Annotated in this window: 104 protein-coding genes (1 of these 104 running past the window's edge); 39 read left to right on the forward strand and 65 right to left on the reverse strand. The window is 54.0% G+C overall.

Annotated elements, in window-relative coordinates:
* On the forward strand, positions 1–1198 hold a 1198-nt coding region (locus tag Pla22_RS00005), incomplete at its 5' end, for a sodium:solute symporter family protein (RefSeq protein ID WP_146512761.1).
* A gap of 2 nt (positions 1199–1200) precedes the next feature.
* Here the strand turns inward: Pla22_RS00005 and Pla22_RS00010 are convergent.
* Positions 1201–1749, reverse strand: coding sequence for a low molecular weight protein-tyrosine-phosphatase (locus tag Pla22_RS00010; RefSeq protein ID WP_315854116.1), 549 nt, complete (start codon positions 1747–1749; stop codon positions 1201–1203).
* 328 nt (positions 1750–2077) lie between these two features.
* Between Pla22_RS00010 and Pla22_RS00015 the strand changes: the two genes are divergently transcribed.
* Positions 2078–2332, forward strand: coding sequence for a response regulator (locus tag Pla22_RS00015; RefSeq protein ID WP_146512763.1), 255 nt, complete (start codon positions 2078–2080; stop codon positions 2330–2332).
* On the opposite strand, the gene Pla22_RS00020 is transcribed toward Pla22_RS00015, so the two are convergent.
* Together Pla22_RS00020 and Pla22_RS00025 are read right to left on the reverse strand one after the other, a co-directional pair.
* Positions 2314–4029, reverse strand: coding sequence for an arylsulfatase (locus Pla22_RS00020; RefSeq protein ID WP_165440442.1), 1716 nt, complete (start codon positions 4027–4029; stop codon positions 2314–2316). The genes Pla22_RS00015 and Pla22_RS00020 overlap by 19 nt on opposite strands.
* A 365-nt stretch (positions 4030–4394) precedes the next feature.
* Positions 4395–4775, reverse strand: a complete 381-nt coding sequence (locus Pla22_RS00025) for a YciI family protein (RefSeq protein WP_146512765.1) — start codon at positions 4773–4775, stop codon at positions 4395–4397.
* A gap of 114 nt (positions 4776–4889) precedes the next feature.
* Here Pla22_RS00025 and Pla22_RS25120 point away from each other — a divergent pair, with 114 nt between their 5' ends.
* Positions 4890–5042: a hypothetical protein gene (locus Pla22_RS25120; RefSeq protein WP_165440443.1), complete on the forward strand. Its 153-nt coding sequence runs from the start codon at positions 4890–4892 to the stop codon at positions 5040–5042.
* Here the strand turns inward: Pla22_RS25120 and Pla22_RS00030 are convergent.
* Both Pla22_RS00030 and Pla22_RS00035 read right to left on the reverse strand, forming a co-directional pair.
* Positions 5021–5641, reverse strand: coding sequence for a hypothetical protein (locus tag Pla22_RS00030; RefSeq protein ID WP_146512766.1), 621 nt, complete (start codon positions 5639–5641; stop codon positions 5021–5023). The two genes, Pla22_RS25120 and Pla22_RS00030, sit on opposite strands and share 22 nt — an antisense overlap.
* Before the next feature lie 262 nt (positions 5642–5903).
* Entirely contained in the window at positions 5904–6941 is a 1038-nt protein-coding gene (locus tag Pla22_RS00035; protein WP_146512767.1) for an aldo/keto reductase, read from the reverse strand.
* Between the two features lie 202 nt (positions 6942–7143).
* Between Pla22_RS00035 and Pla22_RS00040 the strand changes: the two genes are divergently transcribed.
* Both Pla22_RS00040 and Pla22_RS00045 read left to right on the forward strand, forming a co-directional pair.
* Positions 7144–8010, forward strand: a complete 867-nt coding sequence (locus Pla22_RS00040) for an alpha/beta hydrolase (RefSeq protein ID WP_146512768.1) — start codon at positions 7144–7146, stop codon at positions 8008–8010.
* Positions 8011–8057: 47 nt separating this feature from the next.
* The gene (locus Pla22_RS00045) at positions 8058–9203 is read left to right on the forward strand and encodes a 3-dehydroquinate synthase (protein WP_146512769.1); all 1146 of its coding nucleotides are present in this window, start codon (positions 8058–8060) and stop codon (positions 9201–9203) included.
* Here Pla22_RS00045 and Pla22_RS00050 read toward each other — a convergent pair.
* Positions 9184–9723 carry a hypothetical protein gene (locus tag Pla22_RS00050; protein WP_146512770.1) on the reverse strand — a complete coding sequence of 180 codons (540 nt, stop codon included), beginning with the start codon at positions 9721–9723 and terminating at the stop codon, positions 9184–9186. The two genes, Pla22_RS00045 and Pla22_RS00050, sit on opposite strands and share 20 nt — an antisense overlap.
* Positions 9724–9859: 136 nt before the next feature.
* On the opposite strand from Pla22_RS00050, the gene bioB reads away from it, so the two are divergent.
* Positions 9860–10891 (forward strand): biotin synthase BioB, encoded by a 1032-nt coding sequence (bioB, locus tag Pla22_RS00055; protein WP_146512771.1) that lies wholly within the window; start codon positions 9860–9862, stop codon positions 10889–10891.
* Here the strand turns inward: bioB and Pla22_RS00060 are convergent.
* Complete coding sequence (locus Pla22_RS00060; protein WP_146512772.1) at positions 10888–11811, reverse strand: phosphoribosylaminoimidazolesuccinocarboxamide synthase; 924 nt, start codon at positions 11809–11811, stop codon at positions 10888–10890. The two genes, bioB and Pla22_RS00060, sit on opposite strands and share 4 nt — an antisense overlap.
* A gap of 149 nt (positions 11812–11960) precedes the next feature.
* Between Pla22_RS00060 and Pla22_RS00065 the strand changes: the two genes are divergently transcribed.
* Together Pla22_RS00065 and Pla22_RS00070 are read left to right on the forward strand one after the other, a co-directional pair.
* Positions 11961–13460, forward strand: coding sequence for an endo-1,4-beta-xylanase (locus tag Pla22_RS00065; protein ID WP_146512773.1), 1500 nt, complete (start codon positions 11961–11963; stop codon positions 13458–13460).
* A gap of 40 nt (positions 13461–13500) precedes the next feature.
* Positions 13501–14436 carry an SMP-30/gluconolactonase/LRE family protein gene (locus Pla22_RS00070; protein WP_146512774.1) on the forward strand — a complete coding sequence of 312 codons (936 nt, stop codon included), beginning with the start codon at positions 13501–13503 and terminating at the stop codon, positions 14434–14436.
* 105 nt (positions 14437–14541) lie between these two features.
* On the opposite strand, the gene Pla22_RS00075 is transcribed toward Pla22_RS00070, so the two are convergent.
* From Pla22_RS00075 to Pla22_RS00090, 4 genes are all read right to left on the reverse strand, one after another.
* A complete protein-coding gene (locus Pla22_RS00075; protein WP_165440444.1) occupies positions 14542–15537 on the reverse strand; it encodes a DUF6807 domain-containing protein in 996 nt (331 codons plus the stop codon).
* A gap of 226 nt (positions 15538–15763) precedes the next feature.
* On the reverse strand, positions 15764–17437 hold the full coding sequence (locus tag Pla22_RS00080; RefSeq protein WP_146512776.1) for a putative ABC exporter domain-containing protein: 1674 nt from the start codon (positions 17435–17437) through the stop codon (positions 15764–15766).
* Positions 17430–18188, reverse strand: coding sequence for an ABC transporter ATP-binding protein (locus Pla22_RS00085; RefSeq protein ID WP_146512777.1), 759 nt, complete (start codon positions 18186–18188; stop codon positions 17430–17432). Before Pla22_RS00085 ends, Pla22_RS00080 begins: the two co-directional genes overlap by 8 nt.
* The gene (locus Pla22_RS00090) at positions 18185–18502 is read right to left on the reverse strand and encodes a TfoX/Sxy family DNA transformation protein (RefSeq protein WP_146512778.1); all 318 of its coding nucleotides are present in this window, start codon (positions 18500–18502) and stop codon (positions 18185–18187) included. The genes Pla22_RS00085 and Pla22_RS00090 overlap by 4 nt, the downstream gene beginning before the upstream one ends.
* 285 nt (positions 18503–18787) lie before the next feature.
* On the opposite strand from Pla22_RS00090, the gene fba reads away from it, so the two are divergent.
* On the forward strand, positions 18788–19810 hold the full coding sequence (fba, locus tag Pla22_RS00095) for a class II fructose-bisphosphate aldolase (RefSeq protein ID WP_146512779.1): 1023 nt from the start codon (positions 18788–18790) through the stop codon (positions 19808–19810).
* Between the two features lie 40 nt (positions 19811–19850).
* Positions 19851–21278 carry a class I adenylate-forming enzyme family protein gene (locus Pla22_RS00100; RefSeq protein WP_146512780.1) on the forward strand — a complete coding sequence of 476 codons (1428 nt, stop codon included), beginning with the start codon at positions 19851–19853 and terminating at the stop codon, positions 21276–21278.
* Here Pla22_RS00100 and Pla22_RS00105 read toward each other — a convergent pair.
* The 3 genes from Pla22_RS00105 to tatC form a co-directional block, all read right to left on the reverse strand.
* Complete coding sequence (locus Pla22_RS00105; RefSeq protein WP_146512781.1) at positions 21275–22552, reverse strand: protein kinase domain-containing protein; 1278 nt, start codon at positions 22550–22552, stop codon at positions 21275–21277. The two genes, Pla22_RS00100 and Pla22_RS00105, sit on opposite strands and share 4 nt — an antisense overlap.
* Complete coding sequence (locus Pla22_RS00110; RefSeq protein ID WP_165440445.1) at positions 22549–24195, reverse strand: serine/threonine-protein kinase; 1647 nt, start codon at positions 24193–24195, stop codon at positions 22549–22551. Before Pla22_RS00110 ends, Pla22_RS00105 begins: the two co-directional genes overlap by 4 nt.
* A 221-nt stretch (positions 24196–24416) precedes the next feature.
* Positions 24417–25484, reverse strand: coding sequence for a twin-arginine translocase subunit TatC (tatC, locus tag Pla22_RS00115; RefSeq protein ID WP_146512783.1), 1068 nt, complete (start codon positions 25482–25484; stop codon positions 24417–24419).
* 235 nt (positions 25485–25719) lie between these two features.
* Between tatC and Pla22_RS00120 the strand changes: the two genes are divergently transcribed.
* The 4 genes from Pla22_RS00120 (at position 25720) to Pla22_RS00135 (ending at position 29462) form a co-directional block, all read left to right on the forward strand.
* On the forward strand, positions 25720–26736 hold the full coding sequence (locus tag Pla22_RS00120; RefSeq protein ID WP_146515127.1) for a type I phosphomannose isomerase catalytic subunit: 1017 nt from the start codon (positions 25720–25722) through the stop codon (positions 26734–26736).
* Positions 26737–27004: 268 nt separating this feature from the next.
* Complete coding sequence (locus tag Pla22_RS00125; protein ID WP_242631694.1) at positions 27005–27271, forward strand: membrane or secreted protein; 267 nt, start codon at positions 27005–27007, stop codon at positions 27269–27271.
* Positions 27272–27366: 95 nt separating this feature from the next.
* On the forward strand, positions 27367–28527 hold the full coding sequence (locus Pla22_RS00130; RefSeq protein ID WP_146512784.1) for a pseudouridine synthase: 1161 nt from the start codon (positions 27367–27369) through the stop codon (positions 28525–28527).
* Positions 28528–28583: 56 nt separating this feature from the next.
* On the forward strand, positions 28584–29462 hold the full coding sequence (locus tag Pla22_RS00135; RefSeq protein ID WP_146512785.1) for a dihydroorotate dehydrogenase electron transfer subunit: 879 nt from the start codon (positions 28584–28586) through the stop codon (positions 29460–29462).
* A 45-nt stretch (positions 29463–29507) separates the two neighbouring features.
* Here the strand turns inward: Pla22_RS00135 and Pla22_RS00140 are convergent, their stop codons facing one another.
* Positions 29508–30629 (reverse strand): hypothetical protein, encoded by a 1122-nt coding sequence (locus Pla22_RS00140; protein ID WP_146512786.1) that lies wholly within the window; start codon positions 30627–30629, stop codon positions 29508–29510.
* 283 nt (positions 30630–30912) lie between these two features.
* On the opposite strand from Pla22_RS00140, the gene Pla22_RS00145 reads away from it, so the two are divergent.
* Positions 30913–31146, forward strand: coding sequence for a hypothetical protein (locus tag Pla22_RS00145; RefSeq protein WP_146512787.1), 234 nt, complete (start codon positions 30913–30915; stop codon positions 31144–31146).
* A 114-nt stretch (positions 31147–31260) separates the two neighbouring features.
* Here the strand turns inward: Pla22_RS00145 and Pla22_RS00150 are convergent, their stop codons facing one another.
* The 7 genes from Pla22_RS00150 to Pla22_RS00180 all read right to left on the reverse strand — a co-directional run bounded on the left by Pla22_RS00150 (position 31261) and on the right by Pla22_RS00180 (position 35767).
* The gene (locus Pla22_RS00150) at positions 31261–31890 is read right to left on the reverse strand and encodes a sensor histidine kinase (protein WP_165440446.1); all 630 of its coding nucleotides are present in this window, start codon (positions 31888–31890) and stop codon (positions 31261–31263) included.
* Positions 31883–32248, reverse strand: coding sequence for an STAS domain-containing protein (locus Pla22_RS00155; protein ID WP_146512789.1), 366 nt, complete (start codon positions 32246–32248; stop codon positions 31883–31885). Before Pla22_RS00155 ends, Pla22_RS00150 begins: the two co-directional genes overlap by 8 nt.
* A 133-nt stretch (positions 32249–32381) precedes the next feature.
* A complete protein-coding gene (locus Pla22_RS00160) occupies positions 32382–32999 on the reverse strand; it encodes a hypothetical protein (RefSeq protein ID WP_146512790.1) in 618 nt (205 codons plus the stop codon).
* Entirely contained in the window at positions 32989–33726 is a 738-nt protein-coding gene (locus Pla22_RS00165) for a molybdopterin-guanine dinucleotide biosynthesis protein MobB (protein ID WP_146512791.1), read from the reverse strand. The genes Pla22_RS00160 and Pla22_RS00165 overlap by 11 nt, the downstream gene beginning before the upstream one ends.
* Complete coding sequence (locus Pla22_RS00170; RefSeq protein WP_146512792.1) at positions 33723–34214, reverse strand: hypothetical protein; 492 nt, start codon at positions 34212–34214, stop codon at positions 33723–33725. Before Pla22_RS00170 ends, Pla22_RS00165 begins: the two co-directional genes overlap by 4 nt.
* The gene (locus Pla22_RS00175; protein ID WP_146512793.1) at positions 34139–35425 is read right to left on the reverse strand and encodes a hypothetical protein; all 1287 of its coding nucleotides are present in this window, start codon (positions 35423–35425) and stop codon (positions 34139–34141) included. The genes Pla22_RS00170 and Pla22_RS00175 overlap by 76 nt, the downstream gene beginning before the upstream one ends.
* 75 nt (positions 35426–35500) lie before the next feature.
* Positions 35501–35767 carry a DNA-directed RNA polymerase subunit alpha C-terminal domain-containing protein gene (locus Pla22_RS00180; protein WP_242631695.1) on the reverse strand — a complete coding sequence of 89 codons (267 nt, stop codon included), beginning with the start codon at positions 35765–35767 and terminating at the stop codon, positions 35501–35503.
* Positions 35768–36155: 388 nt separating this feature from the next.
* Between Pla22_RS00180 and Pla22_RS00185 the strand changes: the two genes are divergently transcribed.
* Entirely contained in the window at positions 36156–37370 is a 1215-nt protein-coding gene (locus tag Pla22_RS00185; RefSeq protein WP_242631696.1) for a hypothetical protein, read from the forward strand.
* A gap of 382 nt (positions 37371–37752) precedes the next feature.
* Positions 37753–39087: a beta-ketoacyl-[acyl-carrier-protein] synthase family protein gene (locus tag Pla22_RS00190; RefSeq protein ID WP_146512795.1), complete on the forward strand. Its 1335-nt coding sequence runs from the start codon at positions 37753–37755 to the stop codon at positions 39085–39087.
* A gap of 132 nt (positions 39088–39219) precedes the next feature.
* On the opposite strand, the gene Pla22_RS00195 is transcribed toward Pla22_RS00190, so the two are convergent.
* A complete protein-coding gene (locus Pla22_RS00195) occupies positions 39220–40350 on the reverse strand; it encodes a hypothetical protein (RefSeq protein ID WP_146512796.1) in 1131 nt (376 codons plus the stop codon).
* Between the two features lie 221 nt (positions 40351–40571).
* Between Pla22_RS00195 and Pla22_RS00200 the strand changes: the two genes are divergently transcribed.
* Positions 40572–41357, forward strand: coding sequence for a 3-keto-disaccharide hydrolase (locus tag Pla22_RS00200; RefSeq protein WP_146512797.1), 786 nt, complete (start codon positions 40572–40574; stop codon positions 41355–41357).
* Positions 41358–41405: 48 nt separating this feature from the next.
* Here the strand turns inward: Pla22_RS00200 and Pla22_RS00205 are convergent, their stop codons facing one another.
* Complete coding sequence (locus tag Pla22_RS00205; RefSeq protein ID WP_146512798.1) at positions 41406–42023, reverse strand: metallophosphoesterase family protein; 618 nt, start codon at positions 42021–42023, stop codon at positions 41406–41408.
* Between the two features lie 23 nt (positions 42024–42046).
* Between Pla22_RS00205 and Pla22_RS00210 the strand changes: the two genes are divergently transcribed.
* The 5 genes from Pla22_RS00210 (at position 42047) to Pla22_RS00230 (ending at position 47548) form a co-directional block, all read left to right on the forward strand.
* A complete protein-coding gene (locus tag Pla22_RS00210; RefSeq protein WP_242631697.1) occupies positions 42047–42445 on the forward strand; it encodes a hypothetical protein in 399 nt (132 codons plus the stop codon).
* Between the two features lie 230 nt (positions 42446–42675).
* A complete protein-coding gene (locus Pla22_RS00215) occupies positions 42676–43992 on the forward strand; it encodes a BON domain-containing protein (protein ID WP_146515130.1) in 1317 nt (438 codons plus the stop codon).
* Positions 43993–44290: 298 nt separating this feature from the next.
* The gene (locus Pla22_RS00220) at positions 44291–44854 is read left to right on the forward strand and encodes a hypothetical protein (RefSeq protein ID WP_146515131.1); all 564 of its coding nucleotides are present in this window, start codon (positions 44291–44293) and stop codon (positions 44852–44854) included.
* A 229-nt stretch (positions 44855–45083) separates the two neighbouring features.
* The gene (locus Pla22_RS00225) at positions 45084–46307 is read left to right on the forward strand and encodes an alpha/beta hydrolase family protein (protein WP_165440447.1); all 1224 of its coding nucleotides are present in this window, start codon (positions 45084–45086) and stop codon (positions 46305–46307) included.
* Positions 46304–47548: a 3-hydroxyacyl-CoA dehydrogenase family protein gene (locus Pla22_RS00230; protein ID WP_146512800.1), complete on the forward strand. Its 1245-nt coding sequence runs from the start codon at positions 46304–46306 to the stop codon at positions 47546–47548. Before Pla22_RS00225 ends, Pla22_RS00230 begins: the two co-directional genes overlap by 4 nt.
* A 233-nt stretch (positions 47549–47781) precedes the next feature.
* Here the strand turns inward: Pla22_RS00230 and Pla22_RS00235 are convergent, their stop codons facing one another.
* The 6 genes from Pla22_RS00235 to Pla22_RS00260 all read right to left on the reverse strand — a co-directional run bounded on the left by Pla22_RS00235 (position 47782) and on the right by Pla22_RS00260 (position 53769).
* On the reverse strand, positions 47782–49101 hold the full coding sequence (locus Pla22_RS00235; protein WP_146512801.1) for an MFS transporter: 1320 nt from the start codon (positions 49099–49101) through the stop codon (positions 47782–47784).
* Between the two features lie 200 nt (positions 49102–49301).
* Positions 49302–50177 (reverse strand): class I SAM-dependent methyltransferase, encoded by an 876-nt coding sequence (locus Pla22_RS00240; RefSeq protein ID WP_242631700.1) that lies wholly within the window; start codon positions 50175–50177, stop codon positions 49302–49304.
* A gap of 22 nt (positions 50178–50199) precedes the next feature.
* A complete protein-coding gene (locus Pla22_RS00245; RefSeq protein ID WP_146512803.1) occupies positions 50200–50634 on the reverse strand; it encodes a Minf_1886 family protein in 435 nt (144 codons plus the stop codon).
* A 50-nt stretch (positions 50635–50684) separates the two neighbouring features.
* Complete coding sequence (locus Pla22_RS00250; RefSeq protein WP_242631702.1) at positions 50685–51587, reverse strand: PSP1 domain-containing protein; 903 nt, start codon at positions 51585–51587, stop codon at positions 50685–50687.
* Positions 51580–52542 carry a WD40 repeat domain-containing protein gene (locus tag Pla22_RS00255; protein ID WP_146512804.1) on the reverse strand — a complete coding sequence of 321 codons (963 nt, stop codon included), beginning with the start codon at positions 52540–52542 and terminating at the stop codon, positions 51580–51582. The genes Pla22_RS00250 and Pla22_RS00255 overlap by 8 nt, the downstream gene beginning before the upstream one ends.
* Positions 52543–52626: 84 nt before the next feature.
* Positions 52627–53769: a prenyltransferase/squalene oxidase repeat-containing protein gene (locus Pla22_RS00260; RefSeq protein WP_146512805.1), complete on the reverse strand. Its 1143-nt coding sequence runs from the start codon at positions 53767–53769 to the stop codon at positions 52627–52629.
* A gap of 291 nt (positions 53770–54060) precedes the next feature.
* Here Pla22_RS00260 and Pla22_RS00265 point away from each other — a divergent pair, with 291 nt between their 5' ends.
* The 4 genes from Pla22_RS00265 (at position 54061) to Pla22_RS00280 (ending at position 56833) form a co-directional block, all read left to right on the forward strand.
* Entirely contained in the window at positions 54061–54573 is a 513-nt protein-coding gene (locus Pla22_RS00265; RefSeq protein WP_146512806.1) for a hypothetical protein, read from the forward strand.
* A 179-nt stretch (positions 54574–54752) separates the two neighbouring features.
* On the forward strand, positions 54753–55757 hold the full coding sequence (locus Pla22_RS00270) for a sugar phosphate isomerase/epimerase family protein (protein WP_146512807.1): 1005 nt from the start codon (positions 54753–54755) through the stop codon (positions 55755–55757).
* A 16-nt stretch (positions 55758–55773) separates the two neighbouring features.
* Positions 55774–55977 (forward strand): sulfur carrier protein ThiS, encoded by a 204-nt coding sequence (gene thiS, locus Pla22_RS00275; protein ID WP_146512808.1) that lies wholly within the window; start codon positions 55774–55776, stop codon positions 55975–55977.
* 4 nt (positions 55978–55981) lie between these two features.
* Positions 55982–56833: a thiazole synthase gene (locus tag Pla22_RS00280; RefSeq protein WP_146512809.1), complete on the forward strand. Its 852-nt coding sequence runs from the start codon at positions 55982–55984 to the stop codon at positions 56831–56833.
* Between the two features lie 35 nt (positions 56834–56868).
* Here Pla22_RS00280 and Pla22_RS00285 read toward each other — a convergent pair whose 3' ends face one another.
* From Pla22_RS00285 to Pla22_RS00325, 9 genes are all read right to left on the reverse strand, one after another.
* Positions 56869–57372 carry a DinB family protein gene (locus tag Pla22_RS00285; RefSeq protein WP_165440448.1) on the reverse strand — a complete coding sequence of 168 codons (504 nt, stop codon included), beginning with the start codon at positions 57370–57372 and terminating at the stop codon, positions 56869–56871.
* Between the two features lie 5 nt (positions 57373–57377).
* Positions 57378–57629: a DUF202 domain-containing protein gene (locus tag Pla22_RS00290; RefSeq protein ID WP_146512811.1), complete on the reverse strand. Its 252-nt coding sequence runs from the start codon at positions 57627–57629 to the stop codon at positions 57378–57380.
* 25 nt (positions 57630–57654) lie between these two features.
* Positions 57655–58371, reverse strand: coding sequence for a class I SAM-dependent methyltransferase (locus Pla22_RS00295; protein WP_146512812.1), 717 nt, complete (start codon positions 58369–58371; stop codon positions 57655–57657).
* A gap of 108 nt (positions 58372–58479) precedes the next feature.
* Positions 58480–59424 carry an AAA family ATPase gene (locus Pla22_RS00300; protein WP_390620253.1) on the reverse strand — a complete coding sequence of 315 codons (945 nt, stop codon included), beginning with the start codon at positions 59422–59424 and terminating at the stop codon, positions 58480–58482.
* Between the two features lie 256 nt (positions 59425–59680).
* Positions 59681–61063 carry a hypothetical protein gene (locus Pla22_RS00305; protein ID WP_146512813.1) on the reverse strand — a complete coding sequence of 461 codons (1383 nt, stop codon included), beginning with the start codon at positions 61061–61063 and terminating at the stop codon, positions 59681–59683.
* The gene (locus tag Pla22_RS00310; protein ID WP_146512814.1) at positions 61060–61962 is read right to left on the reverse strand and encodes a DUF4129 domain-containing protein; all 903 of its coding nucleotides are present in this window, start codon (positions 61960–61962) and stop codon (positions 61060–61062) included. The genes Pla22_RS00305 and Pla22_RS00310 overlap by 4 nt, the downstream gene beginning before the upstream one ends.
* Positions 61959–63008 (reverse strand): hypothetical protein, encoded by a 1050-nt coding sequence (locus tag Pla22_RS00315; RefSeq protein WP_146512815.1) that lies wholly within the window; start codon positions 63006–63008, stop codon positions 61959–61961. Before Pla22_RS00315 ends, Pla22_RS00310 begins: the two co-directional genes overlap by 4 nt.
* The gene (locus Pla22_RS00320; protein ID WP_146512816.1) at positions 62998–64041 is read right to left on the reverse strand and encodes a stage II sporulation protein M; all 1044 of its coding nucleotides are present in this window, start codon (positions 64039–64041) and stop codon (positions 62998–63000) included. Before Pla22_RS00320 ends, Pla22_RS00315 begins: the two co-directional genes overlap by 11 nt.
* 28 nt (positions 64042–64069) lie before the next feature.
* On the reverse strand, positions 64070–64984 hold the full coding sequence (locus Pla22_RS00325; RefSeq protein WP_146512817.1) for an RDD family protein: 915 nt from the start codon (positions 64982–64984) through the stop codon (positions 64070–64072).
* 313 nt (positions 64985–65297) lie between these two features.
* On the opposite strand from Pla22_RS00325, the gene Pla22_RS00330 reads away from it, so the two are divergent.
* From Pla22_RS00330 to Pla22_RS00345, 4 genes are all read left to right on the forward strand, one after another.
* Positions 65298–66812 (forward strand): Nramp family divalent metal transporter, encoded by a 1515-nt coding sequence (locus Pla22_RS00330; protein ID WP_242631703.1) that lies wholly within the window; start codon positions 65298–65300, stop codon positions 66810–66812.
* Between the two features lie 10 nt (positions 66813–66822).
* Positions 66823–67836, forward strand: coding sequence for a Gfo/Idh/MocA family protein (locus Pla22_RS00335; RefSeq protein WP_146512818.1), 1014 nt, complete (start codon positions 66823–66825; stop codon positions 67834–67836).
* 125 nt (positions 67837–67961) lie between these two features.
* Positions 67962–69707 (forward strand): DUF1549 domain-containing protein, encoded by a 1746-nt coding sequence (locus Pla22_RS00340; protein WP_146512819.1) that lies wholly within the window; start codon positions 67962–67964, stop codon positions 69705–69707.
* A gap of 24 nt (positions 69708–69731) precedes the next feature.
* Positions 69732–71063: a DUF1501 domain-containing protein gene (locus Pla22_RS00345; protein ID WP_146512820.1), complete on the forward strand. Its 1332-nt coding sequence runs from the start codon at positions 69732–69734 to the stop codon at positions 71061–71063.
* A gap of 1 nt (position 71064) precedes the next feature.
* On the opposite strand, the gene Pla22_RS00350 is transcribed toward Pla22_RS00345, so the two are convergent.
* Both Pla22_RS00350 and Pla22_RS00355 read right to left on the reverse strand, forming a co-directional pair.
* Positions 71065–71427 (reverse strand): hypothetical protein, encoded by a 363-nt coding sequence (locus tag Pla22_RS00350; RefSeq protein WP_146512821.1) that lies wholly within the window; start codon positions 71425–71427, stop codon positions 71065–71067.
* A gap of 64 nt (positions 71428–71491) precedes the next feature.
* On the reverse strand, positions 71492–73297 hold the full coding sequence (locus Pla22_RS00355) for an arylsulfatase (protein ID WP_146512822.1): 1806 nt from the start codon (positions 73295–73297) through the stop codon (positions 71492–71494).
* Between the two features lie 186 nt (positions 73298–73483).
* Here Pla22_RS00355 and Pla22_RS00360 point away from each other — a divergent pair, with 186 nt between their 5' ends.
* Together Pla22_RS00360 and Pla22_RS00365 are read left to right on the forward strand one after the other, a co-directional pair.
* Positions 73484–76453 (forward strand): PSD1 and planctomycete cytochrome C domain-containing protein, encoded by a 2970-nt coding sequence (locus tag Pla22_RS00360; RefSeq protein WP_242631704.1) that lies wholly within the window; start codon positions 73484–73486, stop codon positions 76451–76453.
* A gap of 5 nt (positions 76454–76458) precedes the next feature.
* Complete coding sequence (locus Pla22_RS00365; RefSeq protein ID WP_146512823.1) at positions 76459–77922, forward strand: DUF1501 domain-containing protein; 1464 nt, start codon at positions 76459–76461, stop codon at positions 77920–77922.
* A gap of 77 nt (positions 77923–77999) precedes the next feature.
* Here Pla22_RS00365 and Pla22_RS00370 read toward each other — a convergent pair whose 3' ends face one another.
* Positions 78000–79916 carry a YjhG/YagF family D-xylonate dehydratase gene (locus Pla22_RS00370; RefSeq protein ID WP_146512824.1) on the reverse strand — a complete coding sequence of 639 codons (1917 nt, stop codon included), beginning with the start codon at positions 79914–79916 and terminating at the stop codon, positions 78000–78002.
* Between the two features lie 44 nt (positions 79917–79960).
* Positions 79961–80572, reverse strand: a complete 612-nt coding sequence (locus Pla22_RS00375; protein WP_165440449.1) for a hypothetical protein — start codon at positions 80570–80572, stop codon at positions 79961–79963.
* A 175-nt stretch (positions 80573–80747) separates the two neighbouring features.
* Between Pla22_RS00375 and Pla22_RS00380 the strand changes: the two genes are divergently transcribed.
* Positions 80748–81608: a protein kinase domain-containing protein gene (locus tag Pla22_RS00380; RefSeq protein ID WP_242631705.1), complete on the forward strand. Its 861-nt coding sequence runs from the start codon at positions 80748–80750 to the stop codon at positions 81606–81608.
* 21 nt (positions 81609–81629) lie between these two features.
* Here the strand turns inward: Pla22_RS00380 and Pla22_RS00385 are convergent, their stop codons facing one another.
* From Pla22_RS00385 to Pla22_RS00435, 11 genes are all read right to left on the reverse strand, one after another.
* Positions 81630–82643, reverse strand: a complete 1014-nt coding sequence (locus Pla22_RS00385) for an ABC transporter substrate-binding protein (protein ID WP_146512826.1) — start codon at positions 82641–82643, stop codon at positions 81630–81632.
* A 158-nt stretch (positions 82644–82801) separates the two neighbouring features.
* Positions 82802–83491, reverse strand: a complete 690-nt coding sequence (locus Pla22_RS00390; protein ID WP_146512827.1) for a metallophosphoesterase family protein — start codon at positions 83489–83491, stop codon at positions 82802–82804.
* Between the two features lie 33 nt (positions 83492–83524).
* Entirely contained in the window at positions 83525–84334 is an 810-nt protein-coding gene (locus Pla22_RS00395) for an ABC transporter permease (RefSeq protein ID WP_242631706.1), read from the reverse strand.
* The gene (locus tag Pla22_RS00400; RefSeq protein WP_146512828.1) at positions 84331–85137 is read right to left on the reverse strand and encodes an ABC transporter ATP-binding protein; all 807 of its coding nucleotides are present in this window, start codon (positions 85135–85137) and stop codon (positions 84331–84333) included. The genes Pla22_RS00395 and Pla22_RS00400 overlap by 4 nt, the downstream gene beginning before the upstream one ends.
* Positions 85138–85155: 18 nt before the next feature.
* Entirely contained in the window at positions 85156–86454 is a 1299-nt protein-coding gene (locus tag Pla22_RS00405; protein WP_146512829.1) for a LapA family protein, read from the reverse strand.
* On the reverse strand, positions 86451–88091 hold the full coding sequence (gene pilM, locus Pla22_RS25820; RefSeq protein ID WP_146512830.1) for a type IV pilus biogenesis protein PilM: 1641 nt from the start codon (positions 88089–88091) through the stop codon (positions 86451–86453). Before pilM ends, Pla22_RS00405 begins: the two co-directional genes overlap by 4 nt.
* 32 nt (positions 88092–88123) lie before the next feature.
* Positions 88124–89770 (reverse strand): type II secretion system minor pseudopilin, encoded by a 1647-nt coding sequence (locus Pla22_RS00415; RefSeq protein WP_146512831.1) that lies wholly within the window; start codon positions 89768–89770, stop codon positions 88124–88126.
* Positions 89767–90717, reverse strand: a complete 951-nt coding sequence (locus Pla22_RS00420; protein ID WP_146512832.1) for a prepilin-type cleavage/methylation domain-containing protein — start codon at positions 90715–90717, stop codon at positions 89767–89769. Before Pla22_RS00420 ends, Pla22_RS00415 begins: the two co-directional genes overlap by 4 nt.
* Positions 90714–91205, reverse strand: coding sequence for a prepilin-type N-terminal cleavage/methylation domain-containing protein (locus Pla22_RS00425; RefSeq protein ID WP_242631707.1), 492 nt, complete (start codon positions 91203–91205; stop codon positions 90714–90716). The genes Pla22_RS00420 and Pla22_RS00425 overlap by 4 nt, the downstream gene beginning before the upstream one ends.
* A 2-nt stretch (positions 91206–91207) precedes the next feature.
* On the reverse strand, positions 91208–91849 hold the full coding sequence (locus tag Pla22_RS00430) for a prepilin-type N-terminal cleavage/methylation domain-containing protein (RefSeq protein WP_146512834.1): 642 nt from the start codon (positions 91847–91849) through the stop codon (positions 91208–91210).
* A 6-nt stretch (positions 91850–91855) separates the two neighbouring features.
* Positions 91856–92299 (reverse strand): type II secretion system protein GspG, encoded by a 444-nt coding sequence (locus Pla22_RS00435; RefSeq protein WP_146512835.1) that lies wholly within the window; start codon positions 92297–92299, stop codon positions 91856–91858.
* A 369-nt stretch (positions 92300–92668) separates the two neighbouring features.
* On the opposite strand from Pla22_RS00435, the gene Pla22_RS00440 reads away from it, so the two are divergent.
* Positions 92669–94162: a BAR domain-containing protein gene (locus tag Pla22_RS00440; protein ID WP_146512836.1), complete on the forward strand. Its 1494-nt coding sequence runs from the start codon at positions 92669–92671 to the stop codon at positions 94160–94162.
* A 256-nt stretch (positions 94163–94418) separates the two neighbouring features.
* Here Pla22_RS00440 and Pla22_RS00445 read toward each other — a convergent pair whose 3' ends face one another.
* Positions 94419–96002, reverse strand: a complete 1584-nt coding sequence (locus tag Pla22_RS00445; RefSeq protein WP_165440450.1) for a sensor histidine kinase — start codon at positions 96000–96002, stop codon at positions 94419–94421.
* Positions 96003–96350: 348 nt separating this feature from the next.
* Entirely contained in the window at positions 96351–96914 is a 564-nt protein-coding gene (locus tag Pla22_RS00450) for an elongation factor P (RefSeq protein WP_146512838.1), read from the reverse strand.
* A gap of 146 nt (positions 96915–97060) precedes the next feature.
* Here Pla22_RS00450 and Pla22_RS00455 point away from each other — a divergent pair, with 146 nt between their 5' ends.
* The 3 genes from Pla22_RS00455 (at position 97061) to Pla22_RS00465 (ending at position 103527) form a co-directional block, all read left to right on the forward strand.
* Positions 97061–99709, forward strand: coding sequence for a hypothetical protein (locus Pla22_RS00455; protein WP_207310276.1), 2649 nt, complete (start codon positions 97061–97063; stop codon positions 99707–99709).
* A 112-nt stretch (positions 99710–99821) separates the two neighbouring features.
* Positions 99822–100820, forward strand: a complete 999-nt coding sequence (locus Pla22_RS00460; protein WP_146512839.1) for an alpha/beta hydrolase — start codon at positions 99822–99824, stop codon at positions 100818–100820.
* A gap of 25 nt (positions 100821–100845) precedes the next feature.
* Positions 100846–103527 (forward strand): right-handed parallel beta-helix repeat-containing protein, encoded by a 2682-nt coding sequence (locus Pla22_RS00465; RefSeq protein WP_165440451.1) that lies wholly within the window; start codon positions 100846–100848, stop codon positions 103525–103527.
* Between the two features lie 7 nt (positions 103528–103534).
* Here Pla22_RS00465 and Pla22_RS00470 read toward each other — a convergent pair whose 3' ends face one another.
* From Pla22_RS00470 to Pla22_RS00510, 9 genes are all read right to left on the reverse strand, one after another.
* Positions 103535–104371, reverse strand: a complete 837-nt coding sequence (locus Pla22_RS00470) for a phytanoyl-CoA dioxygenase family protein (RefSeq protein WP_146512841.1) — start codon at positions 104369–104371, stop codon at positions 103535–103537.
* A 13-nt stretch (positions 104372–104384) separates the two neighbouring features.
* The gene (locus Pla22_RS00475) at positions 104385–105668 is read right to left on the reverse strand and encodes a dihydroorotase (protein ID WP_146512842.1); all 1284 of its coding nucleotides are present in this window, start codon (positions 105666–105668) and stop codon (positions 104385–104387) included.
* Positions 105665–106627, reverse strand: coding sequence for an aspartate carbamoyltransferase catalytic subunit (locus Pla22_RS00480; protein ID WP_146512843.1), 963 nt, complete (start codon positions 106625–106627; stop codon positions 105665–105667). Before Pla22_RS00480 ends, Pla22_RS00475 begins: the two co-directional genes overlap by 4 nt.
* 83 nt (positions 106628–106710) lie before the next feature.
* Positions 106711–107127, reverse strand: coding sequence for a DUF423 domain-containing protein (locus tag Pla22_RS00485; protein WP_146512844.1), 417 nt, complete (start codon positions 107125–107127; stop codon positions 106711–106713).
* 3 nt (positions 107128–107130) lie between these two features.
* A complete protein-coding gene (locus tag Pla22_RS00490; RefSeq protein ID WP_146512845.1) occupies positions 107131–107568 on the reverse strand; it encodes a response regulator transcription factor in 438 nt (145 codons plus the stop codon).
* A gap of 57 nt (positions 107569–107625) precedes the next feature.
* Positions 107626–108438 carry an alpha/beta hydrolase gene (locus Pla22_RS00495; RefSeq protein ID WP_165440452.1) on the reverse strand — a complete coding sequence of 271 codons (813 nt, stop codon included), beginning with the start codon at positions 108436–108438 and terminating at the stop codon, positions 107626–107628.
* Positions 108439–108648: 210 nt separating this feature from the next.
* The gene (gene mdh, locus Pla22_RS00500; RefSeq protein WP_146512847.1) at positions 108649–109596 is read right to left on the reverse strand and encodes a malate dehydrogenase; all 948 of its coding nucleotides are present in this window, start codon (positions 109594–109596) and stop codon (positions 108649–108651) included.
* Positions 109597–109864: 268 nt separating this feature from the next.
* A complete protein-coding gene (locus tag Pla22_RS00505) occupies positions 109865–111376 on the reverse strand; it encodes a hypothetical protein (protein ID WP_146512848.1) in 1512 nt (503 codons plus the stop codon).
* Positions 111373–112698 (reverse strand): hypothetical protein, encoded by a 1326-nt coding sequence (locus Pla22_RS00510; protein WP_146512849.1) that lies wholly within the window; start codon positions 112696–112698, stop codon positions 111373–111375. Before Pla22_RS00510 ends, Pla22_RS00505 begins: the two co-directional genes overlap by 4 nt.
* 493 nt (positions 112699–113191) lie before the next feature.
* Here Pla22_RS00510 and Pla22_RS00515 point away from each other — a divergent pair, with 493 nt between their 5' ends.
* Positions 113192–115343: the 5' portion of a tetratricopeptide repeat protein gene (locus Pla22_RS00515; protein ID WP_146512850.1), read on the forward strand. It continues 848 nt past the right edge of the window; the window shows 2152 of its 3000 coding nt (coding positions 1–2152); its start codon is at positions 113192–113194; the stop codon falls past the right edge of the window.

Genomic DNA, 115343 nt, shown 5'->3' on the forward strand with positions numbered 1-115343 from the left:
CAAAGCGTTCTACCGATTAGATCTGCTGACCATTGGCGACTTCTACCGGAAGCGATTTGGCAAAACCACCGAGATCTTCACATCGATTGTGATCGCGATGTCCTACCTGGGCTGGGCTGCGGCTCAACTGACGGCCCTGGGGCTACTGATTTCTGTACTCGGACAAAATGCTGGCTGGACGGAACTTCGGATCAACCATGGAATCATGATCGGCGTCCTTATCGTGGCGTTTTACACGGTCATGGGCGGGATGTGGTCAGTGGCACTGACGGACATGATTCAGACCTTTGTGATTATTGTCGGACTCATCGTCGTCGCGTTCCTGATGGCTCGAGCAGCCGGGGGAGTGGGCGTGGTAGTCGAGTCGGCTCACCAGGCTGGACGCTTTGACCTATTTCCCGAAGGCGGCGGTCGCGAGGTGATGGTGTTTCTCGCTGGCTTCCTTACCGCGGCTTTGGGTTCTATCCCTCAGCAGGACGTCTTCCAGCGCGTGACCAGCGCGAAGGATGAGAAAACGGCACAGCGGGGCACCTTGCTAGGAGGATTGTTTTACTGTGCATTTGCCTTCGTGCCGATGTTCATCGCTTACGCTGCCATCGTGATTGATCCGGACCACTTGGTTCAATTCGCGAGCGAGGATACGCGGGAAGTCCAGCGAGCGTTGCCCGCAGCGATCATTGCGTCCACCCCGTTTTGGGCGCAAGCCTTGTTCCTGGGGGCCTTGTTGTCAGCGATTTTATCGACGGCGAGCGGGACATTGCTTGCCCCAGCAAGTTTGCTTGTCGAGAACGTCGTCCGCCCGCTCGCACCACGAATGACCGATCGGACGATGTTGATTTGTCTTCGCAGCGTGCTGTTGGTGTTCGCCGCCTTGGCGGCATACCAAGCGTTCACAAGCAACCAAACGATGTACGAGATGGTCGAGCACGCGTATAGCATCACGCTGGTTGGCGCCTTTGCTCCTTTGGCGGTCGGGCTAGCATGGCGGGGCGCGACGACTCAGGGAGCGCTTTTGTCGATCGCAACGGGAATCGTAGTCTGGCTAACCGTGCATCACTTTGCAGAAGACTTCATTGTCCCCGCTCAACTTTGCGGGTTAAGTGCAAGCCTTGTCGCGATCGTCCTCGGTTCGCTGCTGCCCGAATGGGTAGGTCAGACACCCGATACTACCGAGATGATGGACCTGGCGAGAAAGTAAGGTCACTGGTCTTCGTCAAACTCACCGGCGAATAGATCTTCACCAATCAGAGTTTCTAAGATGACCGGACAGCCTTCTTCGAGCATGTCCAGAACCTCGCCGAATCCGTCCTCTTCACCGTAGTACGGGTCGGGCACATCAGTGGGCCAGGTGTCGTCGAGGTAGTCGCTGAACATTCGGATGTGAGGCTTAATACCACCGGCCATTTCAACCAAAATGGCATGGTTTTCCGAATCCATCGCCAGAACCAAATCAAACCGTTCGCGCTGGAGGTCGGACGGTTCAACCTTTCTCGCGATGCTTTTTAGCTCGTAGCCTCGCGATTCACTCGCCGTTCTCATTCGAACATCGGCTCGCTCGCCGACGTGATAACCATGGGTTCCCGCCGAATCCACTTCGACATCGGCTCCGAATTCATCTGCGAAACGTTGCATGACAGCCTCACCTGCGGGGGATCGGCAAATATTTCCCATGCATACGAATAGGACTTTTTTTGTCATCGAATTGAGAGAAAAAGAGGAAACAAACGGCCAGCGAGCATGAATGGTCATCCATTCGTTCAGGACTGTGAACCCGTCGTGATTGCCGCTGTCTTTAGAAAGTAACCGTGCCAGTGACAACGAACAAAGTCATCTGCACAAACGACCACGTTTCTTTTCACTAAAATGGATGAAAATAACGGTCCTTCCAAGCAGCACCCAAACCACCCGCTAGAGCCGCTTTTTCACCCGAAACGGTCGCTATTTGTCCTTTACAAGGCTACTAAGGTGCACGAAACGACTTTGCTATCATGCGGAAACCCTTGCCAAACAGGGTTCCACCAGATAGTATTTCGCCTTCTCGGTTCTGAGAACTTATCTTTGCAAACGGAGTTTGTTCATGTCCATTCGATTCACACAGTCCTGTCCTACTTGTGGACGTCGCGTCCAGATTCGTGCATCACTGGTCGGTTACAACGTCGTCTGCCAACACTGCAGTGCTGAATTCGTAGCTAATAGCGATGGCGAATCGGGAAGCTCAGCACCCAAAAGCCCCGAGAACGTTCTAAACGTCGAACCGATTTTGGCGGATCCCTTGATGGCACGAGTGGAAGCCGCACTCAAACGAGCGGCGGATCAGTCCTCGCCCGTATAGGCATCGACACACTGGCGGATCTTTTCCGTTTCAGCGATCCACATCGCGGACAATTCAGCGACCCGTTCTTGGTGAGTGTGTGACAGATCCACGCACTCGGAACGGTCTTCGGCCAAATTGAATAGTTCCCACGGTTGATCCTTGGCCGCGACTAATTTCCAGTCACCCGCAATGATCGCCCGATTGCCCTCGTGCAGCCACCATAGGTGGTCGCGAGCAACCGATGTGTTGGCGACGATTGTTGGAAGCAGTGACTTTCCAGGCCGGTCATACCCACCGGGAAGTCCAATAACCTCAAACGGAGTCTCTTCGGTCCGCGACGTCGCGGTGACCGCGTCAGCGATTGTCGGCCACAGATCGACAACGTGTCCCGGTTGATTCCTGAGGGCACCCGCATCGGTAATCTTCTTCGGCCAACGCACCACCAAAGGAGTGGAAGTTCCGCCTTCGTGCACCCACGTTTTGTGCCGACGAAAGGGAGTATTGCATGCGTTGGAAAAGCCCGGCCCCAAACAAAGATAGGTTTCTCCAGTGCCCATCATAGCTTCTTGATCATGGCCATCGCCGCGAACCATGATTTCGGCCGATGCACCATTGTCCGACAAGAATATCACCAGCGTGTTGTCGGTTTGCCCCATCGCATCGACTTGATCAAGCAAACGTCCAATCTCTTGGTCCATTCGATCCACCATCGCTGCGTGAATCTCCATCTTGTTCGCTTGAAACTCTTTTTGCGCCGATGTCAACGATTCCCAGTCGACTGGACGATTCACTTCGCCGCTTCCAAGTTTTTCAAAGGCGTCAGCAAAGTAATAAGGCGGTCCGACATCAGGTTCCACCGGAGACAGTTTCGCGGGCAGGTGCAATAGATCCTGCATCCTTTCAAACCGCCGTTGACGCATCGCCTGCCAACCATCGTCATACCGTCCATCGTACTTCGCAATGTCTTCAGCAGGTGCCTGCAACGGGAAGTGTGGCACGTTAAACGTCACGAACGAGAAGAACGGTTGCGACGAATGCTCGGCGGCATGGTCCTGTAGACACTCGATCGCATGGTCGGCGATTGCCGTGGACGAATAGTACGATTCATCATCCGTCACGGGTTTCAACGTTTTGTCATCAAGGAAGTGCTTGGTGGGTCCAAACAGACGATCGTGATCACGCAGCCAATACGATCGATCAAATCCATTTTCAGTTGGCTTACCGTCAATGTGCCATTTCCCACTGTGGTAACTGCGATAGCCAACCTCGCGTAGCGGCACCGAAATCAACGGAGCCCAATCAGGCCGAAGATTGTGCGCACCTCTTCGTTTCCCTTCGATCAATGTGTCCTTGCCGATCGCTTGCGCGTAGTGACCGGTCATCATGGCGGAACGCGTCGGCCAACATCGGGCAGTGTTATAGAACTGAGTGAATCGCAAACCGTCTTCCGCCAAGCGATCCAGGTTCGGCGTCTCGATTTCACCGCCATAGCACCCCAAGTCGGAGAACCCTAAATCGTCAGCCAGAATGATGACGATGTTGGGTTGCTCGTTAGCAACCACTTCAGCACGATTCACAAGAGTTAGCGAAGCCAATCCCATCGCAATGATCAGGTATGCAAACGGTGTCGTCGATTTCGTCGTTACCCATGGCGACGGTACTAGAGCGTCACTCCATCGGAAAGCAAAAGCCGTTTTGATGCGAGTCGGTAACACAACAGATCCAGTAGCTAGAGAGGCGGGGACAGGCACGGGGGACATGGATCTGCGTCGCGGACATTTACTCGACGGTAACATCCCGCAGTGATCCGACAGCAATCCGACTTTGGCTTTCGACGATGACACGCGAAAACGATTTGCGTGAATACCAATTTCGGGACTCGCGAGCATCCCGACCTAGGTTAGCCGAACGTTGTCCGACTCGCGCAATCTTGATTGGCGATGGACAATTCTAGTTCAGCCCAATCCGTGTCGCTACACCGCTGAAACGTCGGAGCATTAGACTCTGACGTTTCTGAGCCATTGCTCCGAGCAAACGGATCATCGCGTAAACGCTCTGTCGCAATACGATTGGTGGAAAATCAAAGCCCTAGACGCTCTTTGATCAGCGCGTTGACAACTTCGTCTGCCGGTCGAATTTCAAATGGACCGATGCGGACTCCAGGATGCTTGGACATCAAATCAACGGCATGCTGTAGATTGTCGGCCTCCAAAATCAAAATGCCGCCCAACTGCTCTTTGGTCTCTGCGAACGGGCCATCGGTAGCATGAACTTGGCCATCCTTGTACCTCAACGTTATTGCATCGCTGGCTGCCTTTAACGCTTCACCGCCTACATAGTGTCCGCCAGCACGAAGTTGGTCGTCGTACTTGAGACACTGTTCCATTAACGCGTTCATCTCTGCTTCACTTTTTGATGCAAAGGTCGACATGTCAGCGTACCCGAGACAAATAAACTTCATCTTGGTGATCCCATTTTGCTAAGGAAAGAAGAACATCAAACTACGCAAAGCAGTCGTTTGGGATCGCTGCGAATCGACATCAGTCTTCTCAAAACGCCAACGAAAGCAGATTCGGTGGCAGCTACCAGCCTCTATCAACGGGAAACGGCGAATCCGCCCGGAATAGGCGTTCGACGGCAGGCCATGCAGTTGATGGGCACTCAGTTGTTGGCTACTGCGTTGCTGGTTACTGAGCTACTGGCTGTTCAGTCGTGGTATGGGGGATAGTATCCGTCGTAGTACGGTGCGACGGGATACGGGGTGCCTGGGCCAGCAGGATAGGGATTCAATGGACTCGATTGATTTGGCAACGGGAACTGCGACGCAGAACCATTTGCAGGATTTCGTGGCGCACCGGGGTGCCCATGTGATGCTCCGGGATGATGCCCCGAACCGCCACTAGGGCTCGGCGCCCCATAACCTGGCGTCCCATATCCTGGCCCGCCATAGCCTGGTGATCCGTAGACCCCGCCCAACCCGAGGTTCAAACCGGCAAACGGTGCTCCCCAATTAGGATAAGGTGTGCTGTAGGGTCGGTAAGGAAAACGCCATTCGCCGTAAGGACGAACAGGATCGCCCCACTTTTCGACGCGGTGGTAGTTGTCTGCCGACTGACCGTAAGCCAGCGTGCTCCGCGTGTGGGTGTAGCCACTGGTCCTGAAGTTGGAAACGATCGGCGCCGAAGGCGCTTGGATCGGTGCGTACTGTGACACTCGAGTTCCCGTCGCGGGATCGTGAGAGTAGGTGCTTGGCATTGTGAGCCAATCGGTAGCATTGGCTCCGCTACTAAGACACATCAGAACGGCAACGAGCAGGGCGTTTCTCATGAACGCCAAAATAGTTTGCGTTCGACGGCCAAGCGACGAAGCGTTGACCTTTTTTACCTCAACGTCAAAGTTGAGCCGGACTAACCACTACAACCCGTACGAACCGCGTCCGACGCTCGCCAAGATTCCCTCACACCGGGCCCTCACACCGGGCCCTCACACCGGGCCCTCACACCGGGCCTGATCACCGGGCCTGATCACCGAAGCGAATAACTCGCTGGCAAGACAAGACTGGCTTAACGGACATCACAGGCGATTCACCTTACAAGCGACGAAGCCCATCTTCCGTCATCGGATTAGGAATTTCAAAATCAATCTCGTCAATACGAGCCAAAGTTTCGTCATCGAGAATCAAATCTTTTGCAGCAAGCGATTCGTCGAGTTGATCCACAGTGGTGGCACCAATGATGGTGGATGCTACAAAATCGTGTTGGCGACTCCAGGCAACCGCTAGTGCCGTGACCGTGGTTCCGATTGATTGGGCGATTTCCCCCAGTCGGCGTGCCGTTTCGATCGTTCGTTCGTTCACAAACCGTCGAGCCATCTTCAATTGACGTTCACCACCATTTTGCAGGTACTCGGTGAAGCGTCCGCCCTCGGGCGGTCCGTCGTTGTACTTGCCTGTTAGGACACCCCCACCGAGCGGAGAGTAGGGCAGCAAGCTGACGCCTTCTCGCCGGCACACCTGAGCCAATTCACTCTCGCAACGTCGGTTAATTAGCGAAAAGTTGTTCTGGACGGTCTGGTAACGATCGACCTCGTGAAGGTCCGCCGCCCATAGGCTCTTCATCAGCCCCCAGCACGTTTCGTTGCTGCAGCCAATCGTTCGCACCAAGCCTTCTTCACGCAGTTCGGTCAAGATCCCAAGCACTTCTTCGTAGGGCAGACCGTGATCGGGCCAATGGATTTGATAAAGGTCGATGTAATCGGTACCCAAGCGATCAAGCGATGCTTCGCAGGCCTGAAAGACTTGCCTTCGATCGATCGCTGTCTTTCCGTGTCTTACCGGTGGGGTGAACCACCCGTGACCGGGACCGGTAACTTTGGTGGCGACAATCACCGATTCGCGAGGCTTGGTTTTGAGCCAACGACCGAATATCTCTTCCGTTAAGCCAACCGTTTCGGCTTGGGGCGGTACCGGATAAATCTCGGCGGCGTCAAAGAAGTCGATCCCCGCGTCATAAGCTCGATCACAAATTGCATGAGAGAGTCGTTCATCGCATTGCGAGCCAAACGTCATGGTCCCCATGCAAATGTCTGAAACCGAGATTCCGCTGCCACCAAGTCTGCGTTGTTCCACCAATGACTCCCAACTTTGAACGAATTTATTTCTAGTCGAATGGCCTTCAAACAGTCCACGATGTCCTGAATTATTGCCGTCGGCTGTTAGAATAGCGTTTCTCCCGCCTTTTTCCCCACCCCTCGATTCGAAAGAGTCTCGTATGCTTCGGCTCATTTTCCTGTTCATCGTTACAGGTGCTATTTCGGTAGGCACCTTTTGCATGGAAACCTCTCTTGTGGGCACTTCAACGTCCGCAATCGCGGAAGAGTACCACCACGGTCCAGATTCCAAGCCCAACCCCAACGTTCCGCACGGGAAAGTCACTCAGCACGAATGGCTCAAGAGCAAAGTCTATGAAGGCGCGCTACGACGCTATTCGGTTTACGTGCCGGCTCAATATGACGGATCGAAGCCAGCCGCACTGATGGTGTTCCAGGATGGACATGCATTTGAAGGTACAACCGGCGACTTTCGATTGCCTGTCGTGTTCGACAACTTGATTGCCAAAGGTGACATGCCGGTAACGATCGCTGTGATGATCGACCCCGGCCACCGCGGGAAGTTGCCACCCAAGCGAGGTTGGAATCCATCACCGGCGAACCGAGCGGTTGAGTATGACTCGGTCAACGGTGACTACGCCGAATTTCTGCTCACCGAAATCCTTCCTGAGGTTGAAAAGAACTACCGGATTACTTCGAACCCTGAATTACGAGCCATTTGTGGGAATAGCAGTGGCGGCATTTGCGCGTTTGGAGTCGCATGGCACCGCCCCGATTCTTTCCGTAAGGTGCTTTCGCACATCGGCAGCTTCGTCAACATCCGAGGCGGTCACAATTACCAGGCAATGATCCGCAAGACGGATGCGAAACCAATTCGCGTGTTCCTTCAAGACGGGCGAAATGATTTGGACAACGTGCACGGCAATTGGCCGTTGGCAAACCAGCAGATGGCCAAATCGCTTGCGTTCAAAGGTTATGATTACAAGTTTGTCTTTGGTGATGGTGCTCATGATGGGAAACATGGTGGAGCAATCTTTCCCGACTCACTGCGTTGGTTGTGGCGAGATTGGAAAGACCAACAGTTGTAGGCCGCCCATTTTTCCTTCACGCACTTTCGTCAACCGTTTGTTTTTCCATGCCGAGTTTTGATCATTCCATCGATCAGGAATTTGCCGTTCCTTTTGTTCATCGCCTTCGCGTCACTGACGAAGTTGCGGGTGACGACTTCAATACGCTCGCCGAACTATTGATTGCGGGCGAGTCGAGTAAAGCTCGCGTCTTATTGGTAGGCGAAACGTCACTTGCCCAGAAGGTGGGTCAGCTTGGGGACCGCTTGAAAACCGATGCAAGAATCGACTTGGTCAGCGATCCTTATTTAGTAGAAGGTGGCGAAGGGCTTAAGAACGGCGAGAACACGCTTCGACGATTACTGGACCTTGTCAACAACAACGGACTCGACCGTCGCAGCTACATCGTGGCGGTCGGTGGTGGAGCGATGCTTGACGCGGTGGGATTCGCCGCTGCAATCGCGCACCGCGGTATTCGGTTGATTCGACTTCCCTCGACTGTCTTGGCCCAGGCTGATTCAGGTGTCGGCGTTAAGAATGCGATCAACTACTTTGACAAGAAGAACTGGATCGGCAGCTTTGCCGTTCCCTGGGCGGTGATCAATGACACCAGCCTGCTGCAATCGCTGCCTGACCGGGACTACTTCAGCGGCTTCAGCGAAGCAGTGAAGGTTTCGCTGTTAAAGGATCGTGACGGGTTCGAATGGCTTTGCAAGAACGCCGATGCTATCCGACGTCGAGATCCAGAAGTTGGCAAACGAGCGATCCTTGATTCTTGCTTGTTGCATCTCAAGCACATCACCGAGGGTGGCGATCCTTTCGAAATGCTTGAGGCTAGACCGCTTGATTTTGGTCATTGGTCGGCACACCGGCTCGAACCGTTGACCCAATACAAAATTCGCCACGGCGAGGCCGTCGCAATTGGGGTCGCAATTGATTGCCTGTATTCGTCAATGAAGTTCGATTTTCCGGAATCCGATGCGTTGACCGTATGCGATGCTTTGATGTCGATGGGAATGAACCTCTGGCACGAGTCGATTTACCCCATCGATCGACTCATGCAAGGTTTGGAAGAGTTCCGCCAACACCTTGGTGGGCGTCTTACCATCACCATGCTGAAGCAAGTCGGCGAACCAATCAACGTTCACGAAATTGACACCGTCGTGATGACGCGAGCGATCGAAAAGTTAGCGACTATTGCGAAACCTTCTTAATCGAACATGCCGTCGAACAGGTCGCGCATCCTCCGCCACAGCCACCGCCCGCTGCGGTGCCGCAACCTGGCCCGCACCCTTCGGAAAGCAATTTGGCGAAGTGTCGCGATTGCACCACACCTTCGTATTCAGTAGCGACCGATCGAGTGATCGCTTCGGCATTTTCATCGCTATCGCCCAGGAAGTGCATCACCAACGTGCCGCCATCGAACAATTGGTCGATGTCCAGCAGCACGGCCGGTGACCCGGCGGCGACCAGGGCATCGCGACAAGCTTCAACCGCTCGGCGTTTGTGCCGTTCGAGTCGGCGAATGAGCAGCTCGTCTTCCTCAGTTGTGGGCCGGAGTACCTGGACCGTCGGCTTACCAAAACGATCATTGCGGCACGGTCCGACCACTTCACCAAGCTCGACACCGCGCCCCGAGCGAGCGATGACGCGTCGACCGCGGGGCAAGGCCACGGGGGCTGAAGCGACGTGAATTTCCCCCAGTGAGCCGATTCGTAGAAAAAGAGAATTCATCAGGGAGCGGGAAAACCCAAAGAGAACGTCATAGAGATTTACCCCATGTTGGCTGATCGACTAACCTTTTGCAAACTATGCTGTCCCGGATCGCCGGCGAATTCCCAATTCCACCTCGTCCCAAGCTACTCAGCCCATGACGGTTTCCACCGCAACCAACCATACTTCCGATCCAGTTTCTCTAGGGCGAGACCGCTATCAAGCCATGGCTGATCGCGTTCTCGGTGGAGAAAGCATTTCGCGTGACGAAGCTCTGTCGATCTTGAAAACTCCCGATGACGAAGTGCTTGATCTTTTATCAGCGGGTTTTCGCATTCGACAAAAGCACTTTGGCAAGACCGTGCAACTGTATTTCTTGATGAATGCGAAGAGCGGTTTGTGTCCCGAGGATTGCCACTATTGCAGTCAATCAAAAATTTCGACCGCACCAGTCCCTAAGTACAACATTCTTAAGCGAGACGACTTGATGGAAGCGGCTCGGTTGGCCGCAGAGCGTGGAGCAAAAACTTACTGTTTGGTCATCTCGGCACGCGGTCCTAACGAACGTGAATTAAGTGCAGTTGAGCAGATCGTTCCTGAGATCAAAGAAAAGTACAACCTCGATATCTGCGCTTGCTTGGGATTGTTGTCGCGAGAACAAGCCGATCGGCTAAAAGCTTGCGGTGTCGATCGCGTCAATCACAACTTGAACACTAGCGAAGATCATTACGCTGACATCTGCACGACTCACACTTATGCCGACCGCGTTGATACGCTGCGAAATGTTCGCGACGCTGGCATGGAGATGTGCAGCGGGGGGATCATCGGCATGGGCGAAACGCATGACGACGTGGTTTCAATGGCGTTTGACTTGCGAGACTTGGGCGTTCAGTCGATACCGTTGAATTTCTTAAACGCCATCGAAGGCACGCCGCTGCAAGGCAACTCTGACTTGTCACCACAAGACTGCCTCAGGGCACTCGCGATGTTCCGGTTCGTTGCACCCGATCGCGAGCTGCGAATCTCGGGTGGACGAGAATTGCACCTACGGTCACTCCAACCACTCGGTTTGTATGTTGCCAATAGCTTGTTCGTGGGCGACTACCTAACGACCAAGGGACAAGCTCCCGAGGCGGACTACGACATGATTCGCGACCTTGGCTTTGAAGTCACCAAATCGACTTGCTAGAACACATCGCCACTGATCCGCTCGTAAGCCTCGCGGTACTTATCGCGAGTCTTGTTGATGATTTCAGCAGGGAGCTCTGGCGGGTCGCTTTGCTTGTCCCATCCGCAAGTTGACAACCACTCGCGGACAAATTGCTTATCAAACGAAGGTTGAGCCTTACCGGGCTGATAAACATCAGCAGCCCAAAATCGTGAACTGTCAGGTGTGAGCACTTCGTCGATCAGGGTCACATCATCGCCCACCATACCGAACTCGAATTTAGTATCGGCGATCAGGATTCCCTTCGACTGGGCATGCTCGCAAGCAGCATTGTAAATTTGCAGACTACGTTCGCGCAAATCGAGGGCTCGTTCGCTACCGAGGTCGGCAATCATTCGCCCAATCGTGACGTTTTCATCATGCCCCTCTTCGGCTTTCGTGGCCGGTGTAAAAATGGGCTGAGGAAGTCGATCACATTGCGAGAGTCCAGGCGGCAATTTATTACCGCAGATTTCGCCGGAAGCCTGATATTCACGAAGGCCGCTGCCTTCAAGGTAACCACGAACAACGCACTCGAAGGGAACTACCTGCGCCTTTTTCGTGACCATAACCCGGCCCTCTAGCGGGGAAAGTTCTAATTCCGGCGCGGCTGCGTGCAATTGTTTTGTGGGCACGTCGGTCGAAATGAGGTGGTGGCGGACGTCAAGCAAGTGGAACCAAAACTTGCTCATCGAAGTCAACAACCGCCCTTTGTCGGGAATCCCCGATGGCAAAATAAAATCAAATGCACTGATTCGATCAGTACTAACGATCAACAACTCGTCGCCTAGGTCATAAACGTCTCGTACTTTGCCACTTCGCCGGGGCAGCGGTAGGTCGGTGCTAAGGAGTGCTCCCGAGGAATCAAACTGATACGATTTATGATTGGTGTTATTGGTCATGTCACGAGTTTGGCAAAACGGCCGGGGATCGGCAAGCGCCGGTCGATTCGGGCCCCTACGGATGATCGGCACGCCTCGCACGCGATGGGGCGAGCGACTATTGTATAGCTTGAATTTGTCACTTCGCTATTTGGTTTCCGGCCCCGCAAATGGGACAACTGCTTTTCGATGTCCCCGACGCCGCACGCGACTTCATTGCGGGGTCGTTGTGGAAAGACGCCTATGTGTGTGGAATCGAAGGTGTCCCCTTTCAATCGCAGAACCGCTTTGATGGCTCGCGGCTAACAATTCACCGAGAGATATCCAACTCGGGAAAGCTGCACCTGACTTGCCGAATTCCCAACGTCGGTTACCGCTCGCTAAGCACCTGTTCGCTGCGTTGCCTCGATGAAGAAGCCCATCTGCTACCGCTCGAGTTGGCTCGCGGTAGTTGCTATCGAGCTCGAGTTCAATCTGACATCTGGAAACGCTCGGGATTGGTCCTGAGCGAAAAGTTCTTGGATTTGCTCGATCGAGGGACACGCGAGTTCTTGATCGCGACGAGTTGCCGAGCGGATTTGACGAAAAGCAGTGAAGCTTCCATTCGCGCCATCGAACTGCTCGAACTCGCCAACACGGAACTAGGTGAATCGTACAGCATGCAATCCATCGCGTTTCGCAAACAGCGCGAAACGCAATTGGGAACTCTGATCGCCGCGACCGTTGTTCCTCCGTCACCGGTTGGATCCAACACCGCGGACAAGTTTGTATCCGCTTTCAACGCGGCGGCAGTTCGCATGAATTGGGCAGACATCGAGACCGATTCGGGAGCGTTTGATTTTGACCAAGCCGACCAAACGATTTCGTTTTGCGCCGCCAATGGCCAGCGGATCATTGGTGGACCGCTGATTGATTTCCGCACTCGCTTAATGCCGCATTGGCTTTACCTTTTCGAAGATGACTTTGAATCGTTCTTAAAGGCTGCGATTCACTATGTGGAAACCACGGTCGCGAAGTTTCGCGGTCGCGTTCAACTTTGGAACTGCGCGACCGGGCTCAATACTCCCGGCCCGATCGCCATGGACGATGAACAGACGATGCGGTTGGCAGTGGGAATCTTGCAAGCGGTTCGTCGCACTGATCCGAACACACCCGTTGTTATGTCCTTTGACCAACCCTTTGGCGAATACCTTGGCAAAGATCGTGATGGCCTCTCACCGCTTCACTTCGCCGATGCACTGGTTCGAAGTGGTTTGGGAATGGCGGGAATTGGCCTGGAGTGTCGTTTCTTTTACCAAGAACACGCGACGCAGCCGCGATCGACCGTGGACTTTGGCCAAATGATTGACCGCTGGGCAACTCTTGGAATGCCCATGTTGGTTCAACTATCAGCCCCAGGCGGCAAGGGGCCCGACCCACTCGCGCAGGCGCCGACCGACGTTTTGGAATACGCCGCATCGAATAACGACCCAGCTGCGGACCAATTGCGTATCGCCGGGCCGTTGATTCGCACCTTGCTCGCTAAACACATCGTTCATGGAATCGTTTGGGACGGTTGGTGCGACCAAGTCCCTCACGTCATGACTCATGGTGGCTTGGTCGATGATATGGGCCAACCGCGACCGCTGCTTGAATACCTAACTCGTGTTCGCAGCGAATTTCTGGCGTAACGCATGACTACCGTTGCAACATTTTTGCGAGAAGAAAACGATGACTAACAAATTGAAATGTTTGGGATTCCTCCTGTCGCTAGCGTTTTTTTTCATGCACGGTCGCGTCGAAGCGCAGACGGCCACCTTGCCGGAGACGATTGCGCCGGTCGGTGAGATCGAAGTGGTGGGAGAAGGCTACTCATTCACGGAAGGTCCCGCCTGGGACCCGAAACGCAATTGGTTGCTATTCACGGACATCCCGAACACCGCCATTCACGTAGTCGACAAGGAAGGTAGCGTCGAACCTTTCACGAAAGAATCCGGCCACGCCAACGGACTTTTAGTCGCATCCGATGGCCGGTTATTGGCTTGCGAAATGGATGGTCGTTTGGTGGCCTACAATCTGACTACCGGAAAACGCGACGTGCTAGCCGACACTTTCGAAGGCAAACCTTTCAACGCGCCCAATGATTTGATCATCGATAAGCAGGGTGGAATTTATTTCACCGACCCATTGTTTCGTGCCGCCACACCGCTGCCGCAAACCGTGCAAGCGGTGTACTACCGGGCGAAAGACGCAACCGTGACTCGCGTGAGCGGCGACATTGCCGCGCCCAACGGGATCGCACTTTCTCCCGATGGAACCAAGCTCTACGTCGCACCTAGCCACCAAGCCGAGATGCTCGTGTTCGCGGTAGAAGGTCCTGGCAAGCTTTCTGCTGCCAAAACGTTTTGTCGTTTGACTCAGCCCGAAGGCGAGGACAATACCGGAGGCGACGGCATGACAGTAGACGTCAAAGGAAACTTGTACTTCACAACTCACTTGGGGGTCGAAATCTTTTCACCCTCGGGAGACTCGATCGGTTTGGTCAGGTTTCCACAACAACCCGCCAACGTGACCTTCGCTGGCAAGGATCGAAAAACGATGGTTGCAACCGCTCGCACTGCCGTTTACCAAGTTGAAATGCCGATCGCGGGATTGGCACCCAACTAAGAAGTTCACGATCGAGTGGACCATGCTACATTTCGCTTGCGGTGCTTACGCATGCATAACGCATGAGCTTCGCAATGAACGCTGCACCATATAAAGACCAGCCAACTACGGCGTTGATAATTCCGGACGCGGTTGGCTCGCGAAGTCTTCATTGTCTTTCTTGGCAACGTCCGCTTTTAAGCCTCCCTCGTGCAATACGACGCGGTAGTTGAGACGAATCGAATTTCCTTTCGGCAAATTGATCCCTCGCGTTTTTTCTCCCCCTTCGAAGTCGTAGTATCCGAACGGATTTGCAGCGAACAATCCGTAGGTTCGCACGTGCCAGCGAGTCGGGTAACCAAAACTGCTGGGATGATCATGGATCGTGATTCCCACCGTCTTACCGTCGATGGGGCCAGAGTAATCAACCCAAGGCGATTTCTTGCCCCACGCGTCGAGGTTAGTTTCATCAGCCGCGTTGATAATGATACCGCCTTGGTCGGCTTCAACCTTCATGGAGCCAGCAACACGAATCCCAAAGCTTCCTTCTTTCGTATCACCAAAGTTGACACTGGCATCGGGAGCGTGCAACAAGAAATCACAATCGATAAGTCGACGTCCACCTTCGTCATAGAACGCAAAGCGGCGTGTGTCAGACATCACTCGTTCACCATCGGGACTTAACCAGTCGTTTTGGGTCAAGATGACCGCAGCGTCCCCATCGACGGAAGCTTCACCAGCGGTTTGAACAATGGTGCCGCAGCCTTCTTCGTTCGACCAGAAGTCGATGCCATTGACTTCACCATGCGTCATCCACATCGACTTGTGATGGACATGATCCGCTTTTTCAAACTGGCCTTTTTCGGTGAAGGGATAGTCACGAGTCATACGTTGACCGCCGGGGCCGACGACGGGATAGATCACAGGCCGACCGTCCTGAGATGCGATGTAGCCGGCGATCATTTCGTCGCCTCGGAAGACCTTCCATCCCTCTGGTTCGGTCGTAGCCTCGATCCTTATTTTGCTTGACGTCGCAACAGCATCTTGGGATTGAATCTCCTGGCACCAAGAAAGCAACATGCAAACCGTTAACATTGCGAAGTAGCGGAACGTAAGTTTCATAAAAGGTCTAACTTTTCTTTGCGTCATGATGTTTTTTGATCCGAGACAAAACGTCGTCGTGACAATGGCTGCTGTCCTTGCGCACTCGACTGTTTAACGATTGTCACAACAAGATGTAACCGCCTTATCGTAGTCAAAATTAGGATCGATCCGTCTATATTCCTCGGATCGAGAAACGTCTTCACTGAATAATCGTGCACGGTTACTGCTGCAGAAAAAGCTCTAGCTAAATTTCCAATTCACGGCGATCAAACAGCGTTCCGGTGATCCACCAAACTAACACCTGACATACAAATGCCGAAACGGCGGTCGCAAGCAAACTGATCGTTACATTGAAATCCGTCCAGAACCCCGCGATCAAACCGCACAAACCGGCAAACATGACCGTGGGCAACAATCCAAGACTTGCCAACATCATGAAGAGCATTGCTCGCCCTCCCTGCAGAATATCAGGAGTGCCATCAGGGATCGGACGCAAATTCGTTCCGGCTCCTAGCAAGCCAATTGAAGACACAAAAGCTAGGTCCGCTGAAATTCCGAGCAACAAAATCACAAGGTCTTGGCCAATCCATCGCGATGACACCAATGTGGCCGGCGCAAAGAAGCAAAGTCTCAAAACTAGCAACGGAACAAACCCGCCGGCTAACATCCCTACAGCGAGCGGAAAGGGTCGGACGGCAAACGTCTTGAACATCAACAGCGACCTTACCGGCGCCGAGAAGCCTGATGGCGAAAGCGATGTGGTTAGGAACGCAACATAGCACGAGATGCCCATCGCAATCGGAACCGAAGCACTTCCTTGACGTTCGCGAAGCAGCATCATTTGCTCCGAGAAAAACACCAGGCATACCGTGGCAACGGTGATCGACACGAGAACTGCCAAGCTAGCGATGCGACCGTTGCGTCGCCAAAAACCAGTTAGCTGCAACCATGCGACCGGACCGGCACCGGCGAGAAACGGTAACCGCGGTAGTGACCGATGACTCTTGGACGCGAACCACTTTGTTCTCGAGATATCGCCATCACGCAACCGTTGTATTCTTTGTTGGCGTTTCGCTATCCCCGCAACGGCGAGCTCAGCGAACCCGTCGTTCACTCGGTAACATCCCCACAAGGCCGCACCAATCAAGGCCATACAGATAGCTAGCGAGACAAAGAAATCTACGGCGTGTCCAGGATTAATCAGATTTGCAAACGGCTGCATGGGAAGCGTAAGCCAAGTTCCAAAACCGCTATCCATCATGGCCAATAGAAAACTCTGAGCCGACCAACCAATCGTTCCCTCAACAAATGGCGGAATCGCCATTCCAACAAATACGATCAGACAAAGTCCTATTGACGATTGCAGCAAAACGCTTCGGAAAGGGGTCAGGAAAGGATTGGTCAGCGTCCGGATAACGATTAGCGAAATCACAAAGATTCCGAACAGGTACATCGACAGAAAACCAGACCACCACTGGGGCAAGTATGGCATCGCCATGACCGAACCAAATAAGCACATCAAGAACCACGCCAAGAAAAACGTGATCAAGCGATAAGACAAGATATGATTTGCCGTAAACGGCCCCGCCAATACGAACTGCAATTCGGGCGGCTTTAGTTCTAGCAACGCTATCCCGCTCTGAGTCGCTATCGCCAGCAAACCAATCAAGGTAAAGATCACCGGTGCGACGGTGGGCAAGTCGATGACTGCCGATCGCATTTGATCACCAGCGTAGAGACTCGCGACGACACTTGGCACCACGCCCCCGACGATCATCGCAAGCATGACCAATGCAACCAGAATCCCGGTGGGCTTTTTGATCTGTTTGGTAAAGGATCGCAAACCACCACGCAACAGTTGACGTGTCAGTCCAGAGAGTGCGGGATCGACGAATTTCGACAGGAGCCTTTCATTCATCGACGGCCTCAATTGATTTCGCCGGCGTCCATTGATCGTCCGCAGTCAAGCGAAAGAACACTTCTTCGAGGCTTTGAGACGTACCGCCAAATTGAGATCGAGCCTCGCTCATCATTCCCGAGAACAAAACGTCGCCAGATCGCATTAGGACCAAGTGCGTGCAAATGTCCTCAACGAGAGTGAGTAGATGGGAACTGATCAGCACCGTGGCTCCCCTTGCAGCCTGCTGCGCTATCGATCGCTTGAGCAATCGAATGCTCGGTGGATCGAGACCGGTCATCGGTTCGTCGAGCAGCAGGACCTCGGGCTCGCGAAGATAGGCGCAAGCGATGGCCACTTTTTGCCGCATGCCGCGTGACAACTCCGACGCCAAAGTTTGTCGTTTAGCAATCAGTTCAAATTGCGTTAGCAGTGCTTCCCCATTGGATTGCCAGTCCTTGAGCCGATAAGCCGATGCGATAAACATCAAGTGCTCCCACACGGTGAGCGACTCGAAGAGGGGTGGATCGTCGGGAACGTACGCCACACGCTGCTTGACACCCACCGGATCAGATCGCAGATCTATGCCTGCGATTTGAAAGCTGCCTGACGTTGGTCGCAAGATTCCGCATGCGGTTCGGATGGTCGTCGTTTTGCCGGCTCCGTTGGGCCCAACAAGGGCAGCGACCGTTCCGCCGGGGACATGGAACGAAATCCCGTTCACGGCCGTGAAATCGCCATAGCGTTTCACGAACTCGTTAGCTTGAATCATGAGCCGTGTTCCTTTCGCATTCGCGCGGTCAGTTCCTTGAAGCGGCTCTTCTTCACATCAGGGATCGCTCGCCAATCGATATCATGCACCGCACCGTAGAGTGCGTATAGGTAAACCGCGTTGAACGTTGTTCCACCCCCATTTCGATGCCTAGCCCCTCGAGCGATGCGGCCGAGCATCAACACTTCAAACGTCTTCTCGATTCCCAATTCTTTGATGTCACCGAGCGTGTAAATCTGCACCGCGTTGAGGTCTCGTTCGCAGGCAACACCGAGATTTCGCAACTGAGCGATGGGAGTGCAGTCGTCTGGCATCGAAAATGGACCTAATGAGAGCGATGGCGGGAAACGGACGTGTAGGAGGGCATGGCCCCATAAAAGAAGCAAAAAAAGGGAGAACCAGCCCGTTTCGCCAGTTTGCGACTCCCGATTCTACGCATGACAGCACCGCTGCGAGTGCCTCGCGGGCTGAAATTTCCCCCTGAGAAGCGATTGAGGGAAAGCCAAGTCGTCAGCCCTTGCGATTTGTGCATTTCGGCGGATAATCCTTGCTGAATTCACGAACCTTTCCGTTCCCGTATTAGATTTAGGGCCTCCATCATGCCTTTGGTTCCTCTCCGAGTCGTTCTTGATCACGCCGCCGAAAACGACTACGGCGTCGCCGCTTTCAACGTCAACAACATGGAACAAATTCAGGCCATCATGGAAGCCGCTGCGGAGACTGATTCGCCAGTCATCATCCAGGCTTCTCGTGGTGCTCGGTCATACACCAACGACGCATACCTGCGTTATCTGATGATGGCCGCCGCCGAACTGCACCCCAGCATTCCAATCGTGATGCACCAAGATCACGGCAATAGCCCTGCGACTTGCCAATCGGCGATCGACAACGGATTCACTTCGGTGATGATGGACGGTTCGTTGAAGGAAGACGGCAAGACCCCCGCCGACTTTGAGTACAACGTCCGAGTGACGAAGGAAGTCGTTGATGCAGCACACTCGCAAAACGTCAGTGTGGAAGGCGAACTTGGTTGCCTCGGATCGCTTGAATCGGGCGAAGGCGAACAAGAAGACGGACACGGCGCCGTGGGCGAACTCACCCACGATCAACTTCTTACCGATCCTGACGAAGCCGCTCAATTTGTTGAACTGACCGGCGTGGACGCGTTGGCCGTTGCTATTGGAACGAGCCACGGTGCGTACAAGTTCACCAAGAAGCCAACCGGCGAAGTGCTTGCGATGGACCGCATCGAAGCGATTCACGCCAAGCTGCCCAACACCCACTTGGTCATGCACGGTTCGTCCAGCGTGCCTCAAGAACTTCAAGACATCATCAACCAGTACGGTGGTGAAATGAAGCAAACTTACGGCGTGCCGGTTGAAGAAATTCAACGCGGTATCAAGAGTGGTGTTCGCAAGATTAACGTCGACACCGATTGCCGCATGGCTATCACCGGTGCGATCCGAAAGGTCCTGACCGAAGACAAGGGTGCGTTTGACCCACGTGCGTACCTTAAGCCAGCTCGCGAAGCAATGAAGCAAGTTTGCGTTGCCCGCATGGTTTCGTTCGGTCAAGCCGGCAATGGTGCCAAGCTCGCAAAGGCTTTGGGCGTCTTGGCCTAAGTTGGTAGGCAAACCAGGGTTTGCTTACTGACAAGCTCCAATGCTTGAAATTTTAGAACAACATATCAACCAGCGTGGCAATTGTGCCGCGCTGGTTGATTTCGTTGAGGGACCTATCTCTTGGGCTCGGCTTGGGCAAATGGTCAATACGGCGATAAATCAAATCGCTCAGTTTGACCTTAGTCGCCCACTCATCCACGACGCTCCCAATGACCTCAATGACGTTGTGATCGCACTCGCAATCGCCAGTTTGGGAGGCATCGAAGCTCCACTTGATTCTCGCCTTGGTCCCGCCGAACGACAGCGTCGAGTGGATATTCTCGGTGGTCAAGTTTTTGAACTTCCACCTATAGAAAGCGTACCGGCTGAGGTTTCACCAACTGAATCTGAGTCATCGGGTTTGCGGCCCAGTGGCGATTCGATCTACGCGTCCGAATCACGTCACTACACGCACGACGTAACATTCTCATCCAACGGGAGAACGATCCTGTGGACCAGCGGCACTACTAGCCTGCCGACCGGGGTTGTTCAGCGGCACACGGCTTGGCTCGCTAACGCAGCGGCAAAACTAGCAGCCGTTCCGCAAATGCCCACCGATGTTCGTTTGACAATGCTTCCTCTTTCTCATGCCTACGCGAGAACATGTGACCTTGGGACGTGGTTACTATCAGGTTGCACTCTAGCGGTCACGTTGGGCACGAAGGGTTTGATGACCTATGGCCCAAGCGTCAACCCAACATTGATCAATACGGTTCCTTCGGTCGCACGCCAACTTTTGCATGAAGACCTCGATGCCGTAGGGCTCAGCCGATTGCGATTGCTTGGCGTTGGTGGAGCTGCCTTAGCTCCCGGCGACTTTGATCAATGGAGCAAGCGAAGGGTGACAGTGATCCAAGGTTATGGGCTAACAGAAACCGGACCGGTGATCTGCAGCGCCACCCCCAATAACGCGACCGCAGGATTGGTAGGTGACTTTGTCGAAGGATGGCAAACTCAAATCCGCAGTGGCGAATTGTATGTGCGAGGGAGCCATGTCATGGAAGGATACTACGATGCTTCGGAAACCACGGCAAAAAAGATTGACACCGATGGATGGCTTCGGACAGGCGACCTTGTCAAGCGAGACGAACCGTCCGGACAACTTAGAATCCTCGGTCGTGTCGACGATGTGATCGTGCTCGGCAACGGAATAAAAGTCCATCCAACAAGTGTCGAGCGCGAGGTTGAGTCTCTACCCGGTATCGACCACGCACTCTTGCTAATGCGTGACCAGCTTGAATTGTGGATCGATGGCGACGAAGCAACCTTACCTGACATCGAAAAGCTAATGCAGTCTTTGCTTTCCTTCTGCGATGTCTCAATAGGCTTTTTCGAAGAACCGCTATCGCTTGCCGCAAACGAACTAACATCGAAACTAACCGTTCGACGCCATCAAGTAATCGCCAATCGGTTCGGACACTCGACCTAGCCCTGCCAAGAGACCCAGTCAGCTTCGACTCCTCCTGCGACCGCCACAGTGTCGAGTTCGTGCAGCAACTTTGTTGCCGAGCGATAACGCGATTCGGGCGACTTGCTTAGCATTCGCATCACGACTTCACAAAAGTTTTCGTTGAGTCCCATTTGGAACTGAGTCGGATGTTGAGGCTCTTCCGTCTGTTGCTTCTCCAGTAGCTCGGCAAGACTATTGGCTTGGTAAGGGGGCACCCCGGTCAATAAGGCGTACAGCGTCGCACCGAGTGAATACTGGTCGCTTCGCTGATCCACTACTGTGCTGTCGGTGATCCGCTCGGGTGCGAGATACCCCAAGTCACCAATGACTTCGCCGGGTCGCGTTAATTGAGGCGCATCGGTGTACTGCAGCGCTCGAGCATAGATAAGATCGGTCAACAGGAAGGCTTGATCGTGATTCCGCCGTAACAAATTCGCGGGAGTGACGTTTCGGTGAACAACACCATGCTTGTCTGCTTCTTCCAAGGCGCGTCCAATATGAACCGCGACACGAAGCACCTCTCGCCAATCCAACATCCCGCTGATTCCAATTGTTTCGATCAACTCGGCCACGCTGATACCGTCGATCCAATCAAACGCAGCCCAACAATACGGACCGGTCCGGCCGGCCTTGCGAGTTCGTACGATGTTAGGATGCTTGATCGGTAACATGGTCCGCATGGCCCGAATGAATCGTTGTCGTTGAACTTCAGTCGAAACCAAGTTGGGCCTTAAAATCTTGACCGCAACTTTCCGATCGTGCTTTAAGTCAACGCCCCTGAACACCACGCTGCTAGAGCTAATCTGGATGAGCTTCTCAAGTTCAAAACGTAGAAAAGTGTGCCCTTCAAGTTGCTGTATTTTCGCAATCGACAATTCCGGCGGTTCCTCAGTGGCGGACTGAAGATTCGCATGAGCTCCGACCATCGTCGCCGCATCAAGTGTATCAGCACTACGAACGCGCAGGCGAGTGTCGCCGATCTGAATGCACGATCCAATCGACACGGGCTCAGGTGCATCAATCAATCCTCCATCAACGATTGTCCCCCCAGCACCCCCGACATCCGCAATGACAGGCGTTCCGTCATTCCAACGGACCTCGCAATGAATGCGGCTGATACTGGGGTCTCTGATCTGGCTATCACTTTGGCTACCACGACCGATGACGAAGACATGATCAGGACGCAGCGTAAACTTCCTACCGGAATCTGGACCATCCGAAATTTCAAGGAACCAAGTTCGAGCTTCGATCATATTTGTTCATCCATTTTTGGCGTGCCTTGTTCAACATTCACTTCTCCGCCAACTCTAGAGTCGACATCGATTGGCAATAGCCCCAGCAATGCACGATCTATCACAGACATTTTCTGGGGGAACCGCTTTTGAGCTTCAAGTATTAGTTCGTCTACATTCATCTCGTCCAAAGGTCGGACCTCAACACCGCTATCTAGATTGGACTCGTTGAACGAATCGGGAGATTGAGCTTTTTGCATCAAGGCAACCGCGCCGCGAAGACGCGAGACTGTCGCGTCACCAGGTGCGATTAGGTTTTGCTGCGAGGTCTGGATCGCTGCGATTAGCAACTGCATCGACAATTCGGGACGAGACGTTTGGTAGTGGTCTGCGGCGGCAAGCAAACGTTGAATTTCGAAACTTACGTAGTTCGCGTCCGACGCAATTTGGTCGGCAGTTGGGTTAGACGAACTGCGACCCGTCACGCTGGCGAACACTCGCCGCTCGGTTTGCCGCATCTGCACTGCTACTTCCAAAGCGTCGGTAAGTTCAGCAACCTCGGAACGAGTTCGCACCAACGCAAACATCGACACGATGTTCATCAATATCAACAACAATGCCGCGGAACCTGAAACACTGGCAAGCATCACATGGGCGCGCAGAAACATCTTCATTCGTTGCAGTACCCCGGGCGGACGCGCCGATATTGGTTCCCCGGTAAGAAAGCGTTTCAAATCGTTTGCTAGTTCTGATGCACTGCCGTAGCGATCCGCAGGAGACTTCTGCAAGCACTTTCCCGTGATTACATCGAGTTCGATTGGCACTGCGGAATTGAGCGAAAGGGGACGCACCGGTTCTTGGGTCAGCACCTGAGAAACAACGTCGATGGGAGTGGCGGCTAGAAAAGGTGGTCGGCCGGTCAACATCGCATACAAGACGGCCCCAATAGCGTAGACATCGCTGGCGGGCCCGACTTTTCCACCGTTTGCACCCGCCTGCTCGGGCGGCATGTAGTGTGGCGTACCGATTAATTCACCGGTGGACGTCAGGTCGCTGCTTGATCCGAGTGTTTTGCTCACCCCGAAGTCCGTGATCATCGCTCGACCATCGCAATTGATCAAAATATTGGCAGGCTTCAGATCCCTGTGGATGATCTTGTGGTGATGAGCGTGTGAGATGGCATCGGCGGTTTGAAAAGCAATCTCCGCTGCAATATCGGGCTTCAGCGGCCCATCCCTCAGTCGCTCGGCCAGACTTTCTCCATCTACAAGGGCCATCACAAAATAGGGCAATCCTTGCCAACGACCAACTTCATAGACCGGCACAATCCCTGGGTGATCAAGCGAAGCCGCGAATCGAGCCTCGTTGTCAAACCGCTGACGCAATTGATCTCGATCGCATCCACCTTCCAACACCATCTTGACCGCAACCATGCGATCCAATGATTGCTGGCGTGCTTTGTAGACCACTCCCATGGCCCCGCGAGCGATCTCACTTAGCAACAACGAATCGCCAACCAACGTTCCGATGACGGGAAGGTTGCCAACGCAATCGTCGTGTTCACTTTGCGACTTATCCGTTGGACCGGCATCGTCCTCACGACATTGCTGCCGCGTGCGGGTTGGGTCATCAAGCCCGTCGTATGCGTGCGACTCGATGCTCATGCGAGCCGATTCTTGAAGTCGTTTCTGGCCACGGACGTCATGCCTGTACCACTGGATTGTCAAATTGAAACTGCGTGTTGGACGTACCATAGCGGCGTCCACACGCGGAAGCAATTTGCGCCAACCAGGTCTTCACACAGCATTCACCAAAACTAAATGCTGGCGGAAAATCCCTCTAGGCTAGGCGAATGATCTCGCCAATCGGCAGCCAAGATCAAACCCTAAGCAGGGTCGTAGGCGTCGCTTCCCAAGCCGCGGCCCTGCGGTATGAACTTGCACATCAAGATCCCAAGCATGTACAGAAACACCAGAGGAATCGCCAAAGCAACCATACTGGTAACGTCAGCGGGCGTTACGATCATCGAAATCACAAAGATAACCAACACCGCGATCTTCCAACTGTCAACGTACGCTTGGGTTTCCAATAGTCCAATCCGTTGCAGGAACAACATCACGATGGGCAACTGGAAAGCAATGCCAAAACCTAGTGGTAGCATTAGCACGAAATTGACGTAGTAAGTCAAACGAGGTTCCACCGCGACATCCATGCTACCGTTGAACGCGAGCAAGAACGAAAGGACATAGTGCAGCACCAAGAAGAACGCCAACACGACCCCTGATACAAAAAGTACGACGCTAACCGGCAGGTAGATGTAGACGTAGCGTCGTTCGTGCGAATGCAATCCAGCGGCGATGAAGGACCACAAGTGATAGAACACCATCGGTGACGAGAACACAGCACCCACGATGAGCCCCGCCTTGACCCAAACCATAAACGGCTCTTCGACCTTTAGTGAACTTAGCCCGGTGCTGGACTCTCGAAACTGCACGACCGGCTTAAGCGAATCCGTCGTGGGCAGGGAACTCAACAACTTGGCCAGATCACTAGGGTCAACGGTCACTTCCGCCGCGGCAGTTTCCTGATTCTGCGAATTGACCTGGATCGAATCTGAGGTCAACGATTGATACTCTTCGGGAACCGTATAGATCACCTCGGCTACCAACGAGTGTTCGGTCATGAAGTCACGAATCGGCTGAGACTCGTCGGCCTTAGGATCGTAGCCCAACTTGTACAGGTCTCGATCGGCTTGAAAATTCCGAATGGCAGATTCGAGCGGTTGCTGAATGAATAGAATCACACTGTCGGCGAAGAACAGTCCGATGATCAACCCACCGGCAAGCCAAGCCACAGCGTGAACCAAACACTTACGAAGCTCTTCGAGGTGCTCCCCGAAGGTCATCGTTGAGTTTTCAAACAGGTCGTCTTGGGGGCGGGCGATACGATCCACCAGTGGATTCTCTCATTGGGTGCGAAAGCGGAATGGACGCTTCAGACGTCTTCACGAACCGCCATTGTAGCAGCCCGAAAAAATCCCGCCTCTGGGATCCGCTGCATGTGGTTAAAACAGAATCGCTTGACTGCTAAAACGCTAATAATTAAACGTTGCTTCCACTTGAAGTGCTCATTTTCCCGGCCCGATCGAGTCGATTTGGGTTCCCGCCATAGATTCGCCACTAACTATGATGAAGCCCTACCCGCTTGCCTTCCGCCCCGTTCTAAAACAAACCATTTGGGGTGGCCGGAAACTTGGCCAACGTTTGGGGAAGCCCATCGGCCAGGACGACAACTACGCAGAGAGCTGGGAAATCGTCGACCATGGGACCGATCAGAGCATCGTGGCCAATGGTTCGTTGGCGGGAATCGCTTTGGATCAATTGATCCGCGACCATCCCCAATGGCTGCTGGGGTCTTCAGCCAGCCAGCTTTCGTCTGGTGGCGAGAGCTTGTCATTTCCACTGCTGCTGAAGTATTTGGATTGCAACCGAGTGCTTTCGGTTCAAGTTCATCCTGACGATGCCTATGCGAAACGTATGTCGCCTCCCGATTTGGGAAAGACCGAGGCTTGGTACATCGTCGAATCAGATCCCGGCGGACTCATCTATGCGGGCCTCAAGCCCGAAGTCGACCGTATGATGCTCAGTGAAGCGATCGACGCGGGACAGACCGAGGAAGTGCTTCACTCGTTTCATCCCGAACCTGGCGATATCGTTTTCATCCCCGCGGGCACAGTTCACGCATTGGGAGCCGGCCTGCTTGTTGCCGAAATTCAACAGTCCAGTGACACCACGTTTCGCCTTTTCGACTGGAACCGCGTCGATGCCGAAGGCAATGCACGCCCGTTACACATCGAGCAAAGCCTCGAAGTATCCGACTATTCATCCGGACCAGTCGCGGCCAAGCGCGCCGACATGGGCGCCGCCGGATGGCAAACCATGGTGGATTGCGACAAGTTCGTGCTGAATGTTTTGATTCACGGCGAGGGTAGGATCGGCGGGGACGACAAGTTTCACATTGTTACGGTCCCACGTGGAAAGGCCACTTTGCATGTTGGATCGGAAACCACAACTTTGTCGGCTGGGCAATCGGTGTTGCTCCCAGCTTGCATGCCAGCAAGTACTATCACGGCGGTCGAGATGCCATCGAAAGACGGCGATGGACAACCATCTTCCACCGTATTGACGGCACATTTGCCGAACTGAGCCGCCAAGTGCTTCTTGACCCCACGGGCAGTTGCATTGCACACATTAGGCAAGACCCTCACGATCCCATGTGATTCAGGACCAGATTCCGAAGGTTTGCTATCGTGAGGAGCGGGCGTGAAACGAAGTAGGTCAATGCGACACTGGCGGGGATTCCTCTATCCGTGTTCGTGCCGCAAATACTACGCTCCCAATCCAAGCTTCAGGATCAGTCCGCACCGACTGTTTCTGCTGCCAGATCTATCCTCCCCCGGAAGGTTCTCTGGTCATGCGCCGAGATCAACAAAACATCCTGCTGCTGATTTGTTTCGCAGCCATTGCCACAGTTTCCTTAGGCTGCCGCGGCCAGGGAGTCTTGCCACCGGCCGGGCCGATGCTTCGTCAACAAAGCCAAGCGATCATCAACGATCCGTTCCCGCAAAACGATATCGGGCCCTACGAAGCGGCATCGCGGCCACCGGACTACCAACAACCGTTGCCAGAGGCCGTGCGAAATCGGATCCATCGTGACTCCACTTATGGGTTTGGGCGTTAATCAGAGCCTTTTTCCCATCACGATTGCCGGGTGTGGCAAAGTAGTCGCGAGTGTTACGTTGTAGGGTATTCTTGCCCTTACTTCCTGGCACTCCCATGGCCCCCAAACCCAAATCCCGTCCGTCTTCGAAGGCCAACTCGTCTGGCCCCCAACGTCTGCAACGAGTATTGGCATCCGCCGGATATGGCTCGCGACGACAATGCGAACAACTAATCGAAGACGGTCGCGTCGAGGTTGATTCAGAAACGGTCACCAAGCAGGGCGTCTCGGTCGATTTGGAAACGCAAAAGGTGCGTGTCGATGGCGTGCTTCTGAAGAAACAAAAGCTTGTCTATTACGCCGTCAATAAGCCGACTGGAGTGGTCACCACCAACCGAGACCCGCAGGGGCGTCCGAGGGTGGTGGATTTGGTTCCGCCGAGCGAACGGGTGTTCGCGGTGGGACGCCTCGACCGCAGCAGTGAAGGTTTGATCCTGCTGACCAACGACGGCGAACTTGCTCAACGGTTAACGCACCCCAAGTTTGGAATCCGAAAGATCTACCGCGTCGTTGTAGCGGGTAAGGTCGAAGGCGAAACGATGAAGAAGATGCGGCAAGGCATCTACATCTCGGACGGATTTGTGCAGGTCGAGGGCGCCAAGATCCTAAAGGCAAAAGCTCGCGCAACGGAAATGGAAATCACGCTGCGTGAAGGCAAGAATCGCGAAATTCGCCGCATCTTGGCTCGGCTTGGACACAAGGTTCAACAACTGCAACGAATCGCTGTTGGCCCGCTACGCCTAGGTGACATTCCCGTCGGTGCGCACCGTTTGCTAATGCGCGACGAAGTTGACAAGTTGTGGGCAGCAGTCGAGGCAGCCGAGAAACAACATGAGCGCGAAGCGACCGAAAACACCGATGCGCAAACGCCCCGACGAAAGACGGCGCGACCTAAGAGCAGCACGCGATCGACTTCCACTCGTACTCAAGGCAATGGCCCTCGCAAAAAGTCCGTCAAAAAGACTTCCGGCTCAGTTCGTCCTGGAACCAAGAAAGCTCGCACGAAAGAAAAGCCCACCGCAGATCCGCTGTCCTTCTTGCCAGCGACGGGATCCAAACGTACTGGGGCAGTGATCGGCGGCGACTCATCCCCAGATCCGAAGCCGGCCAAGGTTAAGAAAGCTAAGACGGGAAGAAAGCCGACGCGAGCCAATCCAACGGGTGCGGCCAGCGGACGGAACTTCAATAAGAAATCCGCACGTCGAAAAAAGAGATAGTAAATTCCTAGGGACCTCTGATTCACAGGTTTCACTTGTGAAGCCTGCAACGCTGTATGACCAAACTGCACGCCGATTACTACGCCGATTCGATGACTCAAGTGAGGACCACGATAGTCCTCAATGAACAGATTGCCGAATCTACCTTTCGCCTTCGTGTTGAAGCGGCTCCGATTGCCGCCAATGCGGTGCCGGGGCAATTCGTGATGATCCGCATGGCCGGTATCAACGCGCCGCTGATTGGTCGAGCCTTAGCGATCTACGACATTCTTGATAATGACCAAGGTGAACCCACGTATGTGGATGTGATTTATCTGCGGAAGGGTGCACTGACAACACCGCTTTCGTCGGCATCCGTCGGAACCCCGATCGATTTGTGGGGCCCGCTTGGAAACGGATTTTCAAACCGCGATTGCCAAACGCTCATCATGGCGGTCGGCGGCATCGGACAAACTCCGATGCTGTTGCTTGGTCGTGAAGCGCTCGGTGACCAAACCTTTGGGGTCCAGAACCGTGCCTCCGGTTGGGCTCAGAATGCCGAGATCATCTACGGTGCTCGAAACGCCAACTTACTCGCTGGCGTCGATGACTTTCGCAAAGCGGGTTTCGAAGTAACGCTATGCACCGACGATGGATCTTTAGGCCAACAAGCATTGGTGCCAGATGTACTAAAAGAGCGTCTGACTGAGATCCAGGATCTTTCCACCGTCCGTGTGGTCACCTGCGGCCCCGAAATCATGATGGAGAAGGTCGCCCAGCTCTGCGAATCGATGGGCGTTGATTGCCAAGTCTCGATGGAAACACCGATGGCTTGCGGCATCGGTATCTGTTTCAGTTGCGTCGCCAAGGTTAACCAAGACGACGGCGAATGGGATTACAAGCGAACCTGTGTAGAAGGCCCGATCTTTGACGCCTGCAAGATTTGCTGGGATTGAGATCCGCCAGGCGTGAGCCCGTTTGCATTAAGAATGCCCTAGGCATCAGCGATAAAAAGACCCTGATGTCGTGGGCGATTCTTTGCCGCTCGGATATCCAGAAGCCTGACCCGTGCTTCCGGGTGTGTAGGAACTAGGCGCGATTGTCCCCGCCGAGTCGCGGCCACCGAGGCTGCCTGCGGCGTTTGCTGTCGCGTAGCTCGCAGTAGTCGCCCCTGGCGCGGTCGTATCAGGAGTAGTCGCGATACTCGCGTTCATCGTCGGTGATTCCTCAGGCAAACTATACGCCGACCCGGTGCTCGTGGAATTGGGTGGCGTGATCGACGAAATGGCTGAACCTAAGTTCGGCAAATTGGAAGGCAATGAGAACCCGCCAGACGACGGACCAGAGTTCGATTCACTGGTCGAGGATGTCGTTGCGGCCATCTTCGGTGGCTCGTAGCTCGGCGTCTGGCCTCCCATTGCCGGAATTCCAGGTACTGAATTCCCCGATGATTGTCCGCTGGGTGACTGGCTACCGAGTGACTGGCTACCGAGTGACTGGCTACCAGGGGCTTGGTAACTAGATGCGGCGCTTGCATAGCTTGTCGGCGGAACGGCCGGAGCGGTTTGAGGCGTCGCCTTCGGCTCAAAGGACTTGCTGCCAAAGGTGTAGGGTGAAGGTTTCGCAGCCGACGTCCCTGGATACGAATTGGTGGAAGCCAATCCATTGGTGGCGGTTGAAGGTGTCGAAGCCGGTTGCCCATAAACGCCGTTGGCTTGAGCCGCAGCAAAATTGGTTTGTGGAGTAGCGGTGCCTGGTGAGACATTAAAGCCAGCGACTTGCATGGTCCCAGACGGGTCCATCGGATTCGCTGGCATGGTTGACGGAGTGGTAGTCGACGACGGAGCCTGCGTTCCCCCGGCAATCGACGCGATGGCTTGCGGAGTCGCCGAGGTGCTCGGCGGAGCAGGGTATGTCGTTGAAGGTCCGGTCCCGGCGAGCAATTCAGCCGATGGCTCGCTATTGCGTGCAAACGGATTCATGCTTCGCATCTTCGACGAACCGCGACATCCAGCGGTAGCAAACACAGAAAGGGTACACACCATCAAAACAAAACCCTTGACCCGAATAGCGGACGCACCGCTCGGGCTCATTGATTTTTCGTTGGTCCACTGGTTCAGCATCGCTGTCTACCTTTTCCCCACCCATGGTCACAAATGTCTCTGGTGAATATCCCGCTGTACGCGTTCAATTCACCTTTTACGCCAGGACGTTAGAACTTCGGAAGATCGAATGTCAATGCTGGTTTTATCGCAATTGGAATGATGGGATGGAATCGAATCTTGCTCGCCACCCAAGATCTTCAATTTTCTCTCTGGACGCTCGCATCACTTGCTTGATAAGAGGTTAGCGAGAGCCTCCTGAAGGGGCGTCAGATCTCTGAATCCCAATTAAGTGACAATAGCTATGAATATCAATTTCTTTGAATGGTTGCGTGACGGTGTTCGTCAGTCCGTATTACTAGGCGTGAGCGATGCTATCGAAGAAATTGGCATGCCTGCTGACAACAGCGACATTGACCCGAATGTTGCCGGTCTGTTTTCCCAAGACCAAACGAAAACGAAGCGGGGGCGATCCAATACCGGACGCAAACGCCTGGGCAAATCACTCAAAGAAATGGCTCCTGCGGACGCAAAATAAAGTTGGCACCCTATCACCCATCATTGCGATGCAACCGATCGCGAGGATGAGATTCGCGATTGAGCAACTGTTCGCAACTTAGAAACTGTTCGCGATTGAGCAACCGCTCGCGATTCAATCGCACGGCAATTTGACGCGAACCGTCGTCGGACCGCCGGGCGTTGATTCGATCGCTAAATCACCGCCCATGACCTCGGCGCGGCTCTTCATGGCTGCGATCCCAAAATGCCCTTCGCGATCGAGAGTGGGATCAAAGCCTTCCCCATCGTCAGTGATGGTGAGCAAATAATCACGATCGGATCCGCGATGAAAGAACACTGAGATGTTCTTTGCTCGGCCATGCCTAATTGCATTGCGACACGCTTCGACCGTGATTCGATAACTAGCTAACGCAACAGGCGAAGTTTGGCCGTCGTCGGTGTCGGCAACGTCCCACTTGATCGTTGGCAGTGTTTGATAAAGTCGAGCTAACGTATCGGCAGCAGCCCTGTCCCACGTCGTGGAGTCCAAGGCGGGCGGATAGATCTCGGTTAGTAACCGACGCCCCGTTTGCATCGCTTCATCAAGCCACTGTGCGACTTGATGCAATTGATCAAGATCATCTTGTTCGAGTCGGCCCTTGGCGTCTTCAAGCAGTCGAGTGATACCGGCCGACGATGCAAAAATAAACGGCAGCACGGCATCGTGGATTTCATGTCCGATCCGAAGCCGTTCAAGTTCAACCGGGTCGCTTGGACTAACCAAACCAGCCCTTCTTGTCAAAACTGGCAATGGCTTTTTCTTCGCTGCCTTGGATGTCAAAAAGTTTGTTCAATTTCGTGATCTTGAACACTTCCAACACGTTGGGCGAGACTTCACAAAACTTCAGGCTCACTCCTTGGGCTTTGCACCCCTTGTTGAGCATCACCAACTTGGTGATCATCGCCGACGACATGAACGAGACACCGCGAAAGTTCAGCAGCAGTTTCTTGTGGATGGCTTGCGGAACGACTTCTTGCAGTTCCTTGCCGACCTGCTCAATACGCTGGCTATCAAGAATCTTGCTGTCGGTAAAACCAGCGATCATGATCTCGCCTTGGTTCTGGGTAGTGATAGCAGCCATGGGAATTCTTTCCGGTCGTTCGGGGCCAGTAGAGCGGGTCATCCGCTCCCTTCGTCTCTATCCCTCTAAGGTACCAAGCGGCTCTCTCACTGGCAATTGTCTAGACTGCGTTTTGAGCCCCCAAGGCAGCCTGTTAAAGGTCCGATTGGTCAAGCTGATCAAGCAAATCGTCGAGGTGTCCATCCGAGGGTGGAGATCCCGATTGGCCAACCGGTGGCGACTGATGAGCCGATTGTTTGATGATGGGCTCTGCTTGGAACCTCGGCGAAACAGGCTTCGAAGCGTCCGATACCGAACGGCTCGCCCCCGGCATCAGGTCGAATGTTTTGACCGACTTGACCTGCCGCAGACGTTCCAAGGCGTCAATCCATTGTTGGATGGTCCATGGCTGATGCAGATCAAAGGCGTAGATTCGCCGCGCTGCGGCGCTAGCCACCGGTGCCGTCGGATCACCGAGATGCCTAGCACGTTGCCCTGCAAACCCCAGCGATGCGAGTTGCACCATGGCCTGATCTATCGACACTCGAGTCAATACGGCGACATCGCCAGTCATGGACTCCAGCGTCAATGCATCCGTGGATCCCGGCTGAAGATCATCCAGTGGGCCCACGAGGGTAACGTCGATTCCGGGTCGGCCGAGTAAGTTCCCAACAAGCTGCTCAGTCAACTTATCAAGCGCAGCGGAAGAGCCACCCGCATCATTCTTTCCGGCTCGATGGACCAAGATAATGGAGAGTCGATCAATAGCCACGAATCACCTCGCGATGACGACCAGCCGACGTCGTAACGCTTTGATCGACAGTGCCCCGAGCCGAACGGCACACCGGTTGAACTTCGTCATACAGATCAAACCAAAAGTCTCGAACGTTCAAAGCTGGATTGCCTTGTGGTTGCTGCTGTTGCTGCCGTAGACGCTCGCCAACCAATCGCTGGACGTCTTCGGAACTGTCGGAAACTCGTTCAAGGGTCAAGGTTGCCAAATCGCTAAGTGATACTTCAGTGCGGTACAACACTGGCACGCTGCGAAATGGCTGGTGAGTCGTCATCAGCAACGATTGATTGCGTTGTCGAGTCGCGCGATACAGCTTGATTCGTCCGAGCCTACTTAATTGCTCTGCACCATCCACGATCAACAAACCACCCCCGGCGAGCCTGCGAGCGGTGGAAACGGCATCCGACAACGATCGATACGCGTGGATCCATCGGTGGGTCCAAGAGGATGAACCGAGTCGCAACGGTGACACATCGAGCGGTTGCAGATAGGCGACATCGGCAAAGGCATCTCGCAAACTGGGTAGCAACGACTTAACGAGCGTCGACTTGCCGGTCCCATGTTGACCGACGATCTGGCAGACCGTTAAGTCGCGGACATCCGAGGCCAAATCATTGATCGAACGGTCGAACGCCTTTCCAACAAAACGAAACGGAATCGATCCCGGTCGAATTGCCGCGGTACGAAAAGGATTCGACTCAATCACGCCTGAGAAGAGGCACGAACGGAAGCTTGCGAACCAAACGAGTCGAAGTTGCTGCGAGGCGACACCAAGTGAAACGGTTGCTCAGCGATGATTTCACGACCGTCATTCATGAACAAACGAAGGCGAACGCACCAACGCAAACTGATCAGGTGCCCGTGATAGCTCAGCGGCGATGCAGGCAGGTGACATCGCAGGGACTGTTCGTCAGCCAAACCCAAGCGACGTAGTTGTTCGGGAGAAACTCGGTGAAAGTGATGAACGTGCAAATCTTCATCACCCTTACCTTCAGTGTGCCACAGCACCGAGACCTCAATCGATTGCAGATCGTCAAGGCAAACGCGGCGAATCCGCCACCTGGCCATTAGTTCACCACCGGCCTCGTAGACACCGTCTTCTCGGCAGAGCGCAACATTTACCGCGGGCTGCGCTTCGGTGGCGCGACCGACGGGTGAATGACGACGGGAAAACTTCGGTAGAACGATGGCCATGGATGTGATTCCCCCTTAACAACGATCTTCCAACGAATCGCGTTATGAGTACCGACAAACGAATGCATGATATTGTCGGGCAGTTGCAGGACTAATTGTTGTTCCCAAGGGGCTCGGGGGTCAACTCGAACTTCACGCTCTTTACACAAAACCTGCACAAAAGATTCGTGACGATCCACGCGTACATCGGTTCCTTGGCGATAAAACGTTTCTTCTTCGCAAACGAGCTGGACACGAAGTCGTTTTAGCCGCAAACGTCCCATCTGGATGACGAACACGTCACAGGTCTCACCGGGACACAAGGGTTGTTGGCTGATTTCAACGATGGTGGGGCCTATGCCGGCTGACTGCTTTAATTGGGTTACGAAGTATTTGAACGACCAGTAACCGATCACCGCGAATGGCCCCAGCAAGAGCGTCAAAATCCAACGAGGGCTGCCGTACCAAAAACCGGAAACAGCAACCGCCAGCAGAATGAACCAGACAGCGTTCCAAAGAAACGTCAAGATCGCCGGTCCGGCCAAGCCAGCCTCACGAGTCTCAGCCGCTAGTCGATAGGCCAGACGCTCGCCCGGACTGTCCGTCAACGATGTACCGCGAGGAACGCTCGGCAATTTTGTTAGATCATCCGTAGCCGATGCGGGTGCCGTCGGACCGATGAAGTCCATCGCGTCCTTTTCAAATTGGCCCGCGCGATTCGCCAGCACACTTCGATATTCTGTACTGGCGCCCAAGTGCATCAGTCGGTACACCAACGACACCACGCCGGTGCCGATCGCAGCGACCGATAGGATTCCAAAAATCCACGTGCTCAAGGACGTCGAGAATGCGGGAGCCAACGAATCCGAAAACGCTTCGTCGGAAATGCGAGCCATGTCGTCCGGCGCGAAGCGGTTGATCAACACCAACGAGAGCCCGAACACGCCGAGTAAAAACAGGACGCCAAAGAAGACGACTTCACTGGCGATTCCAGCGCCGTCGGAACCGAGAAAACTTGATCCGCCCGAACGACGACCTTGCCGGCGCATCCATGGCCGCATGACTCCGTAAATCATCAGTCGCCAGCGGGACAAACGCCCACGCTGGCGACGCTTCGGTGATTTTGAGCGATTCGACGCCGCGTCATCTCCCCCGAGTCGTTGACGACCACCTCGCTGCCGAACGCCTTGCGAGCCTTCGTGGGGCGAATGGGAATCAGAGGAGCGAGTCATAGGAGTCGAACGAGGGGCAACAGATGCGTTTGGACTGTTCCAGCCTAACGCGAACCAACGTTGCCGGGATGGCCCCTACCGAGCCTTTTCGCGACTAGGGCGATAAAAGCCGAGTTCTTCCAAGGCCGCGTAGACTTCATCCAAAGTCTTCTCGCCAAAGTTGCTGATCGACAGCAACCGTCGCGGAGTGGCGTGCAGCAAATCTCGAACAGTCAGAATGCCAGTTTCTTCCAAGCAGTTTGTCGTTCGAACCGACAAGCCCATCTCGGCAATGCTCAAGTCCAATCGCTCGCGACGCAATCGAGCATCTTCATCGGCTTGAATCAATGGAATACGAGTCATCACAAAATTCCTTCTTGTAATTGTGAAGCCAACTTGGAGGAAACGGTCGCGTTGACCTGGTCCAAGATGACACTGCCCTGATCGTCGGCGCTGCTGGATGGCGCCGCGGCAGTCTCCCCAGAGTTGCTGCCGCATGATGCGAATCGTAGGCGATCTTGACGAGACAAAAAAGATGCTCAGGCAACGATCTTGTCGCATTTTCTCAAACTCAAAATGCTAGCAAATACGTGGTCGAGCAGCTCGCCGACGGTTTCAGCTTTGCCGTGAACGCTTCGATGTGGAAACGAGCATGAAAACATCTTGCCTCGAAATGTCAATTTTGGCTAAAGCCATTCATATCGTGGGAAACACCTCGCACACGACGAAACTATATCCAGGAAATTAATCCATGCGTCACTGCCTGACCTATTGCCTTCTCGTGCTGGCCGCTTGCGCATGCTGGGCACCCAATACCAGTTGGTCACAAGGGATGGCTTTGCCTGGGAACCCATCGGCCGCCGATACGCCGCCGAGCATGCAGAACCCCGCGTTCAGCCGCCCCAATGTGAACCAGCAATCTCTGGGCAGTGGTCAAGTCACCAGCGGTGGGGCACTGCCTCGCACTGCCGGCCAGGAACACCGTGTATATGACCTACGTCCTTACACGGGCTATCTAACGAAGCATGATCATCCCGAACAAGCAATCATTGATTGGGTCCTTCGCGAAACCGGCACGGATGTTTGGTTCACTCAACCGTTTGGTTTCTTGAACGCTGATCGCGACCAATTGTCCGTTTATCATACCAACGAGATGCACCAGGTAGTTTCCGGCGTGGTTGATCGCTTCGTCGCTGGCGAAAAAGAACCTCAAGTGATGAACTTGCGAGTGATGACCGTTGGCAACGCCAATTGGCGCAGCCGAGCTCACATGCTGATGCAACACGTGACGGTCGATTCACCTGGCGTTCAAGCGTGGTTGTTGAGCAAAGAGAATGCCGCGTTGGTCATGAACATCCTTCGTCAAAGAACGGACGCTCGATTGGTTCAGGATTTGAACCTTACGCTCTACAACGGCCAGACCGAGAAATTGGCTAGCACACGCGGACGCAACTATGTTCAGAACGTACGTCCGGCTCCCAACGCATGGCCACCGTACGAACCCGAAACCGGCGAAGTCCAAGAGGGATATCGGCTTTCGCTTAGTCCGTTATTGTCGACTGATGGCCGAGCGATTGATTGCGTGATCGAAGCTGAGATCGATCAAGTCGATAAACTTAATCACGTCGATTTGGAACTGCCGCTCCCGAACAACCAAATTCACAAGACTCGCATCGACGTTCCGCAAGTCGTCAGTTGGCGTCTGCACGAACGTTTCCGCTGGCCTTCGGATATGGTGTTGCTGCTATCCTGCGGCGTGGTAGCGAGCCCCGAGCGAGCCAAGGGCATTCCGATGCTGAACATGGAAATGCTAACGGGATCGACCCCGGGTCGAGCGGACGCTTTGCTATTCGTTCAGTTCCGAGGGCGGGCATCCGAGAATTTGACCACCGTCCCACTGGCACCCGAAACCGCTACCCAGCCGCGAATCGGCAGTTCGGGCGGGGCCAACCGCGGCCGTTACTAGGCCTTAGTTGCCGCGAAAGTCGCGGCGAGCGTCAATGGCGCCGGTGGTGATCCCGCAATCCCCCCGCATTCGGCTGACGGTAGACTAGACTCCTCTTTGCTGGGTCTCCTGTTTTAGAGTGGGTCTCCTGTTTTGGTGAGTCTCCTGATTTGGTGGGCCTCCTAGTTTGCTGGGCCTCCCGAGTTCGCCCAGTGGCGTTTAGAATGCCGCTCGCCGATTTTCATAGCGGTCCTGTGGTCGTCGCCACCCTGCGATATTCTGGTCAGGCTGATCCTGGGTTGTTCTGGTCAAGTTGATCGCGGGATGTTCTGGTCATGTTGATTGGGGCAATGCCTAACGACCGTTCGTCGCCCCTATTTCACTCTCGAAAATTCCTTCCACCATGGAAAACTCTTCGTCACGCCGCGTTGTCATCACCGGTCTAGGTGTCGTTTGCCCTCTGGGAAACGATCCCGATCGATTGGTACAAGCTCTTCGCGATGGCGAGAGCGGGATCGGGCCTTTGACCCAAGTCCCGCAAGGAGTTCTATCGATTGACTACGGTGCCGAAGCGTCAGACTTCACGGGCGACATCAGCGACTATGGGCCGATGGATAAATCGCTTCAGCGAACGATTCGCAAAGGCAGCAAAGTCATGTGCCGCGAAATCGAGATGGGCGTGGCCGTTGCACAACTCGCGTTACATAACGCAGGACTCGACGAAGGCTCGCGCGACCGTGATCGTACCGGCGTGATCTATGGTTGCGACTACATCATGTCGTTACCAGAAGAATTCGCGACGGGCATCCAGAAGTGTCTTGAGGACGGCGAGTTCAAATTCGAAAAATGGGGCCAACACGGCAAGCCCGAGATCAATCCACTTTGGTTGCTGAAGTACTTGCCCAACATGCCCGCAAGTCACATCGCGATCTACAACGACCTACGCGGGCCGAATAACTCCATCACGGTTCGTGAAGCATCGGCCGGCGCTGCAATCGCCGAAGCGTATTCCACCATCACTCGCGGTCATGCCGATGTTTTGGTGGTCGGATCGACCGGGTCACGCATCCACCCTCTGCGAACGCTGCACGCATCCTTGCAAGAACAACTAGCGACGAACCAATCGGACCCGTCGACGATGTCACGTCCCTTTGACGAAAGTCGTAACGGTAGCGTGGTCGGCGAAGGTGCAGCCGCCATGATCTTTGAAACCCTTGAGCATGCTCAAGCTCGCGGCGCCACGATCCTTGGCGAGGTCATCGGATACGGCAGCAGTGCGGTCGGGCCGCAAACCCTTTTGACGCAAGATGCCGACGGCGAAGACACGACTCATCTTCGAACCGCGATCGCAAACGTTCTTCGCGCCGCCCTGGGCGATCGCGATCCAGCCTCGGTCGGCCACATTCACGCGCACGGCCTGGGCACACCTTCTTGCGATCGTCAAGAAGCGGAAGCCATTGAAGAAGTGTTTGGAGACGTTGCTAAACAACCACCCGTTACCACGGCAAAGGGTCACTTTGGCAATCTTGGTGCAGGCGGCGGGATGGTCGAGGCCATCGCCAGTCTCAAATCGCTCGGTGGATCACTCTTCCCCATCCGTAACCTAGCAAACCTCGCATCGGATTGCCCCATCGCTGCTTGCACCAGTACATCTACTTCCGCAGGCGACAGTTTCATCTCAGTCAACGTGACCCCTCAAGGTCAAGCATCGGCGATCATGATCACAAGCTTCCAATAAGGACGGATTGCCAAGTCGCGGCTGCTCGATTGCGGTCGCCAAGTAGCAACTCGCCCGTCGCGCTCGCCCCATTGCGAAGGCTGTCTTTCGGCGACATCGCTCGAATGCCGCCGGCATCACGTCACCGCTAAGCTATCTCAAACCGTGCTGACGGTTGAACAAATCTGGATCGAAGGGATTATCAACCTGGGGCATCCGCCACGGCAGATCTGAATTTTGGTCAGCCTCGAGAACAGGTCGTTTGGCGGTCTCAAACTCGGCGTCGATAGCAGCTTGATCCTCAAATGACTCTGACCAAGTAGGGTCAGCAATCGAGTCGTCGCGATCGAGCCGTTCATCTCTATCGAATGCATCGGATGGTTGAGTGTGCGAGGTCGTGCTGACTTCTTGACCGCTATGCTTCATTTCGTAGGCTGCTCTTTGAAGCCAATATTCCAGCGCCACGATGGCCTTGCGATGGCGTAGCCCCAAAGGTGCTGCTTCGCCACCGTGGGGCGTGATTGCTTTAATCAATAATTCACTGTCGCGGTAATCATCAGCGTTTACATAGCCCAGTACCGCATTCAAATTCGCATGAGTGGTTTCACTCGATGCTCGAGACTTGCCCGGTGGAGATGCTAACGTCCATTTCCGGCCTGAATCGGGTTCATGGCAGCGACTGCACCGTGTCGCCAAGGTCGATTGCACGGTACGAGCAAACTGTTCCACCGAGACTTGCGAGATGGCAGATGGAGGACTGATTTCTTGATCGTGTTGGGCATGTTCGATCCCAGAAATCACGGGAACGCTTCGAGTCACTTCTGATGTCGCAAGATTGAGCCGAAGTTCCAAACGTGACAAATCTGGATGACTGGGATCGAGTTTGCGAGCCAGCTCGAGTTCGTTTTCCGCAAGGTCAAACAGTTCGTATCGCAGGCACCAATCGGCTTCTTCTAAGTGCGTTCGGACGTTCTTAGTTTCACGGTGGTCAATGCGGTATTGGTATAAATTGCGAACTGAACCGGCCCAGCACGCGACAGCGGTTCGAGGCAGTCGAACTTCGCTGCCACCGCCTTTGCGAATGACAACGTACTCACCGACTTGATGCGCGGCGCCAAATACAACGTTCCCATTGCCTAGCAAGACGCAGGGCTGAGATCCCGATTCGCCAACCACTACATCGCTGGCATGAACCAAGGGTGCGTTGATACCGTGCAACCAAATTCCAACATTCAATGCGAACGCTAGCTTGGCAATCGATCGTGGCCTGGGAAATTTGCTCATAGTGCATTGGTCAGTAACATTTCGCCGGTTGCACCGTCAAGTCCGCTGCCAGCACCCTTCGGCTGGGGATTCCGCTTACTTCGAGGTCGCGAAGGTTGGAAATCGGCTCTTTGTAGTCAATTGAATCTGAGGTTCAGACGGACCATACTGGTGCATCTTCGACAAGCCGCTTGGACGGCGAGTCCTGCATTTCGAATCCCCGCCTTCCGCATGAGTACGACGTGAAAATTGTTGCTTCGACCACCGCGTTTTTGTTATTGGTAGCCGCCCCTTCGCTTTCCTTCGCAGAAGAGTATCTCAATGGAATCCAATGGGACGAACCTCGAGTGGTCGACCCCGGTGAAAGCGATGATGCGCCACCGTCCGATGCGATCGTGCTTTTCGACGGCTCAGATCTATCGGAATGGGAGAACGCCGAAACCTGGAAAATCGAAGACGGGGCAATGGTTGTCGGCAGCAAGGCGATCGTTTCGAAACAATCGTTCGGCGACATTCAATTGCATGCCGAATGGTCCGCACCGACTCCAGCAAAGGGTGAAGGCCAAGGCCGAGGCAACAGCGGCATCTTTCTTATGAACCGATACGAAATCCAAGTATTGGATTCATTCGAAAATCCAACCTATTTCGACGGCCAAGCGGGCGGCATCTACAAACAAACGCCACCAGCGGTCAACGCAACTCGACCACCAGGCCAATGGAACACCTACGATATTTTCTGGACGGCGCCTCGCTTTAACGAAGACGGGTCACTTAAGTCGCCTGCCTATATCACTGCGGTTCACAACGGCGTGCTCATCCAGAACCACTTTGAACTTAAAGGTGACACTCCTTACAACCGCCCGCCGAAATACACCGCTCATCCTGAAAAAGGACCGATTGGGATTCAAGATCACGGAAACCCGGTCAAGTTTCGCAACATCTGGGTACGTGAGTTCAAACCTGCCCATGGTGAGCAAGTCGAACCGCCGTACATCTTGGACAAAGGCGAAAAGAAGCCAATCGAGTAAGCTCGTTCATGCGGCGAATCTCGTATTCCTAGGCTCGCGCACTTGAGCTTACGTCTCAATACTGACAATCACGCCGGCCGGTCCGGCGTTGACGATCACGGATTCTCCAAGCGTGACCTGTTTACCCCAATCGCTGTGGATATGGCCGCAAACGACCAGCTTGGGTTTCTTCGCCAGAACACAATCACGAATCGCTTGGCTTCCGCGAATCTTGCCGGCACTGTCGTGATCCACCGTATCGATCGGCGGCGAATGCACAACAAGAATTCCATGGGGCGGGCAATCGGCAAGCATTGTTTCGGCAGTCTCTTCGTCAAAGTCGTAGCTCCAGTCACCAAACGGCGTGACGGGAATCCCACCGCCAAGTCCGTAAATGGGGACGTCTAGGTGCTGGGCTCCATTGCCGTGCAGCACTTCTGCTGATCGCCAACACGCCGCTGCCTGACGCAATTCATCGGCCGATTCACCGTTACCGGGTACCAAGATCGCGGGCAATTCGATCGCGGCGAGTAGATCGAGCGTATCGGCGGCTCCCACTCTTCGATTGGCAAAATCTCCCGCACCAATCACCATATCAATAGCTTGCTCGGGATCGTTTGCCACCTGAACTAGACGTGCGGCCGCCTCGCGGTCTCGATGCAGATCGCTAAAACAGAGTATCTTCATCAGTACGTGCCTCGCTTGCTGAGTTGAATCGTGAGTTTTCCCATGGAGCCATTCCCATCGCAACGCCGCCCCATTCGACTTCATCAACCAACGGATCGCTGGACGATTGGCGGCGTAGAACGGTGCTGGTTATCTCGATCGTGCTATTGCTCGCCTGTGGCATAGTCACTTGGCAATACGGAACCGATGGTACCGCTCGTTTCGTCGCTTCGGCAACCGGTCGAGTGGGCTTGGTGATGGGTGCGCTCTGGTTAGCATGGCCGAGCTTGCGTCGCCCGGCCTCTTGGTTGCCTCCTGGCTTGGCGGTGGGTGGTGTCATCGTCCTTGCTGTGGTTGCCGCTCAACCTCGTTTGGCGTTTGTGGCCATCCCTGCGATGGGAGTTTTGTTCACGATTGCTTCGGTTGTACGTGCGTTTCGCTAGCGTCGAACCGGCGTGAAACTTGTTTCAGGCGCCAATCGGCGACAAAATCAGAAAAAACCTACCAGCCGTACCTCGTTGTGGCCGAAAGAACCAACAACACTCCTCTGGTGAGAGCATTCGATTTCATCGAAACAGCACCAACCGAGGTGACTTAGACCTTTGGCATCGTGTCGCGGGACTATGAAAGTCACACCGCCCAGATGGAATTAGGACTGCAGGGAGGCATTTTGATGCGACGCAAGTATTTTGGAATCGCGATTGCCGCGCTCGCGACCCTCGGGCCGATGCAGGCCTGGGGTGGTGACCGCGAAATCGCCGAACAGATTATTCAACGACTCAAGAGCAACCGAGACTCGGGCGCTCTGAAAGACTTCAACCTCGACATGAAAGTCGATGATGGAGTCGTTCTCCTTCGGGGCAAAGTTGCCGCCGATGTACAAAAAGAATTGGTGTTGGCCGCAGCGAACGGCATCGAAGGCATCACTAAGGTAGTGGATGAAGTCAGCGTCATTGCGGCTTCTCAACCCACGACCGTGGCCACCAATTCCGCGACCGCAGCAAGCGAGCTCACGGAAATGATCACCGCGGCTAAACCCACTGCGGCACCGTTGCTTGTCGTGGAAGAACAACCGGAAGTGATGACACCAGCTCCCGTTGCCGAATTGGCGACCACGGATGTGACACCACAAAACGGATCATTCTCGTTTGCGGAAGCATTGGCGTCCGAAGCGAAAATCGTTCGTGAAACAGTTCGCCAGCCGCTTGAGGTCATGCCAGGTGTGATCCAACCAGCCGCCGCGCTGGAAGAATCCAGCGATGACGAGATTGTTTCCTCGGTGGTTTCCGCACTCGGCCGAGCGAAAGACGCTGGCAAGCTGAAAGGCTTTGGCGTCGATGTGCAATGCGAGAACGGAACGCTTGCATTAACAGGCCGCGCATCATCAGCTCAGCAAAGAAACGCAATTCTGAACATCGCAAGCCAAATCCCTGGTGTTAACGGTGTTCGTGAGGCGATTTCGATTCCCGCAGCATCTAACCTAGCTCGTTTGCCAGAAGCGATTTCCGCACCTGCGGTCGCCGAACCGATGCAAAACGTACCGGCTCGATTGGCTTCGGCTCCGATGCAGCACGCGGCTCCGATCATGGACCCGGCTCCAACGCCGATGTATCAGCCACAAGCTCAAGCAATGCCTCGGCAGCAAATGCCTGCGATGACCTCGCAATATCGCATGCAGCCTCAGCTTCAAGCTCAACAGGCCAGCATGGGTATGGGAATGGGTGGCGGAATGGGTCAGCCCGTGCCAATGGCTCCGCATTCGCCAGTGGGTGCTCCTCGCTACGACTCGCCGAACCTGCCGAACTACGCTTGGCCAGGCTACGCTGCTCATCCGAACTACGCTGCACTGACTTATCCTCAGCAGTACAGCCCTACGGCATGGCCATACATTGGGCCGTTCTATCCGTACCCACAAGTTCCATTGGGATGGCGTAAAGTTAGTCTTGAATGGGACGACGGCTGGTGGTTCCTTGACTTCACCGATCGTTGATCCAATGAAGCCCTGACGTTCAATAAGACCCGCAAGCGATGCTTTCATCCTTGCGGGTTTTTTCGTTTGCCGCCGACCGTGGTGTTTCACGGGCTTCGAGTGAACGCATGACAACACCTCTCGTCTTTCGGTCATTTCTTCGGAATTACCCGCAAGATCGGTACAAGTTCACACGATACAAGTAGTACGAAGCGAGCGCTAGAGATTTCGCCCGCACTACGAACCACAGAAGGTTGCTCGGATGACCAGCTCGAATTGCCGCAAGGCCAAGAATCCAAACCCCAACGCGACGTCGTCGATGGGAAATTACATCGTCGCTGGATTGGCAGCCGTTGTGCTCGCCTCTTCCACCGGTTGCTACGGTTTGGGTGGTGGATACAACATTGGCTTCCTTGGCTATCCCATGCCAGTTAGCCCTTTCTACCAGCACAAGCAAGAAGAGAAGTTCTGGAAAAAGGAACGCTACGAGCGAGTCCCAATTCTTGGTCCCACCACGTCCGGTGGTACCGTCAAGGCACTCGATCCACCGAGTGACGATGAAGTCATGCACGCGTTGGAAACCGCACGTCCAGTTCAAGGCGGCATTCCACTGATCTACGAAAAGCAGCGTAGCGACGTCCGCATCATCAAAGAGAAGATCGCTGACTACATCGACCCGCCGCGTTTCTATCCGCTGATTGGCCCAGCCCAATTGCACCACGCTCACTACAAGTGCACGATCTACTTCGAGGAAAAGACCACCATCGGTTATCCTGTTCCTCACACGCTTGACGATCGCGAAGCCATCGAGGTTGTCTACATCGACCACAACCACTTCCACATGGTCGGCGACGTAGAACCTTACACAACGCCAAACCTGTAGGCTTCCGCTCGACTTCAACTGAGCACCCAACCAATAGCGGAAACGCTGGTCTCTTTAGCAGAGATCAGCGTTTTTTCGTTTCTCGAAGGCAGTCTTTGCCTCACATGACTACGTGCTTAAAAGCCTTGGTATCATCTTGGTAGCAATCCATTCGGATCGCTCCTGCCTTCCCGCTTCTTCGCACTCGTTCCCCACCGAAGTTATGAATCATTTCACTGGAATCGTAATCGTGGCTCTTTTCGCCTCGACGATGCCCCGGGCCTTCGCTCAAACCACGGACGCATCACCTTGGCAAGCCAATCGCGAACTCGTCACCAAACTGTCCGAGAAACAACCCGAGTTCATTTACGAGGAAGACAAGGTTCCCGAGTTTGACCTTCCCCCGGTCTTGGAAAGCAGCACCGAGTCACCGCAACACTGGACGAGCGTGACACGCCCCAAGTTGTTGCAGCAATTCCGCGATCACGTTTACGGGAATCGGCCGGATACCAAACATTCCGTTTCCACTCGCCAAGTGAAAACGGTCTCGAATGCCTTTGATGGCAAGGCGACCGGGCACCAGATGGAAATGACGGTGTCGATCGGCGATCGGCAATTCTCATTCCCGTTCGTGTTGATGACACCTAACCAATCAAAGCAGCCAACTCCCGCAGTCGTCTTTATCAATAACCGAAGCCAGCTTTCACTTGACGATGTCGTTGCCGAGTCGGATACGTTTTGGCCCGCTCGAACACTCATCGAACGTGGCTATGCAACCGCATCATTCTTCACCTCTGATGTGGACCCTGATGACAAAGACCGATACTCTGACTCGATCCGAAGTTTCTTTGCCAACGGCGAATTTCCTAGCCAAAAGTCATGGGGCAGTCTGTCGGCCTGGGGATGGGCCGCCAGTCGTATGCTTGAGCAACTCGCCGCGCAGCCAAGCGTCGATGCCGACCGAATTGCGGTAGTGGGTCACTCGCGCGGCGGCAAAACAGCACTCTGGGCGGCGGCCGAAGACGATCGCTTCGCGGCAGTGCATTCTAACGAGTCGGGCTGCGGCGGCGCGGCGCTATCTCGTCGACAATTCGGAGAATCCGTCGCCCGAATCACCCGAGTGTTTCCTCATTGGTTCTGTCGAGCGTTCACTGCCTACTCGGACAATGAATCCGAATTGCCCGTCGACCAACATCAACTGATCGCGATCCTCGCGCCTCGCGGAGTCTACATATCAAGTGCCGATGAGGATTTGTGGGCTGACCCTCACGGCGAATATCTCGCGTTGGTTCATTCGGCCCCAGCCTTCGAATTGTTAGGCCAGGCGGCAATCACGCAAACCAGCATGCCTCCCATCGACCAGCAACGAGTCCGGGGAAAAACTGGCTACCATGTTCGATCGGGCCCTCACAATCTGACACCTTTCGACTGGGACATGTTTCTTGACTTCACTGACACCTTATTTGTGCGATGAAGCCTCCATCATTTGATCAGCCGTTGGGTCCCGATCCACGCATCACGTTGGTAGGTGCCGGCGTTGTCGGCCAAGCCATTTTGCGTGCGCATGTCGCAGCAGGATTGTCGGTGCGAATTTGCGACCAAGACGCTGCATCTTTAAACCGGGCAATCGAGATCGTCGACATGAATCCCGAGCATTGGCAAATTATCCGGGGCAAGGAATTCGGTGATCTTCCCTGCATTGAATTGGTCAGTTCGCGAGACCGTACCGAGTCGACTTTGTCACGTATCGTCATCGAATCCATTCCCGAACGCTTGGACGTGAAGCGATCCTTCTTTGCCGAAATTGAATCACACGTTGATAACAACACCGTCCTCTGTACCAACACGTCGACCCTGCGAATCGGCGAGATAGCGAGTGCGATATCCGACCCCACGCGATTCTGTGGCATGCACTTTTTCATGCCGGTGGAAAATAGAAATGCAGTGGAGTTGATCTGTGGTGATAGAACCTCGGACGCCTGCCTTGCGGTCGCGACTCAGCACATTCGCAATTTGCGCAAAGTCCCGTTAGTTGTTCGTGACACACCAGGCTTCATCGTTAACCGCCTGCTGTCGCCATACCTGAACGAATCGCTGCAACTGCTTTGCCGAGGCATCTCGGCGGAGCGAATTGAAGCGGCAGCCTTGAACTATGGCATGCCCATTTCACCATTGGAATTGATCGACAATATCGGCACCCGAACAATGTTCGATGCCGGGCGTGTGTATTGGCAATCATTCCCCGACCGTATCGATCCGTCGCCGATGTTGGCGGGATTGGTCAAATCCAAACGTGCGGGAAAGTACGTCGGAACGGGAATCTACGACTACGACCGCAGCGGAAATCGTTCAGCGGAGATTGCGGAAATCACAAAGACGCTGATACACCGATATCGGCTCGACGATGTCGAACTGACCGATCAAGAAATCACGGATCGGTTGTCAATTCCCATGTGGATCGAAGCCGCAATCGCAACCAAGGAAGGCACGGTCAACGATATTGAACAGTTTGATACGGCAATGCGAGGTGGATTGGGCTACGCACCTGAACAATCGTGGCTAGATTTCTTTGATCATCTCGGCAGCAACCACATCCTCAATGCGATCTCGCGTTGGTCCAAACACTCCAAAGCGATGGTGGCTCCTGAGGCAATCGCGGCAGCATTGTCGAATTTCGAGCCAAGTCGGGCTCTCCACGAACTTCGAACTCAGTAACTCGAAAACGCCTTTGCAGATCGCCATAGCTCGAATTCTGGCAAGGGGCTTCTAAGGTTCACCGACGTGCCATTGCGAGCACGTCGTCATTGCGAAATCGCTGCACCAAGAAACCCTACATCAGAGATCCCTACATCAAAGATCGCTACATCAAAGATCGCTGTGTACTAAGACGCTGTGTACTAAGACGCTGTGTCCTAACACGTGACGTCAAGCGACTTCAGCAACATTGCCTAGGGAACTGCAGGTGCCGCATCGCCGGCGTCCATGGAATCCACGGCATCTTCTTCGATTGCTTTGGTCTTATCCCAGAACGTGAAGAAGAACAGGGCTGCCACGGCGGCAGCAAAAATCGCCGGCATCAACCAGAATTGCAGTGCACCGGCTTGCCAACCTTCTTGCGAAGTAGGATCGAGTTTGACGACGCTGTCACCCCAGTAGCCAAGCACATAGTTGCCAACCAACATTCCTGCACCATAAGTCAACAAACCGACAAGAGCTTGAGCACTGGTACGTGTTTCAGGCGGTGCCACGCGATCGGTGTAAAGTTGCCCCGTCACAAAGAAGAAGTCGTAGCAGATACCGTGCAGAGCAATGCCCAACACCAACATCGCCGATGATGAGGGGAACATTCCGAACAAGACGTAACGAACCGCCCAAGCCAACATGCCCACCAACAACATCTTCTTGACACCCAATCGCACCAGGAAGAATGGCACCAGCGCCATGAAGAAGATTTCGCTCACTTGACCTAATGCCATGACGCCGCCGGTGTCATCACCAAAGGCCATCAGCTTCACAAAATCGCCCGTCCGAGCGTAGTAAAACGCCAATGGAATGCAGATCAAGAAGGAGCAAAGGGCAAACACTGCATAGGACGGATTTTTGAAGAGACTGATCGCGTCGAATCCCAAAATCTTGATGATGCTGACGGGCTTTCCCTTTCCTTCCGGTGGCGACTTAGGAAGGGTGAAGCTGTAGATCCCATAAATGAAACTTACCAGAGCGGCAATCTGAAATTGCACCGCGGTCCCGCCTGCATCAGCCACACCCGGCAATACCTTGAACGGAAAGATTCCGAAGAACGATTGCGATACGACCAAGCCTGCCACAATCCATCCGATCGTTCCCCACAATCGAATTCTAGGAAAGTCTCGCTCGGTCGATTCAACGTTCTGGAAGGTAATCGTGTTGACCAGCGCAAGCGTTGGCATGTAGCAGATGAAGAACGCGAGCATCGCAAAAAAGAATTGCGATGGTGAATCCGTGATCGTGCTGACCCAATACAGCACGCCAGCACCGATCAAATGTAAGATCCCGTTGATTTGTTCCTTGTTCATCAACCGGTCAGCCACGAAACCAACGATCAACGGAGCCAGCAATGCTGCCCACGTCTGAGTCGCATACGTGCTACCGATGATTTGATTCAGTTTCCCCTCTTCCTCGTAGCTGGCGAAAATGTTCGTTAAGTAACCGCCCATCGTCACAAAGAAGACGCCCCATACAAAAAACTGCAGGAACATCATAATTTTCAAGCGAATCGAGATCGACATCACAGTCAGTTTCCTTGATCGGTGGGAAAGGGAGGGCAGTGCGTTTTTTTTAGCAGAACGATGCTGGTGGGCGTTTTGAGGGAAGGCGGTTCTTGCAAACGCTTCGTTGTTGCGAGCGATTTGTTGTTGCGAGCGATTTGTTGTAACGAGCGCGTTTTCGTAGCAAACTCAGTTTCTAGCGAACACGAACGCGACAAGAGCTAGTCCGCTTTTAGGTTGTCGAGCACGTCCGCCGCAGGAACGGGAACCACTTCACTAAGTGGACTGTCGTCACGAGCGAAGAACATCAAATGCTGCCAGGGAAGTTGATTGTACTCGCGAACGAGCTTAAATCCATTGCCTTGATATTCCTTGATGATCTGCCGTTTGGACATCTTGTGCAGCGGCTTGATCGGTACGGTGGGGTCTTCTTCGCGATACTCTAGCAGCGCCACGACGCCTTCGGGCTTTAACGATCGGCGGATCGACCACAACATCGACTCGGGATGTGAAAACTCGTGATACACATCCACCATCAAGACCATGTCGACCTCGCCGGCGGGCAACTTTGGATCGTCGACTTTCCCTAGAATCGGTTCAATGTTGTCGAGCTTCAACTGCGCACCGCGGACTTGCAGTTTCTGCAACATTTCCCGCTGAATATCTACCGCCAAGACTCGTCCCTTGTCCGTCACCGCCTTTGCCATGGGGAACGTCCAGAACCCGTTCCCGCACCCCAGATCAACGACTGTCATCCCTGGTTTCAGACCAAGATTGTCGAAGGACTCGCTCGCATTCTCTTCTTGATCGCGTTCGGGTCGGATTAACCACGATGCCCCCATGTGCGACATGGGCTGGGCAACGATTCGATCCATGTAGGTTCGGCGAGCCTTTTCCTTCGGTCGCTCGGTTTCGATGGCCGCCACCACCTTGGGTTCCCCCGCGTCAGTTTCGCTGGCGACTGTTTTGTCGGCGTCTGGCTCGGTGGAGTCTCTTTCACTGGCAACCGGTTCGTCGGCAAGCAGGACTGATCCAGACCATTCGGCGTGCGGCGCACCGATCAATAGTCCCCCCAAGAAAAGCAAGGTGGCAATCACCTCCCGTGGAGACCCAGGAAAACTAATCGTCGCTGTTGATCGTGTACTCGAACTCGGGTGCGAAGGCGGTTTCAAACTCGTAGACGTCATCAAAATCCTCTCGGCGATCTGACTCGCTCTTACGCATTTGTTCGATTCGAATCAGGTTATAAACTAACTCACCCAAGTCGCTGGTGCTCTGAATTCCCCATGATCCCAACACCATCCGCGCAAGGTAGCCGTATTGGTCGAGAGCATACAACCGACAAGCTTCGCAAAGCTGTTGCCCGGTCACATGGCGTGAATCTTCTTCGTCCGAGAAATCAAGGTCGTCCAATGATTCACTCTTGCGAGTATCGCCAGCAACCATGTGCTCGTGGGCGTACTGCAAGGCTTCACGAATGAATTGATACGCTTCGAGTTTGTAGCGAGTGTCGTCGGCTAACAAATCTCGCATCGCTTGCAATGGAGACTTCATCATGAGACCGTCAGGGGACAAGAGAAATAAATTAGAAAAGTGACGATAAATTATTCGCGTTTGCTCTTTTTTCGAGCGGACTTGGATCGTTCCTCGCCATGACGCAATACTTGCACGATATCGTCCACGTGAAGCAGGATACGCCGTTTGTCTTCCATCCGCACCGACAATTGCCGTGCCAATATATTTTGCCCTAATACCGTTGCATTGCCATCACGGGTAAGGACCAAACTTCCGGCGGGTGGCAATTCCTCGGCCAATGATTCGTAGGTATCGAACTCGTAACGTAAACAGCACTTCAACCGTCCGCAACGACCCGAAATCTTAGCAGGATCCAAAGTTGCCTTTTGCAACTTCGCCATCTTCATCGATACCGGAGGCATCTTGGTCAAGAAAGTCGCGCAGCAAATCGGCTGGCCGCAATCGCCATAGTCGGCTAACAGCTTGGCTTCGTCACGAACGCCAATTTGCCGCATTTCGATACGCGTCTGAAATTCTCGCCCTAGGTCACGAACCAATTGCCGAAAGTCGACTCTTTGATCGGCCAGGAAATAAACGACCATCCGTTCGCCACCAAGGATGCGTTCCACGTCGACCAGTTCCATCCGCAATCTCAGCGCATCAACCGCAGCCTGACACTTGACCATATCATCGGCGACCAAAGCTTCGAGATGATTCCATTGCTGGCGGTCATCATTGCTGACCCGCCGCAAGATTCGGCCCTCGGTAGGCTCAGTCATCGAATCAATCGCGGTGGGCGTAGCCTCACACAACACGGTTCCGATTTCTGTCCCGCGTTCGGTACGTACGACAACCTCATCTCGATAGCGGTAAGATTCTTTGGCGTCCATCACGCCAAGGGTTCGCATTGATCCACATCGCACAACGTATTGCGTCGGCGTCGAACTTTCTGCTGATTGATCAGCGTCTTCAACGGATTCAGGTTCATTCATCCGCCGGTATCCAATTCCAAGACTGACCAATCTGCATCACACCATTTTTCCTGGTTCCCACCAGTAGTTCATTCTCTCCGTTCCAATGCACCGCCCAAACACCACTGGGCGAGGCCAACGAAGAGGCCGGTGACGTGTCAGTGCTGGTTGCCGAGAAGAAATGCACTTTCCCGTTGGGTTGGCCCGCCACAATCGCACCGGAATCCGACACGGCCAAGTTGGTCAACCAATCATCGCCTTTACCGAAAACGGTTGGTTTCGCTCCGTCGCTGAGTTCGGCTTGATAGAGTTGGCGATCGCCGCTTCCCACATAGACGTGTTGTCCATCGCGACCAAACGCAACGCTCCAAGCCGCTTCTTCGCCAAACTTAATCTTGGCCTTGGGTTCTAAACTTGGCCATGAAAGTACATGAGCGTGGCCCGAGGCATCGGTGACAACCAACATAGTTTGATCCGGCGACAAAACCATGTCGGTAATGGACTGCTCACCAATCGAAGCTTCGTGCTTCACCTTCGCTTCGGCGAGATCCCAAATCATCACCTTGCCAGCTTCATTGCCTGCAATCACCGCAGAACCATCCGGACTTAACATCATCGCTTGGCACCACCGTTCCATGGCCAACTCGTGCATGCGATGAGTTGCCGTTTCAACATCGTAAACGATTAGGTTGCCTCGATAATCAACGCTGACGACCGTCTTTGCGTCGGCGGATCCATCAACACACCAAACGGCAGCGGGATGTTCATAAAGTGGCATTCTTTCACTCGGATCGGATGCCGAGAACTTGACGACTTTTGAAGGATGGAACAACAAACCGCTGGCGGTTGCCGCCACAAAGTCGTCACCGTCACCCAACTTGGCAATCGAAGTCACCCAAACGGTTTCTTGGGTGACAGAACCTGGATCACTGCTTTCCTCAGCCAACGTGACATGACTAGTGGCTCCAAGCAACATCGCGAAGCAAACAGTAAACCTTATGAGCATCGTTAGAAATCTTTCCTTTACGAATCCGCCAAACCAAGCCAAACGCAGCCTCTGTTATTCTTGATCGCAGTAAGACAGCGACAGCAACGCATACGCGGTTACCAACTGCCGATCGCCTTCCATCCAACGATCACTTCCACTATTGACCCACGAACCGTCTTCCTGCTGGGCGTCAAGCAACGTGCGAGCGAGTTCTTGTCGCCACACGTGTGGAGTCCCCGATTCGTCATCGAGGATGTCAATTCCTGCCGCATCGAGCGCTTTCGCAAACGTGTGGTAGTAGTAGTACAAGCCCGATTGTCCCATCCCGGGATTACTGTCGAGAGCGTAGTTGTTTCGAATGAACTTCATTGCGGCGACAACTCGCGGATCATCGGAAGTCAAGCCAGCATAGATCATGCTCTTCAGTCCAGCGTAGGTCATCGAGGCATAGCTACGAAGTCCGCCCGAATCCGTGGTACCCGCTTGGCTTTGACCACCTGCCGCAGGCGTGTAATAGAATCCACCGTCGCCAACCTTGCCCGCATGTTCGGTGTCGTTTCCTTCACCTTCAAGATTCTGAGTTCGCACCACAAAGGTGAGTGCCTTTTGAATCGCCTCATCATCAGGATCATTCCCAAGTTCCTTCAAGGCTTCGAGCAGGAACGAGGTATTGGAAAGGTCAGGACGCTCGTGACTACCATAGCCTGCGCCACCGTATGCGGTATCGGACGTTTCCACCCCTTCGCCTTCATCCCACTGAATGTCTTTCAAGAACGCTTCGGCACGAGCTAACACACTGTCGTACTTGTCGTCACGATTGGCACGCACGAGAGCACCGACGGCGACGGATGTCTCATAGTTGCGATACCTCGATCCCTTTTCATAAATGCCACCATCCGTTTGGAATTTGGTTTCGATATATGCCAACGCTTTTTTGACGGCGGGATCATCAATCGCCTTACGTCTGTTTTCCAGGATTGCTTTCACACAAAGAGCCGTGACAGCAGCACCAGTTTGTGGACTGAATGAACCATCGTCACCTTGCCCACGAAGTTTCAGAAAATCAATTCCTCGATCGATAGCTGCTTGCAACTGTTCAGGAGTCACTTCTTTGACTTCCGAAGAAGCAGTGACGGTAGGCGTTGCTGACTCGTCAGCCATCGAAAACACCGGAGTCATTCCCAGACAAAGAGCAAGGAGGATGAAGCGTCGCATATGTGAAATCCTTAGAAATTCAAAGTCTTGAAAGAGAAAGGGTTTGTCGGTGACCCGTATCCGTTATTTGCCGAATCGGAAATACCGTCACGAACCATAGAATGCCAGTCGCTGTTGCGAACCAATCGTTCGTCGCCAACCACGAGAGTCCTACCCGTATCTTATCCGCTGATGCACCAAGGATGCAGTCGGCTGGCTGACTTCGCCGACAAAACCATTGGCTATGCGCTGTTTGGATTACCACAGCCTGCTTTGAAGCCTTCTCCCCCTTAATCTTGGCATCGTTTCGCCGTGAACCCGCCGCCCGCTCACCGAATCGACTCCGCCCAGCCGGAATCATCCACGGGACGCCGTCAGCGAGGCAACCGCTCACCCGAGTTCACCACCCGCCGCGTCCCCCAGCGGGCCAACCCTAGCGGCATCATCGCCGCGGCCCTGAATCCCCAAGATCATCAAGATCACCAAGCCCCAGCAAACTCACCAGCAGGCTCACCAGCGAACGGCCAAAGTAGTGGCTCGTTTGACGTTTCGTTTGACCAGGACACTCAATCGCTTTCCACACAGCATTTGTTGGCTCTGCAATCGGATGATTTGATCGCTCACCTCCAGCAGTGGGCTGCGGACCTGGATTCGCGAGAAGCTCAGCTTAACGCTCGAACTTCCTTGCAAGAACACCGCGAACGACAATTCCGAATAGAACGACGCGATGCCGAAGCAGAACTCGCCGAGCAACAACGCTTGGTTGAGCGAATGCGGCAATCGGTACAAGTGCAGGCCCGTCGGTTGGCATTTCGCGAAGGTTGATCCTCGGTTGATTGCCGTTCTTTCAAACGCCTCGGCAGGCCGTGACGACGAAAACTGCTGTAAAAGCAAGCAAATTGCGTACTTCGTTGCTCTGCCTTGTTGCAACACCGACCGACGTCAGCGCACAATATCGCGGTCGGTTTGACATTTGCACACACGTTTTTCTCGCGGAGATCTCCATGGCGCGACCCGTCACCTTGTTCACTGGCCAATGGGCCGACCTTCCTATCGAAGAGATGGCCCGCATGACCGCCGACTTCGGTTATGACGGCATTGAACTGGCTTGCTGGGGTGACCACTTCGAGGTTGACCGTGCCATCGCAGAATACGATTACTGCGACAACAAACGCAAGTTGCTCGACGATGCCGGTTTGCAGTGCCATGCCATTAGTGCTCACTTGGCCGGCCAAGCCGTCTGCGACATCATCGATCAACGCCATAAGGCAATTTTGCCCGATTATGTTTGGGGCGATGGCGATCCCGAGGGCGTCAACGAACGTGCCATCGAAGAAGTTAAGAACACAGCGCGCGCGGCTCAAAAGTTCGGCGTCGATGTCGTCAACGGCTTCACCGGCAGCAGTATTTGGCACCTTCTTTACTCCTTTCCGCCCGTCCCACCGTCGATGATTGACGCCGGCTTCGATCAATTCGCCGAGCGTTGGAATCCGATTCTCGATGTCTTTGGTGAATGCGGAGTTCGATTTGCTTTAGAAGTGCACCCTACGGAAATCGCATTCGATATCTACACGGCCCAGCGTGCACTGGAAGCCGTTGATCATCGTCCCGAGTTTGGATTCAACTTTGACCCCAGCCACCTTATTTGGCAGGGAGTTGATCCTGTCGCGTTTATCCGAACGTTTGCTGATCGGATCTATCACGTCCACGTCAAAGACGCGATTGTGAAGCTAGATGGGTCTTCGGGCATCCTCGCTAGCCATTTAAACTTCGGTGATTACCGCCGTGGTTGGGACTTCCGAAGTCCTGGACGTGGAGGCGTGAATTTCGAAGAAATCATTCGCGCTCTTAATGACATCGGCTACGACGGACCGTTGTCGATCGAATGGGAAGATAGCGGCATGGAACGATCCTTCGGTGCCCGCGAGGCTTGCGAATTCACGAAGAAGCTCGACTTCTCCCCTAGCTCTCGTGCCTTCGACGCGGCCTTTGACGAAGCGAACGACTAATGAAACGTTACGCATAATGGTTGCCATCACTGTTAACGGCCGAGCGGTCGAAATCGAATCGTCGATGTCAGTCGAGCAAATGCTCGACACGGTCGACGTCCCACCCAATTACCTAGCCGTTGAAATCAACGGCGAAGTGGTTGCCAGAGAAGACTACGCAATCACGAACGTTAATGCAGGTGACGAGGTCGAAGTCGTCACGCTTGTCGGTGGAGGCTGATTCGATGCCAGCAGTGATAGACCTGCAAGACTCACCGCTAACCATTGGCACGCACACGCTGCAAAGTCGCATGATCGTCGGCACCGGTCGGTACGACACGATGGAACAGATGCGTGATTCGCTGGATGCCTCAGGGGCGGACTGCGTCACCGTTGCCGTCCGACGCGAACGACTTTACGATCGCGATGGCAAGAACATCCTCGACTTCCTCGACCTCGATCGTTACACGTTGCTGCCTAACACGGCTGGCTGTTACACCGCAGCCGACGCAGTTCGTGCCGCCAAACTTGGTCGTGAAATCCTAAAGACGCTTGGAAACCCCGGCGCCGATTGGGTCAAGCTCGAAGTGCTCGGCGATAGCCGCACATTGCTTCCCGATCCGACGGAAACCTTGCATGCTTGCCAGACGCTTGCCGATGCTGGCTTTCAAGTGCTTTGCTACACCAGTGATTGCCCCGTCACAGCACAAAAATTAAAAGCTGCGGGAGCCGCTAGCGTTATGCCGGCCGGCAGCCCGATCGGCAGCGGCCAAGGACTGCTCAACAAAAACAATTTGCAGATCATCTTGGAGTACCTCAAAGAAGATGACCCTGACTATCCAGTCATCATTGACGCTGGCGTGGGCACCGCCAGCGACATCAGTGAAGCGTTTGAATTGGGTGCCGATGGAGTGCTGCTAAATACCGCGATCGCGCACGCCAAAGATCCAATCCGCATGGCTCGGGCGATGAAGTACGCGTCGCTGGCCGGTCGCGATGCATTTCTATCAGGCCGGATTCCGAAACGTCTCTACGGCACCGCAAGCAGTCCCGCCGAAGGCGTCATCAGCACGCGTCCTTACGGAAGCCAAGCTTAGTCGTCGCACCCGATCGAACGAGCGATCGTACCGAGTTAGCCACCGTACAAATGCGGACACTCGACGCCATTGATTCGCAAGTACGCGATCAAAAACGCTCGATGGTGAATCATGTGGTTGATAAATAGGTTCTTGATGAGCGAGCTTCGCGGAACCGTGAACAGCGTTTCGCCCGCTTGCAACAACGTCCATTCCACTGCTAGCGATTCGTCCGTTGCGGACCTAAACAACTCTTGAGCGGTCGCGAGGTTTTGATCAAACGCTTCGACAATAGCAGCGGCGGTCTCTAACAGAGGAACCTCGTGCGCAGGTCCGTCGATCGGTGCGACGTCAAAAGAAGTTTCATTGAGAGTGACGTCTACCCACGACAAAGTGTCAGCAAGATGTGATGCATTCCACCGAATCGAATGTAAGGTTTCGTGCGCCTTCCAATCCAAAATGTTGTCCGGCACCAAAGCCAAGATAGCTCTGGTACTCGCCATTTCTTGGTCGAACTCTGGCAAGAACGCTTCGATAATGGAACGATTGATTTGATTCATCGGTTTTACCGCAGGCGAAATCGACGTCGAAGCGATACAAAACGCCAAAGCCCGACGAGGGCGATGATGATCGCGACACCCGCGAGTCCCCATCCAATTCGGATGACGCCGTGGATTTCAGGAAAAAACTTAACGATCGTGAGGCCCGTTGCTGCGACCATTAACGACGTTCGTCCATAAGCCAATAGCGTTCGCTCGTTGGCGAGATCGGTTCGCACCAAAGCGAGTTCGTCACGGCGGCTAGCATCTTCGTTCATGGATCAATGGGGTTTAGGAAACAGATTATGACTTGCGAGGAAAAGCAGCAGGCTGCCCGTACCAAGACGGATGATAACCTTCGCGAACAGCTAACAGAATCGCCTTGCCATGCATATGTTCATCGCCGTGAGTGTAATCCCACTCAAGACGTTCTTCGTAGTGAAGAATACGCAACTGCGATTCCGGCTCGATCGCCCACGCCGCCAATTGGTTGGGCTTGAAATAATTGATGACTGCGTTTGCTGTTTCACTCATCGGCATCGCACTATCGCAACCCGGTTGTTCAGGACTACCGGGATCCTCGGTCGTATGGACTTCCACGAATAGTAGTCCCCGGTCGTTGAGACCTCGAACCATATTCTTCCACACCAGCTTTGCATCGTCGGCCGGTATGTGATCGAGAACCGTTGTCGCGATCACGGCATCGAATGAATGTTCATCGATCGTTACTTCTCGCACGTCGCAAACCAACGGCCACACCAGGTCTTCTACGTCAATGTCCTTGGCACGTTCGACGATACGTTCTAAACCACGCTCGCTAATATCGACTGATGTGACTTCGTATCCAGCTTTAGCCAAGGCGAGCGTGTCCCGGCCTGCGCCAGCGCCCAGGTCAATCGCTCGACCACCTTTGCCGAATTGATCCAAGAAGGCAGCTACGGCACCTGAAGGAACTAATCCATACGCGATGTCGTCGCGATCGTAGGCTTCAAAAAACAGATCGCTTGTTTCATCACTCATGTTGTTCCATATCGGTAAAAGTCGCGGTCGGATGGGGAATGGACGGATTGGATCGGCCCTAATGCAATGACCGTGTGAACCATGCACACGAAACGCAATAACGTCGATTTATTGCCGTGGAACTTCGATCCCCCGAATCAAACTTTGCAGTTCTTCGTCCGAAGTTCGTCCTTCGATCTCAGCTTCCGCCGATAGCTGAACTCGGTGTCGAAGCGCTGGAATCGCCACCTCGACCACATCATCAGGAACCGCGTAATCACGTCCATGAAATGCCGCGAGAGTTCGCGAGGATTGCATCAATGCCAAGCCCGCGCGAGGCGAGGCACCAAGATGAAAGGCCGGCCAATTCCGAGTCGCCCTTACGATCTTGTTGATGTAATCAACGAGACTATCTTCGACTCGAACCTCGGCACACAACTTAATCGCCTCGCGAACCTGTTCTGGCCCCGTAATGGTCTGAACTTCCGATTTAAGGCGATCGTTGAGGTCTAATTGCCGAGAATGCATCTTCAGGATTTCGGCTTCTTGCTGAGCCGAGGGATAATCGACGCGAAGCTTGAACATGAACCGATCGAGTTGGGCTTCGGGCAGGTTGTAGGTTCCTTCGCTTTCGAGCGGGTTCTGAGTCGCCATGACCAAGAACGGTTGCGGAACGTGGTGACTCGTACCGTCGACTGTCACACGATACTCCTGCATGATTTCAAGGAGTGCGGCGTGCGTCTTTGCCGGTGATCGGTTAATTTCGTCAGCCAACAAGAATTGAGTGAATACCGGTCCTGGACGAAAACGAAACTCACTCGTTTGCATGTCATAGACCGGAGCCCCCGTGATATCCGAAGGCATCAAGTCAGCGGTGAACTGGATCCGACCGTTCTCGCACCCCAAAACTTGCCCGAGCGTGCGGACAAATAAGGTCTTACCAAGACCGGGCACTGATTCGATTAAAACATGGCCACCGGAAAATAACGCCGTTAGTGTCCCAAGCACCAATTCATCTTGTCCGACATAGAGCTTGGCAATTTCGTTGGTCATGGCCGCATACAATCGCTTCACTGGTTCAAAGCGATTCGCTACTGGCGGCGTTGCTACTGGCGGCACGGCCGATTGCTGAGAAACCGGTGACACTGAACCAGCGGACTGGTGTCGAGGCTCATTTCCCTGTGATTCAGGTTGCCGAGATCCGCCTTCACCCGCGTCTTCGAATGCGTCGTAGGGTTGATTACTCAAGATTCAGCTTCCTCGATTTTCAAACTGTCTTCCGGTTTTGGGCAACCATTGCCACCACCGTACTTTAGCGGGTGCGGTTCGCTTAAGGCAGTTGGGGTGGAAACGCCGATGGTGGTGGCGTCTGCGTCGTGTTGATCTGTTGCGACGCAGTGTCGATCTGTTGTCCCGCAGTTGCCACGCTCGGCTGGTCAGGCAAAATCCACGGACCGGCGGTTTCGCCACGAATTCGCTTGTGATACTCGCTAATGCGATGCTTCGCGAAATGTTTGCCACCGGCTTTCTTCATCAATGCAGCAACGGAATCCAAGTGGTCATCGAAATCGCTATGGTCCACCTCTTCGCCCGGACGAGCCCGGCCGAAAATGGGAAAAAGCATCAAGCAAACGACTAAACCTAGCAGCACACCATGAATCGTAACCAAACTGATCGGCCATACCGTAAGCAGTTCCATTCCTGATGCCACGGGAGCGCCCGGCTTCCGTTCGCTGACCGCCAAACGGTCCACGCCGGTGACCAAAAAGCCAACGCTTGGAACGTCGTTTGTGAGCGGCTCTTTGGCTTGAGTGACCAATTCGGCCGCCAACTCCTTGCCAAAAGATTTAGTTAGCGCGTAGTTTGTCAACAACGAACCGCCCGCAACCACGACAACCTTTGACCCGCGCCATCGCTCGCTTTCGACCGTCGCCACAACAACGGTGCCATCACGCAACTTAAGCTTTGGTCTGAACTTCACCTTTGTCGTTGTCGCATCTGTCTCGTCCGCCAACGTCCACCCCATCGCGTCTGGCCCCGTCGGCCCGCTTCCTCCGATCACGCCTCCCAGGACCACTGAATTCTTCTGCGATTTTTCATCATAGGATTGAAGTCCGAACTCGATTCGCTTGTTCTTTAACTCGTCGCTTAGACGATTACGCACATCCCAGTTTCCAGAAACCTCATCAAGCTCACGTCCACTTGCAAGCGGAGTCAGCGCAAACCAGCCGTTGCTAGGTGGGGCTGAACGGTTCGTCCGCCAAGTCATGCGTTGATTGATGGATTTGGCAATTCGCTTGCGATATTCCAGCCGAAGGTTGGGGGGAGCCAGACTCGCCGCATCCTGCCAATACTCCGTTTCGCTTCCACTGTCAGGCAAAATGTAGACCAAGGTTCGATTGCCGCTCGACAACCAACCTTCAAACCAGCGCGTCGACCGCGTGTCGATGGGGCCTAATTCCTTGGGAGTCCACACCAACACATCGGTTCGCCGAACACGTTCAGTCAAGCGGCTAACATCACGACTTCGAAATCCGTTTTGCTCGAACGCCTGCCGAAGTCCACCAAAACCGTTCAAGCTGGTTCGGCCAGTGACACTCTTTGATTCGCCATAGTTCGTATAAAAACGATTGCAGCCCGTCGCAAGCAACAAGGCACAGCCGAACAAGCAGAGAACCTGTCTTGCTACCCGATCCGTCGCCAATCCATTCATGCGGCCACCTCATGAGCCGTCTCAACAACGTGCTCAAGTTGCAAGTTGGTACTCCACAACTGCTGAAATTCAGCGGCGGTGATTTCGTGGCGACCAAAGTAAGATCTCTCAAAGGCGTCGATCGTCATTTGCAAAGCATCGGACGCCGATTCGTTGACGGACTTGCATTCGCGAGCGTACCGCCGATTCGTTTTGCCTCGATTGAGCCGCAGAAACGATGCCCGATCGAGCAACAACAACTGATGACCGAATAGCAAGATGATCGCTTGATCAAACAGACCTTCACGCATCAAACGTTCCGCTTCAACTCGCGGATTGACATCTGTTCGCCGCAATTCAGCCGGCAAATGCTTCATTCGCTCGATCGTTTGCTCGTCGAGCGATTCGTGATCATGACTTCGCCGGCGTCCTCCGGGACCACTTGCCATCTCGATCTCAGCTCGACTAAGAGCAAACAAAACGGCAGCAATCGCACCGCCCAGCAACAACACCAACAAACCCCAACCCAGCAAATTACTAAACGTCAAACCAGACCCGAACAAACCATTCCCGGCACCACCGCCACCGGTGTTTCCTGCAGATGCTGGAATCGGTGCTGGCTTCTTTACGCGTTTGGCTTGAGGCAACCAACGACTTTCGCGATTGAGTGAATCGTCGAACTTAGACTTGACCGTCACCGGAATGATGGCCTTCTCATCGGCGTCGTACCACACCGAGTGCCCCACCACATCGTCGGCCACTACGTCACTGGCCACTACATCACTGGCCACTACATCACTGGTCGCTATATCACTGGTCGCTATATCACTGGCAACCACATCGTCGGCCGAAACGACCATACGGCAAAACGCACCCGCGAACGAACATACCAACAAGAGACTTAAACAAAGGCGAATCATGTTGGGCCTCCTGGTAACTCGGCTGCTACTTCGGCAGCCAAAACAGGCATCTCGGACGAAGCCAGCGGATCTCGCATCGGGGTCGCGGTGGCGTCTGAGGCGGGTACACCCACGCGTCCTTCACCGCGATGGCTCAAACCGTCGCCCTCACCAAATTGACGCAGTGCTTCGGCTCGCACTGCAAGCTCAACCTCCCAACCCTCCAATCGAATCCGAGCGTCCAAGTAGTTCAACATTCGCACCACAACGCTGACGCCTGCGATCAACCACAACGATAGCGGGTAAATCACCAACAGCACAAACAAGTCCATCATGCTCCACTTGCCAGTTGCAATTCCACGGATCCAAAGGAATGTGTACAGCACACTCATCGCTAGAATGAAAAGGGTGATCGATACCGAAAAGAACCGACCCGACAAATCACTGCTGATAGGGCTGTGAAGCGACTTCGATCGACGGGAAACCGTGATCACATTTTCTGAACCACGAAGCGGGCACTGTTCCAACAGAAGAATCTCAGGCAAGAACGGTCTCGCACCTCGCACGATCGTCAGGCTGATCAATAAAACGATCGGAATGACCACGTCAAAGAAGATGGACGCCGGTTGGCCCCATCGCAGTGCCAGCATCACGACCGGTGGAAATGCCATCCGCAGAATCCCCAGCTTCCAAAACCAACGCGAGAATTGCCGTTTCGCTTCCGAACGCACGCTTTGCCAGGGCGGACGATGCTCAAACACGGCCTGCCCCAAGTACAACGTCGCTAGTACTCCTGCGGCCGGAGCTTGCAATACGACTAACAACGCCATCCAGGACATGTAGCGAACGATTTCAATGAAAGCTTCCTCGTCATCAAGACCATAGCTGGCTTCGCGAAATGGGATCCAACCCAGCACGAGTAGATCCATCAACGCCCATGCGAACGCTCCCAAAGCGAAACCGATGAACAACGCGCTGGGGTAACGGCGAATCATGATCAGTGTCAGGTCACCAATCTCTGAGACCGTTCGCAATCGAACGACGACGTGAGTTTGATCAAGTTGCATCCGCGAAGTCTCCTGCATCATCATCAGAGACACTGCGCAACAAGAACGCGTCTCGTGGGAAACCCAACACGACAAAGTAGAAGCTAATCAACCCAGATGACAAAATTGCCCATGCCGCCTTGATGATATACGGTGCGGGACTGGGTGAAAGGAACCCTTCGGTAAACGCAGCCAGGGTGAATAACACTGCGGATGCAGCCATCACTGGCACCGCACGCAGCGCACTTTGGCGAAGCGATTCGATGCGTCCAAGTCCACCGGTAAAAAAGAACCCCACTCCCAATCGCAACCCTGCCGCGGCGGACAACGCGATCGCCGTAAGCTCAAACGGTCCGTGAGCCGTTACAAATTGAAAGAAATTATCACTGCCCACGGCGTCAGGGCGAGCCATGTATCCAAACACTGTTCCCAGTGTGATTGCGTTGTACGCCAAGATGAACAAACACGGAACGATCAGAATACCAAATGCAAAACAGCGCAAACCGATCCCCGTGTTGTGCATGATGTAAAACCCCGCCATCGGCACATAGTGGTCGAGCGACCCCGATAACGGCTGTTCATACATTTCTTCCATCTGCTCAATCGTCTCGGTTCCGATCATCGATTCGGCAAAACCGGGGAACAGTTCTTCATTGCACCCCAAGTACATCGACAGTGCGAAGAGCCCAAAGAACACGATGGACGCCACGCGAACGCACGGGTCCGCAAAGATTTGCTGGGGTGCATCGTAAAAGATCATCTCGATCCAGCCCGCGGGATCGAACCGGTTGGATCGGTACAGTTGATTGTGGGCGCGTGCGACCAGACGATGCAGGTAAGTCACCGTCGCGGGCGGCAACTGATAGGCGTCGGCGAGCGCCAAATCCGCGCACGCAGAACGGTACAGGTTAGAAAACCGGGCTACACCAGCAGCACCGCGGTGGTTTGCTGCTGCGGAGTGATTCGCCTTGCCGCGCATTTCTAGCGCGTCGCATATCTGCTCAAGTTCAGACCACTGATCGCGGCGTTTTTCTAATAGGGCAGCAACGTTCATCGACGTTCAAGTTTCCCGCAACTAGTTTTCACGAAGGTTGAGTGCTCGGTTCTTCGTTTCGCAACCGGTTCATATCTCGTTTCAAGGGACTGTATCCCGACAAGGCTCCCAGGTCGGGCAATTCTGCCGAAGCGTCCGCCAGAAAAGTCTTGTAGTACAAAGCGTACATCAGTAGATCGGGATCAATATCGCTGCGAAATTCAAACCGATCAATCAAAGGCACCGCCAAATGCCGAGCCACCTCACGCCTTCGCGCCGGTGTTAAGTAGTGCCGACGCTCAGCATAGACTGCCAATGTTCGAGCCATGCTACGGGAGATCCGATAATCGGCCGGAACAAACGATGCCAATGCTGGCACGCGAGGGTCATCGACCTTTGCGACTGGCAAACGCCAACTGCGTTCATCGACAATCACCATCGTTCCCGCAGCAAGGTCACCAAGTCGCTGCATTCGTCGGGTCAGAATCATCGTCAATATCCCGAACATGCCCGTGGGGATAATGAATACCGGCGAGATATCTTCGCTCAACATTCCCGCCGACGCCATCGGAGCCATATCAGCAATCCTTAGCAGATTCCGAATGAAAGCGCGTCGTCCATTGATGGGACGACCTTCGATATCGATGACCCGAATCCCGCACGCCCATTTTCCAACCGTTCGACCGTTGTAGTACGTTTCCATAAACGTTCCGTAGAACCAACTGATCGCAAAGTACGTTACAAACATTCCCGCGATCGCGAACGGCCCCAACGACGCGATGTCGATCAATGCCCCCAGCATGAATAGGCCGACCACTAGCAGGATGATCACTGCCCATCGAACGAGCAGGTCAATCAAGTAAGCCGGCAAACGACGGAACAAACCAGCAAGCTGGTACTCAAACGCTATGTTCTCGGGCGTTACCACCGCGATGGTCGTGTCGAGTGGTGCCGTCGATGTCATGCCGAGCTAGTTGTCCAAGAGATGAAACGCAGCAGTTCCCTGCGCCGCAATTGAATTGTAGCCGATACGACCAGGAATTGTCTGCGTCGTGTCGGCCTTGAAACAGCAACGGCAGTATGAATTTGCTAGACTTTTACCGAGTTGCTGCAACGCAGCATGCCTCCTTGCCCTCCACTTCGTTTTTCCGAATCGCGTTCAAGTTTTAATTGACACGAGATTCACTGGAAACGCACGGCCAGAATCTGGGTTCAGAGTTCTCGATACCAGCCTATGGCAGCGACTTTGCGCTCGTCGTCCCCACCGAGCTTCCCTTGTGAAAGAAACCCAACACGTGACTGACCAAGTAGCTGTTCGCGATGAATCCACTGTTGATCCGCCGACTCAAATTTTCTCGATCCTAAGATGCGTCGGACCTGGACTGATCGTTGCCGGTTCAATTGTTGGCAGCGGAGAACTCATTGCGACCACAAAAACTGGGGCCGAGGCTGGGTTTAGTTTGCTGTGGCTGATTCTGCTTGGCTGCGTCGTCAAAGTTTTTGCTCAAATCGAATTTGGTCGTTACGCGATTATCAGCGGGAAGACGACCCTTTGCGCGCTCGACGAAGTACCAGGCCCACGCATCAAGAACCGAGGCAACTGGCTTGTTTGGTATTGGGTAGTAATGTGGTTGGCCAGCATCAGCCAACTTGGCGGTATCGTCGGCGGAGTCGGACAATCACTCGCCATCTCCGTCCCCATCAGTGCAGCGGGACGCGCGTATAACGACCAAGCGGACAAGCAAACGCTCGACAAGTTTGAACACTTTCTATCGGGTGATGCTGATGTTGCCGCCGAGCAAGTCATCACAAGCAACCTTCAATCACCTCATGACGCGACGGTTTGGGCAATCGTCATTGCCATCATCACCAGCGTGATTCTGTACTTCGGACGCTACGGACTGATCCAAACGCTCTCGACCGTTTTGGTGGCTTCCTTCACACTGCTAACGGTCGCGAATTTGTTTTTGCTGCAAGGTCAACCTGACTTCCAGGTCCAAGCCAGTGAATTCTTATCGGGACTAAAATTTGGTCTGCCCGAATCAATTGGGGGGACACAGCCAATTGGGACCGCCCTGGCCACCTTTGGCATCATCGGCGTGGGAGCGGCTGAATTAATTGTTTATCCCTATTGGTGTTTAGAAAAAGGCTACGCTCGATTTGCGGGTAAGAATGACGGATCGCCTGAGTGGCAAGCAAGGGCAGCGGGCTGGATGAAAGTCATGCACGTTGATGCTTGGGGTGCGATGTTGATTTACACATTCGCCACTGTTGCTTTCTACTTGCTCGGCGCAGCAATCTTGCATCGCGTCGGCTTAAATCCCGAGAAGGACACCATGGTGCGAACACTGGCCGTGATGTTTGTGCCTGTTTTCTCTTCTTGGGCATCTACGGTTTTCTTGTTCGGTGCGTTTGCGGTTCTTTACTCGACGTTTTTTGTCGCCAATGCCAGCCACGCGAGAACCTTCTCTGATGCCATGCGAGTGGTCGGTTTGATCGACGATGACGAGGAAACACGCGAAATTTGGATTCGCAGACTTAGCGGTTTATTCCCAATCCTTTGTGTGGTGATCTACGTTTTCTACCAGGAACCTGCCAAGCTGGTTCTGCTTAGTGGCGTGGCGCAGGGCGTGATGTTGCCCATGCTGGGCGGCGCGGCCCTGTACTTCCGCTACCGCCGGTCCGCGGACGGACTGGTTCCTGGCAAACTTTGGGACTTCATGCTTTGGCTTTCGGCAGCCGCGATGCTGGTCACTGGTGCATGGACAGTCATCGACAAAATCAACTCTTAGCAGATCTACCATGAATCAGTCCGTCACACGTTTTGGAATTCTGGGTACCGGACGTATCACCCGTCGCTTGGTTGCAGACCTTCAATCGACTGATGGTGTAAGCGTTGGCGTCATCGCTAGCCGAACGAAAGATCGAGCTAAGTCTCACGCGCAGGCATATGTGATTGAGCATGCTATCGAAGGTTACGAGGCACTGCTTCAACGAAGTGATATCGATGCCGTCTATATTTCGCTGCCTCCATCGATGCACGCCGAGTGGTCGATCGCTGCTGCTGAGCACGGTAAGCACGTGCTGTGTGAAAAACCTTTAGCCATGAATCTCGACGAGTCGCGTTCCATCGACTCTGCGTGTCGTGAACATGGAGTCCGCTGGCTTGATGCGACCGGTTGGCTTCACCACCAACGTACGGATTGTTTTCGCAAGTGGTTAAACGAAAAGAAGCTGGGGGACATCGGCCATATCAGCGCTTCAGTGTCGTTTTATGCTCCGTTTCAACCTGGCGAACACCGGTTGAACGCATCACTCGGGGGAGGTTGCTTGTTAGATCTGGGCTGGTACGTCGGTGGCCTCTTAACGTTTGCTGTAAATGAAAGCGAAAGCGCCGTTGAAGCCGACAAGATTACCGTCCGAGCGTCTGCGATGATGAAGGGTGGTGTACCCTACCGTTTAACGGCTATGGCAACGATCGGCGATGGGATCACGGCAACGTTATCCTGCGGGTATGACACGGCGACGCGTAAGTGGTTTGAAATCGCGGGCAGTGAATCATCATTGATTTGCGATGACTTCACTCGCCCCTGGGCAGAGCGTCCTACCCGGTGTTGGATTCATGACGCGTCGGGTTCAGTAAATCCCAAGACCTTCGAGGATGCTCAAGAACGAAGCATGATTAAGCGATTGATTGGCGATGAAAACTTAGTGCCCTACCATCGCCAAGCTCTTAGAACTCAGGCTTTGCTTGACGCCATGACGGTTTCGATAAGCCAAAATGGGGAAGCAGTTGAAGCGGAACACACAAAATGAACCTTTGTTCACTCCACCGAAATCTGATTATTCTGAGGGTAGCTGACCAATAATCCGCGTCGTTGACCGAAGATAACTTATGGTCGGTCGCTTCCTTTTCCCTTTTTCACATCAGACAAGATCTTATGGCTCGCATGAAACAAGCTGTCAAAGCTCTCGTACGATGGGGATGGTTCGGATTGCTTGTCTTCGTGGCGTTCGGATACTTGGTCGCGGGACTATCCAAGCCGTCAGAAAAATCCAACTTGTCGACTGTGCCCGGCACTGCCGTTGGCCTCTCGACGGCCCCCGATGCCGCAATCGGAGTTGGTTCTCCAGCAAACACCCCCAGCGCTCTTTCGATTTCGCAAAACGCCGTCGTTGCCGCATCCATCGCGCGGGTCAATTCTGCTTGGCAATCTGAACTCAGCGAAGCCGGTCTCACACCTGCCTTACCCGCTGATTGGCTCACGGTGTGCCGGCGAACGTCATTAGCATTGGTTGGCAGTGGGCTTTCGCTTGAGGAGATTCGCGAACTCCAGAAGGTCCCGGAAGAACAACGCACTGCGATTCACCTCGACAACTTGCTTCACGACTCACGCTATCACCATTACTGGGGTGAACGTTGGACACGTTTTTTAGTCGGCACCGATGGAGGCCAGTTTATAGCTTATCGACGTCGGCGATTTCGATCTTGGTTGACTAGCACCTTTCAAGAAAACTGGTCGTATGATCGGTTGGTGCGAACATTGATCACCGCGGAAGGTCTTTGGACTGACCGCCCAGAAGTGAACTTCTACACGGCAACTTACGACAGCAACGACGGCAATCCGGATCCAGTTCGCTTAGCCGCTCGAACTTCGCGTGCATTCCTGGGTTTGCGAATCGACTGTCTGCAGTGCCACGACGACTTCCTAGGCAACGTTAGCCTCGGTGACATCGACGATCCTCGTGAAGGTCTACAAACGGACTTTCACCAACTCGCTGCGTTCTTCACAAGTGCCGAAGCCAACGGCTTGCAGGGAATTCGCAACGATGTCGTGGACTACAAGTACCTTTATCTCGACGCGGAGGAAGAGGTCGAGGTGCAGGCGGGAGTTCCCTACCAACCCGAGTTGTTGCCTGCCGAAGGTGACCCTCGCGATCGTCTGGCAACTTGGATCACTAGTCCCAAGAATCGACAAGCCGCCCGGGCTGGCGTAAGCCACGTATGGGCATTGATGTTTGGCCGGCCTATTGAGGAATCAGTCGACAACTTGCCCCTAACCGCGGGATCCAATCCTGTCCTCGAAGGGTTGACCACCCATTTTATCGAAAGCAACTTTGACATCCGCAGTTTGATCCGGGTGATCGCCGGCAGCAACGCATTCACCGTCGACAGCAGGCTCCTGGACTCGGAAGTCACAATCGAGCACGAATCCCGGGGTGCCGTGTTCCCACTAGTACGATTGCGCCCAGAGCAAGTCGCCAGCACGGTGATTCAAGCATCTCGGGTCAAGAAGACAGACCGTGATTCGTCGTTTCTTTTGCAGTTGCAGACGTTGATTGGCAACTCTGACTTTGTCAAACGCTACGGCGACGTTGGCGAGGACGAGTTCGACAACGAAAGCATCACAATCTCGCAACGTTTGCTGGTCATGAATGGGGAATTGACACGCGATTTGATCGACTTCAATCCCGTCATGAACGTGACGGCACACGCCGAGATGTTTTCAAGGGACGACCAACACCTTGTTGAAAACATCTATCTGTCTGTTCTCAATCGTTTTCCCACGCCGACTGAAAGTGAACACTTCGTTAATCGCATTGATGAAGCCAAAGAACGACGCACCGCTGTTGAAGACATGGTGTGGGTGTTGCTCAATAGCAGCGAATTGGCTTGGAACCACTAACGTCCTTTTTTCAAAAGCACGAACATGAACGAACAAAACCAAACAAGGCTTTGCGACCGTAGTGCCCACCTTTCTCGTCGAACTTTGTTGGGCGGTGGAGCGATGGCGGGCTGCGGATCGTTAATGATGTCGTCGCTCGCTCGTTCGCTTGCACGCGCCGATGAACTGGGCGTTACCGACCCCGCGAAGCCTCGCAACGTCATTTTATTATGGCTTGAAGGTGGCCCAAGTCAGTACGAAACCTTTGACCCGCATGCCGGTACTAAGTACGGCGGCGACGTCAAAGCGATCGATACGACTGTCAAAGGTCTTCAGCTTTCGGAACTGTTGCCTCAAACAGCCGAGCAGATGCACTTGACCTCTTTGGTTCGCAGCGTCACCAGCAAGGAAGGTGACCATGAACGTGCCATCTACAACGTTAAGACTGGATTTCGCCCCGACCCTACGCTGCAGCATCCATCCGTTGGTGCAATCCTTTGCCAAGCCGATGACAAAGGTGGCGACATTCCGCGTCACATCTCTATCGTCCCCGGCCAGCAACCCGCTCGTGGCGGATACCTTGGTGCCGCGTACGACGCCTTTAAGATTGATGATCCAGCCGGTCCGGTCCCAGACATCAAAACCAAGGTCGACGACGAACGTTTCCAAAAACGACTTGACGATTTGTACAACGTGGCCGAATCGGAATTTCGACGTGGTCGTCTCGCGAAGATGGAAACCGACCGAACGCTCCATCAGACAGCGACTAAGTCGGCGGTGCGAATGATGTCGAGTGAGCAACTCGATGCATTCGACGTTTCACAGGAATCCAAATCGACGCTCGCCGAGTTTGGTGATTCCGCTTTCGGACGAGGTTGCCTTGCTGCATCGCGATTGATTGAAGTGGGAGCAAGATGCATCGAGGTCACGCTTGGTGGATGGGACTCACATGCCGCCAATCATTCGCTGCATGAATCACGATGCGGAATCCTCGATCCTGCTTTAGCTTCATTGCTAAAACGGTTGGAAGAGCGAGATTTGCTCGACTCGACCCTGTTGGTCTGCGGTGGCGAATTCGGCCGAACTCCTAAGATCAATCCCGCAGCGGGCCGCGATCATTGGCCTCATGGATTTTCAGTGCTTCTTGCAGGTGCAGGTATTCGTCGAGGCAGTGTTTTCGGAGGCACATCGCCTGATCCGAAGCTTGACCCAGATAAACCTCTTGATGACGTGGACTTGCCTGTGACCGTGGCCGATATTCACGCCACCGTGATTTCGAGTCTAGGTCTCGAGCCCGAAATCGAATTACAGACTCCGATCGGCCGTCCGATGAAGCGCAGCGAAGGGCAACCCATCGCCGCAATCATGGACACCTAAATTAGAACGAGAAGTTGAGTTGATCCGCGTCGGATCGAATCACAACATCGCGTTGTTGCCAATTTGCCAATCGTGTTGGCGAACGACGCGGTGGTTCCGCGGTTTTCAATTGAGACTTGCTAGTGATCTGAGGCAGCGGTTCGGGTTGCGTTTGAACATCTTCAACGTCGCCCATGGCAACGTCGGACGTCACAACGACTCGGTACGTTCCTGGCTTAGGCCCATTTTCAGGTGTCAACGCATACCGACCAGCGGTGATTTTGGTCGATGCCGCCGCTCCAGATGTGTTGCCCGACGGCAGAAACGTGATTGTACCTGATTCGATCGGACTGTTGTCCACTTGCACTACGCCGTGAACTTCCACCCGATCGGACTCGGGTGTTGAGCAACCAACCGCTAACGATAGAACTGCGAGCAGCAATAAACGGCTACAACTTCTGCACATACGCGTAGTACGCTCCGTAGGACTTTCCTTGCTCGGTCGTGAAGATGGCCCTTAGCTTTGTCGCGCCCGCGGGCAAGGTCACCCGAAATGCAGCTTCTTGGTCGCCACTACTGACTAACTGAGTTGATTCGACGTCCGCAATTTGAAGGGTCGCAGTCTTAACGTCGATTGCTTCGCCTGGAGTCATCCGAAACGCGTCGACACCTGGCACGGGCGCGCCCGGAGCGACGGATGCATCAATCGCGAAACCCGATTCCACAGGCCAACGTCGCAACCGGATTTCATAATCGCCGGCTTCGACGACGTTGACGTGCCAAAATCCATCCACGGCCTCGGTATCGAGTGACTTGCGAATGAGCGATTGATTCCAAGGAGACGCAGTTTCGTTGGTCCAATCGTGACAGGTCAGCGCCACGGGGTTTTCGTGGGGAGTACCAAGATAGATCGGTGTTGGCGCCGCGAAAGTTGGCGATAGTTCATCCCACCAGGATTCGTAGAAACGTTGAAGCCGACCGACGACTTCGGGGTGCTCGTCAGCGATGTTATTTTTTTGTCCCGGGTCCGCCTTAATGTCGTAAAGCTCTTTTTGATTGACCAACCGATATTGGTCGGTCATCACGCTACTGCCTCGCCATTTTTCAGGTTGCTCGATGCGTTGGGAATCTGTGATCAAGATTCTTTCAGGCCACCTATCAGACTCGTTCTCAAGTAGCGGTCGCAAACTTCGACCATCGAATGCGATATCACTTGGTGTTTCGATGCCGCATAAATCAAGAAGTGTTGGCATGATGTCGATGTGCGCTGTGATCGGCAAAACATCTCTGCCCTGATCAAACTTGCCCGGCCAATGAATGAAGAAGGGCACACGGTGACCGCCATCGTAGGGGCTGCCTTTGAAACCCCGCATTCCGGAATTGTAGACTTTCCCGCCTGCTGAGGTTCCGTTGTCTGTCATGAAGATAAAGATCGTATCGTCGGCAATGCCTTCCTTCTCAAGCACATCGCGAAGCTTGCCAACGTTGTCATCAATATTGGCGATCATCCCAAAAAAGTTCGCGACACCAATCCCAAGATGCTCATAAGGTTTGCTGTATTCCGGCGGCGCATGATAGGGACCGTGAGCGGCGTTCGTTGAGATATACGCCAAGAACGGCTGATCCTTCTCTTTTTGCTTTCGGATGAACGACGTCGCGTAATCGAAAAACACGTCGGTGCAAAAACCTTTCACGGGCGTTGGCTTGTTGTTGTGAAAGTACGTACCGTCAAAGTACGCGTTGTCCCAATAGTCAGGAGTTTGCCCGACACCGCCGCCACCATGACACATCACTTCGTCGAAACCGCGGTCGGTTGGACGATATGGGTAGTTGTCGCCAAGGTGCCACTTTCCAAACATCCCTGTCGCATAACCCGCGTCCTGAAACACATTTGCCAATGTCGTTTCTTCAGCTCGAAGGATCGAACGACCGTTGATTGTGTGCCAAGCACCGGTGCGGTTTGTCCAGCGTCCGGTTAGCAACGCCGCGCGAGAAGGCGTGCAGGTCGGCGCCACATGAAAATCAGCCAAGCGGACCGACTGCTCAAACAGCTTGTCGATACTGGGCGTTTTCAAAACTGGGTTGCCGTGACATGCCAAGTCGCCGTGACCTTGGTCGTCCGTTATCACCACCACCACGTTGGGACGCTGATCGGACGAGGGCTGACCGCTGGCGGTTTGAAGGATAGCCAAACTTGCCAACAAGCCAAACAAGGCGGCAGCCAATGGTGACGGGAAAGAAAATCGGTATGGCATAGATTTCGTTACAACAAATGGGTCAGGTTAAATAGCCCTGCGAATCAGGGGGTTATCAGCACAGTGTAAGCGAAAAACAACCTCGCGCAGGCAAATTTGAACGACTACTGATACGTTCATCTGAGGAATAAATTAGAATGAACGACACGTTCTAGAATTGCAGTCTCCTCCCTTAGAAAACTCGCGATGCGTTCCTCTTTCTTCCAGTTCATGTTGATTTTTGCCTGGGGATTGCTGGTCACGACCGCGAAGCCCGCCTGTGGTGAGGGCACCGTCGATTTCAACAGCGAGATTCGCCCAATTCTGTCCAAGCACTGCATTGCCTGCCACGGTCCGGACGAAGCAGATCGACAAGCTGGCTTGCGGCTTGATCATTTCGAGGGTGCCACAGAAGACTTGGGCGGATACTCGGCGATCGATGTCGAAGATCCCGAAGCGAGCGAGATGATCATTCGCATCGAAACGGACGATGCAGATCTAAAGATGCCGCCGCCCGAACATGCCGCTGCGGTAACCGACAATGAGCTTGCGCTACTGAAGACTTGGATCGCTCAAGGTGCAGTGTATCAAACCCATTGGTCCTTTTCGCCACCGACGCGACATGCGACCCCGATGGTATCCCAAGGACGCGCGCACAACTTCATTGATGCCTTCATTCTGGAAAAGGCACAGGCTAAATCTCTGAACCAAAACCCAATCGCGGAACCACCTTCCCTAGTCCGTCGAGTCTGCTTGGACCTGACCGGATTACCACCGATTGCCCACTCCGATTTGGTTCAAAGATGTTGCCAAGACTTCCTGAACGATCCCACGCAGGACCACTTGTCTTCTCTCGTTGATCAACTGCTTCAAAGCAATGCGTACGCCGAACATTGGGCGTCAATGTGGCTCGACCTTGCTCGCTACGCTGATACAGTTGGCTACTCGGGAGACGAACAGCGTGATATCTGGCCTTGGCGGGATTGGCTGATCCGTGCGATCGGTGACAACAAGTCTTACCGAGACTTATCCATCGAGATGATTGCGGGCGACATGCTGCCCGATGCAACCGATGAACAACGGCTTGCGACGGCTTTCAATCGCAATACGCTTTCCAATAACGAAGGTGGCACAAACGATGAAGAGTTCCGTACGATCGCGATTAAGGATCGGCTCAGCACGACGATCAATGCCTGGATGGGATTGACGGTTCGATGTGCCGAATGCCATTCACATAAGTACGATCCAATCAGCCAAACGGAATACTATTCGCTGTTGGATTTTTTCAATCAGTCTGCGGATGCCGATCGCACGGACGAACGACCAAAACTCGAAGTCATTCCCGCTCCTGATCCGAAAGTGACCGCACGGCTCAACGATCAAATAGCGAAGCTAGAAAAGAAACTTGAAGGAACAAATTCGGTTTGGAATGAGATTCGTCCGATTGAAATGACCAGTCGCGAGGGAACGAAGTTTGAACAACTCAGCGACAATTCGATCTTGGCCGTAGGTCCCAACCCGGCGAAGGAAGAGTACAAGTTCACTTTTGAGGCCCCCGCTGGATCCTCTATCCAAGCGATTCGCCTAGAGGCAATTCCGCATCTACGTTACGACAACAGGGTAGGGCGTAGCGGCGAAGGCGCATTCATCCTCTCTCAGATCCGACTGACTCAACATGATGGCGAAAAAGAAACTCGGATTGCTTTCGCAGATGCCGAAAATGACTTCAACCAAGTCAACCAGCACGCCCGAACCGCGATCGCGGAAACGGTTGAAAGTGGTGGCAAGCAAGGCTGGGCCGTTAACCATCCCGTCGATGGATACAAAGCTCATCGAGAGGCAATTTTCCAGCTTGCCGAACCCCTGATCGCGACGACTGACACCAAATTCACGGTCTACCTGTTGCACGATCCACCTTGGGCACGTCTGAACTTAGGTTGTGTTCGCATCTCGACCTGCAACGTCGAAAACGCGGCAAAGAAGTATCGCGATAAAGAGCTGGAACCCGTTCGTCGCGAGATTCATCGCCTCATCACCGAACGCGATGCCCCCGTTCGAGTGCCAGTAATGGAACAGCTACCGAAAGACCGCCGCCGCGAAACGTTCGTGATGCTACGTGGAAACTTTCAAAGCCCAGGCGAGAAAGTTACGGCGGAGTTTCCAAAGGCATTTGCACCCACTGACGAAACGGTTTCGAACGATCGTCTAGGACTTGCTCGATGGTTGTTCGAAGAATCCAACCCACTGACGGCAAGGGTCGCCGCAAATCGCTACTGGGCAAGAATGATGGGAATAGGAATTGTCGAAACCGAAGAAGATTTCGGCACTCAAGGATCCCCACCGTCGCATCCTCAACTTCTCGACGCATTGGCGATCGAACTGCAAGACAACAACTGGGACGTGCAGCATTTGCTGAAGCTGATCGTGATGTCGGCAACGTATCAGCAGTCCGCTACCGTGGATAAAAATTCACTCACGATCGATCCTCGCAACCGGCTACTTTCCCGTGGACCACGCGTCCGCTTGTCCGCCGAAGTGGTCCGTGATCAAGCCCTCGCGGTCTCGGGCTTGTTATCTAACAAGATGTACGGTCCGCCAGTCTATCCGCCCAGTCCAATCAAGCGTGTCGTCAACGCGTTTACCGGAGGATTCACGTGGCAGGAAAGCGTTGATGAGGATCGCTATCGACGCGCGTTGTACACCTACCTTAAACGCAGTGCACCCCACCCATTGTTCGAGACGTTCGACATGTCGAGCCGTGATATCTGCAGCATGCGACGTCTTCGCACCAATACTCCGTTGCAATCGTTCATGACGCTCAACGACGTGACCTTCATTGAGGCTGCCCGTGCTTTGGCCAACAAAATGCTTGAGTCGTCGCAATCCAAGAAGTTTTCAGATCCGGATACTCAACTAGCTTCGGAAATAACCCAAGGTCTTCGTGCCGCTTTGTACGTCGAGCCCGACCCGAATCAAATCCAAGTGCTCAGCAAGCTGTATCGTTCGAGCTTCGAACGATTCCAGACGGACCTTGATTCTGCAATCGAATTCGCAGGAAATCGAGAAGCCGGCGAAGACACAAATTCAGTGAAGGACAATGCGGCCATCGTTCGCAAAGCATCCATGACGTTGGTCGCCAACGTTATCCTCAACCTAGACGGTTTCCTTAACAATTAGTCACCATGCCATTATCGAACTCGACGTTGCAACAAGAATTATTTCACGCGTCCGCAAGGCTGCAAACGCGTCGTCATTTCATGCAAACCTGTGGCATGGGATTGGGTGTGGCTGCGCTAAGCCAATTTGAAGAGCAGGCAACTGCGTCGGCCGGCGATGCAATTGCAGGTCGTCGAGAACGACCTGCGAAATCAATCATCTACTTGCATATGGCTGGCTCGCCCCCGCAGCATGAATTGTTTGATTACAAGCCAGAACTAGCCAAGCACCATCTCGAACCATGTCCTGACGAATTGATCGAAGGCAAGACGTTTGCGTTCATTAAAGGAAAACCCAAGCTGCTTGGTCCTGTCTTTCCATTCCGCAAGTACGGCAACAGCGGCATGATGTTGGGTGAAAAGATTCCTCACATCGGCTCGCACGCTGACGAACTTTGTTTGATCCGGTCGATGCACACGGATCAATTCAACCATGCTCCCGCTCAGTTGCTTTTGCATACGGGAACCTCGCAGTTTGGTGGCGCATCGATGGGCTCGTGGGCCACGTATGGTCTGGGCAGTGAAAACGAAAATCTGCCCGGGTTCATGGTGATGGTATCGGGCGGAAAAATGCCGTCCGCAGGAAAGAGCCTTTGGGGTGGCGGTTTCCTGCCAAGCGTTTTCCAAGGGGTACAGTGCCGCGGAGAAGGTGATCCGATTCTGTATGTAAACAACCCGAAAGGCATGTCAAGCGATCTTCGCCGAGCTAGCCTGGATGCACTCAACGAACTTAATCGGCGTGAGTACGAAACGTTTCAAGATCCCGAAACGTTGACTCGCATCGAGCAGTACGAACTTGCATTTCGAATGCAAACCGCTGTTCCCGATGTAATGGACATCAGCCGCGAACCTCAACACACCCTTGATGCCTACGGAGCTCAACCGGGCGCCGCCTCATTCGCGAACAATTGCTTACTCGCGAGGCGGCTTGTTGAACAAGGTGTTCGCTTTGTCCAACTATTCGACTGGGGTTGGGATATCCACGGAACCGCCGCTTATGACGACATGCACACTCAACTAGTCACCAAGTGCAACGAAGCGGACAAGCCTATCGGTGCATTGTTAACCGATCTTAAGCAGCGAGGATTGCTTGACGATACGCTCGTCATTTTCGGTGGCGAGTTCGGTCGCACTCCTATGGTCGAAGCGAGAAATGGAACGCTTAAGTTTCTTGGTCGCGACCATCATCCCGATTGCTTTAGTGTCTGGGTCGCTGGCGGTGGCTTCAAGGGTGGCCATGTCCACGGCAGCACAGACGAACTTGGATTCAAGGTTGCCGAAAACGGTGTTGACGTGAAAGATTTTCAAGCGACGATTCTGCATGCCATGGGATTGGACCCGTATCGGCTTTCATTCGCCAGCCAAGGCTTGAACCAACGTTTGATCGGGCCTGCTAATACGCCCAAGATCGTCAGCAGTTTGCTCAGTTAGAATCGCGACCCTAAAGTGTCTTGCCGGGCCACAGGTGCGGCGATGCGTTTGTGGCATTTGGCAGCCAAGCCGTTCACTTACGAGCGTGTAAGCCGTTTGATGATCTCGTCTGGATCGTAAACGCAACCGCCCCACGTTCCGCCACCGACTTGCTGCAGGGCCGCCCACAACCGCGTGTCATCGGGAACATTGGGATCAGCGCCCAAATCCGGATGTGGGTCGCGAGCATCAAGCATCGCGTCACCCGCAACAAAATGAACACGCCCATCCATCGTGCGAGTGTTAATTTCGATCTCAATTTCATCGCCGTCGCGAACCTTGGCGATCGGCCCCCCAGCGAGCGCCTCGGGGCCAACGTGACCAATGCAGGCACCAGTGCTAACGCCAGAGAACCGTGCATCGGTAACCAAGGCGACTTCTTTGCCGAAGGATAGATACTTTAGCGCCGATGTGATTTGGTAGGTCTCTTCCATCCCACATCCGATTGGACCTCGACCTATCAACACGATGACATCACCCGCCTTGATTGCGGGTTCGGATTGTGCCTTGATTGCCGCAATCGCGTCACTTTCGCGAACGAACACGCGTGCAGGTCCTCGCTTGCGGTACACCCCGTCGTCGTCGATCACCGAAGGATCAATGGATGTCGCCTTGATAACCGAACCTTCGGGACAAAGGTTGCCGGAAGGAAAACAAACGGTGCTGGTAAGTCCGCGTCGCCTTGCTTCGGCTGGTGGAATGATCACATCGTCTGGATTAACACCATCCGCTTCACGCAACCGCTCGCGGCACACTTCACGCCTTTCACAAGTCCGCCATTGGTCTAAGATTTCATTCCACGTCATTCCCGTTACCGTCTTGGCATCCGCTTTCAGCAAGCCAAGTTCGCGTAAGTGCCAAGCAACTTCGGGAACCCCGCCGGCCAAGAACATTTGCACCGTCGGGTGACCTACTGGGCCATTGGGAAGACAGTCGACAAACCGAGGAACAAGTTGATTGATTTTGCGGAACTCATCCGCGCCGGGTCGTTTGAGTCCAGCGGCGTGAGCAATCGCCGGAATATGTAGCAACAAGTTGGTGCTGCCTCCCACCGCGGCATGGATCAGCATGGCATTGAACAGTGCGTCATCGGTGAGAATGTCTTTCATCGCGACACCCCGTTCGTGCATTTGGCGCGATGCATCCGCAGAATCTCGAGCCAGTTTGGTCCAGATCGGTTGACCGCTTGCCGCCAATGCTGCGTGGGGAACGGTCATGCCTAGAGCTTCGGCGACGACTTGGCTAGTTGCCGCCGTTCCAAGAAACTGGCATCCACCGCCCGGCGTTCCGCATGCTCGACAACCTTCCAGCGAAGCTTCTTCAAGGCTCATTTCGCCGCGAGAATAGCGAGCACCAATGGTTTGCACTTTGCCCGCATCTTCGCCCTGAGTCGGTGGCAATGTGACTCCGCCGGGCACCAACACATTCGCTAAATCGCCGCAACCCGCTAGTGCCATCATCATCGCAGGCAACCCTTTATCGCAGGTCGCAATGCCGATCACACCTTTACGGCGAGGCAACGATCGAATCAATCGCCGCATCGTAATCGCCGCATCGTTTCGATACGGAAGCGAATCGAACATCCCATGAGTCCCCTGGCTGCGACCGTCACACGGATCACTCACGAAAGCGGCAAACGGCACTCCGTCGTGCGCACAAACTTGCTCCGCAGCCGCTTGGACAAGTAGGCCTACTTCCCAGTGTCCGGTGTGGTAGCCCAATGCGACGGGCGTGCCATCAGGTGCCCGAACTCCGCCTTGAGTACTTAAGATCAAATACTGGTCCCCCAGTACTCGACGCGGATCGAATCCCATTCCCACACTTTGCGTCAATCCGAACAGGTCGCCGCTAGTCCAAGTCTTCAGAATTTCGTCGGAAAGCGGTAATGATCCGGTCGGCCCACTGGCGTTGGTCTTCAGTGTTTCGGGATCGATAGCGTCAAAATAAGTGTTCATTCCATGATCCTAACTAGACGCAAGTCGAAGGGGCAGGGTGCGGCTCAAATCGCCATCCCAAAAAGTGCAATCGCGATAAACAAACCGTAACTAATCACCCCCAGCACTACCAAGATTCCCATCACTCGCCAAACCAACATCTGCCTTCGCGCAAACTCAGCGAAACCTCCACGATTCGATTCCGCCGCGAAATTTTGCGAGGCTTGCGATGCCCGAAGTAGCAGGTAGGCAGGGATCCCATAGAACACCAACCCAAAGACACCAAAGCAACCAACCCCGCTTAGAATTTCCACAAAGCTGCCGCCGCCGATTGCGAACACTTGGATCACCATAAACGCCAACATCAATACCAACCCGATTCCAAACAGGACAGCAATAAAAAATTGCCATCGTCCCATTTCACGAATCGCCGTCTTGCCGTCGATTTCGTTTTCGAACGGCGATTCTAACGATGCCTCGTTGGTCGCTTGGTACGGGTTGATGGGTGAAGAAAAGGGTTCACGCATGGGATTCTCGCCATGGTCAGAATCGCGATTGCTTTCCACTTCAATAATCCATTTCCGCCTGAGTAATCCTGGGGCTGGTTCGCCGTATTCTGCGATATCGAATCGCCGGGAATCGACGTCATGATAAAGTTTACCGGTTGTCAGGATCATAACAGCTTCGTGCGGCGAGAATTCCGATTGGGTTAGTTTGGCGAAGTGTGCCATGACAGTCGTAAGGAATTCGCATCGTGGCCCGATTGCGTCGATGTTGTTAGCGGTTGAGTGCCGTGACAAGTTTCGTTGCGACAATACAGATGCCGCCTGTGAATGATGAGGAAAATCGCTCGTGAAAGATGTTTCATCCCGGCAATCGACACCCCTGAGAGTTTCACCGTCGCTTCATCATCCAGCCGCTTCGCAAGAACTTCCGATCGTGGGCATTTGGCGAGTAGGCCAAGCGTTGCACTCTGGGTCGTGGTCGCAGCTATCGCTTGCACAACCTGCTGATGCGAGTGGCTCACCTCGTTTTGACTATGTGATTCGCCAAACGTCGGACGCATCGGTCGAAGCTAAACGCCAGATCACTAATTTCGTTGCTTCTGCGTCGGCTGTCATGCACCCCAACTTGATCGCCGTCTTGGATGCGTCAACGGAGTCCCAAACACCGTACCTCGTGATGCCTAAGATCGATGGTGTCACGATGCAATCGCATCTTGAGCAGTCGCCCGCCAAAAAACTACCTGTTGCGCTGTGGATGGTCCGCCAAGCTGCCCAGGGCTTGCAGGCTCTACACGGCGCGGGCTGGGTTCACGGTGATGTTAAGCCGAGTAATATTCTTGTCGGCCCCCGCGGTCACGTCACCGTTTTGGACCTTGGGTTCGCTGCCCGCGTGCACACGATTACGGGTGGTAGCTACCGAGGTACACCGGCGTATTCCGCTCCCGAATCTTTGTCCGGACAACACGCTGCCATCCCAGCCATGGACATGTATTCCCTCGGGAAAATATTGTGGCAGTGGCTAACGCAGATAGAACCGGTTAGCCAATCCGTTCTTGAACCAGTAGCTACCGTCGTTGAATCATTGGTCGATGACGACCCTGCCAAACGCCCCACCGCCAAAAAAATCGTCAAAGAGCTATTGAAGCTTGAAATCGAGACTCTCGGTCAACATATCGGGCCTACTACCGAACGCCGACAAGCCGCATAGTTAATTCAAGTACCGCTGAACTTATAAGAAATCGAGCGTAAAGCAGTCTTCGGCTTTGACGACCGAAGGACGCCCTGGCTCGAGTTCTTCCATTTGATCAACAAGTTCCTGCCAGCGTTTCAAGCTCATGGTTCCCACGTCGGCTTCATCCATACCGGCGGGTACTGCTAGCGGTCTAAGTTCAGCGCTACCGAATTCGAGGGCTGCCGGAGTCATTCCGTGCTTGTTCGCCTTTAGAATCGCGGCGTTGCCCGCTTTGGGATCTCGCAGGTAGTTCCGCCATCCGTCGCGTGTTGCTTCAACGAACGACGCGACGAGTTGCGGGTCTTCTCGAATCAGTTTTCCAGTTGTGATCAACACACTCGAATATGGATTCCAACCCAAGTCGCTAACCATCAGGGTTCGCACCTTCATTCCCTGCTCACGAGCGAGCAGCGGTTCCGCAAACGAATACGCTTGGATTGCGATTTTAGGATCCGCCACCATCGAGGCAACGCTGTTGTAGTAAGGCACTTCTTGGACCTGGTCCAGAATCCCTTTCGATCGCATGTACTCTAGAAACAGCCGGCCCGTTTGACGCTGCAAGGTCATGCCCGCTAAGTCGCCGAAATCTTTCACACCGCTGTCCTCACGCACCAAGATGCATCGTGGGCTATCTTGCATTACGGCCATGACAGCCACAATGTCCATGCCTTCGCGTCGGAATAGAACCACATCGTCTGCATTCGCCATGGCAAACTGAACTCGGCCAAGCTGCAGTTCGGGAGCCACCGGTGTTGCTCGTCCGCCCGATCGAACATCGACATCGAACCCGGCTTTTTCATAGGTTCCATCAGCGACAGCTTGGTAAATGCCACCATGTTCGGCTTCCGGGTACCAATTCAACTGCACGGCGACTTTGATATTCGCGGGAGTGTCCCCCACCGGTCTGCTAGCCGTTGAACCGACGGACTCTTGCGAGCTCGATGAACAACCTAGCAATGTTAGAACCGCGAGAATGCTAACCCAGCGGAAGTGATAGATTTGGGGGAACATGGGAACTTCACTCTTCTAAAGGATCGAACTTCAACGTAATCATGACCGATGAACGTCGAGCGATTCAACCTGCCTAGCCTGACAATCCCGCCAGGATGAACTGACGAGGCGCTCCCAAAGAAGTTCGCATCGGGGCGTTCGATAAACCAGTGAAGCGATCAACCAAGCTCGCTGACGTTCATTTGACGAGTTTCCGATGCTTGGTTGGCTTGCCATAGGGTCCCGGATTCAACGTCCAGGCAAGTCAACCATCCTCCTCTGCATGCAGCCGTGTCGATGCAAATGGCGTGGCCATTGGTGATGGGAATACCAGAGGATTGAGAAGTGTGGCCGCAGACAACGGTCTTGCCAGAAACATGACCGGGAAACGACTTCGAGTACTGGTGCCAAAACAGCATGTGGTCAGATTGCTCGGTCATCGGCTCGCTAGGATCAACACTCGCGTGGACAAAGATATGAGACTGCGTTTCATAGTACGGCAACAAACGATTGAGCAGAAAACGCCAATGACTATCGGGAATGTCACTCAAATCAGTGACATTTCCTTCCCGATCTTCATACGATTCAAGAGCCTGGATCCCGCCAAACTTTCCCCATCGCACCTTGCCGTAGTCGTCATTGCGAGCTTCCAACATCATGATCTCATGATTGCCACGCAGCGGCACAAGGCCGTGTGTCTGATCAAACTTGATCAACCAATCCAGCACCCCGCACGTATCGGGACCTCGGTCCACGTAATCGCCTAAAGTCACGACCACATCGTCATCGCGAATGCCGACGAAATCGACCAAAGCTAACAATGCGTCTAAACAACCGTGAACATCGCCGATGGCAAGGTGACGCGGCATCATGAGTTCTCCTAGGCAGTTGACTAGCTCTCGCTAAACGATAGTCCATCGTCGCAAAAACACTTTGCCAATGAAATGAGTGGCACCGAAAAGAGACAAGCCTAGCACCGCCGAAAAGAACAAGGCAGCAATCAATGCATCTGTCTTGACCATTGCCTGCCATCCGGTCATTAGTGTCCCCAATCCGTCATAGTCAGTCCCGTTGCCTACAAAGAACTCAGCAACGATTGCACCAATCACAGCAAGCCCACTACTCGTCTTGACCCCCACGATCAAATCCGAGATCGCCGAAGGGATCTGCAACTTCAACAATCGTCGAAGGCGTCCAACACGATATAGATCGAACAGTTCGCCAGCACTTCGTTCAATGCGAGTAAGACCCGCGGTGACACTATTGACAATGGGAAACAAACACACGATTACCGTGACGATCACCACCGTACGAAATGTGTACCCGCTCCAGATGATCAGAAGGGGAGCGATCGCAACAATCGGTACTGTTTGCAACAGGACAACGTAAGGAAAGAATGCGGCACGAAGCCTCTCGGATTGACTAAACACCAACGAAATCGCTGAACCTATGACGGTGGCCATCAGCAATCCCGCAACCGCAGCGATTCCCGTAGCGATGATCGCCCGAAACAAGGCTTCGCGATGTTCAATACCTGCCGCAACGCAAGCTCTCGGCGTTGGCAGTAGCGCACGCGGCAGTTCCCACCACCAAACCACAGCTTCCCAAACTAGCAACGCCACCGCGGCAACGCTAATCACGGCAATCACATTACCCAATCCGCGACGCAAACCGTTTCGGCGTTCTTTTGAGTTCATAGGCTGCGAACTCATGAACTGCTTCCTCGCAACGCGTCGCTCACACGTCCGTACATTGCACCGAATTCAAGCGACCGACGCGACTGATCCGTGCGAGGCCAAGGCAGATCGTTCTCAATGACAACTTCTAAACGCCCAGTCCGCATCACGGCAATCTCGTGCGACAACATCACGGCTTCCGCGATATTATGCGTGACCATTACCGCAGTAAAACGTTGTGAGTGCCAAAGCGACAAGAACAATTCGCCCAATTGATTTCGCAACATGTCGTCGAGCGACGCGAACGGTTCGTCGAGTAATAGCAGACAAGGGCGTGTCACTAAGGCTCGGGCAATTGACACTCTCATCTGCATTCCCCCGGAAAGCTGGTGGGGAAATCGGTGCGCTGCGTTGGAAAGTCCTACCTGTTCGAGTATCGCTTCAGCCCGTTCAACTCGATCTCTTTTCGAGATCGAATGCGGCATTAGCTCCAACGGCAGCAGGACATTCTCAATCGCCGTTCGCCACTTCAGCAAAGCGGGTTGCTGGAACACAAACCCCACCTCGCCATTTTGACTCGCTGCCGGTGGATCGATCACCACGCTTCCTTGAGTTGGCCTCTGCACCCCTGCTATCAGACGAAGGATGGTTGTCTTACCACATCCACTCGGACCAACGAGCGAAAGCACATTTCCTGCTTTCGCTGTTAGGTCGACCTGATCGACCGCTTTCATCCCCCCGTCGAAGATCACCGAGACCGAGTGGCACTTGATCTCGGAACTAGAGACGGGATCTTTGACCAAGGCTTGCCAATCGTTGGTGCGGGAACCGGGGGGCATGAAGAAATCGGTTTGGGACTACGGAGTGACTTCAGGTGATTCACCATTTCCAGACGGTGAAGCCTGAATGGCCGTCGAGGCATCGGAGTCGGATTCCTGTTCGGATGCAGACTCGCTTTCGGTCGCCGGCGTTTCCAAAGGTTCGGGCTTTGCCTTGGTGACTTCAAACAAGTTTCCATTGGACCGCAATTCGTATTGTTGTCCGTCGACTTCAATCTTGGCGAAACGAGCGTTTAGATCCACGACCGTTCCTTTAATGCTGCCGATCTCAAATGAATCGCCAACACGAAGCTTCAACGTTTTATCACGAGTTCTCACTCGCATCCATGCCCGCCATTCGTCGCCGCTTTGCACCAATCCCGTCAGAACCGTTTGCTTGGCGTCATCGAATTTCAATTTCGGTGGTTCAGGTTTCGGTGGCGGAGGAGGATCAACGACATTGACGATCAACTTTTGTTCGGTCGATCGAGCAGGCAAACCATCGTCCGAGACACTGACAAGCACTTCAAAGGAACCTTTTTCAGCGTTGTCTATTTCCAGAGTTCCATTTCGATCATTGATGGAAACCACGTCTTCAGGTGCAGAAATAATCTTGTACGTAAGATTTTGACCCTCGGGGTCTTTGAACACCAACGGCAATGTCGTCTTGCGGCCCACAACCGCTTCGACTCGTGGACTCCCCGCATAGGCGGGCGCTTGGTTAGGCGGTTGAAAAAAGTTACGGTTCAAAATTGAATCGCGATACTCCGCCAAGTCTTTGTCGACTTGCCAGGATTTTTCAGTAGGTTCGGGTAAATCAGCAGGTGCGGCATTCAGAGCGATGGCATCAATCGCCATCTCAACGACATAGTCACCTGTTCGACTCGGACGAATCGACAAGTCTCGAATGCGGTGCAAGTAGTCTTTGGAGTAAAAGTCGTAAAGCAAATCGACCAAATTGTCCGTGCGTGCTTTGCCTTGGACACGAAAGGCAAACTGGCGATAGAGCCCGCCCATGGAACGCGATGAAGTGGGATCAACACTACGTTCGCTTAGTTCGTTCTTCTCCATGATCGACAACAACCACTGCTGATACCGACTTCGAGCCGTTTCGGCATTCCCAGGCAAGGATCGCACCATGTATTCGCCCATTTGACGATTGGCTAGTTCGCCTTGTTTGCGTTGTTCGTTGATCTTGGTTTGTTGCTGCTCCAAACGTGTGATCTCATTGGTTCGCAGTTTCAGCGCCGAGCGATACTTGCCCATGCCCCACCAGACGACCGCGGCGATTAAGAGGCCGCCAACCAACATTGAAAGTAAGCGTTCACGCTGAGTCATGATTGCTGCTCCTGCGTTGGTGTGACTTCTGATTCACGATCTGCATCAGCCGTGGTTTCGGATTTCGAGTCTGCATTCGAGTCTGCATTCGAGTCTGAGTTTGAGCCTGAATCTGAATCGGAATCTGCCTTCGAGTCCGAGTCTGCCTCCGCGTCGGAATCGGATTGAGTTTCGGACTGCTTCGCCAATGCGGTCAAAATGCGTTCGTAACGTTGATTGCGAAGCGATTCGGGACCGACTTGGATCGACTCGCTAAAGCCCCAGCGGTACGTTGTATCTTTCTTTTCTTCGCTCGCACCGTCACCAATGACTTCATGGGCACCATCGCGAAGGGCCTGTTCAAAATCGTCAATCACACTTGGACTGACGACGGCTCCGGTGACTTGCAACTTGCCGCCTCCTTCACGTTGGTCAGCCGTGGCCGAGATTGAACGCACTATCATTTCGTTCGATGGCGGCATCTGATCGGCCAGTCGTTTCAACTCGTCTAGCCATTGCACGTTACCGTCTAGAAACTGATCTATTTGTTCTGTCTTGCCTACGCTCTCGACCGCTTGATCGACGCTCGACTTCATGGAGGCGTTGGTGGACTTCAGCTCAGCGATTTGCTGATCGAGCGAGCTGAATTTGCTGTAAACCAGATACGCCAATAATAGCGCGGCGGCAGCAGGAACGCCTATCAACAAAGCGTTCTTCCATTTCTGCGGCGGCTCCTCGGGTCGTTGCCGTGGATTAAGAAAGTCGATTAATCGTTCCGGGTGACCTCCATCGGCCGCCAACATTCCAACCAACGGAGCCAGACGCCCCACGTGGTCAGGCAACTCTTTTGCTGTCTTCTTATCGACATCAACAAGATCAAAGGGATCAACGATCTCAACGGTGGCGTTGCAGGCCTCGGCAAGAATTTGTTGATCGCCGACGTGAACGGATGGTTTGCCCCACAAGACAACTTTGTCAGGTCGCGCATCGGCACCGCATGCCACTAAGGAACGCTTGAGCTCTCCCGACAAGGCGCGGTTTCTGGCATCGGTACCCTTGGGCATTCGAACGGTTCGAACAAAGATAACCTTGCCGTTCTTTGCAATTACAATCTCGGCGTCATCTGCAAGCAGGTCCACCAATACAATATTCGCCTTGGGGTCGTTGCCCACGCGAGTTAAATACAGTGCGGCGGTGGAAAGGGGGCGAAGGGCAATTCGCTTGGGTAACAGTCCCGCCGACTCACAGCACTTGCGAATTTCATTCAGCTTGTTGGGGCCAATTGCAGCGGCGATCATTTCGATGCTGGTGTCGGTACGATCGGTAACCAGAAAATCCACGGTCGCGGAATCACCTGCGGAAGCGAAGCTACGAATCGCTTGGAACCGCACCATGTCGGGCAATTCCTCGTTGGGCACCGGTGGCAACTTCATTTCGCGAAGTTCGGCCTTGCCTCGACCGATCGCGACCAGCGCTTCGACATTTTGAAGGCCATTTTCCGAAACATGTTCACGCAACACCGTGGCAACATCCTTGGCCATTGCGCCGGTTTCCAGTGCGATGATGGCAACATCGGTAATGCGCACACTCGAACCACGGACATCGCCCACGACAAGTCGCAGTTCGGTTTCATCCCAATCGATTGCTATTTTTTTCATTGTCTGTTTCTTTTGACTTTGTCACGTCTTCGCTATTGCAAGGATGCCGCAGCACGACTGCCCAAGACTGATAGATCGAAACCTCGGCCCAAGTGGCTGAGATCTCGCCAGGATACGATTTTTGGATTCACGGTCGTTGCATCCACTATGGCTTCCACTCGATGGGATGCTCCGGTCTGATCAAAGTAACCAATGATCTGAGCTCGATAGACATCACCTCCACCGCACAACAGCGGCGTAAGAGAACGCATTTCATCAATAGTGATCAGTCCTTCGGCCAACGGCCATGTTTCGAATCGTCGCCCCGGATCATCCGAGAGAGGATCGCGCTGTTCAAGGATTGCCGCGACCGCTTCCTCACTCAGCAGCGGAATTCCGTAGAGCAATTCGGCCGGGCATTCATTCAGGTTAATTCGACCGGGCATCACCGCCGAGTCTTGAGTAGTCACTGAGTCCATCAAATCCGCCATATAAACAGACATGGACACCGGATCTCCGGCAAAGGGTGACTGATAAACGGTTGCACTGTCACCTTCGCCAATGACAACCTCGGCATCGATCAGGTCCAAAACCTGAGTTAAATCAGTGCCACCACCACCCGACAGATCCATTTGCTCAATCAAATCAGGTGTCCAGATTCCTCCGTCGCGTCCTTGAGCACCGCTCACCGCCGCAGAATCCTCTTCGGGCGCATCAGCGGCGGCGGACGCAATGGCAGACGCAGAAGTGGACACGCCAGCGATACGATAGGCGACGATAAACGTCGTGTAGATTTCGCCAAGGTTGGTGGCCTGCAAATTCTCGTACAACAATTCCAAGTCGCTTTCGTTGACGTTGACGCGAGGATTTCCGTCCACGGTCTTGCTGGCTTCGGCACCATGCACCGTCAGATACGAAGACCAGCCCAGCGCACCGGGGGTATCAATCGTGACGCCAAAACGCTGCTGTTCATCTGCATCGAGCACGCCGTTGCGGTTCATGTCAGCGCCGAAAAGCAGCGTAGGGGTGACGCCGCGAACCAGCAACAATTCATCCACGCTACGCAACGGACCATTGGCGGCTGAATAAGGCGTCGTCAAAGTTTCGTAGTAGTCAGACTCAGCACCCGAATCGCGAGTATCTTCGTCTTCGTCAACCCAATCCAAAATCGCCTCGGCAACCTCGGTTGTCATACTCGGCAAGGCCATCAGCAGCGAAACCGCAATGTTGTCGGTATCAACTTCATTGGCTTCTTCGCCCGCGAGCAACAACGCTGGCGTTAGTGCCTCGGAGTTCTTCTCTAGAATCGGAAGTGCATTGACGTTCAGCCGCGCGGATTCGTTTTGCAACCCGAAACGAATTCCGGCATAAGAGCCATTCGCATCTAAGGATGGTGCAATGATTGAAAAGTTGCACGAGTCGTCGGTTCCGGTCGCACCGTTTACCGACACCGCTTGAAACATCTGAGCGTTGTTGTAGGTTCCGCCAAAGTCCAAGCGGGACGAAGGTGGTTGAGCCAGCATGACACGGATTGCCTCGCCCGCCGATTCGGTTGCGACGCGAGCTTGAACGACGTCACCGGCCAGGTACGCTGCATCATCCTGGGCGATCATCAATTCGGTGAACGAATAGACGGCCATCGTCGCGACAGCGATCACGATCAAGACTATGACCAAGAAAAACCCATTTCGGCGCTTCATAGTCCCGCCTCACTAAGTTCTTCGTCTTCCTCTTCTTCGACTGGCCGAGCCATCGGCAGCCGAACCACATGCGAAAACACCCGAGTCGCGTTCTCGTCAGTGGACAGAACATCAGACATCGTTAATTGCACCTTCACGGCCATCGGTAATTCGCCGTATTCATCGCTACTCCACGATTGCAACCACGTGATGCCATCCCAATATTGAAACTCAATAGAGGTCACCTCTGGTGCGAGCAGATCCCCCGAGGCACTAAGCAACGACAGCGAGCCATTGTTCGCGGCATACACGGTCGCGGCTCGGTCAAGTGAGCGGCGCACGAGTCCGCCTGAACCGTCCGTTTTGATCGCTTCGCCTTCGACCGACAAATCGTTTAACGGATCTTGGACGCCAGCAATGGCACCGGCAGATTGAACGAAGTAGGCGACCGTTTTTAAGTCACTGGGCACATCGTCTAGGTTTCCCGCATTCGGATCGAGCATCTGCGTGTACTCTTCCAATCGAGGCAAGCGACTTAAATCCACCTGAATTTGAAATTGACTGCCTATCAATCCAGGTGTCTCAAGCACTGACGTGCTCGTTTCTAAACCGCTACTCGAAACTTCGGTGGTGATCATCGCGTCGTCTTCGCTCTCAATGCCCGCGGCCGAAAGATCCTCTTCACCACCCTGGCTCGATTGACCGGCGGTGGCCGCAAGCAGTGTCTCAAGTGGTTCCATGTCGGCTGGCTCGCTGTGCATGGTCGCCCGCAGGTCGTCTTCGATCATCTGGATCAGCGAGGCGGCTAATTGAGTTTGCCGCACGTCCATATCTCGGATCACCATATCGCGGCCATAGAACTGGATGGCACCGCCCACCAAGACCATCAACACCACCGACATCGCGAGCGTGAGCACGACTTCGAGCAGGGTGAACGCCAAGGGCGAAAAATTAAAACGCCTTCTCATAATGGGGCACCACCTTCACCGGGCATCGCTTCAGCACTAGCTTCCAACGCCGCAGCTTCGTCCGCCTCGGCTTGTTCGAGCCCAAGTGACGAATCGACGATCCATCGAGACAGCGAGTAGTTTGCTAAGGTGCCGATACCATCGGCTGTTTGAACCGCAACGCTGACGCGAACGATCAGAATGCCGTCCATCGGGCCCTGAGCCACTTCCACGGAATAGTTCATTGGCGTCGTCGAAGTCGAATCGAACGACGCGATAGGTACACTGATTTCTGTTTGAGGATCCAAACCGCTGGCCGCATCAAGCAGCACTTCGGAAAGCTTCGATTGGCAAACCAAGCGAGCCTGAGCCAAACAGCGAGATTCGATCGCGGCGCTGGTGCCGGTTTCGACAATGCGACTCAAGATCGCGAGCGAGCCACCCAGGATTGCAAGCGCCAGCAGAATTTCAAGCAGCGAAAAACCAGACCTTCGAGCTTTCGGTGTCATGATCATGGCACCACCTCGCTGACCGTGACATCGCCGGTGATGCCTCGTAACTTCACCACGACACGACCGAGGGTAGAGTGCGCGATCACAATAGCAGCGGTGCTCGTTGTTCCATCGGGGTAAAACAAAATGGGTGATGACCAACCGTCCCCACGATCCCCCTGCGTGGCCTGTTCAATTTCAAAACCGCGAGCCGCCGACACGACCGAAACGGACTGGACTAACGTGTCGCCGTCGAGCTCGATTTCTTTGGTAGCTGTTTCGTCAACCACCATAGCGACCGCAGTTGCCTGGTCGGCACCGGTCAACAGACTCGTTTGTGTGCCCCCCGAAGTGATACCTTCGGTCGCATCTGATTGGGAAAAGTAGGGGCGTGTGCGGAGTTTGTTTCCATCGATCATCCCCTCGATCATCATCACACGACCTTGCCGCATCGCGTCGACTCGCATGCGAGTCATCTCGATTTGCAGTTGGTTGCCAGCTCGCACAAGTTGTCGATCGCCCAGCAGCATCGATGCGCCGGGAATCGCTATCGAAGCAATTGCCGCCAACACCGCGAGCGTCAGCAGCAATTCGAGTAACGTAAATCCGCGCCGCGGCATCTCGGAGAAGTGCGGGGAACGATCAGCAGCAAGCGAGGACATAGTGGCTCAGGAGCCTTCAACCACAATGTCATCATCCGTGTTGGCTTGACCATCGATTCCGCCACTGCGGATCTCATACGAGTTTCCATTGACGCTGTACTCAAGGGCGTTTTCCCAAGCGTCCGTCGGAATCGTATCGATGATGGGCGCGACCCACTTCGCTTTCTTAGCGGCGTCGCTTGGCCCGTCGCGGAGGGCTTCAAGCGATTCGGGAAGACCGCTCATTCGAATCTGGTACATCTCAATATTGCTTTTAAGACTATTGAGTTGAGCTTTGGTGGCGTTGACCTTCGCCTCGGTATTGGCCCCACCAATGTTGACGGTGACAATACCGCCGATGACGACCAAAATCGCCAAGACGAGCAGTAGTTCAAGCAGCGTGAAAGCGTGGCGGGACAATCGGATGGACTTAGCAGGCGAGAGATTTCGCGGGTGACGGCGGCGAATCATGGCTTTGGATTGAATTCCGAGCGAAAACGGGGTGATGGAGGTAGGATAGGGCTGAGGTAAATTCCCCGACCCTAGATTGTTGATCCTCTTAGTTTAACCAACGATTAGTTTAACCAACGATCCGGGGGAAGGTTTCGTCAGCCCGAGAACTGTTGCCAACGACACGTCGATTGCCCCACATTCACCGAATGATGCCGATAACCGGCAAATGCTGTGGAATCCCGGCATCGAGTCGCAGATTTTCCTGGCTTAGGCGGTAGAATGAACCTAAACAGTAAATAAGGTGTATTGACGACCGGTTTGCGGTCTCTATGCCCAAATTTGCGTATTTCGGCCTTCTCGCTCTTCTAACCCGCGAAAATAACGACCATGGTGGCTCGCGACGACTCCGTCATTCGAGGCAGTTTAATTGCCTGCATGATTTTCCTTGTGCTCTCGTTGGCGCTTAATTTCTTCCTCTGGCGATGGGGCAGCACGCTCTCGACCGAGGCTGAAACAGCCAGCAGCCGCATGCAGACGACCAGTAGCCAAGTTCGTGCGATGGAAAGCAAGCTAACTCGGCTCAAAGCCATGCTTGGCGTGGGTTCATTTACCCAGGCCCAGATCGACGAAATGAAGTCCAACTCGTCGGATGACCCGGACATGCAATTGCTCGAAAGTCAGTTCGCTACCGACATGAGCGTACTGGGAGCCGAAGTGCCGCCGGAAGATCGCAACTACCACCGATTGCCAGAGTTCCTGTTGACGGCCATCCGTGACCGCAACGCGCAGTATGCAATGGCTCGCACAGAGGCGACTCAAATTCGCGTCGACGCCGAGGCTGAAATTGACAACGCCAAGAAGTCGAAAGATCTGGCGGAACAGAAGGCGGACCAAGCCAACAAAAAAGTTGCCACGCTTAGTGATGCGTTTGCCGAAGACCGCGCTCGGATGAACCAAGAAAAAGAAGAAACGAAAGATAAACTCAGCAAGGTTGTTCAAGAGTTCAACGGCTTCCGAAAGAAAGCGACGGACGAAAAGTCGGTTCTTGAAGCGAAAACAGAACTCCTCTCAGGAACGATCGACACGCAAAAGAAGAAGATCAACGTCCTGCAGAACGATCGCTTTGAAACCGCTCAAGGCTTGATTCGGTTCGTCAACTCGGGCGGCAAGCTTGTCACCATTAATCTCGGCTCGGCCGACGCTCTTCGTCCCAACGTGACCTTTGGTGTGATTGACGGCGATGAAACCCGACTGCAAGACGCCGACCTTAAGGCAAGTATTCAAGTGATCAAGGTCCAGGGCCCGCACTTGGCATTGGCTCGTGTGGTCGCGTTGCCCGAAATCAGAAACCCAATCATTCCGGGTGATAAGATTTACTCACCATTCTGGGCTCCTGGTCGCCGGGTCAAGATCGCCCTCGCTGGTGAAATCGACATCAACAACGACGGACGTCCGGATAATGAAGACATCAAGGGCCAAATCAAGGCTGCTGGTGGAGTCGTAGCCGCAGAAGTGTCACCGACTGGCGAAGTCACCGGGACACTCGACGCGACCATCCGCTTCCTCGTCGTTGGTGAAGCTCCCGAAGTATCGTCATCAGCAACACTCGAAGGCGATGATGCTGAGGCGGCGGCTGCGTTCGGTCGTGCCAAAGAACTTGCAGGCGAATACGGCATCACGATCATTCCAGCATGGAAACTCGAAGCCTACCTCAAGACGATTGATGACACGCTGACCACGCCACTTGGATCAGCCGTTCGTGCCGATGACTTTGAACCAGAATCCATTATCAATCGGCGACGCATTCCAACTGATATCTCGGACATGTACAAGATTCAGCGAGATAACGTGCAAGAAGGCAACCGCGTCCTAGCACCTTAGTTGGTCGCGCCGAACGAACTTCGCACTTCCTCACTTTGCATAGCCTTGTCAAAAAGCAGGGCTTGGCGAAGTGAAAGACGTGAGCTGCTCAACTGCTAAGTGCTCGATGATGAACCATGTCATCACTTGGCTGTTTTCACACCGGCTTTTCTTACGCTGCTACCAGAGCAGGTGAGTTTGCTAGGCCATTGAGTTTGCTAGGCCAACGCGAGTCAAACAAGGCTGGCGATGGTCGTCGATTGACGTTGCAATCACTCTACTGCATGCCGTGTCGAACATTTCGGGCTTGCTCTTGCAAGCGACTCGATTGCAGTCGCATTTGACTTGCCAAACGCTGAACTTCAACATCCAAGCGGTCAGTAGCGACTTGCGAGTGAGCAATCGGTGCCGTGCCGAGTCGCACTTCGTTTCGATCGACCACTCGTTTTGATCTCGAAGCAGCAAGCTCTTCTCTTACAAGCAAATCGCTGATTCGAGCTACCGCACGGCGTCGGTCCAACCGGATTGCTTGCGGACGTGACCACGTCGTCCGAACACCGCCTGTTTTTTGGTTGATAGCGTCACCGATCGCTACGATCTTGGCCTCGGCGGCCGTAGGGTCGGCGTCAAGCAACACGACCCAGCGTCGTTGGTCAATCTTGTAAGCCAATTCAAACATCTGCAATTGGCTCTGCAGACTCGATTGAAATTCCCGCGTCGCGTCGATCGATACGGCGGCTCCAAGGCTAACCACCACCGCGCTGACTTGGTCAGGATAGCGAGGTTTCGATGCGTTGTGATTCAGTTCCACGTGGCCTGATGATGCAACCGATGATCGCGGAACTGGCATCACAGGCGCAGGATGATCAGCAACCACCTCGCTTGTCGAGACGCGGCGTGGTTTCGTTCGCGAGAGCTGCAATCCCAGACGCCAACGTACCCACGCCGACGCAACGGAACGTGGCCCCGATGCGGGAAGCTGGAAACTAACTTCCGTGCCATCGCCGGGACGAGATCGTAAATGAAGCGACGAAAAATGCACCGCCGCCAATTGACGAGAGATAGTCAGCCCCAGTCCTTCACCCGACGGCGACGCAAGTCCATTGTCCGAAGCCAATGACTTCAATTCCGCAGCACTCATGCCTCGGCCTTGATCGATGACGCCACATTCGATCATTTCACCATCACGCGATCGAACGAAACGCACCAAGACACATTGCCCTTGATGCGAAACACGGATTGCGTTGACAACCAAGTTGACGATCAATCGGCGGATCATCGATGCATCGGCGTAAACACGTACCGCAGGATCGGCGATCACATCCCAGAGCAATTCAATGTTGCGAGGCACCGTCCAGGGACGAAGTGTTTCATCCACGGCGCTACGAATCTTGTCGAGCGGAATCCAAACGCGATTCGCACGCGGAGCACCCGTACGCAAGCGTTCAAGTTGGACCATCTCGTCAATCATTTGCGACATGCAATCGCATTGATCAATCGCCGCTTCTAACATGCTCTCTTGATCCGGATGCAGTCCGCCCATTTCACCCATCTGCACCAAACGCACTGATTCGCGAATGGTGGTAAGCGGGGACCGCAGGTCATGCGCCGTTTCGCTCATCAACCTCGCCACCGAATTGGCCATCTGTCTTATCGACGCGTCGGCGGTAACGGCATTTGCGGCGGTGGCTTCATCGGTCGATGACGTCGCGTAGGGACTACGTCCCACTAAGCGACCTTGCTGACCCGATCGCGGTCGCATCGCAGATCGCCCTGACGGGACGGACTGGGCCGTCTGGACAAATCGACCAGGCGACTGGGATTGGCGCCGTTCGGCACTTCCTTGGTTTGAAACGCTCATAGGTCTTTTCCAGGCATCAACACGAGTGACGGGTTCGCACTTCAACAGAACGAACCCGCCTCCTGGATCGGCGCACGTGACATCAATTCGATAGTCAATTCGCGCAGAAGGACCTTCCGGTACTCTCCCCCACATCAATCAAACCGCTGATGCGGGTTATAACGGCAAACGGTAGCCGACGACCAACATGACGACTTAGCAAACTAGGGGCAAAGAGAGTCCGATGACTTCGAGGCCCAGGTTGCAAATCGACTGGTGCTTGATGGCATGATCCGAGATCAAACCTTGGATCGAGAGTAGATTTCAAAAACTCGAGATCGACACCAGGGACCACTACGGCTCGCTCGCTTAGGCTCGCGAAAGGAATTCACCCGTGCGAGTGTCGATCTTCAGCCGTTCACCTTCTTTAATGTACTCAGGAACATGCACGACCAGTCCGGTTTCCAAGGTGGCAGGCTTCGTTCGAGAGGTTGCCGAGTTGCCTTTGACACCAGGATCGCATTGAGTGATCGTCAATTCCACGGACGCCGGCAAGTCGAGCCCCACACAACCATCGTTGTAAATCATCGCTCGCATGCCTTCCAAGCCTTCGGTGACATAGGGCAGTTCCTCTTCCACGTCTTCGATCGCGATTTCGAATTGTTGAAAATCCTCTTTGTCCATCAGGAACACATGAGTCGCGTCGGTGTAAAGCATCTGCACCTCGCGAAGGTAAAAATCAGCTTCGTCGAGGTTATCGGTACCTTTGAGCGTGATGTCGACTTTGTTTTTGGTCAACAGATTGCGGGCGCGAAACTTGTACAACGTAGCGGCTCCGCGGGCCGAGGGAGATTGGACCGAGATTCCCTTGATCACCACGGGGTTGCCCTCGTGCACGACGACGGTGCCGGTTTTGATGTCTTTCGCGAGCATGATTGTCTTCTGTGATAGATTGTGGTGCGATGAACCGCCAGGATTTCTGCCCTATGCAGACGATCCGCTTGGCCGTTGCGTGGGAAAATAGCTGACGGCTCAGATTTCCACCAGTCCCGCTCCTTCTAGCTTTTAGTCCGCCGTTTATGAAGTGCCAAATCGCCTTTGCATTGCTTTGGTCTCTGGCCGCCCAGTGCCTCGCGGCTACCCCTTTTGCCTTGCCAGTGACCCAAGACAACTCGGTCGTTTTGGTTGACGGGGAATGGAAATTAAATGCTGGTTCGCAGGGTCGAATGCGAATCAAGGGCAACCAACACATTGTTGTCATGAGCTTTGACACATCAGCCATTCGCGGACGACGAGTGACGAAAGCGACATTGGTTTGCAGCCAAGGAGCCAAGGAAATCTCAGGCGTGTCTATATCCACGATCGCTTCACCCTGGAATGAAAGACGTTCCTGTGGTGTAACCTCGGGAGCCGCCCCTTTCACGGGTTGGGGTTACCCGGGCGGAAAACTGCCAGCGGTCATCGGCGGGAATGCCTTCACGATGGTGCATGCCTGCGATACGAGATTGATTGACGGGTCGTACCACTGGGATGTACCCGTTGATATGGTTCATGCGATGGCGATCGACGCTGCTTATGGCCTAGCCATTCACGAACACGAAGCCGACTACACCCGCAATCCCACCATTTTCTCGCGCGAGCAATCGGCCAAGCGTCCCTACCTAATGGTCGAAGTGGAAGACGACGATGGAACTGTTCCCTTGCCCCCTTCCCAGTTGCAAGTCACGCAGATGGATCGCGAATCAGCACTGTTTTCACTGGTCGCACCGCAACATGGTTTTGCCTACGAGGTGACGATCGATCAAACACCCCTTGCCCGTCACAACATTCCTTGGATTGAACACGGCAGTCAACAGTTCATTCATCTGCGAGATTTGCCTTTACCAATTACCGACGACTCGACGCACGAAATCAGTGTCGTTGCCGTGAGTCGGACGGGACATCGATCACAGCCGGCCAAAGTGCAAAGCCAAATTTTCCAAACGCTGCCGATTGATACGCCTCGGGTTATGACGCGACCAAGGCAGACACCAGTCGTTCAAGGTGTTGGTGTGATTCCGATCACAGACAAGTTTGATGCTGAGGGTAAGCCGATCGGTGAACTACCTGACGACTACCGAATTAACAATTCACTCTTCGATGGTCAACAAGTCCACCTGATCGCGGCTGCGGGCGAAGTGATTGGGTTCCAAGTTTTATTGCGTGGACAAGGGCACGTTGGTGTCGACGTTTCGATGGCCGGACCGTTGGCGAGGGCTCGAATCGATCTATCGCAAAGCGTTTACGTGCCAACGGATGGACGTATGATCCCCGATCCGCTTTTGCCCCTTGATGACACGATCGAACTACATCCCCAACAAGACCAAGTCGTTGTAGCGGATCTCTTCATCCCGTTCGACTGCGTCGCCGGATTACATCTGGGTGAAATTACGATCTCCGACGGACGAAAAATTCCTATTGAAATCGAAGTGATGCCCTTTGCGCTACCCAAGACCGCCTCGTTCGCTTGCGAAATGAATGGGTACGGGTTGCCCGACTCGGTCGACCAGTACAACGAACTGCAATACATCGCCTACGATCACCGCGTCCACGCCAACATCCTTCATTACTCGCATCACACCGCTGCACCGGGTGCAAGAAAAAGCAATCTCGACATGCGATTGAAGTCGGGGAAGCGAATGGACAATCGGCGTTACGACAATATTCCACCGGGTTCAACGCATGGCTATTGGGACGACTTTGCTGAAGCGTTCGGACCGTACTTGGACGGAACACTATTCCAAGACGGGCACCGCGGCCCAATTCCGGCTCCTGGGTTCTACTTAACGTTTCACGAAAGCTGGCCTCTGAATTGTCGCGCCTATTTCAATGGCAACCCTGACGCATTTGAAGCATTCAGTGAACACCCCGAATACTCGCAAACCTTTGTCAACATGCTTCGTGATTTCGAAACGTTGGCAACGAAACAAGACTGGACCAAAACCGGGTTCCAAATTTATTTCAACAACAAGGGCTCACTCAACGAAGCGACCAAAGCACCATGGATATTCGATGAGCCGAGCAGTTTCTGGGACTACCGAGCGCTCGGTTACTTTGGCCAACTATCCGACCAAGGTCGGCTGAACAATGACACGGTCAAGATTGATTTTCGCATTGATCTATCTCGCCCAGAGTTTTGTCGTGGCCAGTTGGACGGTCGTTCCGACTTATGGATCGTTTCATCATGGGCCTTTCAAAACTATCGACGTCTCGTGACGGATCGAATGAAAAGCGATTCGGTTGAAACTTGGATTTATGGAACGACCAATCATGTACACCAATCCAACCGCAACACCGTTGCGTGGGCACTTGATGCTTGGCAACACGGTGCTACCGGTGTCGTTCCTTGGCAAACAATCAACAAATCAGGAGACGCGATGGCAAGAGCCGACCAGTTGGGACTGTTCATTTTTGACCAGGACGAGTCTGGCAATACGACGATCCGACACTCAATTCGCTTAAAAGCCTATCGCGAAGCGCAACAACTGATCGAATACTTAAACTTGTTGAAAGTGAAACGCGGATGGTCGCGAGATCAGATGCAACGTTTCGTACGCACTTACGTAAAGTTCGATGCCGACGTCGCTAAGACGAACGTGGCGGACGCGGGCACATCGACCTACCGGGAAGTATCGCCAACCAGTTTAGAAACGCTGAGACTTGCGACCGCAAAGCTGTTGGCACCGTAGCGGTCAGACTAGAATGACGCCAGTCGTTAGGAGGCCGGTGGAACTGTCAGTTCGGTTTCCTTAGGCTCATTCACTCACTTTGCTCGTTCAATCACTCGATGTTTGGTTTGCTATGAAGTCACTGGTCGCACTGTTGCTCGCGTTCACCACCACGCTGGTCGTGGCGCAAGATTCCAATCCCGCTCGCACGCCTGCGGACGGCCCCTTCGTGCCGGATGCGGTTCTGCCAGGCGGACAAGTACTTTCGCTCTATTCACCGGATTCACCGCTATTGAATCAAGAGCGAATCCACGAAGCTGAAAAATACAACACCACTGGCAAGTATGACCGCCTTCTTAACACACTCAACATCCACAACCCGACCATCGAAGTCCACCTCGCAGAGAATCGCCAAAACAATGGCGCGGCCGTGATCGTCGCTCCGGGCGGCGGACACAAGATACTGTGGGTCGGTCCAGAAGGTTACGATCTGGTGCCATTCTTCGCCGAGCATGGCGTGTCGACCATTGTGCTGCGAAATCGATTGCGGGTAGATGGTTACGAACCGACGACCGATGCGGTGAACGATACGTTTCAAGCAATCCGCATCGTGCGGGCTCACGCGGAAGAATGGCAACTGGATCCCGCAAAGATTGGCGTGGTCGGCTTTTCAGCAGGTGCCGAACTATCCGCACCCACAGCATTGTTCTTTGACGAGTTTCAAGAGGCACACGCAGACAACAGCGATCCGCTTGCGAATGTTTCTCCGCGACCTGATTTCGTCGGATTGGTGTACCCAGGTCCGACACCGTTCACGCGAAATCCTGAAACGAGCATTCCGAAGAATTGCCCTCCAAGCTTCATTGTTTGCGCTGGTTCAGATGACAAAGTTCACGCGATCTGGGCCGACGAGTACTTTTCACCCATGCTAAAAGCCGGCGTTCCCAACTTGGAAATGCACATCTACGCTCATGGTGGCCACGGCGGATCCATTCGTCCTCGAACCGGCGGCCCCTTCGCAACATGGCCCGACCGTTTTCTCGATTGGTTTACCGACCTTGGTTTCCTGGCGAAACCCGGCGAACCTACCAAAGCCGCCAAAGATGTCGCTGCCTACTCAGGCAAACGCTAAGTTCACTTCACCAACTGCTTCATTCATGACGATCAAAACCTCTGCCTCTTACCGCTACGCGCTCGGCCTTCTGGCCGCAGTCGGGTTCTCACTGCTGCTCTGCAAGGTTGGCAACGTTGCCGCGGCCGATTTCTACGTATCCAACGCAGGAAGCGACGAAAACAACGGGAGCATAGACCAACCGTTTGCGTCGCTAATTCATGCGCGTGACATGGCCAGAAAATCGTCCGCAACGGACACCATTTGGTTACGATCGGGAAGGTACTTTTTGCCGCAAGGGATGGATCTTGGCGTTGAAGATTCGAATACAACGTGGCAAGCGTTCGAAAATGAAACCCCCGTTATTACAGGTGGCGTCAAGGTCGACGGTTGGAAACCATGGCGTGATGGAATTTACCAAGCGGACGTGTCGTCATTGGGTAACCTCGCGATCAAACAACTACTTTACGACGGACAACGTCAATGGTTGGCTCGCTACCCCAACTTCGATTCCGAAAATCCTTATGGTGCAGGCTGGGCGTATGTCGATGGGGAACTCATCAACAAGTACAGCGACAGAGACGAAGACAGTAAAAGGTCGTTCGTTACCAAATCGGAAGACTGGCGATCGTGGGCGCATCCTGAAGATGTAAGTGTCTTCATTTTTGCCCGATACAATTGGTGGAACGACATCATGCCAGTTGCCACCGCCGAGCAGGAAACCAATCGAATCACAACAACGCAGGATGCGAGTTACGCGATTCGACCAGGCGATCGCTATTACTTTCAAGGCGCTTTGGAAGACCTAGACACCGAAGGAGAATGGCATTTTGACTCACGCGAAAAACGATTGTTCTTCAAACCGCCGCGCAATACTAAATCTTCGGTCTTGGTGCCAACGACCCGCGTTATCGTTCGGATCAACAAAGACGCTCACGACATTGAACTTCGCGGTTTAACGCTCGAGTGTGCCGAAGGAAACGCAGTCGCAATGACGGAGGCTAAGCGCTGCCGAGTCGTCGCCAGCGTCGTTCGCTCCGTGGGTGATTACCACGGCAGCGGAATTTCGATCAAGAACGGAACCCAGTGCGAGGTCGTGGGCTGCGACATCTCGTTTACTGGCTCCCATGGTGTGCAAGTTTCCGGCGGCGACATCAAGACACTCACATCCCCCGGACATCGCGTTGACAATTGCTACATCCATCACGCCGGAGTCTTTCACAAGCAAGGTGTGGGAGTGATGCTAAGCGGCGTGGGCCATCAGGTGTCCCATTGTTTGATTCACGACATGCCACGGTTCGCCGTGATGTTCTGGGGAAACAAACACCAAATTGAAAAAAACCACATGCGTCACTTGGCATTGGAAACCGAAGATGTTGGTGCGACATACACCGGCGGCCGTAACTGGATCTCATCGCGAGGAACGACCTTAAAGCACAACCTCATACACGATGTTTTAGGCTACGGTTGGGATGGCAGCAAATGGAGTTCGCCGTACTTCGCCTTCGGTATCTACTTGGACGACAACACCGGCGGTGTCGACGTGATCGGGAACATCGTTGCTCGATGCGGTCGATCGGGTCTTCACGGGCACAGTGCCAGAGATAACCGAATCGAAGGAAACATCTTTGCGGACAATGCAGACCAGCAGTGGGAGTTCAACGGGTGGAAAGCCGGTGAAGGGCGGTGGGCAGAACACTACGACGAGATGGTCGCGGGCTATGAATCGGTTGTTGGACTTCCCGCATGGAAGAACATGAGAGGAATGGACGTTCATCCCAAGGACATCGCCGACGAACAGAAGTGGGTCGTCAGCGGAAATGTCTTTCGCTCCAATATCATCGCCTGGAAGAACGAGGACGCCAAGGCAATGAAGATCACTGCGTTTTCACCGACGCGGAATGAAGTCGACAAAAACCTTTACTGGCATGATGGCCGAGAGGTCACCACTGGGCATCACGCATTAGGCCGCCAGAAATCGAAGAACCTTATCGCCAACCCGACATTGAAGGGCAATCTTGGTGCATTACCCGATCAATGGAATTGGCAGATTCAGACGTCAACATCATCAGCCGAGTTAGTGGACGACAACGGCGATCAAGTATTGCGTATCGGAGCAGGCTACGATTCGAGTAAAGCTCGAGACAACTACCCCATCATTGCAAGCGATTCTTTGCCTCTTCGCTCGGGTGCGTCTTATCGCTTGCGAGCAACCATGCGGTCAGACACCGAAGCTTCCAAAGCCAACCTCTTGGTCCAGAGCTACGTTCCGGCCAAAGACGGAATGCCGGCTCACTTCTGGGGGCAATTTCCTTCGGAAGTCAATGTTTCTCGTCAGTGGGAAACGAAAGAGACGATCATTCGCATTCCCGCTGAAGGCGAGAAAGGATGGAACGAACGGATGGGAGAAGCCTACCGCGTCCGCATCGACTGGGGACAATCCCAAGGTAACCTCTTTGTTCGCGACATCGAACTGGTTGAGATGGAACCCATGAGCGAGTGGGCTAGCTGGCAATCGCTGGGGTTTGATCAAAACAGCATCATTGCCGATCCCAAATTCGCGGATCGGACGAATGACGACTATCGCTTACCGAGCGATAGCCCCGCATTTCAACTTGGCTTTCAAGCAATCCCGGTGGACGAGATCGGACCATACGAAAGTCCTGACCGTGTCACTTGGCCAATTGAGGAAGCCGAAGGCGCTCGCGAGCACCCGCTGACGCCGTAGCCGCAAATCAATGGTTGGGTACGGGTGGGTTTGCCCAGTGCCCGCCAACGTTCTCGCCACGAACGACGAAGCCTTTTTTGTGCCAGTCATACCAAGTCGTCACATCCGCAGCCGCGTAACGAATCGTCAAACCGCAACGTCGTCGGTCCGATTCGTTGGCTTCCGAGCCGTGCAGCAGCAAGTCGGAGTGCATCGAAAACTGCCCCGCTTTCAAAGCGTCGTCGACTTCGCCATCGCCGTATGACTCTGGATTCTTAACCGCTAAATTCAGGACCGTATCGGCATCTTGAGTTTCATCGTAGTCAATCAGCCCGTGCAGATGCGAACGCGGAATGAACTTCATGTTTGCATTGTCTGAGTCCGCGTCGTCAATCGCCAACCATACCGTCACCGTCTTGGTGGGACTCAGCGGCCAATAAGTGCTGTCCTGATGCCATGGCACTCGCTTGCCGTCATGAGGCATCTTGCAAAAGAAGTGCGATCCCCAACAAACCACGTTGGGTCCCAGCAGGTCGGCAACTGCATCGACAATTCGCGGATGCTGAACAAGCTCGTAAATTCTCGCGAATCGTAGGTGGGCAGTGTTGATTGAATAGCTCGTGCGTCCGAGCTCAATGAAAGCGGCAAGCACCCCATCGAAAAACGCGCGCGTCTCGCGTGCTTCCGTCTGATCAAGTCCTTCAAGCGGCATCAGGTAGCCCAACTCGTTGTACTGATCGATCTGCGTCGGGGTGAGCGTTTGGGGGGAAGACGCCACCGAAGGTACAAATCCCATTTGGCGAGGCAACTCGGCCAATTGGCTCGGCGATGGGTTAGGAATGTCGTCTACGTTCGTTGTATTCATGATTACTTTCCGCCTAGGAATGATCAAAGCAAACTTTTCCGCCCACGATCGTCATGACAACGCGTGCGGTCAATTCGTGACCGTCCAGGGGCGTGCTCGGGCAGCGGGAACGGAAGTCGGTCCCTCGCACTGTCCACTTTACATCAGGATCAATAATCGTCACGTCGGCGATGGTCCCGACAGACAGACATCCGCCTTGAACGCCCGCAATTCTTGCCGGCGCAGTCGAGAGTCGGGAAATGACCTTCGACCAATTCATATCGCTTACCGACAACATGAACGTTGCGACAGTCGAAAGAGTGGTTTCGAGGGAAGCCGAACCAAAGGGTGATACGTCCAAGTCGTTCATCTTTTTCTCGCGTGCACGCGGCATGTGCCCGCTTTGGATTGCGTCGATGGTACCATCGGCAACGGCAGCTTGAAGGGTTTCGATGTGACGACGTGATCGCAGCGGTGGATGCACCTTGAACCGCGCGTCAAAGGATCGAAGTTCGCTGTCGTCCAGGCATAAACTGTGCGGACAAACGGACGCGGTGATCGGGATACCACGATCCTTCACGCGACGAATCAAGTCGACCGCGCCCATCGTACTGACAGGGCCGATGTGCAGCCTTCCGCCGGTCGCTTCCGCAATGCGGACGTCTCGAGCGACGGCTAAGTCTTCCGCTTCGGTAGGCAACCCCGTCAAACCTAGCACCAAAGCAACTTGACCATCGTGCATCACGCCGCCTTTGGACAACGACATCACGTTGGGACGATTGATGATCGGCAAGTTGAACATCCGCGCGTATTCTAGGGCGCGTTTGAGCAGTGCATCGTTGGTAATCGGTCGCGGAGCATCGGAGTAAGCAACGGCTCCGGCTTCATACAGAAGTCCCAACTCGGCCAATTGATCGCCATCGCGGTTCTTACTAAGACAGCCGATGACGTGCACTCGAACGCCACCGGCTTGCACTGCTTTTTGCCGAACGAATTCAACCGCTCCAGGCGAATCAATGCACGGCTGAGTGCTACTGCAACACAAAACCGAGGTGAACCCACCGGCCAAAGCTGCGGCAGACCCCGAGGCGATCGTTTCATCCTCTTCAAAACCCGGCTCGCGAAACTCAACACCCAAGTCGATAAAGCCAGGCGAAACGATCTTGCCCGTCGCGTCGATCGTTCGCACATCCGCGGAAACGTCCTTCGGGTCGATCGAGGCAACCATCCCGTCGACCAGCAAAATGCTTGCGACGCGATCAATCTGGTTGGCAGGGTCTATCAAGCGACCGCCGGTAATCAAAAGAGATTCACTCATGAGATTGGCGCGTTGGCGGTAAGGTAAAGTGCAGCCATTCGAACGGCGATTCCGTTAGTGACTTGTTCCAAGATGACGCTATGCGGACCATCGGCAACTTCCGGCGTGATCTCCACCCCGCGATTGATCGGCCCCGGAGCCATGATCAGGATGTCGCTTTTGGCTTTCGCCATCCGTTCAACATTCATCGCATACAAATTCGCGTACTCGTGAACACTCGGAAAGGGGCGTGCCGACTGACGCTCGAATTGGATCCGCAACAGGTTCAGTACATCACATCGCGGCAAAATTTCGTCCAAGTTGTGTGCCACTTCGAAACCGAGTTCTCCCCAGCGTTCCGACACCAAAGTTGGCGGACCACAAACAATCACGTGAGCGCCGAGCTTACTCAGCCCCCAGATGTTGGCACGTGCGGTTCGGCTGTGCGCGATGTCGCCCACCAATGCCACCGTTAGCCCCTCGATTCGACCTCGGTGCTGTCGAATGGTCAGGATGTCGAGCAACCCTTGCGTTGGATGGTCGTGAGGTCCGTCGCCTGCATTGAGTACGCAGCACTCCAGTTCGCGGGCAAGCAAGTGAGGTGTGCCGGGTGTGCAATGCCGAGTGACGACCCAGTCGACTCCCATCGCCTGAATGGTTTTCGCCGTGTCGACAAAGGTTTCGCCCTTCGCGGTGCTAGAACCGGCGCTACTAAATTCGACGGTATCGGCACCAAGACGTTTGGCAGCCAACGAGAAGCTGTTTCGTGTCCGAGTGCTGTTCTCGAAAAACAGATTCGCACAGGTCTTGCCAGCCAGTAGCGAAATTTTGTTCCGACATCCGCCGGTAGCCTGCTTGAGTTGATCAGCGACGTCAAGCAACGTGCGAATTTCGTCGCCACTGAGGCTTTCGAGGTCAAGCAAATGACGCCGCGTCCAGGGATACGGGATGGTCAGGCTGATTTCGGCTGCTTCAGTCATCTGCTCAGGTGGCTAGTTGTTCGGGCGACGACACTTACTTGCTCCACCGTATTCGATCGTTGACGGCCTGAGTAGTGCCCGTCTTAGAGATGCTTCGACTTACGGGAAACAACGGCAAGAGTCGCCCAGCCGATAATCCAAGACAGCCCGCCCAGCGGAGTGACCATGCCGAACTTGGTGATGCCGGTAAACACCAACAAGTACAAACTGCCGCTAAAGAGAATGATTCCCGCGAGGAAAAATCGGGCGGCCCAACGTCTCGACTCAGGACTGCCAAATCCCAGTGACGCCAGCGCAAATAAAGCAGTCGCGTGAACCAAGTGATACCGTGCACCGGTGTCGAATTGGGCCAATCGCTTAGTCAGTGTTTCAGGATCGACACCTTGTCGAGCCAAAAAATCTGGCAAACCGTGAGCTCCAAAAGCTCCGATCAGCACTCCCAAAGCCCCTGTCACTGCTGCGTAAACCAAGATTCGACGCGACGTGGAATCGTCGTTCATTGGTTAGCTCAGCAATCGGTTGACGGCTTCAATCAAGCGATCCATCGGGAAAGGCTTGCGAATGTAATCACTAACGCCCAGCAACTCGGCGTAGGCTTGGTGACGACTGCCCTCATTACCGGTGATCATGATGACGGGCAATGGTTCATCGCGAAGACGCCGCAGCTTTTCGAGAACCAAAAAGCCGCTACGTTTGGGCATCATCATATCAAGCACCATCAAATCGGGACTTTCGCTTTCCGCGAGTGCTAAGCCCTGGTTGCCATCGCGAGCGACTGATACTTCGTAGCCTTCGCCTTCAAGTGCGTAACGGACTGATTCAACGATTTCTTGGTCATCATCAACAATCAGTATTTTCCGCACACGAGATATCTCAGTCACGTCCTGGGGTGCCAAGGGATCAGACGTCGGATCGTCAGCGGCCGAATCTTCAGAAGACATAAGATGCCTGGTGGGCGAGCTAGGAAGGGCGGGAACCGTAGTTCACTTCAACCACGATTAATTCGCGGAATACGGAACCGGTATTGTGTCAACGTATTCGCTCGGTGAAGCCTCTTCAAGCACTACACGACGCATGATCCAGTCATTGAGGTCCGACATTACCACCGTGTCCATCTCGTCAGGCCCGGGATATTGCCGAACTTCAACGCTGCTGCCGATGGTCATCGCCAACTTAAAATCGTGTTTTAGATTGTCGTCGGTGTATTGAGCATTGTCACGCGCCCATTGCCAAAGCATAGGCAATCGACGTTGACGCAACCCCTGGAAATCGCGAATAGCCCCTTGTGGCATTCGTCCGCCCAGCGAAACGGCGGCTGCAAATTGCCCCGGTGATCGCATTGCCAGACGAAGTGCCATCGTCCCACCCGCACCGTACCCCGCCAAGACAATCCTTTGGGGGTGAACGCTGTAGCGATCCCGAATTTCGTCAATGGCGATGGCCACCGAATCGTGAGCAATCCCGATTCCGCCTGGCGATTCGTGCCAGTCAAAACGTGTCCCGCCCGAATCCACCGCTCGGTTTCCCTGAACGCCCAACGCCAGGAAATTGCGAAGACTGATGTGTGGCATCACATCATTGACCTGGCGTTCGTTATGCCCATTGCTGTGCAGCCAGACAATTAACGGATACTTGTAGCTTGGCGTGTAATGAAGCGGAGTGAACACCTGTCGCCGACTACGAGTTCCCGGATTCATGAACACGGACGGCTGACGGCCAACGTGGTTCCCGACGGACTTTGATTCTTTAGGTGCGGCGCCAACGTACTTTGACTCGTTGACGTGCCAAGAAACTGGGTTGAAACGGGTCATGGCGAGAAACTTGCTTGTGGAGGCGAATTCGAGACGAACCATCCATGCGACGTAACCCAGCATCTACCTTCACGTGCGGGTTGCTCATCGCGTGCGAGGTGGGAAACTCGCTCGCGATGCTGAAAAGCTACGAGGAATCGACCTCAAATGTCAACGTTGAAAAAACCATCGTTGACGTGAGGTGCCAAATCTCGGCGTATTCGCCTGTTACTAGGCCGACAACAGCCCGTCCATCGTTGCTACCAAGCTCTTGACCGCCTCGACGCTGTTTTGGAATGCCGCGGTTTCCGAATCCGTCAGGCTTAACTCAATGACCTTTTCAACCCCACCGCTACCCAAGATTACCGGCACACCCACGTAGAAGCCGTCGACTCCGTAAACGCCATCGCAATAAGCCGCGACGGGAATGACACGCTTTTTGTCCTTCACAATGGCCTCGACCATTTGGGCACATGCCGCTGCGGGAGCGTAGTAAGCCGATCCGGTCTTCAACAACGAAACGATTTCCGCACCACCCTTGCGAGTACGGTCGACGATTTCGTCCAAACGAGCCGAATCGATCAACTGGGTGACGGGAATGCCGCCGACGCTGGTGCAACTAGGAATCGGCACCATCGTGTCACCATGGCCACCCATCAACAAAGCGCTAATGTCTTCAACGCTGACTCCCAATTCCATCGCCAAGAACGTGCGATACCGGGCGGTATCCAGAACGCCAGCTTGTCCGATAACTTTCGATTTTTCGAATCCCGTGACCTTGGCCATCTGCTGAACCATCGCGTCGAGCGGGTTGCTGACCACAATCACCACTGCGTTGGGTGAAGTAGCTTTGATTTGTTCACCAACCGCCGTGATGATCTTCGCATTGGTGCCCAACAAATCATCGCGGCTCATGCCTGGTTTGCGAGGTATCCCGGCGGTGACCACGATCACATCGCTGTCGGCTGCATCATCGTAGGACGTGGTACCAACGATATTTGAATCAAAGCCCATGATCGGAGACGATTGCATCAAATCGAGTGCTTTTCCGCTTGGCATGTCTTCCGTTTGCGGAATATCGAGCAAGACAATGTCACCGAGTTCAGCGGCTGCACACCAGTGAGCACAAGTGGCTCCAACATTGCCAGCGCCAATGATCGTAATTTTTGCTCTTCGCATCGCAGTTGCCTCGGGAATTATCGAACGGATCGAATGGGGATAAGGGTCAAATAGCTGAACATGAAATTTGCCCTCTATTTCTATCAAAGTGGTATCGTCGCGGGTTCCCAATGCAGGTCAAGAGCCCAACCCAACACAACTTTTTACGATCGCTCAAAGCAGCGGAGCGATCTCTTGGAAGCGACAGAACCTGAGCGGCTCTTGGCTAGGCAACCAGCGAGATGACTTACCACAGGTGACCTTACGAGAACGACTGCAACATAGCGTCTCAGGAATCAGGAATGTCAATCGTCTTGCTCGATTGTTCTCGTCGCTTGTTGCGAACTTCACGATCCTCGGCCGCAGTAAATCGGCTCCAGACCCAAATGGCAACGATCCCTAAAGCGATTGCAGCAGCAGCGAGCCAGCCAATCAATCGAACGCCAACAGGATCAGCAGTCGTTGGTTCCAGGTTCTCAATTTGGGCCACCACCACAAGCGGGCCAAATTGCTGGGCGTCGCCGAATTGCTTCATATAGTCGCTGGCGTAGCTCCACAATCGAAAGAAGAAACCATCCACGCGAATTCGCATTGCAACGTCTGAAATGATTGCCCCCGAACCATCCCGCTTCTCCATTTCGCGACGCAAGAACTCAGGTAACTCGGTGGTAACAAGTGAAACCGGATAGCGATTTTCAAATACAGCGGTCTTTCCCGAAACGTCGGTACCGCCCGTTTCGATTTGGATCACCACGTTTCCCAAATCGCCGAACGCGTCAATTTGATAATAGTGATCCGAGCCGATTTCATTGCGACGTGCAGGACTCTCGACTGCGACTCGCGTTATCTGGACCGATTCCAATTCCATCGAAACGTATTCGCCCACGTTCTCTCGTGATCGCTGCAAAAGCTCAATCGGCGCCACTGCGGTGGGCTTCGGAAAACCTTGGCCGGCTTTCTTACTGGTAATGGCGAGCAGCCCGTAAAACGCATCGCTGTCCTGCGGAACTAAATCTTTCCGATCCCGCGAGGCAAGTTCCGGTAACAGGCTGATGTCAAAGTCTTGATTAGCCAACCATTGCCAACTCGATGACGACGCTTGACTGGGGAACCATCGCATCGATGGTGCCGCAATCGCCCATGGCGACTGAGACGTCAATGTCATTCCGACGAACGAAACTCGATCGCCCGCGACGGCTTCACGGGGCAGGGGAGCACAAAACACTTGCACCCGCTGCCCAGTGGTGTGGTCCTGCGTTTCGGCGTTCGTTGGTTCTCCCGCACTTGCTTCACTCGGCACGGATTCCACCGACACCAAAATCGCCGACAGGGATTCAAAGCCAAGCAGTTCGTGAAGCGATTGAGGGATCTCAAACGTCTGAGTGCTCTCGATGACCCCATCACTGCGTAAGAGGTCGCCGATGCTTGAATCCGAGAGCGTCTTGGTGGCGCGTGAGGACAAAGTTTCTTCGTTAATCTTCTGCAGCTTGTAGATCAACTTTGCCAGTTCCGCACCGTCATCCTGCTGCATGTTTAGGAACGAATCTTCAACTCGACTTAAGTCAAACCCCGCCACTAAGTTGAGCCCCGAATGTTCGGATGCTGGTTGGTCGCTTGCAAGTTGCCCAGATGCTAGTTGCCCGGATGCTGGTTGCCCGGATGCTGGTTGCCCGGATGCTGGTTGCTCAGTTGCTGGTTGCCCAGTTGCTGGTTGGCCGAGTGCGGGCGACGGCACATGAATCAACGCTATCGAAAACAACAGCGTCAGCAAAACAGGTTGGCAGTTTCGATGACCTATCATGACTCATTCGTTTCCATAGAGGACAGATCAACCGGTGATACCCGGTGTCGGTTGCGAAGGCTGCGTGTGCGAACAGCCAGCACATGAGTTCGCCACATGATGACGCCCGCCAATATCACTCCTACCGCAAACGCGATCGCCAACACCAATCCCGCGCTGACGCTGCTCGGCTGAGTCGAAGATCGACCGACTAACTCGTCATCGACATTCGTTACATGAACTGGCAACCTGCCCACGATCACGGGTGCAAGATCGGCGCCTAATGTTGAACGATAGGCAAGCCGTTTCAAGAAATGGCCCTGAATCGAAACGGCTGGCCCCGCTTCGAGTATGGCGTCAGACGAGATGCGTGCAATGTCGGCGGGTACATCACCGACGATCGCAACGATCGGACGATCCGCACCATCGTCGGGACGAATCCACAATTGCCAATACTCGGGCAAGCCATCCGACGCAACGATCCTCTCACTGCGTGCCACTCGACCACTGACAACAACTACTCGACCAAGAAAGACAACTGGCTGCTGCAACAGCGGCAAAACGCCTACCGAGACCGCTGACTGCCCACCTCGAAGCGGCTGATTTCGCTTCCACTGAGCCAGACGCAATCGGATCGCGTCACGGTCGGATGATCGCCACACGCTGCCATCGACTACGCGTTGCTGAGCAGCGTCCGCGATCGCCTCGCGAAGCACATCGAGTCGCGTCAGATCATCGGCGGCAAAAGCCGAAAGAGCATTTTCGCCTCCGATTCGACCAATCGTTTGCTGCCACCTGGCAGTTGTTTTCCCTTCGTCATTTGCGTCGTCTGCATCATTATCTGAGTCGTCTTGAACGCTGGAAGTAGAAGCAACGACTTGATCGAACGAAGCCAACGCATCGGCAAGACTTATTGAAGCCAATGGCGGTTGCGAATCCGTTTGACCTTTTTGAAGTCCAGTCAGCCATATCCCCCAAACCACTTGATCCTTCGGTGACATTTGTCCTGTGATGGCGTCCGCCATTTCACGGTCGCGTTTCGAAGCCCCCACCTGCTTGTCTCGCTGCGCCGCCACACCTTTGCCTGAAGCCGCGTCCTCGCCTAAAACGGAAGTTTGATCGAAGCGTCGTAGTGTTTCCTGGTTTGGCTCGAAACCAGACTTATCGGGCGAGCCAAAGAAAGGGCGATAGATCGCTTCTCGTGATGCAGCGTTCATCACGACAAAGACAAGAACCAGAGCCAAGCACATTCGAACAATGCGGCGATAAGCATCAACGGGCCTCGGACGCTTGGTCCCGCGTCGATACAGGTTGTCGTCGTTGAGTTGTGACGGAATTCGCATGTCAGGTTCGCGACGGTGTCAATCTTAAGCCAGCTCGCCGTCAGGCGGTTTGCTAACGAAAGAGTTTGATTGGCCCACGGCGTGGGAGTGATGGATAAAGAAAATAAGATCAGCGAAATAGACGCAGAGTCTACGCTAGTGGGTGGGACCTTGGTTGAACGTGACTGCCTGGACTCGTAATTTAGGGACAAGACAGCCCGAATCTAAACGACGAAGCGTCCCGGAAGGTTCGATCTCGGTTACCATAGAAAAATCGCATGTCGACGTTGTTCGTTGCCAATGTCGGTTCGTTGCCGATCCCCAGTTCGTCCAGAGCGGCATGTTGAACTAAAATGTTGTTAGTCAAAATGTTCACGACTTTGGCTATATGCAGTTTAGCGGAAAAGCGTCCCCAAAACGATTCGAGACGATTGGGTAGTTTCGGCAACTTTGGCCCCTCGAATGAACACCGCCTGCGTTCCCTTTCACGCACACACTTTCCTGACGAGAACTGATGCGAACTCACCTTTCTTCACCGCGTCCGCAGGCCCTGCTCGCATGGAGCTTCGTCACGATCGGAACTCTGCTTAACGCACACGCTGGTGGCGAACCGGCGGAAGATTTCGTCAAACGATTGCGAGCGGCCAACTACTACGACACCGCAATCGCTTATCTCGATCGACTCGACGAATTCCCGGGGGTCGATTTCGAGTACCTCAAGGCGCGTGAACTCGAACGCTCGCAAACGTTCATTGACGCCGCATTCGCATCCCGCAGCACGACGGATCGAGACGAATACTTCCAGAAGGCCGAAGACTCGCTGAAGAAGTTTTTGGCAGAGGGAGACAGCCCTCGTCAGTCCGAAGCCCGGCTTCAACTGGGCAAAATTCAAATGATTCGGGCCGCTCAGTTGATGATTGGCGAACCCGATGATCAGAAACGCGCGTTGGCAAGGGAATCCTACGAAGGAGCGGCCGCCACCTTCGAACAAATCGTCGAATCGTTGCGTGCGAAGCTAAAAGAAATGCGGGGTGCCAAAATTGACGCCCAGTCGAATCCGGAAGAGGCGGCACGCCGCGATCAGTACAAGGGCGAGTTCCTTGAAGCGATGATGAACTCGGGGGAAGCGTTAATCTATGCCGCAAAGACCTATCCCGATCCAGGTAAGCAAGCCAAGGCCCAACTCGAAAAAGCACTGGTAAGCTTCACGGACCTGAGCGAAAAATACAGCGACTATGTCCAAGGCGCAATCGCACTACTGCGACGTGGACAAATTCAAGAGATGCTTGGCCAACCCGCCCCGGCTTTGGAAAGCTACATGCGAATGCTCGACACCGTCGACGCACCGCAACTGCGTGAAGCAAAATTCGGAGCGACTAGCGGTATGGTTCGATTATCGATGAGCCAATCGCCACCGGCCTACGACGAAGCTATCACCCGTGGCGAGCAGATGCTTAAGACTGCCCGCCCAGATGAAAGACGCCTTCCTGGGTTTGCGGAGCTACAGGTCGACTTGGCAAAGGCTTTCCTCGCGAAATCCAAAGACGAAGCGAACTTAAAAGGCCCCGAACGCAAAAAAGCCGAAAGCGAAGGTCGGCAATTGCTGGTCGCAGCATCCAAAGTTGCCGGTGATCATTTGGAAACAGCAACCAAGCTGCTTTCCGATTTAGGCATCGACAAGTTGGCGGACGAAAAGCAGCTCCCCACGGCCGAACCGCCAAAAGACTTCGAGGACGCTTTGGAGAAGTCTTTGCAGATCTACCGAGCCTCCGAAGCATTGATCGCGTCCATTGATGCCGAACAAGACCCCGGTCAAAAGGAGTCGCTGCAAGATCAACTCGAAGAAACGCAGTCCATCGGCATCCAAATTTTGCGTCAGGGATTGACGATGATTAGCGTGAAAAGTGATGCCAACCTCGTCAATCAAGCGAGGCAGATCCTAACGCTATTTCTGTATCGCGAAGGGCGATACCGCGAAGCGTCAGTGGTGGGAATGTTTCTCGCTAAGAATGCTCCGAGCTCGGAAACCGGACTCAATGGCGGAGTCATCTCGCTTAACGCTTTGCAGATGCTTCTGAGAGACGACGACGACAATGAATTCCTCGTTTCCACCATATCATCGTTCGGTGATTACCTTTCGAAGACTTGGCCAGACGATCCTCAGGCGGCCAACGCGAAAGAAATCCGCGTCAAACTGGCGTTGAAAGGTGAACGCTGGGACGAAGCCCGCGAGCTGATTTTAGAAATGGACAGCGGGCCTGCTCAGGCGAGCCTTCGACGATTGCTTGGCCAATATCTTTGGGCCGACGCGATTGGAAAACTGCAAGCTGGTGAAAATGACGCCGCAACGAACTTGATGCAGCAAGCTCGTGACGACTTGAAGGCGGGACTCGATGACGTCGCCGAAGGATTGGCGGATGAACGAGTCATGAGCGCTGGACTTACTCTCGCAAAAATTCACTTACGACTCGACGAATCTACCGAAGCCGAAGCGGCGCTTTCGAATTCGAAATACGGTCCGCTTACCTTGATCAGCAAGCTCGGCAATTCCGACGACTCATTCGCAAGTGATTTGTACGGCACTGAACTACAAGTCGTAGTCCAGCTCATGACGTCCGATGGCGCCAATTTGGACAACTTGCTCAAGCGAGCTGGCGGGACCATGG

The organism is Rubripirellula amarantea, assembly GCF_007859865.1.
Taxonomy (GTDB): domain Bacteria; phylum Planctomycetota; class Planctomycetia; order Pirellulales; family Pirellulaceae; genus Rubripirellula; species Rubripirellula amarantea.

Excerpts from the sequence above, each read along its gene's own strand:
- Pla22_RS00445 (WP_165440450.1), bottom strand. The coding sequence starts at position 96,002 with ATGAGCGTTTCAAACCAAGGAAGTGCCGAACGGCGCCAATCCCAGTCG.
- Pla22_RS00190 (WP_146512795.1), top strand. The coding sequence starts at position 37,753 with ATGGAAAACTCTTCGTCACGCCGCGTTGTCATCACCGGTCTAGGTGTC.
- Pla22_RS00050 (WP_146512770.1), bottom strand. The coding sequence starts at position 9,723 with ATGAATTCTCTTTTTCTACGAATCGGCTCACTGGGGGAAATTCACGTC.
- Pla22_RS00285 (WP_165440448.1), bottom strand. The coding sequence starts at position 57,372 with ATGAATCAAATCAATCGTTCCATTATCGAAGCGTTCTTGCCAGAGTTC.
- Pla22_RS00105 (WP_146512781.1), bottom strand. The coding sequence starts at position 22,552 with ATGATCGAAGCTCGAACTTGGTTCCTTGAAATTTCGGATGGTCCAGAT.
- Pla22_RS00215 (WP_146515130.1), top strand. The coding sequence starts at position 42,676 with ATGCGACGCAAGTATTTTGGAATCGCGATTGCCGCGCTCGCGACCCTC.
- Pla22_RS00355 (WP_146512822.1), bottom strand. The coding sequence starts at position 73,297 with ATGCCATACCGATTTTCTTTCCCGTCACCATTGGCTGCCGCCTTGTTT.
- Pla22_RS00400 (WP_146512828.1), bottom strand. The coding sequence starts at position 85,137 with ATGCCCCCCGGTTCCCGCACCAACGATTGGCAAGCCTTGGTCAAAGAT.
- Pla22_RS00120 (WP_146515127.1), top strand. The coding sequence starts at position 25,720 with ATGAAGCCCTACCCGCTTGCCTTCCGCCCCGTTCTAAAACAAACCATT.
- thiS (WP_146512808.1), top strand. The coding sequence starts at position 55,774 with ATGGTTGCCATCACTGTTAACGGCCGAGCGGTCGAAATCGAATCGTCG.
- Pla22_RS00395 (WP_242631706.1), bottom strand. The coding sequence starts at position 84,334 with ATGAGTTCGCAGCCTATGAACTCAAAAGAACGCCGAAACGGTTTGCGT.
- Pla22_RS00040 (WP_146512768.1), top strand. The coding sequence starts at position 7,144 with ATGGAAACCTCTCTTGTGGGCACTTCAACGTCCGCAATCGCGGAAGAG.
- Pla22_RS00495 (WP_165440452.1), bottom strand. The coding sequence starts at position 108,438 with ATGACCCGTTTCAACCCAGTTTCTTGGCACGTCAACGAGTCAAAGTAC.
- Pla22_RS00260 (WP_146512805.1), bottom strand. The coding sequence starts at position 53,769 with ATGCGACGCTTCATCCTCCTTGCTCTTTGTCTGGGAATGACTCCGGTG.
- Pla22_RS00335 (WP_146512818.1), top strand. The coding sequence starts at position 66,823 with ATGAATCAGTCCGTCACACGTTTTGGAATTCTGGGTACCGGACGTATC.
- pilM (WP_146512830.1), bottom strand. The coding sequence starts at position 88,091 with ATGAAAAAAATAGCAATCGATTGGGATGAAACCGAACTGCGACTTGTC.
- Pla22_RS00145 (WP_146512787.1), top strand. The coding sequence starts at position 30,913 with ATGAATATCAATTTCTTTGAATGGTTGCGTGACGGTGTTCGTCAGTCC.
- Pla22_RS00450 (WP_146512838.1), bottom strand. The coding sequence starts at position 96,914 with ATGCTCGCGAAAGACATCAAAACCGGCACCGTCGTCGTGCACGAGGGC.
- Pla22_RS00455 (WP_207310276.1), top strand. The coding sequence starts at position 97,061 with ATGAAGTGCCAAATCGCCTTTGCATTGCTTTGGTCTCTGGCCGCCCAG.
- Pla22_RS00235 (WP_146512801.1), bottom strand. The coding sequence starts at position 49,101 with ATGTCGATCTCGATTCGCTTGAAAATTATGATGTTCCTGCAGTTTTTT.
- Pla22_RS00365 (WP_146512823.1), top strand. The coding sequence starts at position 76,459 with ATGCCATTATCGAACTCGACGTTGCAACAAGAATTATTTCACGCGTCC.
- Pla22_RS00010 (WP_315854116.1), bottom strand. The coding sequence starts at position 1,749 with ATGACCATTCATGCTCGCTGGCCGTTTGTTTCCTCTTTTTCTCTCAAT.
- Pla22_RS00320 (WP_146512816.1), bottom strand. The coding sequence starts at position 64,041 with ATGAACGTTGCTGCCCTATTAGAAAAACGCCGCGATCAGTGGTCTGAA.
- Pla22_RS00195 (WP_146512796.1), bottom strand. The coding sequence starts at position 40,350 with ATGAGCAAATTTCCCAGGCCACGATCGATTGCCAAGCTAGCGTTCGCA.
- Pla22_RS00405 (WP_146512829.1), bottom strand. The coding sequence starts at position 86,454 with ATGACTCAGCGTGAACGCTTACTTTCAATGTTGGTTGGCGGCCTCTTA.
- Pla22_RS00375 (WP_165440449.1), bottom strand. The coding sequence starts at position 80,572 with ATGATCCTGACAACCGGTAAACTTTATCATGACGTCGATTCCCGGCGA.
- Pla22_RS00140 (WP_146512786.1), bottom strand. The coding sequence starts at position 30,629 with ATGCTGAACCAGTGGACCAACGAAAAATCAATGAGCCCGAGCGGTGCG.
- Pla22_RS00185 (WP_242631696.1), top strand. The coding sequence starts at position 36,156 with ATGCGTCACTGCCTGACCTATTGCCTTCTCGTGCTGGCCGCTTGCGCA.
- Pla22_RS00315 (WP_146512815.1), bottom strand. The coding sequence starts at position 63,008 with ATGCAACTTGATCAAACTCACGTCGTCGTTCGATTGCGAACGGTCTCA.
- Pla22_RS00015 (WP_146512763.1), top strand. The coding sequence starts at position 2,078 with ATGTCCATTCGATTCACACAGTCCTGTCCTACTTGTGGACGTCGCGTC.
- Pla22_RS00130 (WP_146512784.1), top strand. The coding sequence starts at position 27,367 with ATGGCCCCCAAACCCAAATCCCGTCCGTCTTCGAAGGCCAACTCGTCT.
- Pla22_RS00385 (WP_146512826.1), bottom strand. The coding sequence starts at position 82,643 with ATGTTCCCCCAAATCTATCACTTCCGCTGGGTTAGCATTCTCGCGGTT.
- Pla22_RS00505 (WP_146512848.1), bottom strand. The coding sequence starts at position 111,376 with ATGATAGGTCATCGAAACTGCCAACCTGTTTTGCTGACGCTGTTGTTT.
- Pla22_RS00060 (WP_146512772.1), bottom strand. The coding sequence starts at position 11,811 with ATGACCAATAACACCAATCATAAATCGTATCAGTTTGATTCCTCGGGA.
- Pla22_RS00110 (WP_165440445.1), bottom strand. The coding sequence starts at position 24,195 with ATGAGCATCGAGTCGCACGCATACGACGGGCTTGATGACCCAACCCGC.
- Pla22_RS00295 (WP_146512812.1), bottom strand. The coding sequence starts at position 58,371 with ATGAGTGATGAAACAAGCGATCTGTTTTTTGAAGCCTACGATCGCGAC.
- Pla22_RS00290 (WP_146512811.1), bottom strand. The coding sequence starts at position 57,629 with ATGAACGAAGATGCTAGCCGCCGTGACGAACTCGCTTTGGTGCGAACC.
- Pla22_RS00425 (WP_242631707.1), bottom strand. The coding sequence starts at position 91,205 with ATGACACCGAAAGCTCGAAGGTCTGGTTTTTCGCTGCTTGAAATTCTG.
- Pla22_RS00230 (WP_146512800.1), top strand. The coding sequence starts at position 46,304 with ATGAAGCCTCCATCATTTGATCAGCCGTTGGGTCCCGATCCACGCATC.
- Pla22_RS00485 (WP_146512844.1), bottom strand. The coding sequence starts at position 107,127 with ATGAACGACGATTCCACGTCGCGTCGAATCTTGGTTTACGCAGCAGTG.
- Pla22_RS00045 (WP_146512769.1), top strand. The coding sequence starts at position 8,058 with ATGCCGAGTTTTGATCATTCCATCGATCAGGAATTTGCCGTTCCTTTT.
- Pla22_RS00250 (WP_242631702.1), bottom strand. The coding sequence starts at position 51,587 with ATGAATGAACCTGAATCCGTTGAAGACGCTGATCAATCAGCAGAAAGT.
- Pla22_RS00415 (WP_146512831.1), bottom strand. The coding sequence starts at position 89,770 with ATGAAGCGCCGAAATGGGTTTTTCTTGGTCATAGTCTTGATCGTGATC.
- Pla22_RS00490 (WP_146512845.1), bottom strand. The coding sequence starts at position 107,568 with ATGTCTTCTGAAGATTCGGCCGCTGACGATCCGACGTCTGATCCCTTG.
- Pla22_RS00310 (WP_146512814.1), bottom strand. The coding sequence starts at position 61,962 with ATGATTCGCCTTTGTTTAAGTCTCTTGTTGGTATGTTCGTTCGCGGGT.
- Pla22_RS00510 (WP_146512849.1), bottom strand. The coding sequence starts at position 112,698 with ATGCGAATTCCGTCACAACTCAACGACGACAACCTGTATCGACGCGGG.
- Pla22_RS00135 (WP_146512785.1), top strand. The coding sequence starts at position 28,584 with ATGACCAAACTGCACGCCGATTACTACGCCGATTCGATGACTCAAGTG.
- Pla22_RS00280 (WP_146512809.1), top strand. The coding sequence starts at position 55,982 with ATGCCAGCAGTGATAGACCTGCAAGACTCACCGCTAACCATTGGCACG.
- Pla22_RS00100 (WP_146512780.1), top strand. The coding sequence starts at position 19,851 with ATGCTTGAAATTTTAGAACAACATATCAACCAGCGTGGCAATTGTGCC.
- Pla22_RS00305 (WP_146512813.1), bottom strand. The coding sequence starts at position 61,063 with ATGAATGGATTGGCGACGGATCGGGTAGCAAGACAGGTTCTCTGCTTG.
- Pla22_RS00465 (WP_165440451.1), top strand. The coding sequence starts at position 100,846 with ATGACGATCAAAACCTCTGCCTCTTACCGCTACGCGCTCGGCCTTCTG.
- Pla22_RS00180 (WP_242631695.1), bottom strand. The coding sequence starts at position 35,767 with ATGACTCGTATTCCATTGATTCAAGCCGATGAAGATGCTCGATTGCGT.
- Pla22_RS00340 (WP_146512819.1), top strand. The coding sequence starts at position 67,962 with ATGGCTCGCATGAAACAAGCTGTCAAAGCTCTCGTACGATGGGGATGG.
- Pla22_RS00075 (WP_165440444.1), bottom strand. The coding sequence starts at position 15,537 with ATGAAACTTACGTTCCGCTACTTCGCAATGTTAACGGTTTGCATGTTG.
- Pla22_RS00080 (WP_146512776.1), bottom strand. The coding sequence starts at position 17,437 with ATGAATGAAAGGCTCCTGTCGAAATTCGTCGATCCCGCACTCTCTGGA.
- Pla22_RS00170 (WP_146512792.1), bottom strand. The coding sequence starts at position 34,214 with ATGGCCATCGTTCTACCGAAGTTTTCCCGTCGTCATTCACCCGTCGGT.
- Pla22_RS00255 (WP_146512804.1), bottom strand. The coding sequence starts at position 52,542 with ATGTTGCTTGGAGCCACTAGTCATGTCACGTTGGCTGAGGAAAGCAGT.
- Pla22_RS00420 (WP_146512832.1), bottom strand. The coding sequence starts at position 90,717 with ATGAGAAGGCGTTTTAATTTTTCGCCCTTGGCGTTCACCCTGCTCGAA.
- Pla22_RS00475 (WP_146512842.1), bottom strand. The coding sequence starts at position 105,668 with ATGAGTGAATCTCTTTTGATTACCGGCGGTCGCTTGATAGACCCTGCC.
- Pla22_RS00460 (WP_146512839.1), top strand. The coding sequence starts at position 99,822 with ATGAAGTCACTGGTCGCACTGTTGCTCGCGTTCACCACCACGCTGGTC.
- Pla22_RS00370 (WP_146512824.1), bottom strand. The coding sequence starts at position 79,916 with ATGAACACTTATTTTGACGCTATCGATCCCGAAACACTGAAGACCAAC.
- Pla22_RS00030 (WP_146512766.1), bottom strand. The coding sequence starts at position 5,641 with ATGAGAAACGCCCTGCTCGTTGCCGTTCTGATGTGTCTTAGTAGCGGA.
- Pla22_RS00070 (WP_146512774.1), top strand. The coding sequence starts at position 13,501 with ATGACTAACAAATTGAAATGTTTGGGATTCCTCCTGTCGCTAGCGTTT.
- Pla22_RS00435 (WP_146512835.1), bottom strand. The coding sequence starts at position 92,299 with ATGATTCGCCGCCGTCACCCGCGAAATCTCTCGCCTGCTAAGTCCATC.
- Pla22_RS00390 (WP_146512827.1), bottom strand. The coding sequence starts at position 83,491 with ATGCCGCGTCACCTTGCCATCGGCGATGTTCACGGTTGTTTAGACGCA.
- fba (WP_146512779.1), top strand. The coding sequence starts at position 18,788 with ATGCCTTTGGTTCCTCTCCGAGTCGTTCTTGATCACGCCGCCGAAAAC.
- Pla22_RS00065 (WP_146512773.1), top strand. The coding sequence starts at position 11,961 with ATGGGACAACTGCTTTTCGATGTCCCCGACGCCGCACGCGACTTCATT.
- Pla22_RS00325 (WP_146512817.1), bottom strand. The coding sequence starts at position 64,984 with ATGACATCGACGGCACCACTCGACACGACCATCGCGGTGGTAACGCCC.
- Pla22_RS00245 (WP_146512803.1), bottom strand. The coding sequence starts at position 50,634 with ATGAAGTCTCCATTGCAAGCGATGCGAGATTTGTTAGCCGACGACACT.
- mdh (WP_146512847.1), bottom strand. The coding sequence starts at position 109,596 with ATGCGAAGAGCAAAAATTACGATCATTGGCGCTGGCAATGTTGGAGCC.
- bioB (WP_146512771.1), top strand. The coding sequence starts at position 9,860 with ATGACGGTTTCCACCGCAACCAACCATACTTCCGATCCAGTTTCTCTA.
- Pla22_RS00360 (WP_242631704.1), top strand. The coding sequence starts at position 73,484 with ATGCGTTCCTCTTTCTTCCAGTTCATGTTGATTTTTGCCTGGGGATTG.
- Pla22_RS00220 (WP_146515131.1), top strand. The coding sequence starts at position 44,291 with ATGGGAAATTACATCGTCGCTGGATTGGCAGCCGTTGTGCTCGCCTCT.
- Pla22_RS00470 (WP_146512841.1), bottom strand. The coding sequence starts at position 104,371 with ATGAATACAACGAACGTAGACGACATTCCTAACCCATCGCCGAGCCAA.
- Pla22_RS00430 (WP_146512834.1), bottom strand. The coding sequence starts at position 91,849 with ATGTCCTCGCTTGCTGCTGATCGTTCCCCGCACTTCTCCGAGATGCCG.
- Pla22_RS00175 (WP_146512793.1), bottom strand. The coding sequence starts at position 35,425 with ATGACTCGCTCCTCTGATTCCCATTCGCCCCACGAAGGCTCGCAAGGC.
- Pla22_RS00025 (WP_146512765.1), bottom strand. The coding sequence starts at position 4,775 with ATGAAGTTTATTTGTCTCGGGTACGCTGACATGTCGACCTTTGCATCA.
- Pla22_RS00345 (WP_146512820.1), top strand. The coding sequence starts at position 69,732 with ATGAACGAACAAAACCAAACAAGGCTTTGCGACCGTAGTGCCCACCTT.
- Pla22_RS00440 (WP_146512836.1), top strand. The coding sequence starts at position 92,669 with ATGGTGGCTCGCGACGACTCCGTCATTCGAGGCAGTTTAATTGCCTGC.
- Pla22_RS00155 (WP_146512789.1), bottom strand. The coding sequence starts at position 32,248 with ATGGCTGCTATCACTACCCAGAACCAAGGCGAGATCATGATCGCTGGT.
- Pla22_RS00270 (WP_146512807.1), top strand. The coding sequence starts at position 54,753 with ATGGCGCGACCCGTCACCTTGTTCACTGGCCAATGGGCCGACCTTCCT.
- Pla22_RS00090 (WP_146512778.1), bottom strand. The coding sequence starts at position 18,502 with ATGCCAGACGACTGCACTCCCATCGCTCAGTTGCGAAATCTCGGTGTT.
- Pla22_RS00125 (WP_242631694.1), top strand. The coding sequence starts at position 27,005 with ATGCGCCGAGATCAACAAAACATCCTGCTGCTGATTTGTTTCGCAGCC.
- Pla22_RS00205 (WP_146512798.1), bottom strand. The coding sequence starts at position 42,023 with ATGAAGATACTCTGTTTTAGCGATCTGCATCGAGACCGCGAGGCGGCC.
- Pla22_RS00480 (WP_146512843.1), bottom strand. The coding sequence starts at position 106,627 with ATGACTGAAGCAGCCGAAATCAGCCTGACCATCCCGTATCCCTGGACG.
- Pla22_RS00085 (WP_146512777.1), bottom strand. The coding sequence starts at position 18,188 with ATGATTCAAGCTAACGAGTTCGTGAAACGCTATGGCGATTTCACGGCC.